Consider the following 111,653-nt stretch of genomic DNA (forward strand, 5'->3'; position numbering starts at 1 on the left):
CCTGTCGCCTGGTACAGCTGGTGGTTGATGCCGCTGGGCCTGGGAGGCGGTACCGTCGCCGCCACGTTCATGAGCTCGGAGCGAATAACCGCGGCCGTCGCCGGAGTCGCGGCGACGGCGGCCGGTGCCGTGTGCGTGCGGCTGCTGCTGCGCACCAGGGCACAACTGCACCGGGCGGAGAGCTCCTTCCGCGCCACGCAGGCCGAGCACAACCAGCAGTGGCAGCAGCACGTGGCCGGCCTGGAACGCAAGTACTCCGCCGAACGCGCCGGCCTGGAATCCCAGCTCAACGAGCAGAACGCGACGTACGAGCGGCGTCTGGCCGAGCAGAGCGCCGGCTACGAGGCGCAGCTCGCCGACCGGACCGCCACGTACGAGTCGCAGCTCGCCGAGCGGTCCCGGGCCTACGAGGAACGGCTGACCGAGCAGGCCACGTCCTACGAGGCCCAGCTCGCCGACCAGGCCGAGGTCTGGCAGGAGCAGCTCTCCCACCAGCTCGCCGCGGTCGCCCGGCTCGCCGACGAGCAGCTGCCCGACGCGATGGCGAAACTGCGCGCCGGTGACGCCATCGACGACCTGCTGCCCACCGTCAACCAGTGCGCCAAGGTCAGCTCGGAACTCCAGGCCGAACTGCGCAAGCTGCTGCGCACCTCCCTGATCGGCCTGGAGACGGAGTTCGACCGCTCCACCTCCGCCGAGCAGGCCGTGATCAGCATCGGCAACCGCATCCACGTCCTGACCAGCAAGCTCCGCGGCCGGCTGCACGAGATGCAGGGCGAGCACGGCCGGCTGCCGGCCGTCGCCCGGGGCCTGATGGAGCTCGACCAGGAACTCGGCCCCGCCGACTCGCTCGCCGCGAGCATCGGCGTACTCGGCGGCTCCGACCGGCCCGGCCGGCAGTGGCAGGAGCCGCAGCGTCTGCTGAGCGTGGTGCGCGGCGGCATCGGCCGCATCAAGGACTTCCACCGGATCCAGGTGCGCCACCTGCCCGAACTCGGCGTCGACGGCGGCCTCGTCGATCACCTCACCCTGATCCTCGCCCACCTTCTGGACAACGCGGCCCGCTACTCGCCGCCCACCGAGCCGGTACTCATCTCCGGCAGGGAGGTGCCCAACGGCGTCGGCATCGAGATCCAGGACTCCGGCAAGGGTCTGAGCGAGGAGAAGAAGCGCGAGGCAGAGCACGCCCTCGCGGGCACCGCGCCCGGCGCGGGCCTCGGCGGCATCACCGAGGACGCCAACATCGGTCTGCGCGTCGTCGGCGCCCTCGCCCGCCGCTACGGCATCCGCGTCACCTTCGCGGACTCCCCGTGGCTCGGTACCTCCGTGGTGGTCGTGGTCCCGCACAAGTACTTCAGCCCGCTGCCCACCGCCGCGCCCACCGCCGCGCCCGCGACGGCCGGGTCCGCCCCGCAGACCCGTACCGCCACCACCGCCCCGGCCCGCGAGACGGCCACCGTGCCCGAACAGCGAACCGCGCGGACCGAGACCGGCGACACCACACCCGGCGGCCTGCCCCGGCGCCGCAGCAAGCGCAACGAGACGGAGGCGCCCAGACCCGCCACCGAGCGCAGTGACCGGACCACCGTCGCCGCCGTCCCGCCGGACGCGTCCTTCTCGGGACTCGCCGCCTTCGCCACCGCCGGACGCGACGCGGCACAGGCCACCGAGCCGGCCGGCGACGACGGCACCCCCACCGGCCGCGAGTACACCGAGCACCGCACCGAAGAGAGCGACTAGTCCTCATGACGCAACAAGGAACAGACGTGAGCTGGGCGCTCCGCGATCTCGTCGAGAGCATCCAGGAGATCCGTTTCGCCCTCGTGGCCTCCAGCGACGGCAAGGCCATCACCTCCTACGGCGCCGAAGACCCCGACGACGTCGACCGCTTCGCGGCCGTGGTGGCCGGCCTGCAGGCCCTGGCCCAGCCGGTCGCCGAGCAGTTCCCCACGTACGCCGGGCAGTTGCGCCTGGCGATGATCGAGGTGGACGGCGGGCACCTCTTCGTCGTGCGCGCCGGTGTGGAGACGTACCTCGGTGTCCTCGCCAGGGAAGGCCTCGACCAGGGGCTGCTGGGACACCAGATGAGGGACCTGGCCCGCAGGATGGGTGAACTCCTCGGCACCACTCCGCGCCTGGAGGAGCACTCTGGATGAGTGCTCCCCGCAGACCGTCGGACCCGTCCGGTCTCGAGCGCTACTACGTCCTCACCGGAGGGCGCAGCGGACCGGGCGGTTCGGCGTCGAGCCTCGACGTGGCGACCCTGGTCGTCTCCCGCGCCGCCCCGTTACCGGGCATGCAGCACGAGCACGAGGAGATCCTCCGCCGCTGCCGGGACCCCCTGTCGGTCGCCGAACTCGGCGCTCACCTCGGGCTCCCCTTCAACATTCTCGCGGTGCTGCTGTCGGACCTGCTGGACGCAGGTCGCGTCGAAGCCCGTAACCCCATCCCGGCGCACGAAGCCGGTCGCGGGCCCGACCTCGCGCTCCTTGAGGAGGTACTCAGTGGACTTGAAAGGCTTTGACCAACCCGGAGGCTCGGCCGGGGACACCCGCTCGGTGAAGGTGATGATCGCGGGCGGCTTCGGCACCGGGAAGACCACCATGGTCCGGTCGGTCAGCGACATCAAGCCGCTCACCACCGAGGAGACCCTCACCCAGGCCAGCGCCGACGTCGACCACCTCATCGGCGTCGCCGACAAGACGCAGACCACCGTCAGCCTGGACTTCGGCAAGATCGGCATCAACGAGAGCCTGGTGCTGTACCTGTTCGGCACGCCCGGCCAGGAACGCTTCTGGTTCCTGTGGAACGGCCTGTTCAAGGGGGCCCTCGGCGCGATCGTCCTGGTGGACACGCGCCGCCTGGAGTCCAGTTTCCGGGCGATCGAGGAGATGGAGCACCAGGACGTCCCCTTCGTCGTCGCGCTGAACGTCTTCCCCGACTCCCGGAACTACCCGGTCGAGGAGATCCGGGACGCCCTGGACATCCCCGAGCACACCCCGGTGGTGGCCTTCGACGCCCGCGACCGGGCGGCCAGCCGGGACGTCCTCGTCGCCCTGATCCACCATCTGAAGGAACGCTCCGCCGTGGCCCTGGAGCCCCGATGAACGACCAGACCGCATCCGGACCGCAGGCCGTGCGGGGCTGCCCCGTCGCCCACCACGGCTCCGAAGCGGCCCGTCTGTACGGCCCGGAGGCCGCGACCGACCCGGTGGGCATCTACGAGCGGCTGCGCAAGGAGCACGGCTCGGTGGCACCGGTCCTGCTCGAAGGCGACGTGCCCGCCTGGCTGGTCCTCGGCTACCGGGACAACCGGCGGGTGCTCGACAACCCCCGCCAGTTCAGCCGGGACGCGCGGATCTGGCGGGACTGGCGGGAGGGCCGGATCGAGGAGACCTCGCCGATCATGCCCATGGTCGGCTGGCGCCCCGACTGTGTGTCCCAGGACGGCGAACCGCACCGCAGGCTGCGCGGCGCCGTCACCGACGGGTTGCAGGCGGCGGCCGCCCGGGGCATCCGGCGGCACGTCACCTACTTCGCGAACAAGCAGATCGACGCGTTCGCCGACGCCGGGCGCGCCGACCTCGTGGCCGACTACGCCGAGCAGCTGCCGATGCTCGTGCTCACCCGCATGCTGGGCCTTCCCGCGGCGGACGGGGCGCGTCTGATCGAATCGTGCGCCCAGGTCTTCAAGGGCGGTGAGGGCGCCCTCGAACACAACGAACGGATCATGGAGATCCTCTCGGACCTCGCCGAGCGCAAGCGGGCCGAGCCGGGCTCCGACTTCGCCACGGCCCTGCTGGAGCACCCGGCCGGCCTCGACCACGACGAGGTCGTCAGCCATCTGCGCCTGGTGCTGATCGCCGCGCACACCACCACCAGCAATCTGCTGGCCCGGGTCCTGCAACGGATCCTCACCGACGCCGCCCGGCTGTCCGGTCTGGTCAGCGGGGAGCTGAACATCTCCTCGGTGATGGAAGAGGTCATGTGGGACGCGCCGCCGCTGTCCGTGCTGCCGGGCCGGTTCGCCACCGCCGACCTGGAGCTCGGAGGCCATCACGTCCAGGAGGGAGAACTGCTCGTCCTGGGCCTGGCCGCCGGCAACCTCGACCCGGAGGTACGGCCCGACTCGGCCGTCGCCGTACAGGGCAACCAGTCGCACCTGGCGTTCAGCGCCGGACCGCACGAGTGCCCGGGGCAGAACATCGGCCAGTCCATCATCGAGATCGGCGTGGACGTGCTGCTGCACCGGCTGTCGGACCTGCGCCTGGCCGTACCGCCGGAGGAACTCGGCTCGACCGCCTCCACGTGGGAGTCCCGGCTGGACAGCCTGCCGGTCGAGTTCGCCGTCTAGGCCCCCTCGGCGGACAGCCTGCCGGTCGGGTTCGCCGTCCAGGCCACCTCGGCGGACAGCCTGCCGGTCGGGTTCGCCGTCCAGGCCACCTCGGCGGACAGCCTGCCGATCGGGTTCGCCGTCCAGGCCACCTCGGCGGACCCGTTGCCCGGCCGGCTTCCGGCCGGGCGACGTCGTGCGGGCGGGCGGTACTTCACCCGCTCGCCGGTGGTGACCCCGCGACGCGGCGACCCGGCGGCCGGTGCTCCTCGCGTCAGCCGTCCAGCCAGTCGCCCGCGACGCGCGTGGGACGGTATCCCGTGGCGTTCCAGAGGAAATGCGGGTGGGCGCCGCCGAACATGTAGGCGAGCAGTGCGGTGTCCTCCCTGCCGGTCCGGGGGTCGTGCAGGGTGTGGAACTTCTCGGATCCCACCACCCCGGCGTCCTCCTGGATCTGCCGGGCCCGCTCCGGGGACGGATCGGCGCCGGACGCCTCCACGGCGGCGATGTAGGTGCGGCGCAGGATCTCCCACGCGCTGTCGGTGTTGCCGCGCCACGGGCCGTGCAGTGCCTCGAAAGCACGCAGCTCGGCGTCGAACAACTCCCACGCCTGCGGGTGTTGGACCCGGCAGCGCGCGGACAGCTCAGCGGCCCCGGGGCTCAGATCCGCCGCGGCGCGCCGCGGGGCGAGGGTGAGGGTGGTGCCGTGGGTCAGGATGCCGCTGCACGCGTTGGGCTGCAGGTCGCACAGCGGACAGTCCTCGGCCGGGGGGAGGCCCTCGGTGATGCCGTCGAACCACAGGGCGTGGCGGCCCGTGAGTCCCATCCAGACGATGGTGGTCGTCATCAGCCAGGTGTTCCACATCGGGTCGTGCGCCTCGGGCATGCAGCCGTACTTGACGATGGCTATGGCGCAGGCGGCGTAGAGGGCCTTGGTGTGGGTGGGCATGTCGGCGAGCCAGAAGTTGCTGATCTCACCGGTGAGCGCGTCGGCCCGGACGTCGGCCATGTCGTCGATGGCGCGGCACAGCAGCAGGGAGGCGAGGTTCTCCTCCTGCCAGAGCTCCGTGTCCGGCGCGACATGCCAGAACAGGCAGTCCAGCATCTGCAGGATCGAGTAGGTGCTCTGGTCGAGGGGGTTGGTCTGGGGGAGGACGACGTCGCCCGCGTCGTGCTGCTGGAGCCAGTACTCGTCGACGGACCGCTTGTGGGCCGCGAAGAGGCCGGAGACCAGGGCCCGTGCGCTGTTGGTGCTGAAGTCCTCGGCAAGGCGCTCTTCGACATGCTGGGTGAGGCGGGTCGTGTCGATGGTGTCGATCACGCGCTTGTACTCGTGGAAGACGAGGATGTCGTCCTCGAAGCGGTGGCGGTGGCCGAGGTCTCTCTCCAGATCGTTCATCTGCCGGGTCCAGGACCAGCCACCGGTGAGGACACTGTCGAGTTCCCGGCGGTGCGGCCAGGTCTTGACGGCGAGGGGGCGACCCGCGCTGTGCCGCCAGTGGTAGTCGTCCAGCGTGCGAGCAGGGGGAGTCGGCAGACGGCGGCACAGAGGGCAGGTGCAGGCGGCCGTCGTCTCCTGCGCGCGCTGCGGGGCGAGTGCCCGGGTCCGCCAGGCCCCCTCCAGCATCACGCAGGTCAGCCGGCAGACCTCGGCATCGGTGCTGACCTGCGGAAAGGCCTCTTCTATCACGCGCAGGCCGGCGTCGAGACGCCTCAACCTGGCGTACCCCTCCTCGTCGGGCGGGAGGAACGCGGGCCGCGCCAGATGCAGGGCACCCTCCACGCGCAGCGTGGTACCGCTTTCGGCGGATCCGAGTGCGTCCAGCCGCTGCCGGGCGGCGTCCTGGCACCTCCGGTACTCCTCCGTGCTCCCGTTGATCCGCTCCAGCAGCAGGTGGGCCAGGGCGGCTCCCGCATCCGTGGGCTGAAGGGGGGCGCCTTGCTGCGCCGGGATCAGGCCGGCGGTGGACGCCTTCGGAACAGCACCTGCGACTCGAGATTTCACACCGGTCTCCCAATGAGCTGTGGTCATGGCAACGGAATCGATCGACCGTGGTCGTCGACCGGCCGTGTCCGGGAATCTTCTGTACTTTCCGCGACGGCCTCGCCGGGACAGCCGGCATCACACGACCGGCTCTGGCTCCCGCCGCGCACGATCGCGAGGGGTACGACTGCTGCGTGGACGGCACTCCTCCTGAAGGGCGAGCGCCTGATTCGCCGCCTCAGTCGTGTGGATCGGGAAGCACGCGCTGCCCGTCAGGCGCGGCGCGGCCCGCGGACCCGAGAGGCGCTGCCGCACCCGGGGCGTGCGGGGAGCCGACCGGTGTGTCGAAGGGCGGGTCGAACCGGACGTCCTGAGGCATGCGCTTCCTTCCGGGAGACGGACCGCAGAGCCCCCCGCCCCTGCGAGCGGACGGTGTCGTGACCGGCCGCACACTCGAACTCGGCTTCGCAGTCCGAACGTTGAACCGAGAAGCGGTACGAGACTGCCCAAGGCGTGATCGAGCCATTCCGTGACACCACCGTGATCTCGGTTACGGCGGAAAGCGCTTGAGCTGCGTACACTCCGTCCTCCCTCACCGGCCCCGGCTTGTCCGCCGAGCCTCCGGTGTCCCGGCACGCCACACTGGTCGACGTCCGCTCCGACGACTCCCAGGAGGCGCAAGAACGATGACGTCCCCACCCGCACGCAGCGCTGAGCAGCGCAAGAAGGACACCCTGCACCGGCTGGACCACGACGTGGACGCCTGGGTCGCCACGGCCGACGGCGCCTCGGGGACGCCGTACCTCGTCCCGCTGTCCTTCCTCTGGAACGGCTCGTACCTGCTGTTCGCCACGCCCGCGTCGAGTCCCACCGGACGGAACCTGGCCGCGTCCGGCCGGGCCCGTGTGGGTATCGGGCCGACCCGTGACGTCGTCATGGTCGAAGGCGGCGTCGAGACGGTCCAGCCCGGCGACCTGCCCGAGCAGGACGCCGAACTCTTCGCCGCCAAGACCGGGTTCGACCCCCGCCGGCTCGCCACGCCGTACCTCTACTTCCGGATCGTGCCGCGGCGGGTGCAGGCCTGGCGGGAGGCCGACGAACTCGACGGGCGCGAACTCATGCGCGACGGACGGTGGTTGACGACCGACTGAATCGGCCGCACCGGGATATCCGCAAGAAAGAGGGCCGCGGGGCACGACCGCCCCGCGCCCGGAATCCTGCGGAGGAGACATGGCACTGGTGAAAGCGGGGGTCCTCGTGCTCGACTGCGCCGAGCCCGAGAAGCTCGCCGCGTTCTACAAGGAACTACTGGAGGGGGAGGAGTCGGACGCCACCGCCAACCGGGTCGAGATCAGGAACGCCGACGGCTTCCGGATCGCGCTGCGCCGGGACGTCAACGCGACGCCGCCCAGCTGGCCCCGCCCCGAGAACTCCCTTCAGGCCCATCTGGAGTTCGTGGTGGACGACCTCGACGCGGTGGAGCGCCGCGTCATCAGTCTCGGCGGCCGTCCCTTGGAGGCCAAGGAGCCCTCCGGTCCTTTGGAGGAGCGCGGCTACGCGGACCCGGCAGGCCACTCCTTCACCCTGCGCCGCACCGCCCCGACGGCACCCAAGCAGGGCTGAGCCGCGAGCAGGGCCGAACCGAGGGGACGACGAACGGCACGGCCGGACGGGCCCCGGCCCGGCGACCCCGCCAGGGCGGAGATGCCCGGCAGGGCGTCGGCGGGCCCGCACCGGCCGACCGGGTCAGGTGTGTGAAACGAGGCCGGCCCCCGCTCGGCGCGTCGCCGGGCGGGGGCCGGACGGCCGTGTCAGTCCCGGCCGCCCTTCTCGCCGACCGGCCACGTGCCGGTCGAACGCTCGATGGCCTTGGCGCCCGCGCGGTCCACGGCGCTGCGCACCACCGCGAAGATCGCGCCCTGGATCGCGGCCGCCAGCAGGACTTCGCCCCAGCCACGGTCCTTGTCCAGTGCGTCCGGCGCGTCCTCCTCGTGCCGGATCGCCATCCACGTCTTGCGGAAGGCCAGCCCGGCCAGCCAGCCGCCCGACCAGCCCAGGACGAACCCCAGGGGCTGGTACGCGAGGGACATCTTCTTCTTCTTGGCCACGGGAGCTCCTTGATCGATGAGGGGATTGAGTGTGGTCAGGGGGTGTGCGCCGCCGGGATCCGCTCCTCGGCGCGGACCGGCCCGGGCAGTGTGCCGTCCCCGAACGGCCTGCCGCCCAGCTCCTCACGGTGGTGGGGGGTGAGCCAGCCGGACAGGTCCGGGCCCAGCGGCACGATGCGGGTCGGGTTGATGCCCGTGTGCACCTGGTAGTAGTGGCGTTTGATGTGGTCGAAGTCGACGGTGTCGCCGAACCCCGGTGTCTGGTACAGGTCGCGGATGTACGCCCACAGCACCTGGTTCTCCGTCAGCTTCCAGCGGTTGCACTTGAAGTGGCCGTGGTACACGGCGTCGAAGCGGACCAGGGTGGTGAACAGCCGGATGTCCGCCTCGGTGATCGTGTCGCCGACCAGGTACCGCTGCCGCTCCAGCCGCTCGGCGAGCAGCTCCAGCCGTCGGAAGACCCCGGCGCAGGCAGCCTCGTACTCCTCCTGCCCGGTGGCGAAACCGGCCCGGTAGACGCCGTTGTTGACGTCCCGGTAGACGTCCGCCATCACCTCGTCGATCTCGTCGCGCAGCTTCTCCGGGTACAGGTCGGGCGCGCCCTCCCGGTGCAGGGCCGTCCACTCGGTCGCGAGGTCGAGGGTGAGTTGCTGGTAGTCGTTGGTCACCAGCCGCCCACTGGGTACGTCCACGATCGCCGGCACGCTGACGCCGCCGGGGTAGTCGCTCTCCCGGCGGTCGTAGGCCTCGCTGAGATAGCGGATGCCGAGAACCGGGTCACGGCCGTCCTCGTCCAGCGTGAAGCGCCAACTGCGGTCGTCCTGGATCGGGTCGGCGACGGCCAGGGACAGGGCGTCCTCCAGGCCGAGCAGCCGCCGGGAGACCAGCGACCGGCTCGCCCACGGGCAGGCACGGCTGACGACCAGACGGTAGCGTCCGGCCTCCACCGGCCAGCCGTCCCGGCCGTCCGCGGTGATGCGGTCCGAGAAATGCGCCTTGGACCGTTTGAACGCCCTCCTTCCGTACTCGGTGTTGCCGTCGCCGTCGTCGCGGCTCATGGGGGTGACCTCCTCTGCCGTACGTGGGCCCTGGTGAACGCGTTCCCCGTTTTCCGTCGACCCCACGGTGTGAGTACCCCCGACCGGGGCAATCGGCGGAGGTGACTGATGAAGGAAGTGATCACAAGACACGCGTCACCGTGCTGGTGGCGCTCGCGGCCAATCTGGTGATCGCGGTCGCCAAGGCCATCGGCGGTCTGGCGGCCGGTTCACCGGCCCTGCTGTCGGAGGCGGCCCACTCGGTGGCCGACAGCCTCAACGAGGTGTTCCTGCTCGCGGCACTGCGCCGCAGCCGCCGCCCCGCCGACCGGCGTCACCCGTTCGGCTACGGCAAGGAGCGGTTCTTCTGGTCGCTCCTCGCGGCCGTCGGGATCTTCGTGATGGGCGGCTGCTTCTCCTTCTTCCAGGGCTTCGAGGCCCTGACCACCGAGACGGAGGAGAAGCTCAGCGGCTATGTGGCCGGCCTGATCGTGCTCGGCGTCGCCCTCCTCGCGGAGGGCGCCTCGCTGCTGCGGGCGCTGTACCAGGTGCGACGGCAGGGCGGCATGGGCTCCGGGCTGCGCGATCCGGCGCTGCGCACCGTCGTCGCCGAGGACGGCACCGCCGTGCTCGGCGTCACGCTGGCCATCGTCGGCATGGCGCTGCACATGGTCACCGGCCAGGCGGTCTGGGAGGCCTCGGCCTCACTCGCGATCGGCGCGCTGCTCGTCTACGTGGCCTTCCGGCTGGGCCGCGACGCACGTGACCAGCTGATCGGCGAGGCGGCCGACCCCGAGGCCACCGGGCGGATCTGCGCGCTGCTGCGGGCCCAGCCCGAGATCGACAGTGTGGAAGCGCTGTTCACGATGAAGACCGGACTCGACACGGCTCTGGTGGCCGCCCGCGTCGACCTGGTGCCCGGACTGGACAGCGAGCGCGTCGAGGAGGTCGCCGTGCGTATCAAGCGCTCCATAGCCCGGACGGTGCCCGAGGCCGATGAGATCTTCCTCGACGTGACCGATCGTCCGGCCGGCGAGGCAGCGGAAAGCCCCGCCGCGACGGGGGAGCGCGGCGGGGCCTGAACCTCGCGTGCCCCGACGCGGCCGGTTCACACACACGAGGCGGAAGATTTTTCGGCCGGCTGCCCGCACCGGGCCGCCGGCCCGCCCTCAGCCCTCGGCCGGCTCCAGGACGAACACCGGAATCTCCCGGTCGGTCTTCTTCTGGTAGTCGGCGTACGCCGGGTAGGCGGCGACGGCCCGCTCCCACCAGGCCGCCTTCTCCTCGCCCGTGACCTCACGCGCGGTCATGTCCTGCTTCACCGGTCCGTCCTGGAGCTCCACGTGCGGATCGGCGCGCAGGTTGAAGTACCACACGGGGTGCTTCGGCGACCCGCCGAGGGAGGCCACCGCCGCGTACCGTCCCTCGTGCTCCACCCGCATCACCGGTGTCTTGCGCAGTTTCCCGCTCCTGGCGCCGCGCGAGGTCAGGACGACGACCGGCATCTTCGAGCCCTGCAGCGTCGTCCCCTCGGTACCGCCGGAGCTCTCGTACAGCTCCACCTGCTTGCGCACCCACTCCGTCGGGCTGGGTTCGTACTCGCCTTCGAGCGGCATGACATCCGTCCCATCGTCGCGTCCGTGGCTCATCGCCATCTGCCGTCAACAACCCTGCCCCGGGGAATCATCCGCACCCGCGGGATCGGGCTGGAAGCACACCCTGTCATCCCGGAGCCAGCGCCATGCGCACGGCGAGCGCCGTCATCACCCCGCTCGCCACCCATGCCGTCGCCAGCCGGCCCCGACGGCCGGTCAGCGCCCGGCCCAGTAGTGCCCCGCTCCCGGCCAGCAGCACCTGCCAGCTCGCGGACGCGGCGAAGGCGGCCACGACGAACACGCCCTGTTCCAGCGCGCCGGCCGGGCTCGTCGCCCGGGATCCGAGGACGAGGGCGGCGAAGTAGATGACGGTGGTGGGATTCAGCAGGGTGATGCCCAGCAGCCCCAGATAGGCCCGGGCGGGGCTCGGGGGAGCGGGGGCGGACCGGGTCGCGAGGCGATGGCCGCGGTACTCGCGCAGCGCGGTGAGCGCGCCCCGCGCCGCCAGCACGAGCAGCACCAGCACGCAGATCCACCGCAGCGGCCCGAGCACCGGCCGCAGCGCGGACGCCAGGGCCGTGCCCCCGAGGGTGGCCGCGAACGCGTAGAGCCCGTCCGCGGTGGCGACGCCGAGAGCCGCGCAGACACCGGTGCGCAGGGTGGTGCGGGCGGAGAGGGAGACGAGGTAGGTTCCGACAGCGCCCACCGGGACGGCGATGCCGTACCCCGCGAGCAGCCCCGCGACGAGCGCGGCCGTCATGAGCGCGGCGGCGTCGGTCCTCCGGGGCGGCGGGACTGCTGCTGTCGGCGCGCGGCGGAGGCGGCGGCGGACAGCGGCAGGAGAACAGTGAACGTGGGCATGGCCGGATCCTGCGGCCTGCCTCGTCCTTGCGGCAACAGGTTTTCGCCCCGGCACCCGCGCCCCGGCACCCGCGCCTCGGCGCTCCGGTACGGGCCACTGCCCCGCACATCGGACCCCGCCAGGCCCGAGGGCCCGCCACCGACGGCTCCCGGCACCCCCGCGGCACCTGCCCCGCAGGCCCGGCACCGGCCCCCGGCCACCGCCGTTCGAACGGGGGGACGGCATTCCCCGGCCATGTTGCCGCCGTGGGCGATCTGGCCGAACTTCGCGTCGTCCTTTAGGTGCCTGGGGCATCTAATGAAGATCGGCACGACGCACTACTCGTCTGCGAGGTCTCCATGACGGAAACGACCGCACCCGTCGCCTTCCCCCAGTCCCGGACCTGCCCCTACCACCCGCCCGCCGCCTACGACGCGCTGCGCACCGAACGCCCCCTGACCCGGATCACCCTCTTCGACGGCCGCGAGGCCTGGCTCGTCAGCGGGCACGCCACCGCCCGCGCGCTGCTGGCCGACCCGCGCCTGTCGTCCAACCGAGACCGGCCGGGCTTTCCCGCCCCCACCCCGCGCTTCGCCGGGATCCGCAACCGCAGAACGGCCCTGCTGGGCGTCGACGACCCCGAGCACCGCATCCAGCGGCGCATGGTCGTCGGGGACTTCACCCTCAAGCGGGCCGCCGAACTCCGGCCACGCATCCAGCAGATCGTGGACGAACGGCTCGACGCGATGATCGACCGGGGGCCGGTCGCCGACCTGGTGAGCGCCTTCGCCCTGCCCGTGCCGTCCATGGTGATCTGCGCCCTGCTCGGCGTCCCGTACGCCGATCACGACTTCTTCGAGGCCCAGTCGCGGCGGCTGCTGCGCGGCCCGGAGGCCGCCGACGTCCTCGACGCCCGTGACCGGCTGGAAAAGTACTTCGGCGACCTGATCGACCGCAAGCAGCGGGAGCCCGGCACCGGCCTGCTGGACGACCTGGTCCACCGGCAACTGCGCGAGGGCGCCCTCGACCGGGAGGGCCTGATCGCCATGGCCCTCATCCTGCTGGTGGCGGGCCACGAGACGACCGCCAACATGATCTCGCTCGGCACCTTCACCCTCCTCCAGCACCCCGAGCGGCTCGCCGAGCTGCGCGCGGACCCCGGGCTCCTGCCCGCCGCGGTCGAGGAGCTGATGCGGATGCTGTCGATCGCCGACGGCATGCTGCGCCTGGCCGTCGAGGACATCGAGGTGGCGGGGACGACGATCCGCAAGGGGGAGGGGGTGGTCTTCGCGACCTCCGTCATCAACCGCGACGAGACGGTCTACCCCGATCCGGACACGCTCGACTGGAGCCGCCCGGCCCGGCACCACGTGGCGTTCGGCTTCGGCATCCACCAGTGCCTCGGCCAGAACCTCGCCCGCGCCGAGCTGGAGATCGCCCTGCACAGCCTCTTCGACCGGCTGCCCGGCCTGCGCCTGGCCGTCCCGGCCGAGGAGATCCCCTTCAAGCCCGGCGACACCATCCAGGGGATGCTGGAACTCCCCGTGACCTGGTAAGGGCCGGCACCCATGCGCATCGACATCGACCAGGACGTCTGCATCGGCGCGGGCCAGTGCGCCCTGACCGCCCCCGGCGTGTTCACCCAGGACGACGACGGTTACAGCACCCTGCTGCCCGGCGGCGAGGGCAGCGGCAGCCCGCTGGTGCGGGAGGCGGCCCGGGCCTGCCCGGTCGGCGCCATCACCGTGTCCGAGCGGGTGAGCTGACCCCGGATCCCGTCCGGCGCCCCGTCTCGTCCGGCGCCCCCTCTCCTCCGGCGTCCAGGAGCCGCCGGGCCGCCTCGCGCGCCTCGGCCGCGGGCTCGGCGCTCCTGGTGACGCCCGCCGTGACCATGGCACCCTCGGCCGGCAGGAACAGCTGCCCGGCCGGCGCGTCCGACCGCCCCGCCGCCGCCACGAGAGCCCGGAGGTACTCCCGGAACGCCCGCGACCCGCAGAAGGTCTCCCTCGCCTCCTCGCCGGACGCCGTCCGGCGCAACCGCGACACCTTCGTCACCGGCCGCGCCGAGATCGCCGCGTTCCTGACCCGCACGTGGGAGCGCGAGCGGGAGTACGCCCTGCGCAAGGACCTGTGGACCTTCGACGGACGACACCTTCCCCGTCCGGTGCGCCGGCACGGTCGCTAGGGTTACCCGGATGACCGACCAGGCCGCCCGCAAGCCCTTCCTCTACGTCGTCGTCTGCGCCGCCGGCATCGCCGAGGACGTCGGCCGGCTGATCACCGCCGCGCAGGAACGGGACTGGGAGGTCGGCGTCATCGCGACACCCGTCGCCATGAACGGCTTCTTCGACACCGCCGCCGTCGAGGCTCTGACGGGCCGCCGCATACGCTCCGCCTGGCGCTCACCCGGCGAGCCGCGCCCGTTCCCGGCGCCCGACGCCGTGGTCGTCGCGCCCGCCACCTTCAACACCGTCAACAAGTGGGCGGCCGGCATCGCCGACACCCTGGCCCTGGGCACCCTGTGCGAGGTGGCGGGACTCGGGGTGCCGGTCGCCGTCCTGCCGTGCGTGGCGGACGCCCTGGCCGCCCATCCCGCCTACCGGGACAGCCTCGAACGGCTGCGGGGGATGGGCGTGCGGTTCGGGGAGCCGTACGCCGGAGAGCCCGGGGAGGGCGGCGGCCGGCCGGAGTTCGGGTGGGAGCGGGGCCTGGACCTGGTCGAACGCCGCTGACGGACCGGCCCGTTGCACCCGCTGACGGCCCGTCCGGCCGCGTCTTCGAGCGCACACGAACACGTACGCTCCCCGTGGAACCCTCCCGAAGGCAGGAGCAGCAACGATGCAGTACGTGAAGCTCGGTTCGACGGGCCTGGACGTCTCGCGGATCTGTCTGGGGTGCATGACCTACGGTGTGCCCGACCGCGGCACCCACGAGTGGACCCTCGACGAGGAGGCCTCGCGCCCGCTGATCCGGCAGGCGGTCGAGGCGGGGATCAACTTCTTCGACACGGCCAACGTCTACTCCGACGGCACCAGCGAGGAGATCGTCGGCCGGGCCCTGCGCGACTTCGCCCGCCGCGACGACATCGTCCTCGCGACGAAGGTGCACGGCCGGATGCGGCCCGGACCGAACGGCGGCGGCCTGTCCCGCAAGGCGATCATGACCGAGCTCGACCGGAGCCTCACCCGCCTCGGCACCGACTACGTCGACCTCTACCAGATCCACCGCTTCGACCCGGACACCCCGGTCGAGGAGACGATGGAGGCCCTGCACGACGTCGTCAAGGCGGGCAAGGTCCGCTACATCGGGGCCAGTTCGATGTACGCCTGGCAGTTCTCCAAGGCCCAGTACACCGCCCGCCTGAACGGCTGGACCCCCTTCGTCTCCATGCAGAACCACTACAACCTGATCTACCGCGAGGAGGAGCGCGAGATGCTCCCCCTGTGCGCGGACCAGGGCGTGGGCGTCCTGCCCTGGAGCCCGCTCGCCCGCGGCCGTCTCACCCGGGACTGGGACACCACGACCGAGCGCAGTGCCACCGACGCCTTCGGCGGCAGCCTGTACCAGGAGGGTGACCGCACGATCGTCGAGGCGGTCACCCGCATCGCCGGCGAACGGGGCGTCCCCCGCGCGCAGATCGCCCTCGCCTGGCTGCTCCACCAGCCCACGGTGACCGCGCCGATCGTCGGCGCGTCCAGGCCCGGGCACCTGGAGGACGCGGTGGCCGCCGTCGAACTCCGGTTGAGCGACAAGGAGCTGGACGAGCTCCAGGCCCCGTACGGGCCCCACCCCATCGCCGGGCACTGAACGCACCTGCCGGAGGTCAGTGGGGGCCCTGCGGCGCGAACTCCGTTCCGCAGGGCCCCGCCCCCTCGCTCTCCGCCAGTTCCACGCCCACCCCGTTCATCGTCAGCGTCCGGTAGAACCGCCCGATCCGCTCGGCCGAGCGGCCCACGTAGTGGCCGATGAACGACCGCCGGAACCGCTCGGCCGCCCGGTTCGGCTGCGACCCGTGCACCAGGCTCCCGTTGAAGAACAGGACATCCCCCGGCGCCATGTCCACGGGAACCGGTGTCAGCCCGTCCGGCGGTGGAACGAACTCCCGGGCGAACGACACCTCCTCGTCGGCGAGCTCCGGGCAGAACAGGTCCATGCGGTGCGTGCCCGGCACGACCTCCAGCCCGCCGTTCTCCCGGTCGATCACGTCGCAGGCCACCCACGCCGCCACACACGTGCCCGGCTCCACCCGCAGGTAGAAGTTGTCCTGGTGCAGTGCCTGGCCCCGGGCCCCCGGCGGCTTGAAGTAGAACATGCTCTGCGCGGCCAGGACCTCCTCGCCGAGCAGTGCCTCCAGGACCGTCCGCAGCCGGGCGTCCAGCAGGACCTCGCGCGCGAGGTCGTTGATCTCGTGCGGGTGCATCACCCGCGGCCACACGTGCAGGGGATCGGCACCCGGCTCGTCCGCCGCCCGGGGCTCGAAGTGCCCGGGCACCGCACCGGCCGCCCGGAGTGCCGCGAACTCGCCGCACAGCCGCTCCGTCTCATCGGCTCCGAAAAGCCCGCGCACCACCGTGAAGCCGTCCTTCTCGAACGTCTCCCGGTACCGCCGGAGCCCGGCGGGGTCCAGGATGGGTTCGCCGGTGGCCCCGTTGTCCGTGACGGTCATGAGCGCTCCCCTTCGGTCGGGTGTCATCGGTACGAAACGCTAGGCCGACCGGCTGCCGAGGAGGATGCCCGTGGATGCTGACGGATTGCCCGGGACTGCTGCCGGGCGACAGGGCGAGAAGGCCGCGACCACCGTGGCCCCTGCGGCTGACACGACCCCCACGACCGCGACCACCACCGCGGCCGACGGGGATCCCGCCCCGCCGCCCGGGCTGGTCGTGCTGGGCCACTTCGACCAGCGGTCCGGCTACGGCGTCAACCGCCCGCAGGGCTCCGCGAGCTGGCTCTTCACCTGGACCACCGCGGGCGCGGGCCGGCTGCGGCAGGGCGGTGCCCGCACCTCGGCCGGCGCCGGGGCCCTGGTCGTGCTCGCCCCGGGTGTCCCGCACGGCTACGGCGTCGAGCCCGGTGCCGGGCACTGGCGGTTCTGGTGGGCGCACTGCCAGGCCCGCCCGTCCTGGGCCGCCTGGCTGCGGCCCTACGACGCCGGGCACGGGATGTACGTGATCCCCTCCGCCCCGGCCGGGGTGCGCGGGCGCGTGGGGGCGACGTTCCGGCGGATGCACGCCGACGCACGGTGGACGGGCACCGGAGCACCGCCCGACGAGCCGCCGCCGGACGAGTCGTCACCGGACGAGTCGTCACCGGACGGGCAGATCGCCGTGGCGCACGGCAGCGCGGCACGCGAACTGGCCCTGTGCGGGCTGGAGGAGATCGTCCTGCTCACCACCGCGCGCCCCCGGCCGACGGACCCCCCGCCCGGCCTCGACGCCCGTGTGCGCCGCGCCCAGGAGCTGATCGACGCCGACCCCGGAGCCCCGCACACCGTGCAATCGCTCGCGGAGAGCGTCGCGCTGTCACCGTCCCGCTTCGCCCACCTGTTCAGCAGCCGGCTCGGCCGGTCGCCCATGCGCGCGCTGCGCGAGGCGCGGCTGCGCCATGCCGCCCGGCTGCTGGAGGGCACCGACCTGCCCGTGGAACGCGTCGCCGCCGCCTCGGGTTTCGCCAGCCCGTTCCACTTCAACCGCGTCTTCCGCGCGCGCTACGGGGAGCCGCCCGGGGCGTACCGTGCGCGGCACGCCGGCCGGTCCGGCTGAGGGCCTATTGGTTCCGCCGCAGGCCTCGAAAGGCAGATGCGGAATCAACGGCGACCGCATGAGCTGCTGCTCGCCAGGTGGCCCAAAGGTTGCCGTACGGCCGGTGCGGGCGCGCGAAATGCGAGCCGATAAAGATGCAGACGGCACTGAAATGCCTTTCGCCGCGCTCGTTGACTTCCTGTCAAATAGCGTCGGCGGCAGGCGTAAAGCACGAAACCGTACGCTCACTTGTTCCCCGTCCCTGACCTGTGCAAAGGTGTGCCCTGTCGGCGTGCCCCCACACGCCTTTCTTTCGTATGCGCGAGGCCGTCGGCCGGCATACCCCTTGGTATGGACTTTTTTTCCGTATGTCCTTGAGAGGAATGCAGCCGTGAAAGACGCAGGCCCGTCGAATTCCCCGGCCTCGGTCCGCGGGTTCGGTGCGACGGACGAGCAACTGAGTGCGGAGCTCAGGAAGTGGACCGGGGCGACGCCCGCGCTTCACCCCGTCGGCGAACTGCTGGACCGGCACTGGGAGGCGGCCTTCGCCTACGCCCGGCTGTGCACCGACGGCCCGCGCTCCGCGGGCATGCTCACCACCGCGGCCTTCACCCGGCTCTTCGGCGAGACCCTCCGGCAGAACGGCCCGACGTCCGCGTGGCGGCCCCATCTGCTGCTCACGGTGCGGCGCATCGCGGCCGAGTGGGCGGGCGACCACCGCTGCGACATGCTCCACCCCGAGCTGCTCGCCGGAACCGGTGAGGGGGAGCGGCCCGCCTCCCGGCTGCTGCCGTCGCGGCACCGGCGCCTGCTGTCCGGGGCCTTCCAGCGGCTGCCCCAGTCCGCGCGGTGCCTGCTGTGGCACGTGGAGGTCGAGGCCGAACCGCTGACGTCCCCGGCCGGACTGCTCGGTCTGGACGAGGAGGGGGCCCGCGTCGAACTGGGCCGGGCCCGGGACCGGTTGCGCGAGGAGAGCCTCCAGCTCCATCGCGAACTCGCCCCCGACGAGGAGTGCCGGCGCTATCTGCGCCTGCTCGACGTGACGTACCGACGTGGCGGCATCGACATCGACCCCGATCTACGCGCGCATATCGAGGGGTGCGGGCACTGCAGCGCCGCAGCGGACCAGCTCGACCGGTTCAACCACGGTCTCGGCGTGGCCCTGTCGGAAGCGGTGCTGGGCTGGGGTGGGCGGGGATACGCGGAGGTCCGTCTGGGTGAGGCGGGGGAGAGCGCGGCGGAGCGGGGGAGCCCCGCGGGAACGGCCGCCGTGGCCGGCACGGCAGCCGCCGAGACCCCGGCCTTCGCCGCGCGCGCACTGTTCCCCGACCCGGTGGCCCTGGCACGCGAGGTCTTTCCCGACCCGGACCCCCTGTCCTACGAGATCATCCCGGACCCGCCACGTGAGGCTCCCCCCGGCCCGGCCGGTGCCGCGGGCAGGGCTTTCCCGAGATCGGCAGGTGCGGCGGATGAGGGCTTCGCGGGGTCTGCCGGTGCGGGGCGTGAGGGTTTCCCGGGGTCGGCAGGTGCGGCGGGTGAGGGCTTCGCGGGGTCGGCCGCTGCGGCGGGTGAGGGCTTCCCGGGGTCGGCCGGTGCCGGGCGTGAGGGCTTCCCTGGCTCGGCCGGGGCGGCGGGGCGGGGCTTCTGGGGGCCGGCAGGTGCGGTCGGCGAGGCCTTCTCGGGGCCGGCCGTGGCGCGTGAGGCCTTCCCCGGTCCGGCCGGTTCCGCGCCGGGCGCCTTCCCGGGCTCGGTTCGTGCGACGCCCGGGACCTTCTCCGGGCCGGCCTCGGAGGCGCCCGGGACCTTCTCCGGGCCGGCCTCGGAGGCGCCCGGGACCTTCCCCGGGGCGGCCCCGGAGGCGCACGAGGGGTTTCCCGGGCCCACTGCCGGCCCACGTGAGGCCTCGCGGCTTCCGGTCGAGACGGCTCATGCGGCCTTCCCCGCCCAGAACGCAGCCCCCGGTGCGGCGCACGAGAACGTCGCGGACCCGGTCGCCCTCGCCGGTGCGGTCGGGGAGTCGTTCACCGACCCGGGCGGCCCCGCAGCCCTGCCGCCGTTCCCGCCCCCGGCCGAACGTGCGGCACCCGCTTCGGCGCCGACCCGCGCCGCGGCGCCCGCGCGCCCGCGCCACCGGCCCGAAGGCGCGCGCGCCGCGGCCCGGAGAGCCGCCCACAAGGCCGCCCGCCGCGGCGCCCGGCGGCGCAACCTCACCGCCGGGATCCTGACCGTCAGCGGCCTCGTCGTCCTGCCGCTGGTCCTGTGGTCCACCGGCGACTCCGGCGACAACGCCCCGGCCGGTGCGGACCGGCCCGCCGGGGAGGCACCCGACTCCGACGCGGGCGACCCGACCACCGACCCGTCCCGCACCGGCACGGGCGACGCACAGAAGGGCGCCCTGCGCGGCCGGCTGCACAACGTCGCCTCGGACCTGTGCGTGGGCATCGAGGGCGAGAAGGCGGTCCGGGGCGGCGAGGCCGAACTCACCACCTGCTCCACGGACGCCGCCCAGCAGTGGACGTACGAGACCGACGGTCTGCTGCGCAACGGGGCCGCCCCCGACCTGTGCCTCGACTCGCGGCTCGGCTACTCCGTGCGGCTGGCTCCCTGCGCGGGCCCCTCCCGGCCGGACCCGAAGAACATCCGCTACGACTTCACCCTGCAGGGCGCCCTGGTGCCCCGCTGGGACCAGGACCTCGCCCTGGCGCCCGCCGCGACCGACGGCTCGGGAGCCCTGGTCGTCAAGGCCCGCCGGGACGAAGACGTCCAGCGCTGGGTGATCGACACCGCCAAGGCCGACCTCCAGATGCAGGCCGTCAACTGGAACGCCGCCGTCCCGGCCGCCCCCGCCACGCCCACGCCGTCCCCCCGCCCCACCCCGTCGAAGACGCCCGACCCCGCGCCGGCCCCCACCGGCTCCCCGGTCCCGCAACCGACGCCGAGCAGCCCGGCCGCAACCGAGTCGCCCTGCGACCGCTACGGCTATGACTGCGACTCCGACGGCCGGTACGGCACCCCGGGCGACGGCTACCCCGGCTACGGCTACGGCGGCCACGGCGGAGGCGGCCGCCGCTGACCCGGGAAGGGCTCAGACGCCGACGACGGTCAGCGACACCCACAGGGCGGCCACGGCCGACACCAGCGCGGCCGGTACCGCGAGCAACCCGAGCCGGGTGAACTCACCGAGCCCCACCCGTTGCCCGTCCTGCTGGACGATCCGCCGCCACAGCAGGGTCGCCAGCGATCCCGCGTACGTCAGGTTGGGGCCGATGTTCACGCCGAGCAGCACCGCCAGTACGGCACCGGGCCCGGACCCGGCGGTCAGGGGCAGCAGCACCAGCACGGCGGGCAGGTTGTTGATGAGGTTCGCCAGCACCGCCGCCAGCACGGCCACGCCCAGCAGCGCGAGCAGGCCCGATCCGTCGGGCAGCACACGGCGCAAGGCGTCGGCGAGCCCGTGGTCGACGACCGCGCGCACCACGACGCCGAGCGCCAGCACGAACGCCAGGAACGCCGGGGCCGCGGACCGCACCACCGTGAGCGGCGTGGCCCGCCGCCGTACGAGTGCCCGGCCGGCCAGCACCAGCGCTCCGGCCAGAGCGGCCCACGCCGGCGCGACGCCCACCGCGGACGCCACGACGAACCCGGCCAGGGTGCAGCCGACCGTGACGAGGGCGAACAGCGGGAGCGGTTCCGGACGCGGCGCGGGGTCGGGGGAGGGCGGAGGGGCCGTGAGTTCCTCGTCGAAGAACCGCCGGAAGACCAGGTACTCCGCGGCGATGGCGACCAGCCAGGGCAGGGTCATGAGCACCGCGAAGCGGGTGAAGCTCAGCCCGCTCGCGGTGAAGGCCAGCAGATTGGTGAGGTTGGAGACCGGAAGCAGCAGCGAGGCCGTGTTCGACAGGTGGGCGCAGGCATACAGGTGCGGCCGTGCCCGGACGCCCATGCGGGTGGCGGTGGCGAGCACCACGGGAGTCAGCAGGACGACCGTGGCGTCGAGACTGAGTACGGCCGTGATCACGGACGCCAGGGCGAACACCGCGGTCAGCAGCCGTGTGGGGCGCCCCGCCGCCCAGCGGGCCATCCACGCCCCACAGGCCGTGAAGAGCCCTTCGACGTCGCAGAAGTGGGCGAGCACCAGCACGGCCGCGAGGAAGCCGACCACGGGCCCGAGCCGCTGGATCTCCTCCCAGGCGTGGTCCGGTGAGATCACCCCGAGGGCGATGGCGAGCCCGGCGGCGGGCACCGCGAGCACGGCCTCGGGCAGGCCTTTCGGGCGGGCGACGGCCCAGACGAGCACGGCGGCCAGCAGTGTCACGGACAGGACTTCGGCGAGCGGGGTGTTCAGGGCGGGGTCCTCCGGAGCGTGATCTGGCCGTGCCGACCCATGAAAGCAGCCGATGGTAAGAGAACCACCGTCACCCCCGCCCGGCCCGGGGGCCCGCCCTCGCTCGCGAACACCGGAAGAGGCCGCGCTCCGGCTCGGCCGCGCCCCCGCCCGGTCGGGAGGGCTGGCTCAGATCTCCTCGTCGAGCAGGGCCAGCTCGGCCCAGATGGTCTTGCCCTCGCTCGTGTGCCTGCTGCCCCACCGCTGGGTGAGCTGGGCGACCAGGAGCAGACCGCGGCCGCCCTCGTCCCAGGTCTTGGCCCGGCGCAGGTGCGGCGCCGTGTGGCTGGTGTCGGACACCTCACAGATCAGCGTGGCCGCGTCATGGATCAGCCGGAGCCGGATGGGCGGTGCGCCGTAGCGGATGGCGTTGGTGACCAGCTCGCTCACCACCAGCTCGGCGGTGAACACGGCCTCGTGCAGCCCCCAGCGCTCCAGCTGGTCGACGACCTGCTTGCGGATGGGGGCCACCAGCGCCGGGTCGGCAGGGATGTCCCAGGTGGCGACCTGGGAGGCCGGCAGGCCGCGGGTGCGGGCCAGCAGGAGGGCCACGTCGTCGCTGGAGCCGCCCGGCGGAAGCAGGGTGCTCAGCACGCGGTCGCAGATCTCGTCCAGGGAATCGGCGGGCTCGGACAGCGCCTCGCGGAGCATCCGGCCGCTCGCGTCGACGTCCCGCTCGTGGCTCACGAGCAGCCCGTCCGTGTGAAAGGCCAGGATGCTGCCCTCCCGCAGCTCCACCTCGGCCGCCTCGAACGGCAGCCCCCCGACCCCCAGCGGAGGCCCCGAGGGCAGATCCAGCTGGTGCGCCGGGCCGCCCGGCGGCACCAGCAGCGGCAGGGGGTGCCCGGCCCGGGCCAGCGTGCAGCGCCGCGACACCGGGTCGTACACCGCGTACAGGCAGGTCGCGCCCAGCTCGCCGGTCGCGTCGTCCCCTCCGGACTCCGCGGACAGCCGGACGACCAGGTCGTCGAGGTGAGTGAGCAGCTCGTCGGGGGCCAGGTCGATGTCGGCGAGGGTGCGGACGGCGGTGCGCAGCCGGCCCATGGTGGCCGAGGCCTGGATGCCGTGGCCGACGACGTCGCCGACGATCATGGCGACCCGCATCCCCGACAGCGGGATCACGTCGAACCAGTCGCCGCCCACGCCGGAGCGGGTGGCCGGCAGGTAGCGGGAGGCGGCCTCCACCGCCGCCGTGCGCGGCAGAGTGCGGGGCAGCAGACTGCGCTGCAGGGTGAGGGTCGTCTCGCGCTCGCGTGAGTAGCGGCGCGCGTTGTCGATGCAGACGGCGGCCCGGGCCGTGACCTCCTCGGCCAGCAGCACGTCGTCCGGGGTGAACGCCTCCTGGCGGCGAAAGCGGGTGAAGACCGCCACGCCGAGGGTGGTGCCCCGGGCCTGGAGCGGCACGGACATCGTGGAGTGGATGCCGTACTCCTGGATCCGCCGGTGGCGCACCGGGTCCCAGGCGAGCCAGCGTTCGAGGTCGCCGGACGCGCCCGAGGCCACGACGGTGTGCCCCGCCACCAGGGAGGCGGCCTGCGGGGAGTTCTCCGGGTAGACATCCACCTGCCCGGGCTCGGCGACGGCCTCCGGGCTGCCCTCGTTGACCGACTGGTGGGCGGACCGGCGCAGGCTCAGCGGCGGTACCGGCGGCCCGGCGGACTCGTCGCCGAGCTCCCGGGGGTCGAGCAGGTCGACGCTGACGAAGTCGGCGAGGGCCGGCACGCACACGTCCGCCAGCTCCTGGGCGGTGCACGGGACGTCGAGGGTGGTGCCGATGCGCACACTCGCCTCGTTGACCAGCAGCAGCCGCTCCCGCGAGCGGTACTGGTCGGAGAAGTCGTGGGCCGTCACGCAGACACCGCGCACCCGGCCGGTGCCGTCGGTGAGCGGCGCCATCCTGGCCAGCCAGGCGTGGGCCCCCCGGCTCTCACCGGTCGCCTTCATGTACGTCTGCATGTCCTGCCGCCGGCCGGTGTCGAGCACCCGGCGCAGGTACTCCTCGAGCTCGGCGTTCTGCGGCCGGCTGCCGATGTCGGTGGGCTTCAGGCCCAGCATCCGCGCGGCGGGCAGTCCGAGGAGGTCCGCCATGGCGTCGTTGAGGCCGCGCAGCCGCAGCCGCTCGTCGAAGATCATCGTGGCGCAGGGCGACTGTGTCAGTGCCATGCGCACCAGCGGATCGTCCGGCAGCCCCCGGCCGCCGGCGTCCGGCGGGGACACCGCGAGCCAGTCGGTCGCGTGCGGCCCGTCGGGCGGTCTGCGGTGGGCGAGCACCCAGACGGACACCGGGTGGCCGTCGCGGTGGCGCAGGGTGAGGGTGCCGCTCCAGCGGGAGTCGTCCGTCACGGTGGGCGGCTCCGCGCCGTCGGCGAGCAGCGCGGCGGCCGGGCGGCCCACGACCTCGGCGGCCGTATGGCCCAGCAGACGACGGGCGCCCTCGCTCCACTCGGTGAGCGTGCCGTCGGCGGCGATGACGGCACGGGCGGCCACGTCATCGTCGAACGCCTCGTCCGGGCTCATCGTCGCGACTCCATACGGACACTCACAGTGAACAGGGAGGTCAGTTGAGTTCCAGCCTAGTCCGTAGGCGCCCGGCATGGACCGGTAACCCCGCCGCCGCCTCCGCCGCCGGGGGTGAGGAGCACTTCCGGCCGAAGTGATCGCCGGCGCAGAAGGAAGCCGACGCACCCTTGACGATCGTCCATGACGCCTCGACAGAATCTGTTTGTTCACGATCAGTTGTGAGTACTTTTGGGTCTTGATGAGGGAGCGTCTCCATGTCGGTCATGCGCAGATCCTTCTTGCTCGCCTCCGCGGCGGCGCCCGCGGCCGGAGCGCTGCTCGGCGCCCCGGAGGCGTGGGCCGACGGGGAGGCGCGCGACGCGTCCGGCCGCCGGACCGTCGCACTCCGCGACGGCTGGCGCTTCGCGCTGGTGAACCCGGGCGGCATCACCGACCCGACCGGCGCCTACGCGGGCGCCCACCTCCCCGGGTACGACGACTCCGGATGGCGCGAGACGGCCGTCCCGCACGACTGGAGCATCGAGCAGACCCCCACCACCGACCACGGCACCACCAGCGGCACCGGCTTCCTCCCGGGCGGCCTCGGCTGGTACCGCCTGGCCTTCACCCTGCCGCCCGCCCTCGCCGGCCGGCGCGTCTCGGTGGAGTTCGACGGCGTCTACATGGACTCCACCGTCTACTGCAACGGCACGGAGGCCGGCCGTCACCCCTACGGCTACACCGGCTTCGCCCTCGACCTCACCGACCTGGTGCACACCGACGGCACCACCGAGAACGTGCTCGCCGTCGAGGTCCGCAACCGGCTCCCCAGCAGCCGCTGGTACTCGGGCAGCGGCATCTACCGCGAGGCCCGCCTGGTGATCACCGAGCCGGTGCACGTCGCCCGGTGGGGCACTCGCGTCACCACGCCGGAGATCTCCGCCGAGCGCGGCGTCGTCCGGGTCGCCACCTCCGTCGTCAACGCCTCCGGCCGGGCCGCCGACGTCGAGGTCGTCTCCCGCATCACCGACCGCGAGGGCCGCACGGTCGCCCGTACCTCCTCCACCGCCGCCGTCTCCGGCGAGCACACCGAGACCCACGAACTCGCCGTCCGCCGCCCCGACGTGTGGGACTTCGCGACACCGCACCGCTACACGCTCCACACCGCACTGCGGGTCGGCGGCAGGACCACCGACACGTACCGCACGGTCTTCGGCTTCCGCACCTTCCGTTTCGATCCGGACGAGGGCTTCTTCCTCAACGGCACCCGCCACAAGATCAAGGGCGTCGACCTCCATCACGACCTCGGCGCGCTCGGCGCCGCCGTCAGCGTCGACGCCGTGCGCCGCCAGCTGGAGATCATGCGCTCCATGGGCGTCAACGCCCTGCGCACCTCCCACAACCCGCCCGCACCCGAGGTGATCCGGGTCTGCGAGGAGCTCGGCGTCGTCATGCTGGTGGAGGCGTTCGACTGCTGGCGGACCGGAAAGAACCCGTACGACTACGGCCGCTTCTTCGACGAGTGGTGCGAGCGGGACGCCACGGAGATGGTGCTGGCGGCCCGCAACTCGCCCGCCGTACTGGCCTGGTCCATCGGCAACGAGATCCCCGACTCCACCTCGACCGCCGGCCTCGCCATGGCCGACCGGATCATCGGGGCGGTCAAGGCCGCCGACGACACCCGGCCGCTGGTCATCGGCTCCGACAAGTACCGCCGCCTGCCCGCAGAGGGCTCCGCGGCCGATCTGATGCTGGCCAAGCTGGACGGCCTCGGCCTGAACTACAACACCGCCAAGTCGGTCGACCGGTTGCACGCGGCCTACCCGCACCTGTTCCTCTTCGAGTCCGAGTCGTCCTCGGAGACCTCCACCCGTGGCGCCTACCAGGAGCCCGAGCACCTCAACACCGGCGAGAACCACACCCCGGGCAGACGCGCGACCTCCTCCTACGACAACAACCTCGCCTCCTGGACCATGAGCGGCGAGTACGGCCACAAGAAGGACCGGGACCGTACGTGGTTCGCCGGGCAGTTCCTCTGGTCCGGCATCGACTACATCGGCGAACCCACCCCGTACGACGTCTTCCCGGTCAAGGCCTCCTTCTTCGGCGCCGTCGACACGGCCGGCTTCCCGAAGGACATGTACCACCTGTTCCGGAGCCAGTGGACGGGCGAACCGATGGTCCACCTGCTGCCGATGACCTGGAACCACGAGAAGGGCGACACGGTCGAGGTCTGGGCCTACGCGAACGTCGGCACGGTCGAGCTGTACCTCAACGGCAGGTCCCTCGGCGTACGGCGGTTCGACACCAAGAAGACCCTCGACGGCCGCACCTACCTGGAGACGACCGAGGCGACCGGCGACGACAAGACGTTCACCGACGGTCCCTACCCCGGCAGCTACACCAGCCCCAACGGCAGCGCCGGCAAGCTCCACCTGACCTGGAAGGTGCCGTTCGAGCCCGGAGAGCTGAAGGCCGTCGCCCGGCGGGGTGGCAAGGTGGTCGCGACCGACGTGCTGAGCACCGCCGGACCGCCGCACGCGATACGCCTGACCGCGGACCGCCCCTCCCTCCCCGCGGACGGCCGCTCCCTGGTCTTCGTGACCGCCGAGGTCGTCGACCGGCACGGCGTGGTGGTGCCCGACGCGGAGCACCTGCTGTCCTTCGCCGTGGCGGGCGGCTCCCTCGCCGGGCTCGACAACGGCCGGCAGGAGAGCGCCGAGCGCTACCGGGCGAGCACCCGCACCGCCTTCCACGGCAAGGCCCTCGCCATCGTCCGGTCCGGGACGAAGGCCGGCACGGTGCGGGTGACCGCCCGGGCCGAGGGCCTGCGCTCCGGCACCACGACCGTACGGGCCACCCGGGCCGAGGACCGGGCCCGGACAGCACCGGCGGCCTTCCGGCCCGAGCACCCGGCCCCCGCCGGCCACCCCCGGGCGGACGCGAGCTACTCCGGGCGCCCGGACACCCTGCCCGCCGCCATGCTCGACGGCGACCCGGCCACCGGCTGGTCCAACGGCTTCTTCAAACAGGCCACGCCCCTGCTGCCGGCCTTTGATGGGGCACGGGCCGAGGACTGGGTCTCGGTCGACCACGGGCGCACCCGCGGTTTCGACCGGGTGGAGGTCTCCTTCACGGTGGACGCCACGCACAGCCTGCCCGCGGCGATCGAGGCGGCGGTCTGGGACGGCCGCGCGTGGCAGCCGGCGCGGCACACCGAGATCGACTGGGCGACCGCCTCCGACGCCCCCACCGTGATCACGTTCGCGCCCCTCCGGGGCTCCCGTATCCGGCTCACCCTGACGAGCCGCCACCCCGGCGAGGCGCGGGGCGCGATACGCATCAGTCGACTGGACACCGTCTAGGTCCGACCCGGTCCGGACGGGCGCCGAACAGTCAGTCCCGTCCGGACCGTTGACGAGGCGTCACATCTGCCACAACCATGGCCTGCGTCCGCATCTGGGAGCGCTCCCACGCCGAGCGTCACCCCGCACCTCCGACGAGGAGCCCAGACGTGAAACGACGCAGAACCGCCCTGCTGTCCCTGACGGCCCTGCTGGCGACCGCGCTCACCGCGCTTCCTGCCGCACCGGCCGGGGCCGACGAGGTCGAGCAGGTCAGGAACGGCACCTTCGACACCGACACCGCCCCGTGGTGGACGACCAGCAACGTCACCGCGGGCCTGTCCGACGGCCGGCTCTGTGCCGACGTCCCCGGCGGCACCACCAACCGCTGGGACGCCGCCGTCGGGCAGAACGACATCACCCTCGTGAAGGGGCAGTCGTACCGCTTGTCCTTCAGCGCGAGCGGGACGCCCGCCGGGCACGTGGTGCGCGCGATCGTGGGCCTGTCGGTGTCGCCCTACGACACCTACCACGAGGTGACACCGCAGCTCAGCGTCTCCGGCGACCGCTACTCCTACACCTTCACCTCGCCCGTCGACACCGCGCAGGGCCAGGTCGGCTTCCAGCTCGGCGGCAGCGCGGACCCCTGGCGCTTCTGCATGGACGACGTCTCGCTGCTCGGCGGCGTGACGCCGGATCCGTACGAGCCCGACACCGGGCCCCGGGTACGCGTCAACCAGGTCGGCTACCTGCCGGCCGGCCCGAAGAACGCCACCCTCGTCACCGACGCCACCACGAAGCTGCCCTGGCAGCTGAAGAACTCCGGCGGGAGGATCGTCGCCAAGGGCACGACCCTGCCCCGCGGCGTCGACGCCTCCTCCGGGCAGAACGTCCACTCCATCGACTTCGGCGCCTACCGCGCCAAGGGCACGGGCTTCACGCTCGTCGCCGACGGCGAGACCAGCCGGCCCTTCGACATCGGCGCGAGCGCCTACGAGCGCCTCCGTCTCGACTCGGCGAAGTACTACTACACCCAGCGCAGCGGCATCGCGATACGTGACGACCTGCGGCCCGGCTACGGGCGCCCGGCCGGTCACGTGGGAGTGGCACCCAACCAGGGCGACACCGACGTGCCCTGCCAGCCGGGCGTCTGCGACTACAGCCTCGACGTCAGCGGCGGCTGGTACGACGCCGGTGACCACGGCAAGTACGTCGTCAACGGCGGCATCTCCACCTGGGAGCTGCTCAGCACCTACGAGCGCGCCCGGCACGCCCGCACCGGGCAGGCGGACGCACTGCGCGACGGCACGCTCGCCATCCCGGAGAGCGGCAACAAGGTCCCGGACATCCTCGACGAGGCACGCTGGGAGCTGGAGTTCCTGCTGAAGATGCAGGTGCCCGACGGCAGGCCCCTGGCGGGCATGGCCCACCATAAGATGCACGACGAGCAGTGGACCGGCCTTCCGCTGCTGCCGAGCGACGATCCGCAGAAGCGCGAACTGCATCCGCCGTCCACCGCCGCCACCCTGAACCTGGCCGCCACGGCCGCGCAGGCCGCCCGCCTGTACCGCCCCTACGACAGGGCGTTCGCCGGCAAGGCGCTGACCGCCGCCCGCAAGGCCTGGTCGGCCGCGCTCGCTCACCCCGACCGCCTCGCCTCCGACAGCGACGGCATCGGCGGCGGCGCCTACGCGGACAGCGACGTCACCGACGACTTCTACTGGGCGGCGGCCGAGCTGTACCTGTCCACCGGGGAGAAGCGCTACGAGGAGTACGTCCTGACGTCCCCGGTCCACACGGCCGACCTGTTCAAGCCCATCGGCTTCGACTGGGCCCGCACCGGCGCGGCGGGCCGGCTCGACCTCGCGACCGTGCCGAACGGGCTGCCCGGCCGCGACGCGGTGCGCCGGTCCGTCGTCCAGGGCGCCGACCGCTACCTGGCCACCCTCCGGGCGCACCCCTACGGCATGCCGTACGCGCCCGACGGCAACACCTACGACTGGGGCTCCAGCCACCAGGTCCTCAACAACGCCGTCGTCCTCGCCACCGCGTACGACCTCACCGGCGCCTCGAAGTACCGCGACGGCGCGCTCCAGAGCATGGACTACATCCTGGGCCGCAACGCGCTGAACATCTCCTACGTCACCGGCTACGGCGAGGTCAGCGCGCACAACCAGCACAGCCGCTGGTACGCCCACCAACTCGACCCCGCACAGCCCAGCCCGCCGAAGGGCACCCTCGCCGGCGGACCGAACAGCGGCATCCAGGACCCCTACGCACAGAGCAAACTCCAGGGCTGCGTCGGACAGTTCTGCTACATCGACGACATCCAGTCCTGGTCGACCAACGAGCACACGATCAACTGGAACGCCGCCCTGACCCGCATGGCCTCCTTCGTGGCGGACCAGGCGTAGCGGCAAGGGCGGGGGCCGGGCCGCCGCGTGCCGGGGGAGTCCGCCGGGAGGACGCCTCCGGCACGCGCGCGTAGCCTGGTGTCATGCCAGCGGTGCGGGTCGACGGCATCGAGGTCGCGTACGACCGGGTGGGCCAGGGCCCGCCCCTCGTGCTCGCTCACAGCGCCATCGCGGACGCCCGGCTGTTCCGCCCCCAGACCGAGGACCTGGCCGACGAGTTCACCGTCGTCGCCTGGGACGAACCGGGCGCGGGCCGTTCCTCCGACGTCCCCGCCTCCTTCACCCTCGCCGACTACGGCCGCTGTCTGGCGGCCGTCATCGAGGACGTCGGCCTCGGCCCCGCCCACGTCCTCGGCGCGTCCTGGGGCGGGACCGTCGTGCTGGAGCTCTACCGGCACCACGCCGAACTCGTCCGGACGCTGCTCCTCGTCGACACCTACGCGGGCTGGAAGGGGTCGCTCCCGGCGGCGGAGGTGCGGTCGCGGGCCGAGGGGGCGGAGCGCATGCTCGCGGTCCCGGCCGAGGCGTTCGCACCGACCCTGCCCGGCCTGTTCGCCGGGCAGCCGCCCGCCCAAGCCGTCCGCCTGCTGTCGGTGATGTCGGCCGACACCCGGCCGCGGAGCATGCGGACCCAGCTGACCGCCATGGTCGAGGCGGACCAGCGCGACCTGCTGCCGAAGATCGAGGTGCCGACGCTCCTGCTGTGGGGCGAGCTCGACGCCCGCTCACCCGTGGAACCCGTGGCGCACCAGTTCCTGGGAGCGATCCCGCGGGCCACGCTGGTCGTGCTCCCGGGCATCGGGCACCTCAGCAATCTCGAGGCGCCGGAACCGTTCAACCGGACCGTCCGGGAGTTCTGCCAGGCGCACTCCTGACCGGGCGCCCGGCGACGCCCCGGACCGGCGCGCTCACGCGGCCGGCCCGGGCAGGTGGGCGAGTTTGTCGGGGTTGGCCACGACGTAGATGCCGCGCACCCGGTCGCCGCGCGGGGTGAGGTCCAGGACCAGGACGGCGAACGGCTCGTCACCGTCGAACAGCACGGCCGCGTCGTCGCCGTTGACCCGCCGGTAGCGCCAGACCGGGTGGTCCGGGCCGCCCCGCCCGGCGGTGAGCAGGCGGGCCACCTTGTCCCGGCCGTGCACCGGGCGCAGACCGGCCCGCCTGCGCTTGCCGCCCGCGTCGGTCCACGCCGTGACGTCCGGCGCCAGCACCTCCATCAGCTCGGCGAGGTCCCCGCCGAGCGCGGCCCGTACGAACCGCTCGGTCGCCTCGCGCCGCACCCGCGGATGCGCCTCGAACCGCGGCCGCCGGGCGCGCACGTGCTCCCGGGCCCGGTGCGCCAGCTGGCGCACCGCGGCGGGGGAGCGGTCGATGATCTCCGCGATCTCGGCGTGCGGGTAGCCGAACACCTCACCCAGCACGAACACCGCCCGCTCCAGCGGTGTCAGCGACTCCAGGACCACCAGCATCGCCAGCGACACCGACTCGGACCGCAGGGCCGGGCCCTCGGCGTCCTCCGCGGCGACCAGCGGCTCGGGCAGCCACGGGCCGACGTACGTCTCCTGCCGGCGGCTGATCACGGCACGGCGGCGCAGCGCGTGGTTGACGGCGACCCGCACGAGATAGGCGCGCGGGTGGTCGACGCCGGACGGCGGAGCGCCCCCGCAGCGGGCCGTCCAGGACAGCCACGTCTCCTGCAGCACGTCCTCCGTGTCGGCGACACTGCCGAGCATGGTGTAGACGACGCCGAACAGCAGCTCGCGGTGGTCGACGAACACCCCGGTCGCCGCGTCGAAGGGGGCGTCGGTCGGGGGTACGGGGATCTCGGTCATGGGGGCCTCCTCGGGCGCGCTCACCCCTGCGAGCCGGACAGCGCCCCGATATCTGACACTCCACGCCCCGATGTGACCCACCTCTCAGTCCGGGTGTCGGCCCGGTACCGTCCAGTGCCCTTGCTGACCTGGGCATATTTACGCGCCAGTACCCGAGCGGTACCGTGAAGCCATGCCAGCTCTCAACGTGGAGTTCAGCGACCGCGAACTTGAGGACCTCAGGCAGATCGCCAAGGAGCGCGGTACGTCGATGAAGGCGCTCGTGCGGGAAGCGGCCGCGGCCGACATAGCCCGCCACCGGGCCCTGCAGGAGGGCGCGGAGGCCTTCCGCCGGTTCTTTTCCACCCACGCCGACGAGTTCGCCGCCGCCTTCCCCGACGACGAACCGCCCGCCAAGGGCGAAGGGCGGGCCGCCTGACCCATGGCGCCCGTGATCCATATCGATGTGCCCTGGCTGCTGCAGCGCCATGAAGAGGTCCTGCCCGACCAGCCCACCGTCAACGATTTCTCCGCGCTGGTCGCCGCCGTCGCCCGGCACCGCGTCGACCCGCCACGCCTCGGGGTGAACTCCGACCCGGCCTGGCGGGCCGCCGCGCTGCTGCACACCCTCACCGTGCTGAGGCCGCTGCCCTCGGCCAACGCCCGCTTCGCCTGCGCGACCGCCGTGGCGTACATGTTCGTCAGCGGCGTCGGCATCGACCCGCCCTACGGCGCCCTCGTCGACCTCGCCCGCGACCTGCTGTCCGGCGCCATCGACGTCTACGGCGCGGCGGACCGGCTGCGCTCCTGGCAGATCTGAGGAACCGGCCCCGATGCCCGATTCACACAGGCCGCAGGGAAATGTCGAAAACGAGTGCGGGCGGCGCACATCCGTTCCCCGTTTCTGACTTTCTGTCAATGGCGCGGATGTGGTCCGGGCGCCTTGTTGGCCGTGTGGGGGTTGTGCAAGAGTGAAACGCGCGTGCGGGGGGAATGGCCGGGTGTCGCACGTGTTTTGTGGACCACGTCCGATTCGCCGTCGGTGAATTCGCACCTCCCGCGCCGCGCCAAAAAAGGTACGCACCAACCGGGCCTCCTTTTTCGGCGCCAGGTCTTCTGTGTGTCACATGCGTGGGAAGGAACCATCTCAGTGCCCACCCCCCACCCCCCTCGCCCCCCGTATCCCCCGCCCGGCGGGGATCCGGGGGAATCCGATGAATCTCTCGCCGCACCGCTGAGAGGCAGTCCGGAGGGCGGGGTCGCCGCCCACTCCGTCGCACTGCTGATGGCGCGGCACCACCAGGCGGTGCATGACTACGCGGTCATCTGTCTCGCCTCGTCGGCTCAGGTCGCCGCCATGGTGACCGGCACCGCCTTCCACCGCACCCTCAACCGACTCGCCTTCGGCGAATCGGCCGTCGCGTTGCGCCCGGTCCTTCTCGTGACCGTGCGGGACACGATCCGTGAGTGGGCCGGCGACGATCGAATATCGGCCGTTCTGCCCGCATTGCAGAAACCGGCCGGAGGGCGGGGGCTGCGCGCGGCGACCTCCATGACGCCCGAAAATCGAATCCTCGCGGAGCGGGCATTCCAGGCACTTCCCGCGGTGGCGCGCTGTTTGCTCTGGCATGTCGAGGTCGAGGCAGATCCTTTAAACGTCCCGGCCGGCCTGCTGGGCATGGACGCCGACAACGCCTCGGCGGCCCTCGAACAGGCGCGGGACACATTCCGTGAGGGCTGTGTACGCGCCCATCGCGAACTCGCACCGACCTCGGATTGCCGCTTCTACAACCGCCTTCTCGACGTGCCGATCCGCCGGGGCGGCGCACTGCTGCCGGACGTGCAGCAGCATCTGGACGAGTGCCGCTACTGCCGGCACGCGGCGGAACAACTCAGCCACTTCGAGGGCCCGCTGGGCCAGTTGATCGCCGAGGCGGTGCTCGGCTGGGGCGTCCGCCGCTACCTCGACTCGCGCCCCGGGCGGGCCCCCCATGGCACCCGGGGCGCTCGCGCGGGGCGGCGCGGCGGCGGACGGCGCGGCGGTGGACGGCACGGGCTGCTGTCCCGGCTCCCCGTGCCCGCCCGGGCTTCCGGGGCGCTGCGCTCCCCGCGGGCGCTGCTGTCGGGCGTCGGCGCGGTCTCGGCCGGGGTGCTGGCGACCGTGCTCATCATCAGCGCGTCCTCCTACGACGGCGGTGAGGCCGACCCGGCCGGCTCCAACAGCGCCGCCGGCGGCAACGGCTCCGCCTCGGCGACGCCGCCCGGCACCGCCGGTCTTCCCGCGGCCCAGGCAGTGACCAGGCTGCGCAACACCGGCGCCGACCTGTGCCTCGACATCCGCGACCTGCCGAAGGAGGGCTCGGGCACGAAGCTGGCGCAGTGCTCGACGGTGTGGACGCAGCAGTGGACGTACGAGGACGACGGGCTGCTGCGCAGCGTCGCCGATCCCGGGCTGTGCCTGGACTCCCACAAGGACGCAGGTGTCGTCGTCCTCGGCACCTGTGCCGACGAGGATGCCGAGCGGGCCGACGACGTGCGCTACGACCTCACCGTGCAGGGGGAGCTGCTGCCCCGCTGGGACGAGCGACTGGCCCTCACCCCGGCCGACGACGAGCCGGACGCCGACATCGTCGTCAAGGTCCGCGACCGCACCTCCGACGCCCAGCGCTGGCTGTCGGAGCCGCTGCCGACGGCGGAGGGCTCCCTGTCGATCGAGGAGCAGGAGGACCCGGCCGCCCGGCAGGTGACCCTGTCCCAGGGCCGCACCGGCTGACGGAGAGATCCGGCGCCCGAACGGGGCCGCGCGGCGAACGCGCCGCGCGGCCCACACCGGGTCCTCGGCCCACACCGGGTCCTCGGCCCACGCAGGGTCCTCGGCCCACGCAGGGCCCTCGGCCCACGCAGGGCCCTCGGCCCACGCAGGGCCCTCGGCCCACGCAGGGCCCTCCTCGGCCTGCGCCTGGTTCTCGGCCCACGCAGGGCCCTCCTCGGCCTGCGCCTGGTTCTCGGCCCACGCAGGGGCCTCGGCCCACACCGGGTCCTCCTCGGCCTGCGCCGGGTTCCCGGCCTGCGCCTGGTTCTCGGCCCACGCAGGGGCCTCGGCCCACGTGGGCTTCCCGGCTCAGACCGGATTCTCGACGAGGTCGGCCGGACCGATTGTGGCCGGCGTGGCATGGCCCGACAGGGCGAGCGTCAGGTCGAGTTCGGCGAGCAGACAGCGGATGACGTGCTCGACGCCGGCCCGGCCGTCGAGGCCGAGGCCGTAGACGTACGGGCGGCCGACGAGGACCGCGCGGGCGCCGAGGGCGAGGGCCTTGAAGACGTCGTCGCCGGTGCGGACACCGCTGTCGAAGAGGACGGTGAGCCGGTCGCCCACGGCTTCCGTCACGCGGGGGAGGGCGTCGGCCGCGGCCACGGCCCCGGCCACCTGACGGCCGCCGTGGTTGGAGACGACCACGCCGTCCATGCCGGCGTCGGCGGCCAGGAGCGCGTCGTCCGGGTGCAGGACGCCCTTGAGGACGATCGGGCCGTCCCAGTTCTCCCGCAGGAACGTCAGGTCCGGCCAGCTCTTGGCCGGGTCGGAGAACATCCCGACGAAATGCATCACGGCCGCGTTCGGATCCTCGTGCACCGGCCTGGCCAGACCTGCCTGGAAGGCCGGATCCGAGAAGTAGTTGGCCGTGCCGACCCCGTGCAGGAACGGCAGATACGCCTGGTCCAGATCGCGCGGCCGCCAGGACAGCAGCGGCGTGTCCAGGGTGACGACCAGAGCGGTGAACCCGGCCGCCTTCGCCCGGTGCAGGAAACTGCGGGCCACCTCCGGGTCCTTCGGCCAGTACAGCTGGAACCAGCGCTCGGCGTCGCCCATCGCCTCGGCGACCTGCTCCATGGGGGTGCTGGACGCGGACGACAGGATGTACGGCACGCCCTGCGCGGCGGCGGCCCGGGCCGCGGCGGACTCGGCGTCCGGGTGCATGATCGACAGCACTCCGACCGGGGCCAGCGCGAGGGGCGCCGGCAGGGCGCGGCCCAGGACCTCGACCGACAGATCCCGGTCGTGCACGTCCCGCAGCATGCGCGGCACGATCCGGCGGCGCTCCAGGGCCGCCCGGTTGGCGCGGGCCGTACTGCCGTCCCCCGCGCTGCCCGCCACATATCCGACCGGGCCGGGTCCGAGCCGCTGCTCGGTCAGCTCCTCCAGCCGGGTCAGATCGGTGGGCAGCCGCGGCACGGCGCCCGTCATCCCGTTCAGATAGATCTCGTACTGGAAGTCCGCCCAGTGCTTGCCCACCGTACGCCCCGCCTCTCGTCGTCTCCTCGTCGAGACCGTGCAGAAGGGCGACGATACCGAGCGGTATGCAATCCGGTGGATCAGGGGCGGATCGCTGCCCGGTGCAGCACCCGGGCCAGGGCGGCCGGCTGCGAGAACATCGGCCAGTGGCCGGTGTCCAGCTCCACCAGCTCCCAGTTGTCACTGCCGAGCAGCGCGGCCACCGCCGGCATCGGTTCGCCGCCGTCGAGGAGGCACTTCACGTACGTCGCCGGCAGCTCCTCCAAGGGGCGTGCGAGAACGGCCGGTTCGGTGAGCGTGACGCCCGGGTGCGGGGTCGCTCCCACGATGCGGGCGATCTGGGCGTCCGTCAGTCCCTGCCCCGCGTACTCCTCGGGACCGGGTGGGGGCCAGTGGCCGCCGTGTGCGTCGATGGTCCGCCGTACGTGCTCGCTGGGCCAGCCCGACAGGAACGACTCCCCGTGCACCGGCACGTTCGCGTCGACGAACACCACCCGCCGCAGCCGGTCGCCGATCCGCTCGGCGGCCTGCCCGACCGGTATGCCCGCGTAGCTGTGCCCGACCAGGACGACGTCCCGCAGGCCGAGCCGCTCCACCTCCTCGACGATGTCCCGGACGTGCGTCTGCTGCCCGGCCGGCTGTGTGTCCCGTCTCTCGGCGAGGCCCGTCAGCGTCAGCGCGTGGACCTCGTGCCCGGCGCCGCGCAGTTCCGCGGCCACCTCGTCCCACGCCCACGCCCCGAGCCATGCCCCTGCCACCAGTACGAAGTCGGTCATGCCGGCAACGTAGCCGAGGGGTCTGACAGCGGTTCACTCCTCCCCGTCCGCGCGCGGTGCGGGGTCCGGCTCGGTGTCCGGGCCCTGGGCCCTGACGCGCTGCACGTGTTCGAGGGACTCGCGCAACTCGGCGAGCCAGTCGTCGGTGTGGCGCTGGACCAGGCGCACGCACCAGGCCAGCGCGTCGCTGCGACTGCGGGCGACGCCGCCGGCGATCAGGGTGTCGAGGACCTGGCGTTCGGGCTGGCGCAGCCGTGTCATGACGGGGGCGGCCACGTGCGTGAAGAGGGTCCGTCGCCCGCCGCACTCCACGCCCCAGGACACCTTGCGGCCGAACCGCTGCTCGGCCTCCCGCGCCACGGCCATCCGGTCCTCGCGGGTGCGCTCCCGGAACTCCTGCGCGCGGCTCTCCAGGGCCGCGTCCCGCTCGGCGTCCGGGGCGTCCCCGGCCAGCCGGGGGGCCGGGATGCGGCCGATGACGGTGATCTCCTCGCGGTCGACCGCGATCTCGGTCAGCTCCTCGAAGAGGTCGTCGGGCAGGCGGCCGGTGAACCAGCCGCGGAGCTTCTCTCTCTGCTCTTTCGTAATCATGTAATGACGATTACTCGACCGCTCCATGAACACAAGGGGTCACAAAGCAGTCGGCCGAGAGCGGAATCGGAATGTTTCAGGCCTATTAACGAACGCGCGGCAATCGGCCATCTGGCCGCTTCATGCCCCCGGGAACCGCGCAGTTACGGGCTTCACGCGCGTCGATTCCGTAACTTCACGCCACTGATTCAATACGCAATGTTACTGAAACCCGTGGGGTCGATGTGTGTTTCCGCGGCGGACTCGGCAGACTCGCGCTCGCCGCTCCGGGCACCGACCGAGCACGGGACGGCACACCCTGTAATCGATGCGGAAGGATGCACACAATGCGGACCACCGCGCGCTGGGCCACGACCATCGGCATGACGGCCACCGCCGTCTGCGGACCCCTCTCCGGGGCCGCGCTCGCCTCTCCGGGTCAGGCCCCCACCGCGCTCTACGCCCCCTCGGCCCTCGTCCTCACGGTGGGCCACGGGGAGAGCGCGATCGCAGCGACTCCGGAACGCGCGGTCACCCTGACCTGTGCGCCGACGCCCGCCGGAACACACCCGGCGGCCGGCGCGGCCTGTGCCGAACTGCGTGGCGTCGGCGGCGACTTCAACGCCCTGACCGCGAAGGACGGCGTCATGTGCACCAAGCAGTACGACCCCGTGGTCGTCACGGTGGACGGAGTCTGGCAGGGCAAGCGCGTCTCCTACGAGCGCACCTTCTCCAACGACTGCATGAAGAACGCCTACGGGACGGGAGTCTTCTCCTTCTGAGAGGGCTGAGCCCACAGACCGGGATCGCGCCGTACCCGTGAGGCACAGCGGGCCGTGGCTGGGGAGCCGGGCCGTTGTCACGAGGAGTCGCGATCTCGCGCAAGGGGGCCGGCGGGCGGAGTGGGGCCGCCCGCCGGCCTCCGGGTCGTTCGACGTCCGGGCGCTCAGGCCCGGTCGCGGTGGCTCGTGTCGCACCACGGGTAGCGGCGGCTGCGGCGGCAGGTGCACAGGGCCACGCGGAAGCGGTCGGAGGAGACGACGGAGCCGTCCTCCAGCTCCACCTCCACCGGACCCTCCATCAGCAGCGGGCCCTTGCGCCGGACACTGACGCGGCGCGGCGCCGCGGACCGGTCAGACGGGGAGTTCGGCACGGACGACCACCAGCTCTTCCTTGTCCTCGGCGGCGGGCAGCAGCCCCCGCTCCCGCAGCCAGGCTTCCCGGCCGCGCAGCACGGGGCCGAGCGCGATGCGGTGCCGACGGGTCACCGCGGCCTTCAGGCCGGCCGAGCGCAACTGCCCCACGGTCAGGTCCGGGGCGCTGAGCGCCGACTGCACGAGCAGCAGCACCCCGCCCGGCCGTAGCAGCCCGGGCGCCTCGCGGCAGATCCGGTCGACGACCAGCCGCCCGTCGGCGCCCGCGTCCCACGCCCGGGCCGCACCCCGGGGCGGCCGGTGAGGCCCGTCCGGGGACGGAACGTACGGCGGGTTGGCCAGGATGAGATCGAACTTCCTTCCCTGCACGGGCTCGAAGAGGTTCCCGTGCCGGATGCTGACCGGGAGCCCCGCGAGCCGGGCGTTCAGCCGCGCGGCCCACACGGCGCTCCAGGACACGTCCACGGCGGTCACCCGGTTGCCGCGGCGTGCGGCCTCCAGGGCCAGGGCGCCGCTGCCGGTGCCCACGTCGAGGACGTCCGCGCCCGGGCGCAGCGGCTCGTCGGACAGGGCACCGGCCAGCAGCTCGGTGTCCTCCTGGGGGGCGTACACGCCCGGGAGTAGCAGTGCAATCACGGACGCCGGGTACCCCGAAAATCAGGAGATATGAGCTGCTTCCTGGGCAAGGGGAGCACGGAGTGACGAACGAGATGCGCGCCAGTCGGCCAGGAGCCGGGCGCCGAAGCGTTCCTCCACGAACTCGGTGGCGTCGATGCCGAAGGCGACGTCCGGGGCGAGATACGGCTCGCGTTCCAGCAGTCCGCCGATGACGTCGTGCCGCACCACCTGCTCGTGGACCGCGTCCGCCTCGACGTGCTCGTCGTAGAAGTGCTCTGCGGCCGGCCCCGCGCCGGTGCGGCGCATCGCCTCGGCGAGCCGACGCGACCCCGGTGACGAGGTGATCTCCACCGTCGCGAAGTGCCCGACCAGGGCGCCCCTGAGGGCCCGGTGCAATCCGAAGAGGGACATCATGTTCACCGTGACGAGGGCCTCCGCGCACGCCGCGTCGAGATAGCGGCCGTAGGCGGTGTCCAGGCCCAGGTCCGCCATCAGGTCGGCGAAGAGGCGGGCGTGCACACGCTCCGCACGGCCGCCGCCCCACTCGTCGAACTCCACCGCCGCCATCGCCGCCTTCGCCCGGCCCGACAGCCGCGGCAGCACCCAGGCGTGCGGGTCCGCCTCCTTGAGGTGGTAGAGGGAGCGCTGGGCCGCGTACTCGCGCACCTGCCACAGCTCGCCCTCGTCACGCAGGAAGTGGCTGACGCCCGTGCCCTCGACGGGCTCGACCAGCAGCCCGGCCAGTGCCTCCTCGACGCTGTCGTGGACGTGTGCGTCACTGCGCAGGGTGGACAGGAAGCGGTGCTCCATCGCCACGCGGACGCGCAGGAGGTCCGGGTCCCACTCGCGCTCCGGGGGGACGTCCGCGAAGCCGCGGTAGTGCAGCTCGTAGCAGAGGTAGAGGGCGAGCTGGAGGTCGTCGCCGTACACGTCGGCGCGGGCGACCTCCTCCAGGCGGGGCAGCCGGCCCGCGCCTCGCAGGTAGGCGTCGACGCCCCTGCTCAGCGGTCCGCGCGGGGTGGGAAGTGGTGGTCCTTCGTGCTCCATGCGTGCCGGGTACCCGCCCGGCGACCGGGGTCACCCGCCGCGTGAGGCCCGCCCAGGGGGGACTCCGGACGCGATGCTGTCCGAGACCGACGAGGAGGGCCGGCCGGTGGCCTGCAACCGGGTGGCGGGGGTGGTCGTCACCGGCGACGAGGACGGAGCCCATCACGTGATCAACGAGATCACGGGCGGCCTGGAGGACATCGGTTACACCATCCCCGGCCAAGCCTGGACGTACTGGAACCAGGGGCCGGGACCCGGGCCGAGCTTCCTCGACGCCGAGCGGGGCCACGACTGGTCGCGGTCGACCGGGCGGGCCATGGCGGCGAACCTGCTCGGCGTCGCCCGGGCCCTTGCCGCACGGCCGCTCGGTCCGCCGCCCGGGTAGCCGGGACGCGCCCGGCTCCCGTCAGTCCCCCTCGGACTCCTCCTGCGCGCGCGTGTTGGGGGTGACGGCCTCACCGGCCTCGCCCCGGTGGCGGCGCTCCTCGGCGGAGTCCCGGGTGCGGTTCTCGGCGTCCTCGACCTCGCGCAGCACCTCTTCGAGTGCTGTCTCGGCCGGCTTGCCGTGCCGGTCCTCGTCGTGGTGCTTGTCCTGGTGCTCGGACACAGGGTGCTCCTTTCCGTGTGCGGTACGTCCGGTCGTGGCGGGGGTGGTCAGCAGGTCATGCGGGGGTGGTCAGCTGGAGGCCCGGGCGATGCGCAGCGGCACCGGGTCGGCCGGGGCGGCCTCCTCGCTGCTCCTGGCGACCTCCGCCCACCAGGAGGGGCCGTCCTCGATGTGGCGCAGCAGCACGCCCTCGCGGATCGCCCAGGGGCAGACCGTGACGGCCTTGATGCCGGTCAGCTTCAGCGCGGTGTGCCCCACCACCGCTCCGGCCAGGCTCTGCGCGGCGCGCGGTGCGGAGATGCCGGGCAGGTGTGCGCGTTCGGCGGCGGGCAGGGCCGCCAGCTGCGTGATCGCCGTCCGCAGGTCGGAGCGGCGCATCTGCCGTTCCACAAAGGGTCCGTGGCGTCCGGGCGCCGCGCCGCACAGCCGGCCCAGCTGCTGGAAGGTGCGGGAGGTGGCGACCGCCGTGCGCGGCCCCTCCCAGCGGATCCGCGCCGCGACGTCCCGCAACTGGTGACGTACCTTGCGGCGCAGCGCACGGACCAGCTCCGGCGAGGGAGGGTCCTCGTCGTCGAAGAACTCGTGCGTCAACCGCCGCGCACCCAGCGGCAGCGACGCCACGAAGTCCGGCAACCGGCCGCGCCCGAAGGCGACTTCGAGGGTGCCGCCGCCGATGTCGAGCAGGGCGAGCGGCCCCGAGCGCCAGCCCATCCAGCGCCGGGCCCCGAGAAACGTCAGCTCCGCCTCGACCTCGCCCGGCAGGGTGCACAGGTCGACGCCGGTACGGGCGCGGACGGTGCGCAGCACCTCGTGCCGGTTCGGGGCGTTGCGCACCACGGCGGTCGCGAACGCCGGCGGGTCGGCCGCGCCCCAGCGGGTCGCGGTCCTGCTCGCCTCGGCCACCGCGTCCACGAGTTGGGCCACGGCCTGCTCCGGGACGGGTCCCCCCGGTGTGACCTGCTCGGACAGCCTGAGCCGCCACTTGGCGGTGTGCACGGGCAGCGGCACCCCGTCCACCGCGTCCGCGACCACAAGTCTGACCGTGTTCGATCCCACGTCCACCACGCTGATTCGCATGGCCGGTGGGTACCCATTTCCGGGGCGGCCCAACAGACGGCGCGGCAGACAAGAGCACCGCCCGGCCCGCGAGCACGAGGGTCCACCACTCATATTCCTTGACACGCATATAACTCCAGAGGCATATTGGAGGCATGTCCGACGCCGCCCTGTGGACCGCGCTCGCCGACCCCCACCGGCGGGCCATCGTCGCCCTGCTCCTGGAACGGCCCCGGTCCGTCGGTGAGATCGTCGAGGCGTGCGGACTGAGTCAGCCGAGCACCTCCAAGCATTTGAAGGTGCTGCGCGAGGCGGGACTGGTCCGGGTGCGGCAGGACGCCCAGCGACGCGTCTACGCCCTCGACCCCGGCCCGATCGCCGCCCTGGATGCCTGGCTCGCCCCCTACCGCGCGCTGTGGAACAAGAGCCTCGACGCGCTGGGCCGCCGCCTCGACGCGGCACCGGACGCTCCCGAACCACCCACTTCGAAGGGCTGATCAGCCATGACCGCCGACCTCACCGGCACCTATCTGACCCTGGACGACGGCCGCCCCGCCGTCCGCTTCAGCCGCCTCTACGACCATCCCGTGGAGCGCGTCTGGCAGTTCGTGACCGACGCGGACGAGCTGGAACGCTGGTTCCCCGCCCGCGCCGAGATCGAACTGCGCCCCGGCGGCGCCGTCAGGTTCAGCGGTGACCCGCACATGGAGGACTCCACCGGCCGGGTCCTCGCCGTCGACCCGCCCCGGCACCTGTCGTTCGAGTGGGGCGGGGACGAACTCCGCTTCGACCTGGAGGAGACCGGCCAGAAGAGCACCCGCTTCACGCTCACCAACGTCCTCGCCGCCCAGGACAGCGCCGCCCGCAACGGCGCCGGCTGGGAGGTGTGCCTGGCCGCACTGGACGCCAGGGCGCGCGGCGAGACGACCGCCGGTCCGCACGCCGGGGCCGACGCGCCCTGGAAGGAGCTGTACGCCGCCTACGTCGCGGCCGGCCTGCCCTCGGGTGCGCCCGTGCCCGGACTGGACTGACGCCTCACGCCATCTGGCGGCGCACCAGCTCGTGCAGCCGCCCGCTCGTGTCGGCGAGGAGCTGTGCGGGCGGACCCTGCTGGATGACCTTGCCGTCCTCCATCACCACCACCCGGTCGGCGTCCATCACGGTCGACAGCCGGTGCGCGATGACGACCCGGGTCGCGTTGAGCGCCTTGGTGCTCTCGATGACCGTGCGCTGCGTCTCGTTGTCGAGCGCGCTGGTCGCCTCGTCGAAGAAGAGGATGCGGGGCCGCCGGATCAGCGCCTGGGCGATCATCAGCCGCTGGCGCTGGCCGCCGGAGACGGCTCCGCTGCCCGCGACGATGGTGTGCAGCCCCATCGGCATCCGCTTGATGTCCTCGGCGAGACCCGCCATCTCCGCCGCCGCCATCGCCTCCTCCGGCGTGTACGGCTCGGTGCCGCAGATGACGTCGAGGATCGATCCGGTGAACGGCTGCGCGTGCTGGAGCACCACACCGCACTGGCGGCGCACCGCCGACTGGTCCAGGGCCGCCAGGTCCTGCCCGTCGTACAGCACACTGCCCGACACGGGCCGGTCGAAGCCGATCAGCAGCCGCAGCAGCGTCGACTTCCCGCAGCCGCTCGGGCCGACCACCGCGACGAACTCGCCCGACCGCACCTCGAACGACACGTCGTCCAGGACCAGGGGACCGTCGTCCGAGTAGCGGAACGACAGCCGCCGCGCCTCGATCGCCCCGGTCAGCGGACCCGGCCGGGTGCTCGCCGTGCGCACCTCCGGCGTCGCGTCCAGCACCGGCTTGATCTCCTCGAACAGCGGCAGCGCGGCCACCGCCGAGACGAACGAGCCCGTCAGCTGTGTGACGGAGGTCAGCACCATCGTCACCGAGGTGTTGAAGGTGAGGAACGCCGCCGCCGACATCGACCCCCGGGCCGGACCGGCCAGCAGCATGAACATCAGCAGCGTGCACAGCGGCAGGTACACCGCGCCCAGCACCGTCGTGAGGTTCTTGATGCGGCCGACCTTCTGCTGGAGCTCACGGCTGCGGGCGAACTCCGACGCCCACGCGGCGTACGCGTAGTTCTCGGCGGCGGCCACCCGCAGCTTGGGCAGTCCGCGCAGCGTCTGGAACGCCTGGTTGTTCAGCTTGTTGGAGAGCACCACCAGACGCCGCTGCCAGCGCACCTGCCACAGCCCGAGCCCCAGGAACACGGCCGCGATGACGACGAGCATGCCGATCGCGGCCATCGCCATCGGCACGCTGAACCAGAACAGCAGCCCCAGGTTCATCGCGCCGATCGTCACCGACTGGGCGACGGTCGGCCCGACACCCGCGAGCAGGCGGCGTATCGAGCTGATGCCCATGGCCGCGCTGGCCAGTTCGCCGGTGGAGCGCTCGGTGAAGAACTTCGTCGGCAGCCTCAGGAGCCGGTCCCACACCGCCGGCTGGAGCGTGGCCTCGATCCGGCCCTCGATCCGCAGGATCGTCAGGTTCTGCAACAGCATGAAGGCCGCGGCCACCACACTGCTCAGCATCACCGCCAGACACACCTGCACGATCAGGCCCGTCTGCGCCTTCGGCACGAACTCGCCCAGCACCTTGCCCGTCGCGACCGGCACGAGCGAGCCGATCGCGACCGTCACCAGACCGCTGAGCAGCAGACCCGTCAGGTCACCGCGCATGCCCTGCATGCAGAACCGCAGCAGCCCCAGCGGACTGAGCCGCTTGTCCGGCAGCGGGCGGTAGAACATCACCGCGCGCGGCTCGAACTCGTCGGCGTTGGCCTTCTCGACCGGCGTCTCACGCCCCGTCGACGGATGCACCGCGACATAGCCGCCGCGCCGCCACAGCAGCGCCACCGGCGCCCCCGACAGGGCCCGCTGACCCACCAGCGGCCCCACGTCGTCCCGCCACCAGCGGCCGTCGAGCCGAACGGCCCGGGTCCGCACGCGCGAGGCCAGGGCGACCTGTTCGACCGGGTCGAGGCGGTCGCCGCCGGTGCCCTTCTGGGTCGGCTCGGTGATGCGGATCCCGGCTGCCTGCCCGACCAGCTTGCACGCCGCGTACGTGGCGTCGGCGTCGGCCGGCGTGGTCCGCTTGCCCGACCGCTTCCCGATGGAGGCGAGCAGCGTCCGGTCCGCTTGGGCGCGCACCGCCTCACCGGCCTTGATGCCCTCGGCGGTGCGCGACTCGTGCGTGCGCTCCAGCTGCTCGATCCAGCGGTCCAGCGTGGTCAGCAGCCGGTACTGCTGGTCGACCATGGACTGCCACAGCGCCGGGTCCATCAGCAGGTCGGCCGCGGCCTCCGCGCCGTACAGCGAGCCGTACTGCACGCTGCCCGGCGGCACCTGCATCCAGAACACGTCGTCGTCGGTGGGGGCCGCCGCCCGCTCGGTGGCCATCGGCGCCTGGAACAGGATCGACAGGCTGCGGCCGACCCCGAGGGCGAGCGCGTACTCCAGCGGACTCGTCGTCGGCGGCACGTACTGCGGATTGCCGTACTCGTCGTACGACCAGGTCGCCGTATGGGCCGGCTGGTACAGCTCGCGCAGACCGATGCGGTGCACCACGCAATCCCGCAGCGGCCGGGCCACCAGGGTGTGCTCCGGGCCCGGCACCGGGCCGAGCACCAGCGAACCGGCCTCCAGACGGCCGAGGTGGTGCCAGTGGCCCTGCTGCCCGGCGTCGACCGCGAACAGGTCCACGGCGCCGGAGGCGACCAGCCACAGCACCTGCGGGCCTTCGAGGTCGAGGCGGTTGAAACCGGCGCAGTCGATGCGCGAGCCCATCTGCCCGAAGGCGCCCAGCACGAGGTCGCCGTCGTGCCTTTCGTGAACGGTCGTCATCTCACCGCTCCCTGACCAGGGCCGCGTACGCACCGCCGCGGGCCACCAGGTCCTCGTGCCGTCCCCGCTCCACGACCGTGCCGTGCTGCAGGACGACGATCTCGTCACTGTCGCGGACCGTGCTGAGCCGGTGCGCGATCACCACACAGGCGCAGCCGCGCCGGCGCAGGTTGTCCATCACGACCTGCTCGGTCTCCGCGTCCAGCGCGCTCGTCACCTCGTCGAGCACCAGGATGCTCGGCCGCCGCACCAGCGCCCGCGCGATCTCCAGGCGCTGGCGCTGCCCGCCGGAGAAGTTGCGGCCGTCCTGCTCCACCTTGCTGTGGATGCCGCCCGGGCGGCGCGTGATCACGTCGTACAGGGCCGCGTCGCGCAGCGCGTCCTCCACCGCGTCGTCCGGGATCGAGGGGTCCCACAGCGCCACGTTGTCGCGGACGGTGCCCTCGAAGAGGAACACGTCCTGGTCGACGAAGGACACCGAGGCGGCCAGCGCCCCGCGCGGGATGTCCTCGATGCGCTGCCCGTCGATGCGGATCACGCCCTCCCAGGGCGCGTACAGCCCGGAGATCATCCGGGACACCGTGGACTTGCCGCTGCCCGAGCCGCCCACCAGCGCCACCTGCTGCCCGGGCCCGACCGTCAGGTCGAAGCCGGCCAGCAGGGGTTTGTCGAGGGGGCTGTAGCCGAACGTGATGTTCTCCAGCTCGACATGGCCCTGGAGACGGCGCGTCGACTCGGCGCCGCCCGGGCGGCCGTAGAGCGGGTCGGCCTGGAAGTTCTCCACATCCTTCAGCCGGGCCACGTCCGCGGCGAAGTCCTGGATGCGGCCCGCGACACCGTTCAGCCGGGTCAGCGGGGCCGTGAAGCGGGTCACCAGGGCCTGGAAGGCGACCAGCAGACCCACCGAGATGTGCCCCTCGACCGCCCGCATGCCGCCGATCCACAGGATCAGCGCGCTGTTGAGGGTGGCGAGCGTCGGCGCGACCACGCCGAGCCAGGCACTCGGCACGCCGAGCCGCTGCTGCTCCTCCAGGGTGGTGGCGTGCTGCCCCGCCCACTTGCGGAAGTAGCCGTCCTCACCGCCGGTGGCCTTCATCGTCTCGATGAGCTGGAGGCCCGTGTAGGCGGTGTTGGTGAGGCGTGCGGTGTCCGCGCGCAGCTTCGCCGTGCGGGTCGCGCGCAGCCGGATGACGATCCGCATGGCCACGACGTTCAGCAGGGCCACGCCGATGCCCACGAACGTCAGTTGCGGGTCGTAGGTGTACAGCAGCACCGCGTACAGCACGACCACGACCGCGTCCACGCCCGCCGCCGCGAGGTCCCGGGACAGGGTCTCGGACACCGCGTCGTTGGACTGCAGCCGCTGCACCAGGTCGGCCGGGCTGCGCTGGGAGAAGAACGTCACCGGCAGCCGCAGCAGATGCCGCAGGAAGCGGGCGCTGGACAGGGTCGAGGAGATGATGCGGCCGCGCAGCAGGTTGGCCTGCTGGAGCCAGGTCAGCACGACCGTGAGCAGCACGCAGGCCGCCATCGACGTGAACAGCACGCCGAGCAGCGAGGTCTGGCCGCCGATCAGGAACTCGTCGATGTAGGTGCGGCTCAGTGCGGGCACCGCCGCGCCGACCGCCACCAGCAGCAGGCTCGACATGACCGCGGCGGGCATCGTGCCCGCGGTGCCGCGCAGCCGTGCGGGCATGGCGCCCAGCACGCCCGGCTTGCGGCCGCCCCGGGTGAAGTCCTCGCCGGGCTCCATCACCAGCACGACCCCGGTGAAGCTGCCGTCGAAGTCCTCCATCGGCACGAAACGGCGGCCCTTGCCCGGGTCGTTGATGTAGACGCCGCGGCGGCCGAAGCGCCGGCCCATGCCGTCGTAGACGACGTAGTGGTTGAACTCCCAGAACAGGATGGCCGGCGACTTCACCTCGGCGAGGGCGGCCAGGTCCATCTGCATGCCCTTGGCCGTCAGGCCGTAGGAGCGGGCCGCCTTGAGGAGGTTGCTGGCACGGGAGCCGTCCCGGGAGACGCCGCAGGCGATGCGCAGCTCCTCCAGCGGGACGTGCTTGCCGTAGTGGCCGAGCACCATCGCCAGGGAGGCGGCGCCGCACTCGACGGCTTCCATCTGGAGCACCGTGGGGGTGCGGACGGTCCTGGCCCGGGCCTTGGGCACCTTGCGCTTCGGCGGGGCGGCGCGGCGCCTGCTGCGGGGTTCCTGTGCGGTCGCGCTCATGGCAGCAGCCAGTCGACGGGACGCTGGTCGGCGAGCCGGATCGAACCGGAGGCCAGCGTCATGGAGGTCAGCTTGAAGGGGGGCCCGTCCGCGGAGGACCAGCGGTAACCGCTCTTCGTGGCGGAGGACTTGTCCAGCCGCACCGTCACGGCCACCGGCCTGCCCTTCTCGGTGAACTGCTCGCCCAGCTGGCTGTCTCCGAGGAAGGCGGCGATCGACTGCGGGGACTGCGCCGCGCGGTCCACCGACTTCACATGGCCGCGCAGCACGCCGTACTCCTGTGTCGGCACCGACTGCACGGTGAGATCCACGGCCGCGTCGTCGGGGATCGCGGCGGCGTTCTCCGCCGGGACGTACACGGTGGCGTAGAGCGGATCGCCGGTGTGGGCGACCTTCTCCACGGCGGCGACGTTCGCGCCGGTGCGGATGATCTGCCCGACGGTCGCGGCCAGCGCCGAGACCCGGCCCGCGGCGAGCGTGCGGACCACCGCCTCGCCCTGGGCCGTGCGGACCTTGAGCACGGGGGAGTTCGCGGGGACCTGCTCGCCCTGCTCGGCGAGCACCGCGGTCACCTGGCCCGCGACGGGGCTCTGCAGCAGATAACTGCCCTGCCCGTGCGTGATGATGGCGGGCGCGCTGACGGTGGAGGTCACCGAGCCGGTCACGGCCCACACCGAGGCGGCCGCCATCGCGACGACCGTCACCGAGAGCACGAGCCAGCCCTGCGGTCGGGCGAAGCGCACCGGGAGGTCGAGTTCCTCCGGGGACTGGAGCTTGGCGAGGGCCTGTTGGCGGAACTGCAAGGAACTTCCCTCACCCGTGGAAGAGGTTCATACGGGACCGTGGAGGAGGCGAAACGGAACCCTGGAAGAGGTGCCTGCGGAACCCGAAGAACCCGGAACCGCCGGCTGCGGTTCCGGGAATCAACGGCACAAAGGCTCGATCAGAGGCCGGCGACCAGACCGGTGACCGGGGCCGTGTTCAGGCCGGTGACGCCCTCGACGGTGCCGACGGCGGTGTCGACCAGGCCGGAGACCGGGGCAATGCCGTCAACGGTGTCGGTGACGGTGTTCACGGCGTTCACGGACAGGCCGCCGGAGATGGCGTCGAGCTGGGCGTCGGCGATCTCGACGGTCTCAACCTGGGGGGTGGAGTTCATGGTGGAACTTCCCTTCATATGGATATCTCACAAGGGGGGAGCGGCCCCCTCTGGGGACAGATGACGGCCGCGACCGCGAGCACCGGACATCTCGTTTCCGAGTGCCCTGAGCGGCCCCCGCGGTGCGATGGATCAAAGCACGCCGCAGCTCGCCGCTTCCAATCAACCACCTCCCTCACCAGGCAACTTGCGCCCCAACGGCACCGATCCGTGGAGGTCTGCGCACCGCTTCGCGGCGAGTTCTTCACATGCGCCATCGCATCGGCGCATCCGAGGTCTTGAGTCGCCGGGAGGCGAATCCGGCACTCCCGCCCCAAAGGCGTGAGCGACACGGCCGGCCTGTGGACAACCCTCCTTTCGGTGACCGGGTTGAGCATTCGATGTGCAGATTCGCTGAAGCCGGGGTTTGACTCCGGAACTGCGACAGATCGTTCCCGACCGGATACGGAGCGTTTCCTTCCGGTGGGGCTGACGCGGCGTCCGTTGCTGAAAGGCCGTCATCCGGCCATGGCGCGCCACGGGCCCCGCCGGGGCCGGCCCGCCGGACCGGCCGCTGCGAGCAGGGCGCTCTCTCTGTGCGCGGGTCCGCTTGCCCACGGCGGGAGTTGGCTGATTCCGCGGTGCGAAGGGATCACTTGCAATCGGAATTGAACGCCCCGCGCGGCCCGTGCGTACCAACAGCCATCCAGGCGCCCCCCAGAAGCTGCCGGACGGCGGCACCTACTCCGTTCCCCAGGAGGAGAGAAGTTTGAGTCACAAGCGAATTCCGAAGCGCAAGGCCGCGATAGCGGCGGGCGGCGTGGTGGCGCTCGGCGCCGCAGCGATCCTCCTCCCCAACGCCAACGCCTCGCAGGACGGTTCGTCCGGCGACGCGGCGGCCGCGCCGAAGACCCTGAAGGCGGGCGACGCCTCGGATCTCGCCTCGCAGCTCTCCGGGCTCCTCGGTGAGGCGTTCGGCGGCTCCTACTACGACGGCGACAACAAGCAGCTCGTCGTCAACGTCGTCCCCGGCGACAACAACAACGTGATCGTGCAGGCGAAGGCGGCCGGGGCGAAGGTCCGGGAGGTCGAGAACAGCTGGTCGGAGCTGCAGGCCGGGGCCTCGACGCTGAAGTCCGAGGCGACCATCGCGGGCACCTCGTGGGCGATCGACCCGCGTACCAACAAGCTCCTGGTGACGGCTGACAGCACCGTGACCGGCGCCAAGTGGGACAGACTGGAATCCACCGTGCAGGAGCTCGGCTCCGGCATGGCCACGCTCAAGAAGTCCTCCGGCACCTTCAAGCCGTTCGTGTCCGGCGGCGACGCCATCTTCGCGGGCGGCTCACGCTGCTCCCTCGGCTTCAACGTCACCGCGAGCGACGGCTCCCCGGCCTTCCTGACCGCCGGCCACTGCACCCTCGGCGGCAACGAGTGGTCCGACACCCAGGGCGGCCAGCCGATCGCCACGGTCGACCAGTCGACCTTCCCCGGGAACGGCGACTTCGCACTCGTGAAGTACGACGACCCGGCGACCGAGGCGCCCAGCGAGGTCAACACCGGTGACCAGACCGTGCCGATCACCGAGGCCGCCGAGGCGACCGTCGGCCAGCAGGTCTTCCGGATGGGCAGCACCACCGGCCTCAACGACGGCCAGGTGCTCGGTCTGGACGCCACGGTGAACTACCCGGAGGGCACGGTCACCGGCCTCATCCAGACCGACGTCTGCGCCGAGCCCGGCGACAGCGGCGGCTCGCTGTTCACGCAGGACGGTCTCGCCATCGGCCTGACGTCCGGCGGCAGCGGTGACTGCACGGCCGGCGGCGAGACGTTCTTCCAGCCGGTGACCACCGCCCTGAAGGCCGTCGGCGCGACCCTCGGCGCGGGCGGTGCCGCGGGCGCCGGTGCCGGTGCCGGTGACGAGGCCGGTGCGGGCCAGGAGGCGGGCGCGGGCGCCGGTGAGGAGGCCGGTGCCGGTGACGAGGCCGGTGCGGGCGCGGGTGAGGAGGCCGGAGCCGGTCAAGAGGCCGGCGCCGGTGCCGGTGAGCAGGCCGGAGGCGACGAGGCGGGCGCCGGAGCGGGTCAGGACGCGGGCGCCGGTCAGGACGCCGGTGCCGGTCAGGACGCCGGTCAGGGAGCCGAGGACCACTCCGGTCTGACCGAGTCCCGCTGACCCCGGCACAACCGTCGGCAGCCGGTCCGACGCAGCCGGCCCGGTTCCGCCCCCTTCCTGGCGGAACCGGGCCGGCTCCCCTGCGTCCCCGGCCGGCTGCCGACCCCCACCGGCCCTACCCGAGGGCCCTGATCAGCAACAGGGCGATGTCATCGAGCCGTTCCTCGCCGTCCGTGTGATGCCGCTCCTGGTGGACGAGCCGGTCGGCCAGCTCGTCCAGCGGCAGGTCCCCGGCCTCACCCAGCCGCCGGCCGAGATCCGCGAGGGCCTCCTCGAAGTCCGTACCGGGGGACTCGACGAGACCGTCCGTGTAGAGGACGAGCAGCGAACCGGGGAGCAGGGCGACCTCCGTCGTGGGATACACCGCCGAGGCGTCGATGCCCAGCAGCGGACCGCCCGCCAGGTCGAGGACACGCACCTTGCCGTCCGGCCGTCGCAGCAGCGGCGGGGGGTGCCCGGCCCGGGACATCACGGCCCGCCCGTGCTCCGGGTCGAGCCGCAGGTACAGACAGCTGGCGAACAGGTCGGACCCCAGGTCGAGCAGCAGCCGGTTGGTGCTGCGCATGACTTCCTCGGGCGCCTGCCCCACCGTGGTGTACGCGCGGACCGCCGTGCGGACCTGGCCCATCAGCCCGGCCGCGGTCACGTTGTGGCCCTGCACGTCCCCGATCACGGCCGCCGCCGTGCCCTGGGCGCCGACCAGGTCGTAGAAGTCGCCGCCGATGTCCATGCCCTGAGTGGCCGGCACATAGCGGCCGACCGCCTCGATGCCCGGCAGCGACGGCAGGGAGTGCGGCAGCAGCGCCTCCTGCAGGCCGTGCGCGAGCCGGTGCTTGGCGTCGTAGAGCAGCGCCCGCTCCAGGGCCTGGGCGATCAGCCCGGCCATGCTCGTCATCACGGCCCGCTCCTCCGTCGGGAACGGGTGCGGTGCTGCGTAGGAGAGCACACACGTGCCCACCGGGCGGCCCTGGGCGATCAGCGGCAGGAACGCCCAGGCCGCGAACCCGTCGGGGGTCGCGAGCCGCGCCGGGTACAGGCGCTCCAGCTGCTCCTGCGACTCGAAGAACGCGGGCACGCCGGTCCGCAGCACCTGGGTGCCCGGTGTCGACTCGGTCAGGGGCATCCCGTCGAACCGCTCCACCACATGCGGGTCCCGGTACCCGCGATGCCCGAGCACCCGCAGCCGCCTGGCCTGCGAGCCCAGCATGACCAGGGCCTGGCTGCCCACCGCCGGGGCGATCTCGTCGGCGACCAGCTGCACCACGTCCTGCACGCCCACCGCCTCGGTGAGCGCTCCGGCCAGGTCCAGCACCTGCGAGATGGTGACCAGCCGGGACGGCGCCTCGTCGGACGGCGGAGCGGTCCGGTTCATCCGGGACACGGCCCGGGACCTGGTGATGCGGACGCTCAGGCCCGTCGTGCTCGGGTACAGCCGGAACGACAGCCACTCGCCGGGCGGGCGCAGCGCCACGAACGAGGTGACGTGCTGGCTCAGCAGCGCCGCCCGGTAGCGGTCCTCGTAGACCGGGTCGTTGAGCCAGGGCACCGATGCCCACAGCTGGGTGCCGAGCAGCCGGCTGACCGGGACGTTCAGCAGCTCGGTCGCCGCCGCGTTCACGAAGCCGACCCGTCCGTGCAGGTCCAGCGAGACCAGACCGTAGGGCAGCCGGCTCACCATCCGGGCCGCCTCGACCGTGCCGAGCGTGCCCGCCATGCCGCCCACCAGGGGCGAGGCGAGCAGGTCGGTCTCGGGGTGCGGCGGGACGCTGTGCTCGGCAGCCCGCTCCAGCCGGACCGCCAGCCGCCCGCAGGCCGCGGTCAGATGCTCGCGCTCGTGGTCGGACATCTCCGGCGGGTGCGCACCGGGCCAGGTCACGAAGACCGCGCCGTAGACGGTCGTCTCGGTGGCGACCGGCACCGCGGCCAGGGCGAACGGGTAGGGCAGCACCACGGCGATCCGCGGGTAGAGGCGGGCCATCTCCTCCTCGCCGCCGACCCACACCAGCCGCCGTTCGCGCGCCGCGTCGGCGACCGGGATCGGCGCGCTCAGGCCCACCCGCTCCCAGGGCGCCGCGAACGCCCGGGGCAGCCCGGCCATCACCGCCATCTCCAGCACCGGCTGATCCTGCGCCATCAGGTACACCGCGCCGGAGTGGGCGTGCACCTCGTCCATCATCGAGGCCAGTGCCAGCGAGAGCAGGGGGCGGCCGACCGGCGTCCGGGCGGCTGCCGGCGCCTGTGCGGACGACTGCCCGTCGGACACGCCGACCACCTCCTCGCACGGCCGCGCGACCGGGTTCAGGAACAAATCTCCCCCCTGGCGGCCCGTCCCGCACGACGAGCGGTTCCTCGACGATGTCGGTTACCGTCGGTCACACGTGGGCCTGCCCCGCAGGAGGCGCTGTCGTACCCCGACCGTCCCGACCCATGCCCCCGCAGTCGAAGCGTGGCCGGGCGTACGGGCGCCGGGCGTGCGCCCCCGCGCCTCCTGATGGCCGGTTCTTCGCGCCCACGCAGGGTCACGGTCGCGAACAATGGGCACGCGTTCACCACGACGAGGGGGCGTACGGCGAGCGGAGGGGGTGGCAGTGATCCGGGTGCTTCTGGTCCACGACGAGTGTCTGGTGCGGTCGGTGCTGGCGGAATGGCTGCGGCAGGAGTCCGACCTGGCGGTGCACGACACGTCGTGGCGCGGCGCGCCGGGCACGGTGCGGTCGGTCCGGCCGGACGTGTGCGCGGCGGACCTGGAGTGCGCGGACTCCTACGGCATTCCTCCGCTGGGCGAGCTGTGCCGGCCCGGGCCGGACCGCGCCCGCCCCCGATTACTCGTGCTCGCCACCGCGAACCGGCCGGGTCTGCTGAAGCGGGCGGTCGAGGCGGGGGCGCTCGGGTACGTCGACAAGGAGGGATCCCCGCAGAACCTGCTGCGCGGGATCCGTCGTGTTGCTGAGGGGGAACGTTTCGTCAACGACTCGCTGGGCTTCGGGTTCCTCAAGGCGGCCGAGATGCCGCTGACCCGAAGAGAGCTGAGCGTGCTGTCGCTCGCGGCCGAGGGAGCCTCCATCGCGGAGATAGCCGGGAGCCTGCACCTGTCCCACGGCACGGTGCGCAACTACATGGCCGCCATCACCCGCAAGACCGGCGCCCGCAACCGCATCGACGCGATACGCATCTCCCAGGGCCAGGGCTGGCTCTGACCGCTGCGCGTTCGCCCCAGGTGGTCTCTCTCGCTGGAGCACGGACGGCCGACGCCTACCGGGCCGGGGCCGGGGCCCAGCTTCCGGCCAGATCCCGGTACAGCGCGGAGGACCGCAGCAGCTCCTCATGGCCCCCGTACGCCGTGCTCCGGCCGTCCATCACCAGGATCCGGTCGGCGCGGCGGGCCGAGCTGATGCGGTGGGCCACGACCACCAGCGTCCCGCCCGGCCGCGCGGCGAACGCCCGCTCGGCACGCTCCTCCGCCCCGGGGTCCAGATGACAGGTCGCCTCGTCCAGCAGGGCGAGCGGGGCGTACGACAGATAGGCCCGGGTCAGCGCGATCAGCTGCCGTTCGCCCGCCGACAGCGCCGTGGGATCGACCCGGGCGCCGAGGCCGCCGAGCCGGGCGGCCAGCGGGGCGAGGCCGACCGCATCGGCCGCGGCCCGCAGCTCCTCCTCGGGCACCGGGCCCGGACGCAGATAGGCGAGATTCTCGGCCAGGGTGCCGCCGAAGACGTATGCCTCCTGCGGGATGAGTACCCGCGCGGCTGCGGCCTCCGGGCCGGGCACGGGGTGTCCGGCGACCCGGACGGTGCCGTGCGAGGGCGTGAGCAGCCCCGCCACCAGCGCGGTGAGCGTGGACTTGCCGGTGCCGCTGGGACCGACGACGGCCAGGTGCGCACCGGGTGGGAGGTCGAGGTCGAGGTCGTGGACGACGGGCGCACTGGCGGGACCGTAGGCGAAGGTGACGGACCTGAGGGAGAGGGCGGGGGGAGGGGTGGGGCGGTCCGCTGTGACGTCCGGCGGCACCGGCCCGCCCCCGTCCTGGACGCGGCTGTCCGGCGGAGGGGGCCCGGCGTTCGTGCCGGCCAGTCTGCGCAGCACCACGGTCAGGCGGGAGCCGCTCGTGCCCAGCCCGTGGATCAGGTTCTGCAGGGCCGGGAGCAGTGACTGGGTGACGTAGGCGAGGGCACCGACCAGGGCGCCCGCGGTGACACCGTGGGCCAGCAGCCAGGGGGCGGCGGCCAGCAGCAGCACGATCGGCACCTGCCCGCCGATCGTCAGGGACGCCACCCGCAGCACGCCCCAGTGGGCCAGCGCGCGCGCCGCCCGCAGTTCCGCCGCGATCGTGTCCCCGGTGCCCGCGGCGATCTGTGCCTCGGCACCGGTCGCCGTGACGTCGCGCAGGCCCGGACAGACGGTGCCGAGGTCACCGGCGAGAGCCTCGTCGGCGACCAGGAACGCCTCCTGCCGCCGGGCGAGGGGCCGCAGTGTCGCGGCGAACAGCGCCATGCCCACCGCCAGGGGCGGTCCCACGACCAGCAGCAGCGGCGGGGCGAGTGCGAACAGGCCCGCCAGGGCGCCGACGGAGGTGAAGACGAACGAGCGGGAGACCATGACCAGTCCGGCGAAGGTGTCCCGGGCGATCTCCACCTGCTGGGTGAGCCCCGACAAGGCCCCGGCCTCACCGGTCCGCACCCCGCGCGAGACCACCCGTTCCACGAGCCGGTCCCGGAGCGGTTCGACCAGGTCGGCGACGGCCGCGTAGACCCGGGCGGTCCCGAACGCGCCGACCAGGACGCCCAGACCGGTCACCGCCAGCCAGACCAGTCCGACATCGGCCCGGCCGCGCAGGAACCCCTCGTCCAGGGCCCGGGCGGGGCCGTAGCCGATGAGGAAGGTCTGCCCGGTCTCCAGCACGGACCAGGCGGTGAGCCGCAGCAGCACCCGCGGACGGGCCAGCAGGAAGCGCAGCCCCCGGGGGGCGAGTCCGGGGCCGGTGGTCACGGCCGCACTCCGGGCCCGGCAGACCCACCCGTCCACGTCCGGCCGCTCATGCCGTCACACCCCTTTTCCCGCTCGCCACGCCCTGGGTGTCCGGGACCGGCCGGGCACCGCCGTTCGCGCCCGGGGCGCCGGCGGGGTCCGCCCCGTCGCCGAACACCGCCCGGTACTCCGGCAGCCGCCACAGCTCCTCGTGCCGTCCCACCGCCCGCACCCGCCCTGCGTCCAGCCACGCCACGGCATCGGCGCACGCGGCCGTCGCACCCCGGTGGGCGACCAGGAGCCGCGTGGTTCCCGAGCCGTCGCCGAAGAGCGCCTCGGTGATGTGGCGTTCCGTCACCGTGTCGAGACTGGAGAGGGCGTCGTCGAGGATCAGCAGGCGCCCACCGTGCGCGAACGCCCGGGCCAGGCCCAGCCGTTGCGACTCGCCGCCCGAGCGGGGGGCGTCCGCGACAGGCGTGTCGTACCCGTGCGGGAGACGGCGGACGAAGTCGTCCGCGCGGGCCGTGCGCGCTGCCTCCCGGACCAGGCCGGGGGAGGGGGCGGCCAGGCCGAGCCCGATCGCCTGCCCGACCGTCCCGCCGAGGAGCGCGGGCCGGGCGAAGGCGTAGCCGACGGCGGCCCGCAGGTCGTCGTGGCGCAGCTCGTGCAACGGCACACCGTCGAGCAGCACCTCGCCCGCGTCCGGGTCGGTCAGCCGTCCGGCGAGCGCGGCCAGCAGCGACTTGCCCGCACCGGACCGGCCGACCACCGCCAGGGTCGTGCCGCCCGGCACGTCGAGGTCGACCCCGTCGAGCACGGTGCGCCCGCCGCGCCGGGCCGACACCCCGCGCAGCTCCAGCCGCCCGGGCCCCTCGGGCAGCCGCCGGTCGCCGTACGCGGTGACGGGCTCGGCCTCGACCTCGCCCAGGCGCCGGGCGGCGGCCCGGGCCCGCGCCAGGCCCGCGAGGCGGCCGACCAGCACGCCGACTCCGGTCGCCAGCACCGCGTACCGGGACGCCGCAAGCACCTCGCCCACCGAGAGCCGGTGCCGGGTGAGCAGGACCCCGGCGACGGCGACGACCGCGAGCTGCAGCAGCGGCGCCACGGCGACTGCCCGGGCGGCGGCCCGCCCCTGCACCCGCCACATGCGGTGCCCGGCCCGGGACAGCTCGGGCAGCGGCCGCAGCACCCGGGCCGTCTCCCGGCCCTGCGTGCCGGCCGCCCGGACGGTGCGGACCCCTTCGACGGCCTCGGCCAGCCCGGCCGCGATCCGGCCCTGGGCCTGCTGGTAGCGCGACGCGCTCTCGGAGGTGTCCCGGGAGACGGCGCGCAGGAGCAGCGCCAGCACGGGGGCCCCGGCGAGGAACACGGCAGCGAGCCAGAAGTCGATCACCGCGAGGGCGACCACCCCGCCGGCCGGCCCGGCGAGCGCGGCCAGCAGCGCCGCACGGGCCGCCGGGGTGGTGCCCGCCTCTGCGGCGTTGCCCACCAGGCGGGCCACGAGGTCACCGGAGCCGAAGAGGTCGGCGGCCCGCGGGCCGACGCCCAGGACGTGCCCGGTCAGCCGTCGGCGCAGCCAGGCCGTGGTGCGGGCGTCGACGGTGCCGGTGAGGACGGTCTGGGCCGCGTCGAGCAGACCCAGCAGCAGGACGAGGCCGGCGCAGCAGAGCACCCAGCGGGTCGCGGGGGCGTGCGCCAGCACGAGATCGAGGGCCCGGCCGAGCACGGCCGGGAGCAGCAGTCCGGCACCCGTGGCGGCGATGCTCACCAGGCACAGCGCCACACAGCGCGACCCGCTGTACCGGCCGGCCGTGCTCAGCAGCGTGCGCGCGTGTCCGGCCGCCGGGTCGTCGTCGCCGCGCGAGGTCATACGGGCCTTTCCTGGATCACGGGCCTTGCTTGCATCACGGGCCTTTCCTGGATCACGGGCCTTGCTTGGATCACGGGCCTTGCTTGGATCACGGGCCTCGCCTGGACCACGGGCCTCGCCTGGGGCACGGCCCTTTTCCGAGACACGGGCCCTTCTTGAGAAACGGTCCTTCACGGGGTCCTTCCCGCCTCGGGGAAGGACCCCGGGCGGCCCCTCCCCGAAGGGAGGGAGCCGCCCGGAGCGAGCAGACCGCTGGTCAGAGACAGAGCAGAACGCTCGCGGCGCTGATGCAGGAGAGCAGGCTCACCGTGCTGTTGCCGCCGCCGGTCGTGCGCTCTTCGGTCTCGATGGTCTGCAGGTCGAGAAGTGCCATGGTGATTCCTTCCGTTGGGTCCGTCCGTGGTCATCCGTGGGGACGGGGTGGTGTCACGACTCCGCGGGATCGCGGAACCGCGTCTGGGGGCCGCCGGTGGGCGGCGGGAGGAACGGCAGGTGGGCGCCGCTCGCCGGGTCGAGGGCCGCGCCGAGCGCCAGCAGGCACCCTGCCGTTCCGGTGGCGAGGTCCATGGAGAGCCGCATCATCTGGTGGCCGGGGAAGGCCAGTTGACCCTCGTAGGCCATCGCGAACCAGCCGAGCCCGGAGATCTGCGCGGCCAGCCGCTCCTCGGTCGCGCCCGGCGTGGTGGTGCGGCTGAGGTGCAGGATCATCCCCGCGCGGCCCTGGAAGAGCCCGGGCTGCGCGTAGAAGCGCGAGGTGGCCGCGGTGAGCACTCCGGACCGGGCCGCCGCGAACTCCGCGGCACGGCCGGGGGAGTGGGCCACGAGGTCGTCGAGGACCATGCCCAGGCCCGCGCTGCCGTCGCCGAGGTAAGGCAGGGTCCGCCAGCCCTCGTCGACCTCCAGTGACCCGTTCTCGCGGGTCACGCAGGACGCCAGGTCCCGGTGCAGGGCCACGGCCGCCGCCTCCAGCCAGGCCTCCTCGCCGGTCCACTCGTACTGCCGCAGCATCAGCAGGGCGGCACCGCTCGCGCCGCGCAGCAGGCCGGCGCGCGGCCGGGACCCGGTGGGGACCGGCTCGGTGAGGCGCTGGACGAGGATCCTGGCGGCCTCGTGGGCCCGCTCGCCCAGCTCCGCCTCGCCGGTGGTGCGGGCCAGGTGCCCGAGGACCAGACCCAGCCCGGCCAGGCCGCCGTGCAGGTCGGACGAGAGGTTCTGCCACCGCTCGGCGAGGATGCCCTCGACCAGGTCCAGGGCCCGCTGCCGGTGCCCGAGCCGGTCCAGGACCAGGGCGACGCCGGCGAGCCCGTCGTACAGGCCGAGCGGGGTGCCCACCGGGGCCGGAGCCGTCCGGTCCAGCAGCCAGCGCTCGCCCTCCTCGTACCGCTCGGCGCCGGCCGCGTCCAGCGCGAACAGCACCCCCGCGGCGCCGTGGGCGAGCCCGAGGCCGCCGCCGTCGGAGAACTGGGCGACGTCGCCGGGGAAGAGCCGGTCGTCGCGCTCCGGAGTGGCCGAGGCGAGGATGGCCTTGACCATCGAGTCGCGGCTGTAGGGCCAGTCGCCCGGGTCCACCGGCGCGGAGGGGGTGGCCACCGCGCGGCCGGACACCTCCCGGGTGATCTCGGCGACCGCCTCGTCGAGGAACTCCCGCGGCACGTCCGGGAACTCCTTGGAGATCACCTGCGCCAGATGCGCCGCCTTGCCGCGGTCGACCACGAACAGCGTGGTCACGGGCAGGAACAGGGCCAGTCGCAGACACGCCAGCGCATAGCGGTCGACGTCGGCGCCGCGGCGGTCCGGCGGGGCGAAGAACCCGGGGTGGGCGACGACCTGACGGCCGTTCTCCCCGGCCGGGGCGGCGGCCTCGAAGTCGAGCAGGAACACCGTCTCCTCGTCCGGGGCGACCATGATGTTGAAGACATGCAGGTCGTTGAAGACGATGCCCCGGGCGTGCACCGCCGCCACGGCCTCCTCCACCCGGCGGTGGATGCGCAGCGCCCAGGCCGTGTAGGAGGCGACGGCCTGCGCGTCGGGGTCCTGGGTGAGCAGCGGATGCCGCTCCGCGAAGAAGGAGTTGAGCGGACGGCCCTCCAGGAAGTCCATCACCAGGAAGCGGTGACCGCCGAGTTCGAACCAGTCCCGTACCTCCGGGACGACACCGGTGCCCGCGACCTGCTCCAGCGCCTGCTTCTCCCGCTCCAGCCGGGCGATCGCGTCGGCGCCGTCCGAGGCGAGCCCCGCGTGCGGCCGGCCCTCCTTGAGGACGACCTTGCGCCCGTCACGGGTGTCGGTGCCCGCGTACACCCCGCCGCCGTTGGAGAAGTGCAGGGCCTTCTCGATGCGGTACGGCAGTTCGCCCGTCGTCGTGTTGTTGCGCGCGTCGAGGTGCGGCCGGAGGAACGCCGGCAGCGTCACCCACTCGGGCACCTGGAAGGAGGGGGACCGCCGGTCCGGCACCAGCCGGCCCTCGCCGTCGCGCACCGCCGGCACCAGCGAGCCCCGCTCGTCCACCACGAACGCACGGGCGAAGGCGCCGTAGCGCACGTACAGCGGGCCCTCGCCCCAGCGCAGGTCGGTGAGGATGTACGGCCCCTCGAAACCCTTCAGCAGCTCACCCAGTTCACGCAGCACCCGGTGCAGCTGCTCCTCGTCGGCCGGGTAGACCGTGACGAACTTGCCGCTGCCGTCGCGCGGGGCGTACTTGGTGTTGCGCAGATGGAGCAGGTGCGGGCCCGGCACGAACTTGAAAGGGATCCGCTGCTCGACGCAGTAGTCCCAGACGATCCGGGCGATCTCCTCCGCGTTCTCCCGGGTCGCCGAGGCGTGGATCTTCCACCCCTGGGCCGGGCCCCGCAGCGGTTCGCCGTCCGGGCCGAGCGGCGTCATCGTCTGCCAGTCGCCGATCCGGGCCGACTCCCAGCCCTCGGGCAGCGGCCGGCGGGCCGTCTCGTAGAGGTGGGCGGCCGTGCCCCGGCCACCCCGCGTGAGCCGGTCCGGCGTCTCGTAGAAATGCCGGTCGGCCAGCGCGTACACCTCGTACCGCTTGTCCATGCGTCCCCCTCCGTGACGAGCACCGAGCTTTCCAGCCACCTACCGGGCACGCACAGTCACGCCTGTCACGAGAACACCGTGCGGAACGCACGCGTTAAGACATGTTCGGTTTCATTCGAGCGGCCCCGTCCGTGCCGGTCCACGGAACGCCCACAGGGGCTGCGCGAGTGTCCCGATAGCGCTGTAATGGCCAACGTGGTCAGTCAGGGCGCCCAGGAGCGCGGAACGCGGACACTGCGTGCCGAAGGTGCCCTCAAGGCGATCGCGACCGACCAGGAGTCGCCCGGACGGCTGCGCCGCGTCCTCGAACAGGCCCTCGTCTTCGCCGATGCGTCGCTCGCCGCCGTCTACGCACCGGGCGAGGACGGCGAGCTGCTGTACCTGATGGAGTCGGCCGGGGTCCCGAGGACGCTGTACGGACTGCGCGACAGCTACCCGCGCGCCGGGCGGTCCCCGGTCGCCGAGGCCCACCGCGGCGGCCGGACGGTGTCGCTGGGCCCGGCGGAACTCGCCGGGCACGCCCAGGCCCGGCGCGTTCCGTCCGGCGACTTCTTCCTGACCGCCCTTCCCGTCCAGGACGACGGCGGCTGTCTGCTGGCCGTGAGCGAGCGCCCCGGAGGATTCACCGCCGACGACGTCCGATGCCTGGAGCTCGTCGCCGACGCGGTCGCCTTCACCGTCCCGGCCGCGCCCGCCGAGGCCGGTGAGCTGCCGCCGAGCGCCTTCAGCCTCGCCATGGACACCGGCCGCGTCCGCGTCGGCGACGACCTGCTGGACCTGTTCGGCCTGGACCCCGTGGAGTTCGACGGCCGGGTCGAGTCGCTGCTCAGCCTGACCGTCCCCGAGGACCTGCCCTCACTGATGTCCGTGGTGGAGGCCGACCACATGTCCATCGGCGACCGCGAGCTGGAGTTCCGGGTGCTCCAGCCCGCCGGGCCACCGAAGTGGCTCCGGCTGCGCGGGCGCCTGCTCCCCGGCGGCGAGGGCCGCCCGGCACGGCTCGTGGGCACGGTCGTCGACGTCTCCACGCTGCGCTCCGACGTCACCGACGTGGCCCGGGTGCAGCGCCTGGCCGCCGCGCTGGCCACCGCCGTGACCGTCCGCGACGTCGGCAAGGCCGTGGTCGCCGCGCTGCGCAGGCCACTGCGGGCCGACCGGATCGCGCTCGCCGAACTGGAGAGCGACCGGCTCGTCGTCACCGTCCTCGACCCACCCGAACCCGAGGCCTGGCCGGCGCTGTGGCGGTCGGAGTGGCGCACCGAGTGGCCCGACGCGCCCGTGCGCGCCATGCCCACCCTTGCCGCGGCGCTGCGGGAGGGCCGGGCCCGCATCTGGCCCGCCGGCAGTCCTCTCGAACCCGCCCTGGCCGAGGTCGGCCCCGGCGGCCTCGCCGTGCTGCCGCTGCCCGCCGGGAACCGCATGGCCGGAGCCTGTCTGATCGGCTGGGACACCCCGCACGACTTCGGCACCGACGAACGCTCCCTGCTCACCGCCTGCGCCGGACTCGCCGGACAGGCCCTGGTGCGGGCCCGGGCCTTCGACGCCGAGCACGAACTCGTCGGCATGCTCCAGCGCCAGCTGCTGCCGCGCAGCCTGCCCCGGCTGCCCGGCGCGGTGGCCGTCGCCCGGTACCTGCCCAGCACGGCCGGGCTCGAACTCGGCGGCGACTGGTACGACGTCATCCCGCTGCCCGACCACCACGTCGCCCTCGTCATCGGCGACGTCCAGGGCCACAGCGCCGGTGCCGCGACCCTCATGGGCCAGATGCGCACCGCCCTGCGCGCCTACGCCGTCGAGGGGCACCCGCCGGACGTGGTCGTCGCGCACGCCAACCGGCTGCTGACGGACATGGAGAGCGACCTCTTCGCCACCTGCTGCTACGTCGACGTCGACCTGGAGGAGGGTGCCGCGTGGTGCGTGCGGGCCGGGCACCTGCCGCCCGTGCTGCGCTACCCGGACGGCCGGACCGAGATCGCGGAGGCCGAGGGCGGCCCGCCCCTCGGAGTGGTCACCCGGGCCGACTTCCCCATGAGCCCGCTGCGGCTCCCGCCGGGCACCCTGATCGCCCTGGCCACGGACGGGCTCGTGGAGACGCCCGACTCCGACATCGACGAGGGCATGGACCACCTCGCCGCACGGCTGGCGGACGCCACCCCCGCCGACCTCGGGCTGGTCGCCGACGCCCTCCTGGGCGACGCCCCGCGCAGCGACGACGTCGCCCTGCTCCTGATGCGCTACGACGGCATGGAGCTGCGCCCGCTGCGCGAGAGCTGGACGGTCTGGCGGGTGCCGCAGGCGGTCGGGCACGCCCGCCGCTTCACCCGGCGCACCCTGCGCTCCTGGGGCGTCACCGCCGACTACGACGCCGTGCTCCTCGTCGTCTCCGAACTCGTCACCAACGCCCTGGTCCACACCGACGGCAAGGTCCGCATGGATCTCACCCTCGTCAACGACCGGCTGCGGGTCGCGGTCGCCGACGCCTCCCCGCGCTCACCGGTCCGACCGGCCAGCATCGGCTGGGAGGCCACCGGTGGCCGGGGCATCCTCCTCGTCGAGGCCCTCGCCGCGACCTGGGGCACCCTGCCGGTCAGCGGCGGCAAGCAGGTGTGGGCGGAGCTGCCGCTGGGCCGGCCGAAGACGACGTGACCGACCCCGCGCGCGTGGCCTCGTCTCCCGCCCGTAGAGAGGTGCGCGGCCGGACCACCCGGCGGCGCTCCGCTCGCCCTCGGCCCAGCCGCTGCCCGGTCGGGCCGTCGCGGCCGGACCACCCGGCGGTGCTCCGCTCGCCCTCGGCCCAACCCCCTGCCCGGTCGGGCCGTCGCGGCCGGACCACCCGGCGGTGCTCCGCTCGCCCTCGGCCCAACCCCCTGCCCGGTCGGGCCGTCGCGGCCGGATCGCCCGGCGGTGCTCTGCTCGCCCTCGGCCCAGCCGCTGCCCGGTCGGGCCGTCGCGGCCGGATCGCCCGGCGGTGCTCTGCTCGCCCTCGGCCCAACCCCCTGCCCGGTCGGGCTTTCGCGGCCGGACCACCCGGCGGTGGCGACCTCAGCCCAGCCGCTTCAGCAGTTCCTCCGCCAGCGGGGCCGACGACGCGGGGTTCTGGCCTGTGACCAGATTGCGGTCGGTGACCACGTGCGGGGCCCACGGCTCACCGGTCCGTACGGTCACCCCGGCCTCGGTGAGGCGGTCCTGGAGCAGCCACTTCGCGCGGTCGGCGAGACCGCCCTGGATCTCCTCGGCGTTGCTGAAGGCCGCGACCTCGTATCCGGCGAAGACGTTGGTGCCGTCGGCCCCGACAGCGGCCAGCAGCGCCGCCGGCCCGTGGCAGACGACACCGAGCGGCCTGCCCGACTCCAGGGCCCGGGCGAGCAGCCGGCCGGAGTCGGCGTTCACGGCGAGGTCCTCCATCGGTCCGTGGCCGCCGGGGTAGAAGACGGCCGCGTAGTCGTCCAGCCGGACGTCCTCCAGACGGACGGGGTGGCGCAGCTCGGTGAAGGACTCCAGCGCCTTGGCAATGCGGTCGGCGTTCTCCCGGCCCCCGTTCACCTCGGCGGCGAGGGACGCCCGGTCCACGGTGGGCTCGACACCGCCGGGCGTGGCCACGACGACCTCGTGACCGGCGGCCCGGAACGCCTCGTAGGGGGCGACGGCCTCCTCGGCCCAGAAGCCGGTCGGGTGCCCGGTGCCGTCGGCCAGGGTCCAGGTGTCGGCGCCGGTGACGACGAAGAGGATCTTCGACATGGTGGTGCATCTCCATCAGACGGGCCGCGGTCGCACACCCGCGGCGATGACTCGGACGATGACGACCGTAGGCGCCCGGTTCCGATGTTTTCCAATGGCATGACCGATGGCTGCCATAGGTTTTCCCATGGCAGGTCCCGGTAGGGTCGGATCGTGTGAGGCCCCACGACCCCGTCGGCGCGGCCGGGACCCCCGCGCAGCCCGACCTCAACCTGCTGCGCACCTTCCTGGCCGTGTACCGCTCCGGTTCCTTCACGGCCGCCGCCCACCTCCTGGGCCTGTCCCAGCCGACCGTCACCACGCAGATCCGCTCGTTGGAGCGGCAGACCCGCAGGGAGCTGTTCGAGCGACTGCCGCGCGGCGTCGCCCCGACGGCCGTGGCCCACGAGCTCGCGGCGCGCGTGGCGGCCCCCCTCGACGCGCTCGCGGCCGCCACGAGCCACGACGCCCGGGAGGAGGCGCACGCGGAGCCGGTCCACCTGGCCGGGCCCGCGGAACTGCTCTCCACCAGAGCCCTGCCCGCACTGGCCCCGCTCGTCACGGAGGGTGTCAGACTGCGCGTCACCACGGGGCTGACCGAGCCCCTGCTCGACGAACTGCGCGCCGGCCGCCACGACCTGGTGATCGCCACCACCCGCCCCCGCGGCCGCACCCTGTCCGCGGTGCCGCTCACGGACGAGGAGTTCGTCCTGGTCGCCGCCCCCGCCTGGGCCGACCGGGTCGCCGCGCGCACGGCCACCGACGGACCGGCCCCAGCGCGCGGCAAGCCGGCCGGGGTGCACGACGGACCGCCGGGGGCGCTCGACGTGCCGGCCGCCCTGCACGACGTCCCGCTGATCACGTACGCCGAGGACCTGCCCATCGTGCGGCGCTACTGGCGGCACGTCTTCGGCCGCCGCCTCACCTGCCGCGCCGCGGTCTCGGTGCCGGACCTGCGAGCCGTCCTGGCACTGGTCACCGCCGGTGCCGGATACAGCGTGCTGCCGCGCTACCTGTGCGCCGGGGAACTGGCGTCCGGCGCCCTGGTCCTCCTCGACACCCCCGAGGATCCGCCGATCAACACCGGTTTCCTCGTCCAGCGGCCCGGCGCCTCCGGCAACCCGCACGTCGCCCTCGTCCGTGACCGGCTGCTGGAGGCCGGACGCACCTGGTGACGCGGCGGGCGGACCGGGTACCCGCCGTCGCGCACAACGGAGAGACCGCCACGAGCCGAAGGAGAAGGAAGAACCATGGCTCAGCATGTCCGCGACATCATGACCGGCGACCCGGTCACCGTCGAGCCGCAGACCTCCGTCGCCGAGGTGGCGCGCATCATGCGCGACGAGGACCTCGGGGCCGTCCTGGTGACGGACGGCGACCACCTGCGCGGCCTGGTCACCGACCGTGACCTCGTGGTGCGCTCGGTGAGCCGCGGTGGCGACCCGGAGCGGATCAGCGTGGCCGGAGCGTGCAGCGACGAGCTGGTCACCGTCGGCCCCGACGAGGACCTGACGCAGGCGGTTCGGCTGATGCGCGAGCACTCCGTGCGCCGCATCCCGGTCGTCGACCACGGGCGGCCCGTCGGCATCGTCTCCCTGGGTGACATGGCGATGGAGCGCGATCCCGAGTCCGCGCTGGGCGACATCAGCGCCGCGCGGCCCAACGCCTGACCGGCGCCCCGCCGGACGGCCCCGCACACCCTGGGGTGGGCGGGGCCGTCGCGCGTGTCCCGAACGCCTGGTCCGGGGTGCGGAGTTCGAGGCGGTGGCACGCGTGTTCCACGCCGGGTTTGTTCGGTTTTTTACCGGGAACTCGAACACGGCAGCGGAAGCAGAAGGAAGATGATGAGTCGTGGAGTCCATGGACACCGATGAGAAGCCCGTCGTCCGTCAGCACGAGACCGGCTGGTCGAAGGCACGCCGACTGCGCGGCAAGGCCGCCGTGCGGACCTGCCTCCCGGCCGTGGAGGACCGAGGCGCCCCGGTGACGTCACGCTCCGGTGCGGAGTGGAACATCGTCCGGGGTGAGGACTGATCCCTCCCTCGGGGGCCGCGCGGTGTCGATCCGAGTAACTCCGCGCATCGACAAGTAAAAGAAGTGATGTTCACATCCGCCGGTTCACGACTAAGGTGAACCGAATGAAGGCTCTCGTGCTGTCCGGCGGCGCAGGAACAAGACTGAGGCCGATCACACACACGTCGGCCAAGCAACTGGTGCCCGTGGCCAACAAGGCCGTGCTGTTCTACGGGTTGGAGTCGATCGCCGAGGCCGGCATCACCGATGTGGGCATGATCGTCGGGGACACGGCCGACGAGATCGAGGAAGCGGTCGGGGACGGGTCGCGGTTCGGCCTCAAGGTCACCTACATCCCCCAGGAACGGCCTCTCGGGCTGGCCCACGCGGTGCTGATCGCCCGGGACTTCCTCGGTGACGACGACTTCGTGATGTACCTCGGCGACAACTTCATCGTCGGCGGCATCACAGGTCTCGTCGACGAGTTCCGCAGCAAACGGCCCGACGCGCAGATCCTGCTCACCCGCGTCGCCGACCCCCGCGCCTTCGGGGTCGCCGAACTCGACCCGTCCGGCCAGGTGATCGGCCTGGAGGAGAAGCCCGAGCAGCCCAAGAGCGATCTCGCCCTCGTCGGCGTCTACATGTTCACGCCCCTCATCCACGACGCCGTGCGCGCCATCGAACCGTCCTGGCGCGGCGAACTGGAGATCACTCACGCCATCCAGCACCTGATCGACGCCCGCGCCGACGTGCGCTCCACGGTCATCAAGGGCTACTGGAAGGACACGGGCAACGTCGGCGACATGCTCGAGGTGAACCGCACGGTGCTCGAAGCCATGGAGCGGCGCATCGACGGCGACGTGGACGACGCGTCGGAGGCCATCGGGCGTGTCGTGGTCGAGGAGGGCGCACGCATCGTCGGCTCCCGTGTCGTCGGGCCGGTCGTCATCGGCGCGGGCACGGTCGTCACCAACTCCTACGTGGGTCCCTTCACCTCCGTCGCCGAGAACTGCCGGATCACCGACAGTGAGCTGGAGTTCTCGATCGTGCTGCGGGACTCCTCGATCGAGGGCGTCGGCCGGATCGAATCCTCGCTGATCGGCCGGCACGTCGAGGTGACGCCCGCCCCCAGTGTCCCCAGCGCCCACCGCCTCGTCCTCGGAGATCACAGCAAGGTGCAGATCACTTCATGAACCTCCTCGTCACCGGCGCCGCCGGGTTCATCGGCTCCCGCTACGTCCGAGCCCTGCTCGCCTCGGACGCGCCCGACGCGCCGCGCATCACCGTGCTGGACAAGCTCACCTACGCCGGCACCCTCGACAACCTCGAACTGACCCACCCGCGGCTGGAGTTCGTGCAGGGCGACATCTGCGACGCCGAACTCGTCGACAAGCTCATGGCCGACGCGGACCAGGTCGTGCACTTCGCCGCCGAGTCCCACGTCGACCGCTCGATCAGCGGTGCCGCCGACTTCGTGCGCACCAACGTCCTCGGTACCCAGACCCTGCTGGACGCCGCCCTGCGCCACGACGTCGGCCCCTTCGTGCACGTCTCCACCGACGAGGTCTACGGCTCCATCGAGACCGGCTCCTGGCCCGAGGACCACCCCCTCCAGCCGAACTCGCCGTACTCCGCCTCCAAGGCCTCCTCCGACCTGCTCGCCCTGGCCTACCACCGCACCCACGGCCTCGACGTGCGCGTCACGCGCTGCTCCAACAACTACGGCCCGCACCAGTTCCCCGAGAAGGTCATCCCGCTGTTCGTCACCAACCTCCTCGACGGCCACAAGGTGCCGCTGTACGGCGAAGGCCGCAACATCCGCGACTGGCTGCACGTGGACGACCACTGCCAGGGCGTCGACCTCGCCCGCACCAAGGGCCGGCCCGGCGAGATCTACAACATCGGCGGCGGCACCGAGCTCACCAACAAGGAGCTCACCGGCCTGTTGCTGGACGCCTGCGGCGCCGGCTGGGACCGGGTGGAGTACGTCGAGGACCGCAAGGGCCACGACCTGCGCTACTCCGTCGACTGCACCAAGGCCCGCGACGAACTCGGCTACCGCCCCCGCCACGACTTCGCGACCGGCCTCGCCGAGACCGTCGCCTGGTACCGCGACAACCGGGCCTGGTGGGAGCCCCTGAAGCGGCGCGTAGCGGAGGAGCGGGCATGAGGTGGCTGGTCGCCGGGGCGGGCGGGATGCTCGGCCGTGACGTCGTCGAGGAACTCACGCGGCGCGGCGAGACGGTCGTCGGCCTCGACCGCACCGCCCTCGACATCACGGACCCGGGAGCCGTCGACGCCGCCGTACGGGAGCACCGCCCCGACCTCGTGGTGAACTGCGCCGCCTACACGGCCGTCGACGACGCCGAGACCGACGAGGCCCGCGCCCTGGAGATCAACGGCGACGGCCCCCGCTTCCTGGCCCGGGCCTGCGCCGCGCACGGCGCCCGCCTGATCCACGTCTCCACCGACTACGTCTTCTCCGGCGACGCCCGCACCACCCCCTACCCGGAGGACCACCCGACCGGGCCGCGCACCGCCTACGGCCGCACCAAGCTGGCCGGAGAACGGGCGGTGCTGGAGGAACTCCCCGGTGCGAGCGCGATCGTGCGCACGGCGTGGCTCTACGGCGTCCACGGCTCCAACTTCGTCCGCACCATGATCGGACTGGAAGCGCGCCGGGACACCCTCGACGTCGTCGACGACCAGCGCGGGCAGCCCACCTGGAGCGCGGACGTCGCCGAGCGGATCGCCGCTCTCGGACCCGTACTCGGCTCCGGCGCGCACGGCGTCTTCCACGCCACCAGCTCCGGCGAGGCCTCCTGGTACGACCTCGCCCGCGAGGTGTTCTCCCTCATCGGCGCCGACCCCGACCGGGTGCGCCCCACCAGCAGCGCGGCCTTCCCCCGGCCGGCGCCCCGCCCGGCGTACAGCGCCCTCGCGCACCGGCGGTGGCAGGAGATCGGCCTGCCGCCGCCCCGTGACTGGCGCTCCGCCCTGCACGAAGCACTGCCCCGCATCCGCAAGGAAGGTCTTCCTCGTGAAACGCCATGAGTTCCTCCGGGAACTGCACAAGGTCAGCGCCAATCGCAACTACCTGGAGATCGGCGTCAACGACGGGCGCAGCCTGACGCTGTCCCGTGTGCCCAGCATCGCGATCGACCCGGCCTTCAAGGTGGTCTCGGAGCTGAGGTGCGACGTCCACCTGGTGAAGGCCACCAGCGACGACTTCTTCGCGCGCGACAACCCGCTCCAGCACCTCAAGGGCGGCCGTCACCCGCTGCGCAACCTGCGCCGCGGCCGCAGTCCGATCGGCTACTGGCGCAAGACGACGCTGGACCTGTCGTTCATCGACGGCATGCATCTGTTCGAGTTCGCGCTGCGCGACTTCATGAACGTCGAGAAGTACTCGGACTGGGGCAGCGTGATCGTCCTCGACGACATGCTGCCGCGCAGCGTGGACGAGGCCGCCCGGGACCGGCACACCAACGCCTGGACCGGCGACGTCTTCAAGATCACCGAGGTGCTGGCGCGGTACCGCCCCGACCTGGTCACCGTGCAGGTGGACACCGCGCCCACCGGCCAGCTGGTCGTCTTCGGCGCCGACCCGAACAACCGGGTCCTGCACGACAAGTACGACGAGATCATGGCCGAGTACAAGATCCCCGATCCGCAGAAGGTTCCGGAGGCGATCCTGGAGCGGGCCGGCGCCGTCCGCCCCGAGGCCCTCCTGGAAGCCGGCTTCTGGCGGCCCCTCACTCAGGCCCGCAACCGCGGCCTGCCCCGCTCCGTCGGCTGGGAGCCCCTGCGCAAGGCCCTGCAGCAGGTGGGCGTCAGCCGCTGAGACGACGGCGCCGGCCACCGCCCGGGGGCGGCCGGCGCCGACGCTCGTCCCGGCCCTGGGAGACACCGGCCCGGAAGACAGCGGCCGGGAAGACAGCGGCCGGGAAGACACCGGCCGGGAAGACAGCGGCCGGGAAGACAGCGGCCCGTGGCGACTCCGGCCCAGGGCGCGTACGACACAGGCCCGGGGCGCGTACGACACAGGCCCGGGGCGCGTATGACGCAGACCCGGACGCCGTTCGCGTCCGGGCCTGCGGTGTGTCTCTCGCGCTTCGGCCGGCGGAGCCTACGCCCCCTGCCCGCCCCGCAGTTGCTCGTAGTACGCCAGACACGCCTCGTACGAGGGCAGGAGCCCCTCGCGCTCCGCCTCGGCCAGGGTCGGGGCCTGCTGGTCCTTGGGGGACAGGAGCGGGGTGATGCCCTCGGGCCACGCGATGCCCAGGGCCGGGTCGAGCGGGTGGATGCCGTGTTCACGGCCCGGGGCGTAGCCCTCCGAGCACAGGTAGACCACCGTCGCGTCGTCCGTGAGGGCCAGGAACGCGTGACCGAGGCCCTCCGCGAGGAACACGGCGTGACGCGTGTCCTCGTCGAGCCGTACGGCCTCCCACCGGCCGTAGGTGGGGGAGCCGACACGGATGTCGATCACCACGTCCAGGACGGCGCCGCGCACACACGTGACGTACTTGGCCTGGCCGGGCGGCACGTCGGCGAAGTGCACGCCCCGCAGCACGCCCCGCCGCGAGACCGAGCAGTTGGCCTGGGCGAGGGACAGGTCGTACCCCGTCGCCGCGCGGAACTCGGCACCGCGGTACCACTCGTGGAAGCTGCCCCGGTCGTCCGGGAAGATCTTGGGTTCCAGGACCCACGCGCCCTCTATCCCCAGGGGTCGCATGCCGTCACCGCCCTCCGGCCTTGATGCGGGCATTCACCTTCCGGCGCGCGGCGCCGAGCACGCGTCGCGCGCGCCGGGCCAGCCGCAGCGCGACACCGGGCCCGGGCACCGGCGTCACCAGCACGCTGCCGCCCCCGGCGCGCAGCGCGAACGGCAGACCGGCGAACCGGGCTCCCTCGGCGCCCGGGTTCAGGCACACGGCCACCCGCCAGACGTCGCCGGAGAGGTCCTCGGCGGGCAGGTCGGCCGTCAGCACCGACCTCTCCCGGTCCCCGTCGGGGGAGAGGGTGCCGGAGATCTCCAGGATCCGGCTGGAGGAGACGAACCGCAGCCGCGCCCGGGTGTCGCCCGGTACGTGCACCGGGAGCAGGACGGCGAAGCGCCCGTCGGAGACGGTGACGTCGCCCAGCTGCACACGGCCCAGTCCGAGCCGCCTGCCGCGTGCGCCGAGCTCCAGGGAGAGGTTGCCGTGGGGTTCGGTCCAGTACGGCAGTACCGCGCGGTCGCCGACGATCCCCGCACGGGGCGTGGGCCGCTCCTCGCGCGGTGCCGGGCCCAGCCGGCACTCCTTGGTCCAGCCGCCCGACTTCACCCGGACGAGGGCGTCCCAGACGCCGTCGCGGGGCAGATCGGCTGGGTCGACCGTGGCGGTCGCGCGCAGCACCAGCCGGACCTCCTGGCCGTCCCCGGCGGGCACGGTCTCGCGGGTGAACTCCACCGGCTGGAAGTACTGCGCGGCGCTGGAGCGCTCCCGCAGCAGCAGATCGGCCGTGGCCTGCCCGAACCGCGCGGCGGTCTCCGCGGCCACCCAGCGCACCGCCTCGGTGACGTCCTTCGGCACGTCGGTGAGCGGCGTGGCCTCGGCGTCGGCGGGGAACAGCATCGGTTCGCCGCCGGACAGGTACTCGGCGGTGAAGGCGATGCTGAGCGTGCCGTCGTGCCACTCGATGTCCCCGGGGGCCGCCGTGGGGGCGACGCCCGCCTCCCACTCCGCGAAGGCCACCACGTCGTCGTACCGGTCGGCCGCCGTCAGCGCGGCGATGACCTGCTGCGTCGGCTGCAGACCGGCCGCGACACCGGGCCCGAAGCGCTCGACGACGACCTCGTGGATCTCCCCGAACAGCTCGCGGCGGTAGTCGTCCGGCAGGCTCAGCAGGCGCCGCGCCCGCAGCCGCTCCACCATCTCCACGCGCAGCCACCGCCGGAACAGCCGGTCGCGCACCGGACCGGGCTCCGTGTACCGCTCGACGACGTCGAGGGCCTCGCGCAGGTTCTTGAAGTAGCCGACCGGGTCGAAGCGTTCGAAGCCGGCGTTGGAGCCGTCGTCCCGGCGGATGTGGTAGTAGCAGACGTAGTCGCTGAGCACGGACACGTTCTCCGCGCGCAGATACGCCTCGGCGACGAAGACGTGGTCCTCCAGGCGCCGTCTGCCCTCGGGAAAACGCAGCCCGGTACGGTCCAGGAAGGCCCGGCGGACCATCTTGTGCGGGGTGAGACTGTCGATGAGCGGGGCGTTCTCGACGGTGGCACGCGGACGGTTGCGACGGAACAGCTCCACCGGCACCCCGCGGTTCTTGCCGGCCATCTTGCCCACGACGACGTCGGCGCCGTTGGCCACGCCGTAGTCGTACATCCGCTCCAGGGCCTCGTCGCCCAGGTAGTCGTCGTTGTCGACGAACATCACGAACTCGCCCCGGGAGGCCTCGATGCCGACGTTGCGGGGCTTGCCGGACCAGCCGGAGTTCTCCTGGTGGATGACCTTCATCCGGGGGTCCTCGGCGGCGAGCGCGTCGAGCCGGGCCGGGGTCTCGTCGGTCGAGCCGTCGTCGACGAAGATCACTTCGAACTCGTCGGGAGGCAGCGACTGCCGCTGCAGCGAGGAGATGCAGTCCTCGATGTAGATCCCCGGGTTGTACACGGGGACGATGACGCTGACCTTGACCGGCATCGGGTTTCCGGGCCCCTTCGGGTCGCTTGCCGTAGACGTCCTGTTGTACTGCGTGTTGCCCGATGCTAACCCGCTCGGCGAGGTCGCCTCACCTTTCGAGACCTCGCCGTGATCATCTCCGTCGACAGGGCAACTGAGCTGCCGCGTCTGTCTGTTCGCGGTCAAAGAGACGGGCCGGAAGAGACGCGCCGGAAGGGACGGGCCGGAAGAGACGCGCCGGAGGTGACCGGCCGGTCGCGTCAGTCGGAGACGTCCACCCCGTAGCCGCGGGCGAGAGCGACCAGCCCCCGGTCGTACCCCTGGCCCACCGCACGCAGGCGCCACAGCGGGCCGCGCCGGTAGAGCTCGGCGACCAGCAGGGTGCGCTCGGTGGTCGCGGCGTCCAGAGTGGCCTGGACCAGGGGCGCGGCGCTGGTGCCCGGTCCGGAGCTGATGTGGATCGCGCCGACGTCGCCGAAGGTGGCCGAGCCGTCGATGGCGGCGGCGACCACGACCTTGCGCGCCGAGGGCGGCAGCGCGGCGAGATCGATTCCGATGGTCTGCTCCGTCGGCCCGTCGCTGTGCAGCCGCACCGTCCCTCCCGGGTTCTCCGGCGCGCCGTAGAAGACGAAGTCCTCGTCGCAGGCGACCTGTTCCTCCTCGTCGACGACGAAGGCGACCACGTCGATCTCGCACGACGTCTGCTGCGCCCAGGTCGCGGTGACGGTCCAGGGAACCGCCGGCGCGGGCCCGCTCGGCTGCGGCAGATCGACGACACCGCCGCGCGGGAGGACACGCGGCGCCGCCGGGCCGCCGCCCCGCAGGGGGAGCGGGCTGATGACCGGGGCGTCGAGCCACGCCGCCTCGTGGGTCGGGAACGCGAGGGCGGTGATCCGCTTCATCCGGCGGTCCCGCTCGCCGCCCTCCAGGAGCACGACGTCGGTGACACTGGCGGAGAGGTTGATCGCCGCCGCCCCGCCGAGCTCGACGATCCGGCCGCGGGCCGCGACGGCATCGGGGTGCGTGCCACCGAGCACCAGGACGCGCCGCCCGGACAGGGGGCGGTCCCCGGTGACGGGGCGGGCCGCACGCGGTGGCGTGGACGGTGCCGACGGCGACGGTCCGGCGAGCGTGACGGCGGGGGGCGTGGGCTGCGGCACCGGCAGCGGGGCGCGGTCCGTGGCCGGGGGAGTCGCGGGCGGGGGGATCACGGCTTGCGCGTTTCGCGTCCGCTCGTGCGGCGTCCCCGGCCGGACCTCCGCCAGCAGCCGCACGAACGTGGCCTCGTCGAGCACCGGTACGCCCTCGGCCAGCGCGCGGCGTGCCTTGCCGGACCCGGACGAGGCGTCGTCGGTGACCAGTGCGCTGGTGTGCCGGCTGACGGACCCCATGACGTTCAGCCCGGCCTCGACGGCCTGCCGCTCCAGTTCCCCGCGCGGCGTTCGCGTCTCACCGGTGATCGCGATCTTCATCCCCTGCACCAGCGGCCCGCCCGGCTCCGGCCGCCCCGGATTGCGGTAGGCGCACGGCGTCTTGGGCGGCCGGGGAGCGAACCGGGGGTCCTGGCGGGGCGGGCAGGACACGAACGGCAACGGAAGCCCGAGGCGCGCCGCCTCCCGCAACGAGGCGCGCAGCACGCCCGCCAGCACCCGGGTGTCGTCGAGCGCGTCGTGTGCCCTGAGCTGGGGAACTCCGTAGTGGGCTGCGAGCGTGCCCAGCCTGAGATCCTCGGTCGGCGGGTCGACCCGCCGATTCAGTGCGAGGGTGCACAGGCGCCGGGCCACCGGCAGCGCCGTGCCGGCACGGGCGAACTCGTGGGCGAGGAAGTCGTAGTCGAACTGCGCGTTGTGCGCGACGAGCACCCGGTCCCGCAGCATCCCGGCGATCCGCGGCGCGACCCGGTCGAAGGCGGGCGCACCGCGCAGCCTCTCGGCCGTGAGCCCGTGGACATGCACCGGCCCGGGATCACAGCCGGGGTCGAGGAGCGTCGAGAACTCGTCCGTCTGCTCCCCGTCCGGGCCGAGCACCACCACGGCCACCGACAGCACCCGGTCCCGCCGGGCGACGAGTCCCGATGTCTCCACGTCGAGCACCGCCCAGTCGTGGGCGTAGTCGCGCAGGCCGGGCTCGGCGGAGGCAGGGGAGAGGAGAGACATGGAGGAAGGATGGAGGGATCTTCACCTTCTCTTCAACCCGGATGTCGATTCATCCGGATAAGTGGAGAGCGAACGGCACCCTCTAGGGTGAAGACGTGCGACTGCTCCTGATGTCCGACACCCACCTGCCCAAGCGCGCCAGGGAGCTCCCCGCCCCCCTGCTCGCCGAACTCCCGCACGCCGACGTGGTGTTCCACGCCGGGGACTGGGTCGACACGGACACCCTCGACCTGCTGGAGGCGCGCTGTCGCCGGCTCGTGGCGGTGTACGGGAACAACGACGGGCCGGATCTGCGGGCCCGGCTGCCGGAGGTCGCCTTCGCGGAACTGGGCGGGTTGCGCTTCGGCGTGGTGCACGAGACGGGCGCCAAGGAGGGCCGCGAGCAGCGGTGCGCCGCCCGTTTCCCCGACCTGGACGTGCTCGTCTTCGGCCACAGCCACATCCCCTGGGACACCACGGCTCCCACCGGCCTGCGCCTGCTGAACCCGGGCTCCCCGACGGACCGGCGCCGCCAGCCCCACTGCACCTACATGACCGCCACGATCGCCGACGGGCGGCTCACGGACGTGGAACTGCACCGGCTGCCGCCCCGCACACCGCGCTGAATCACCCGGACCACCGAACCACCTCGCCGTGCCCGTGGAATGATCGCCGCATGGGTCAGGACGAGGGGTACCTCCTGGACAACCGGCAGGCCGAGGCCGGCACCCGCTTCGACGCGCTGTCGGCCCTCTTCGACGCCTCGACGTTCCGGCACTTCGAGGCGGCCGGCGTCGCCGAGGGGTGGCGTTGCTGGGAGGCCGGGGCCGGCGGGCCGAGCGTCGCGGTGTGGCTGCGCGAGCGCGTCGGGCCCACCGGCCGCGTGCTCGCCACGGACGTCGACCTGTCCTGGACCGGGACGCCCGCCACGGAGGGGGGCGAGGTGCTCCGGCACGACGTCGGCCGCGCCGCCCCGCCGCCCGGCCCCTTCGGCCTGGTGCACGCCCGTCTCGTCCCCTCGCCCGCCTGCGACGTCCTGGAGGCGGCCACCGTCCGGCAGGTGCGGGACCGGCTCGTGGCGGCGGGCCTCGCCACGGACGAGGAGATCGACGGGCATCTCGCCGCGGTGGAGGCGGGCCGCCCGGACCTCGCCACCTCGCCGATGATCTCGGCATGGGGCCGCAGGCCGGCAGGCGACGGCTCGCGCTCCCTCGTCCGGAGTCGTCCCCTGTGACGGGGGCACCGGCCCGGGACCGCGGCGCACGATCCCGTGACGTGATACTGGATACCGCCGGTGAGCTGATGTCGCGCCACGGCTATGCCGCCACCTCGATCTCGATGATCTCCACCGCGTGCGGTCTGCCGGTGAGTTCGATCTACTGGCACTTCGGAAGCAAGGACGGGATCTACGTCGCGGTGCTGGAGCGGGCGAGGACTGCCCTGCTGGCCGTCCTGCCCCCGGCCGAGGTGCCGGGGGCCGACGTGGCGCAGCGTCTGGACGCCTTTCTCACCGGCTTGGCGGGCGCCTTCCGGCATCACCCGCGGGGCGTGAAGCTGCTGTTGGGGCTGGGCACGGTGCAGAAGGACGCCAGCGCGGCGGCCCTGGCCGAGGTGCGCCGTTACCGGGACGCGCTGGTGGACTGGGCCCAGGATTGCGTCCGTTGCGTCTTCGCCCTGCACGACCGCCCCGAAGTGGCGGACGAGCTGGCGCGCTTCACCCTGAGGATGACGACCGGAACCGCGGTGGCCCGTTGGTTCGAGCCGGATACGGTCCTGGAGACCGAACCGCTGCGCGTGGCCCTGCTGGCGTTGGCCACCCACCACGGCGTTCCCGTGCGGGGCGTCCCCGGCTGAGCCCCCGTTTCACGACACGGCCTCGTAGGCGCCGATGTCGCAGGCCGCGCCCTGAGGGCGTGCGACGCCGCGCTGGTCGGTGTCCGGGCAGCCGTCGGCCGCGTCCAGGGCGGGGCTGCCGCGGAGCAGCGCGACGGTGTCGGTGGGGCCGCCGTTGTCCGTCAGCGGTCCGATCAGGGGCGTGCGGCTGGGCAGGTCGCCCGCCCCGGTCAGGCGGCAGCTGCCGTCGCCGTCGAGGTTGTGGCCCTGCGACGCGATGGTCGCGAACGCCTTCTTGCAGTCGGCGGGCGCCCCGTCGACCGTGTTGTTCGCGATGACGGAGTTGCGCAGCGTCAGGTGCCCCAGGGGGAGATCGACGATGTCGGGGATCGGCGCGGGCAGGCTGTCGAGGTAGGCGGGGGCGATGTTGATCCCGCCCCCGCCGTCGCTCGAACGGTTGCCGGTGATGGTGGAGTTGAGGATCTCGACCGCTCCGGTTCCCCGGATGTCGATGCCTCCGCCGTATCCGGCGAGACTGCCGGGGCGGTTGCCCGGGTTCGTCACCCGGTTGTCCGCGATCGTGGAGTTGGTCACGGTGCCGGTGTCGTCGAATCTGATGCCGCCGGCCTCTCCCGCGGTGTTCCCGCTGACGGTGCTGTCGATCAGGTCGAGGTGGGAGCCGGGGACATTGAAGACGCCCCCGCCGTAGCCCGCGGAGTTCCCGGTCACGGTGACCCGTCGCAGGGTCATGTGATGTCCGTTGGCGATCGCGCCGCCACCGGTGTCGGTGATGGGGAGTTCGCGTTGTCTGGTCAGGCCCCCGGTGATCGTCAGATCGGACAGCAGGGAGTCCGCCTGCATGCGGAAGGCCCGGTCCAGGCGGTTGGCGTCGATGACGGTGGTACGTGCGCCGCCGCCCTTGATCGTGACCGGGGCGGCGACGTTGAGGTCGCCCGTGGTGGGGTCGGGGTGGTCGCCGATGATCAGCCGCGGGTCGGGCGGGATCGTCAGCCGGTAGCGGCCGGGAGGCAGCGTGATCGTGCTGCCCGGCCGGGCGTTGGCGGCCATCACCGCGGCACGCAGGCTGCACCGGCCCGAGGCGGTGAGGCATCGGCCGTCGGCACCGTCGGCGTCGACCGCGTCGGACGGGGTGTCCACGGTGAACTCCGCCGGACCGGAGTCCACAGGAGCGGCGGCATGGGCGGCGGGGAACGCGGCGGTGGCGAGGAGGACGGCGGTGACGGCGGCCGTGACGCCTGTGCGATTCATCTGGAACCCCTCTCGGCGAGGCGTCCGGGCATACCGGGACGCGACTGGATCGAGGACTTCGTGGAGCACGTCGTGCCGGTGAGCGCTGCGCGGTTCGCGCGGGGAGCGGCATCAGGAGCGGCTGGCGGAGCGCCTTGCGTCGACCGCCCCGCGTTCTGGAGGGAGCGTTCCATTCAGACCGTCGCGTGTCCACCGGCGCACTCCGGAATGGCCGAATGGGGATGCCGCCGCCACGGGAAGCGTCTGCGTCTTGCTGAAACCCGTGCTGTCGAAGCCTTGCTCCGGTTCCACACCGGTTGCCGAGCACCTGCCCGCCGAAGGGCAGGTGTCGCGTCGTGACATCGCGGCCTCCGGTCTCCGGGGGACTCACCCCGGGAGACCGGTCGCACGCCTGAGGGTGATGGGCCGGGAGCCGTCAGCCCGTCGGGTCGAGGACGATCTTACGGACGCCGTCGGAGCGGCCCGCGAACAGTTCGTACGCCGCCGGCCCTTCCGAGAGGGCGAAGCGGTGGGAGACCACGACCTCGGGCTTGATCCGTCCGGCACGGGTGAGGGCGATCAGGGGAGGGAGCTCGTAGTGCACCGAGCACAGCCCGATGGCGAACTCCAGTTCCTTGACCTGCGCCAGGTACATGTGGAACGGGAAGGCCTTGTTCTGGCTGACGCCGATCACACTGACCCGCCCGGCCTGCCGCACGGCCTTGCAGGCGAGCTGGATCGTGGCGTCGGAACCCACGGCCTCCACCACGGCGTCCGGCCCACGGCCGGCGGTCACCTCCCGGATGGCCGACCGCACGTCGTCACCCTCGACCGGCTCCACGCCCAGGCCCGCGGCGAAGGCGCGGCGCTCCGCGACCAGATCCACACCCAGCACCCGTGCCGCGCCCATCGCGAAGGCGGACTGAGCCGCCATCAGGCCCACCGGGCCGAGGCCGACGACCAGGACGGTCTCACCCGGCTGGATACGGGCACGGCGGCAGCCGTACCAGGCGGTGGGGGCGTTGTCCGTCAGGACGACGGCGGCCTCGTCGGAGATGTCGTCGGGCACGTGCACCAGGTTGATGTCGGCCTGCGGCACGGCCAGGGCCTGGGCCTGGCTGCCCGGGAGCTTCGGACCGACTCCGTAGCAGAGCTCCGTGGACGACGTGGCGCGCTCGCACCGGGCGGTGAACCCGGCCGCACACTGCCGGCACTGCGCACAGCCGACGGAGGCGGGCACCAGGACCCGGTCCCCGGGCTTGAAGCGGGTGACCTGGCGGCCGGTGTCGACGACCACGCCGACGCACTCGTGTCCTGGCGTGTAGCCGAGCTCCGGGCTGAACGCGTTGCCCTCGTAGATGTGCAGGTCGCTGCCGCAGATGCCGGCCGCGGTCACCCGCACCACCGCGTCGGCGGGGCCGGTGACCGCCGGGTCGGGGACGTCCCCGTAGCGGATGTCGTGCCGGCCGTGGTAGGTCAGTGCCTTCATCGGATCTCTCCCTCCCCTCGGCTCGGTCAGTCCGCGATCTTCAGCACCAGCTTGCCGCGGTTGTCACCACGGAACAGGCGCATCAGGGTCTCGGGGAACGCCGCGACCGGGCCGGACACCACGTCCTCCAGGGACTTCAGCCGGCCCTCCGCCCGCCACGCGGCCATCCGCGCGATGCCTTCCGCGTACCGGTCGGCGTAGTCGAAGACCACGATGCCCGTCATGGAGGCGCGGTTCACCAGCAGCGACAGGTAGTTGGCGGGGCCTTGCGGCTTGGTGCTGTTGTACTGCGAGATCGCGCCGCAGACCACGATCCGGGCACCGCGCGCCAGCCGCAGCAGCACGGCGTCCAGAACGTCGCCGCCGACGTTGTCGAAGTACACGTCGACACCGTCGGGGGCGTGTTCGCGCAGCGCCTTGCGGACGTCCTCGCTGCGGTAGTCGATGCAGGCGTCGAACCCGAACTCGTCCACCACCAGGCGGCACTTGTCCTCGCCTCCGGCGATGCCGATGACCCGGCACCCGAGGATCTTGGCGATCTGCCCGACGACGCTGCCGACGGCCCCGGCCGCTCCGGAGACCACGACGGTCTGCCCCGGCTCGGGGCGGCCGACCTCGATCAGACCGAAGTAGGCCGTCAGACCCGACATGCCGAGCGTGCCGAGATAGGTCGGCAGGGGAGCGGCCTCGAGGTCGACCTTGGTCACGCCGCGCCCGTCCGACACGCAGTACTCCTGCACACCGAACGTGCCCGACACATGGTCGCCGACCGCGAATCCGGAGTGCCGCGAGGCGATCACCCGGCCCACGGCACCGGCGCGCATCACCTCGCCGATCTCCACCGGGCGGATGTAGGACTTGCCGGCGTTCATCCAGCCGCGCATCGCCGGGTCGATCGACAGGTAGAGCACCTGTACGAGGAACTCCCCGTCGCCCGGCTGCCCCACCGGCTCCTCGACGTGCTCCCAGTCGGCGGGGCCGGGCTCTCCCACGGGACGTGCGGCCAGGCGTATCTGGCGGTTGATCGTGCTCATCTGCGGCGACTCTCCTCGGCTGCATACCGTCCAGTCGGTACGGTCGTGAGCGTACGGGCGACCGCCGCCCGGGGGCAAGAGCCCGTCCACCACGACGTGCGGCTCAAGCGGGCGGCGGTGTCCGGGAAGCGTGCTATTCCTGCCCGGGTACGGCCATTTCGCCGAGGAGCGACCAGTCGTCCTGCGGGACGTTCGCGTTCACGATGCGCGGCGTCTCGGACAGATGCGGGGGGAGCGTCTGCTGAGCGGCCTTGAAGTGCGCGGACTGCACGTGTGCGGCTCCTGCCTCCTCGTCGCGGAAGGCCTCGACGAGGACGTACTCGGACGGCTCCTCCACGCTGCGCGACCAGTCGAACCACAGGCAGCCGGGCTCGGCGCGCGTCGCCCGGGTGAATTCGGCGGCGATCTCGGGCCAGCGGTCGGCGTGCTCGGGACGGACCCGGAACTTGGCGGTGATGAAGATCATGGAGTTCCCTTCGCTGAAGTGCTGAAGTGCTGAAGTGCTGAAGTGATGAAGTGCTGCAGTGCTGAAGTCGTCAGGTGCGGCTGTGCTGACGTGCGGTCGGGGTTCAGGAGGACCGGTTCGGGTGCACCGCCCCCTTCGTCGCGCTCAGCGGCGCGCCGCTGCCGCCCCAGCGCAGTGCCACGATCTCGGCGGCGACCGACACCGCCACCTCCTCGGGCGTACGGGCCCCGAGATCGAGGCCGACCGGTGAGCGCAGCCGGGCCAGCTCGCCTTCCGTGAGCCCGGCCTCGGCCAGCCGCGCCGCCCGGTCGGCGTGGGTGCGACGGCTGCCCATCGCCCCGATGTAGGCGGCGGGGCGGCGCAGCGCCTCCGTCAGCAGCGGCACGTCGAACTTCGGGTCGTGCGTCAGGACGCAGATCACCGTGCGCTCGTCCGTGGCCGCCTCCTGGAGGTAGCGGTGCGGCCATGCGGCGACCACCTCGACGCCCTCGGGGAAGCGCCGCGGCGTGGCGAAGACGGGGCGGGCGTCGCAGACGGTGACCCGGTAGCCCAGGAAGTCACCGATGCGGGCCACGGCCGCGGCGTAGTCGATCGCTCCGAAGACCAGCATCCGCGGCGGCGGGGCGAACGACTGCAGGAACACGCTGACGGAGTCCTCGCGGCGCTGCCCCTCCGGCCCGTAGTGCCGCAGGCCGGTCGCGCCGAGGGCGAGTTCGCCGCGGGCGTCGGCGGTCACGGCCGCGTCCAGGCCGCTCGTGCCGAGCGTGCCGAGGGTCCGGTCCGGCCACACGGCGAGGGTGGCCCCGCGCGGTGCCGGTCCGTCGGTCACGGTCGCCACGGTGACCGGCTCGCCCGCCGCGACCGAGTCCGCGACCGCGCCGAAGCCGGGATCGTGCTCGGGGGTGACGGCACGCACGAGCAGTGTGATCTCGCCCCCGCAGGTCAGGCCGACTGCGAAGGCGTCCTCGTCGCTGTAGCCGAACGTCTCGAGCCGGGCCTCGCCGTCCTCGGCGACGGCCTGCGCCAGCTCGAACACCGCACCCTCGACACAACCCCCGGACACACTGCCCACGACCTCGTCGTCCGGGCCCACCGCCATCGCCGCGCCCGGGTCGCGCGGCGCGCTGCGGCTGACCCCGACCACCGTCGCGAGACCGAACGGGACCCCGGCCGCGTACCAGCGGCCCAGCACCGGCAGAACCTCACGCACGAGCCGCTCCTCTCCCTCCGGGCACCTCGCCGGGTACCCCGGCGGCGGCTAATTCCGTTGTGGCCCCCCGCGCCGGTCTGCTGCACTGCACAGGACAGCGAACCGACCGTTCCGAGGAGTTCCCGAATGCGCACTGCGTGCATGTCCCCCCAGTCAGGAAAGGACCTCTCTCCGAAGGACATGACACTCCGTGCACCTGCTCAACCTTGGAATTCTCGCCCATGTCGACGCCGGTAAGACCAGCCTGACCGAGCGGCTGCTCCATTCGGCCGGTGTGATCGACGAGATCGGCAGCGTCGACGCCGGCAACACCCGCACCGACACGCTGGCCCTGGAACGGCAGCGCGGCATCACCATCAAGTCGGCGGTCGTCTCGTTCCCGCTCGACGGTGTGACCGTCAACCTCATCGACACCCCCGGCCACCCCGACTTCATCGCCGAGGTGGAGCGCGTCCTCGGCGTGCTCGACGGCGTCGTCCTCGTGATCTCCGCCGTGGAGGGTGTGCAGGCGCAGACGCGGGTGCTGATGCGGACGCTCCAGCGGCTGCGCATCCCGACGCTGCTCTTCGTCAACAAGATCGACCGGAGCGGGGCACGCCACGAGGCGGTGCTGCGGGAGATCTCGGCGCGGCTGACGCCCGCGATCGTGCCGATGGGAACCGCCACCGGCCTCGGCACCCGCGCGGCCCGCTTCACCCCCGGGCCCGGGCCGGCCGGCGCCCTGGACGTCCTCGCCGAGCACGACGACACCCTGCTGACGGCCTACGTCGAGAACACCGTCACGGACGCTTTGCTGCACGGGTCCCTCGTCCGGCAGACGCGGGAGGCGCTCGTCCACCCCGTCTACTTCGGTTCCGCCGCCACCGGCGCGGGTGTGGCGGCGCTGCTGTCCGGCGTCGAAACCCTGCTCCCGGTGGCCGGCGGGGACGCGGACGGGCCGGTGTCCGCCACCGTGTTCAAGATCGACCGGGGCCCGGCGGGGGAGAAGGCCGCCTACGCACGGGTGTTCTCCGGGACCCTGCGCACCCGCGACAAGGTCCTCTTCGGGGCGGACGGGGCCGAAGGCCGGATCACCGGCATCAGCGTCTTCGGCCACGGCACGGACGCCCGTGCGGACTCCGTCACGGCCGGCCGGATCGCACGTCTCACCGGGCTCGCCGGCGTCCGGATCGGCGACGCGATCGGCGAACCCCGCACGGCGCACGAGCACGTCTTCGCCCCGCCGACCCTGGAGACGGTCGTCGTCCCCGGCCCGGACGTCGACCGGGGAGCGCTCCACGTGGCGCTCACCCAGCTCGCCGAGCAGGACCCGCTGATCGGACTCCGCCGCGACGAACGCCGCCGGGAGACCTCCGTCTCCCTGTACGGCGAAGTGCAGAAGGAGGTCATGCAGGCCACGCTCGCCGGGGAGTACGGCCTGGACGTCACCTTTCGCGAGACGACGCCCCTGTGCGTCGAGCGGCTCGTCGGCAGCGGTCAGGCCGTGGAGTTCAACAAGAAGGACCCCAATCCGTTCCTCGCGACGGTCGGCCTGCGCGTTGACCCCGCCCCGGTCGGCTCCGGCGTCGCCTTCCGGCTGGAAGTGGACCTCGGCTCGATGCCGTACGCCTTCTTCAAGGCCGTGGAGGACACCGTGCGCGAGACCCTGGAGCAGGGCCTGCACGGCTGGCGGGTCTCCGACTGCGTGGTCACCATGACCCACAGCGGCTACTCGCCCCGCCAGAGCCATGCCCACCAGGGCTTCGACAAGAGCATGTCGAGCACGGGCGCCGACTTCCGCGGTGTCACCCCGCTGGTGCTCCTCGATGCGCTGCGGCGGGCCGGGACGCGGGTCCACGAGCCGATGCACCACTTCCGCATCGAGGCGCCCGCCGACACCCTGGGCGCCCTGCTGCCGGCCCTCGCCCGGTTCGCGGCCGTACCGGAGACGACACACAACAGGGAGGAGCTCTGCGTCCTGGAGGGCGCCGTGCCGGCCGCCCGGGTGCACGCCCTCCAGCAGGACCTGCCGGGGCTCACCCGCGGGGAGGGCGAGCTGGAGAGCTCCTTCACCCACTACGCGCCGGTCACGCACGGCACGATCCCCGAGCGCCCGCGCACCGACCACAACCCGCTGAACAGGAAGGAGTACTTGTTGAACGTGACACGGAGGGCAGGTGGTTGACGTGTGAGGGTTCCCCGACCGGGAACTTACTCTGGAGTCAGGGGTGTTGACGGTGTCCTGATATGGCCGGACTGTAATGGACATGCCAACTATCCGAGCGCGTCTGCTGGTCGTCCTGGCTGTCCTCTTCGGCTCCGTCTCGGTGGCGGGCGTACCGCCGGCCACCGCCGCGCCCCCGCCCGGTTCCCTCTGGTTCGACGATCCCGCCCTCACCGTGCGGGACGGCCGCTTCACCGATGTCCACGGCCGCGAGATCGTGCTGCGCGGCTACAACGTCTCCGGCGAGACCAAGCTCGCGGAGAACAAGGGCCTGCCCTTCGCCTCGGTCGCCGACGCCCGCACGTCGGCGACCGCGTTGCGCGCCCTCGGCGGCGGCAACACCGTGCGCTTCCTGCTGTCCTGGGCCTACGCCGAGCCCGAACGCGGCCAGGTGGACACGGCCTATCTGACCGCCGCGACCGACCAGATGAAGGCCTTCCTGGACGCCGGCATCCGGGTCTACCCCGACTTCCACCAGGACCTCTACTCGCGGCACCTCTTCGACGCCGACAGCTGGTACACCGGCGACGGTGCCCCCAAGTGGGCCGTGGACGCCGGGAACTACCCGGACGAGTCCTGCGGGATCTGCCTCTTCTGGGGACAGAACATCACCCAGAACGAGGCCGTGAAGCGCGCCACGTACGACTTCTGGCACAACGCGCACGGCGTGCAGGACGCCTTCCTCGCCACCGCGCAGAAGACCATGGAACACCTGCGCCGGCACCTGAGCGCCGACCAGTTCAAGGGCGTCGTGGGCTTCGACCCGTACAACGAGCCGCACGCGGGCGTCCACGACTCCGGGCAGACCAGCCGCGCCTGGGAGAAGGACGTGCTCTGGCCGTTCTACGAGAGGTTCCGGGCCCGCATGGACACGGCCGGGTGGCGCGACAAGCCCGCCTTCGTCGAGCCGAACCTCTTCTGGAACGCCAACCTCGACTTCCAGAGGCAGGAGGGCGGCCTGCTGGACGCCGGCCCCCTCGGCCCGCGCTACGTCTTCAACACCCACTTCTACGACCAGAAGGCCATCTCCGGGGTCTTCATGTGGGGCAAGGCGGCCGACGGCCAGTACGCGGGCGACTTCCGCACCGTCCGCGACCGGGCCGCCGCCGCACGGACGGCGGCCGTGGTCAGCGAGTTCGGGCACCCCCTCGCGGGCACGGTCTCCGACAAGGCCCCGACGGTCCTCAAGGCGATGTACCAGGCGCTCGACTCCCGCCTCAAGGGCGCCGACTGGTGGTCCGACCCGGCCGCCTCGGGACCCGTGCTCTCCGGCTCCCAATGGCAGTGGGACCTCTACAACGGCCGCCATCGCGAACCGATGAACGGCAACCCCGGCAAGGTGCTCACCGCCGGCGACGCCTGGAACGACGAGGACCTGTCCGCCGTGCGCCTCGACGACTCCGGCAAGCCCGTGCTGCGCCAGGACGCCCGGCTCCTGGACCGTCTTTACCCGAGCGCCACCGCGGGCGAGACCGTCGGCTTCACCTACGAGGACCGCTCCCGGGACGGCTCGGCGACCCTGACCTGGAACCCGGTGCCCGCATCCCTGCCGCACGTGCAACGGCTCGTGGGGTCGGGGCAGTACGGGCTGCTGCTGTGGCGCTCGAACGGCGGCCCGGCACCCACTGAGATGCACCTGCCGGTGAGCTTCCCGACCGGGTCCACCACGGTCGTCTCCGACCTGGACACCGTCCACGGCCCACCGGCCCACACCGCTTCGACCCCGGTCGGCGTGGCGCAGGAGCCCGGCGGCACGGGAAGCCGCCGCCTGCTGCTCACCGCGCGGGACTCCGGCGTCCTGCACTACGCGCTGGTGACCAACGGGGCGACGGCTCCCACGGCGGAGCTGCTCACCGCGGCCCGCTCCGAACTCGCCGCGTGGGCGGCGAAGGAGGTCAGTTAGCGGACGGGCTCGTCCAGCCGGCCGCGACATGGCCGAGCCGGACGCGCTGCGGGTGGTCACCGACCGGCACGGACACGACCTTCTTCCCGGAGGCGAAGTCGATGGCCGTGACCTGGTCGGTGCCGCTCTCGGAAACCACGCAGGACGTGCCGTCACCGCTGACCGTGGCCCAGTAGGGCTTGGAGGCGGTGACGAGCGGGCCCTCCTGGAGGGTGGTGCGGTCGACGACGGTGGCGTAGTCGTCCATGGTGCCCGCGACGCACAGCTTGCGCCCGTCCGGGCTCATCGAGACGCCGTGGTGGCGTGAGTCGTTGACGAAGGTCGTGCGGTCGTCGCTGGTCGCCGGGTTCTTCGGCAGGGTCTTGGCGCGGGTGATCTTGTCGGCGGCGATGTCGTACTCGAAGAAGCCGTTGAAGAAGGAGACCTGGAAGTACAGCTTCGACTCGTCCGGGGAGAAGACGGCCGGGCGGACGGCGTCGGAGTAGTCCTTGAGACCGAGCGCGTCCAGCTGCGGGCGCATGTCGATGACCTTGACCTGCTTGAACGTCGTCGCGTCGACGACGGTGATGCGCCGGTCGCCCTTCGTCCAGTCCAGCCACGGGGCGTCGGTCTGCGTGTTCACGTCGCCGATCGCCATGGTGTAGATGTACTTGCCGTCGCGGGTGAAGATGTTCTCGTGGGGCTTGTCGCCGGTGCCGAACCTCCCCAGTTCCCTGCCGGAGACGATGTCCAGCACGTACACGGTGTTGGAGGTCGACGCCGACACCGCCACGCGCTTGCCGTCGGGGGAGACCGCCATGTGGTCGGAGCGGTAACCGGAGACCGGGAAACGCCAGTTCAGCTTCCCGGAGGCGAGGTCGATCGACACGACGTCCGCGAAGCTGGGCCGCGAGACGACCACCGCCGTCCCGTCGGGCGTGGAGTACATGTCGTCGACGAACTGGTCGTGCCCCTCACCGACGCTGTTGCGGATCGCCATGAAGTAGATCCACTTGATGGGGTCGGCGTTGATCGCCGCCATCCGCTCGTCCTTGTCGGGGATGACGTTGATCCGCCCCACCTTCGCGAAGTCACCGCCGGAGCGGATGACATCGGCGGTGCCGTCCCAGTTGTTGCCCACGAACAGCACCTCGCGCAGCGCGGCGGAGGAGCCCGGGGCCGCGGTGGCGGCGGTCGCGGGAACGGTGACGGTCAGGGCCAGGGCTGCGGCTACGGAGCACAGGTGCCGGCGTCGGAAGACGGGCATGACGGCTTCCCTCTCTGCTGTGGGGTCGCTGCTGCGGGCGAGCTTCGTGAGTGGGACATGCCAAACCAAATGGCGCGTGGAAACTGAACACACGTGCTTTCAGAGTCAACTTACTGCAAAGTAAGGAAGGGGCGGCCTTCTCCACAAGACCGCGTGCACGACAAAATCGGTGTTCGAACGACGAAGGGGGAGCCGGTGCCGGGCAGACTCAGAGCGCCGACCGGCCGCTACGGCGGCAAGACGGCCGAGGAGCGGCAGGCCGAGCGACGCCGGCGGTTCCTCGACGCCGCGCTCCAGCTGTTCGGCGACACCCCCGGCTTCCGCTCCACCACGGTCGCGGCGCTCAGCGAAGCGGCAGGACTGTCCACCCGGCAGTTCTACGAGGAGTTCCGCACGCTCGAGGACGTGCTCGCCGCGCTGCACCTCCAGGTCAACGGCTGGGCCGAGGCAGCGGTGCTGGAGGCGGCCGCGGGCGCGGCCGGCCTGCCGCTGGTGGAACGCGCCACGGCCGTCTTCCGGGCCTACGCGGGAAACGTCACCGCCGATCCGCGGCGGATCCGCATCACCTTCGTCGAGATCATCGGCGTCAGCCCGCGCCTGGAGGAGCAGCGGCTCGCCCGCCGGGCCGGCTGGGTGGAGCTGATCTGCGCCGAGGCCGATGCCGCCGTCGCCCGCGGGGAGGCCGCCCCCCGCGACTACCGCCTCCCCGCGACGGGCTTCATCGGCAGCGTCAACGGCCTGCTGCACGACTGGAGCGCCGGCTGGGTCGACGCGACCCTCGACGAGGTCGTCGACGAACTGGTCCGGCAATTGCTGGGCATCCTGTGGCCTCCGGGGTGGAAGCCGGAAGGGTGACGGTGGGTGCGGGTGGGGCGCCGGTGCGGGGTGCCGGGTGCCGGTGCCGGTGTGGAGTGCCGGGTGGGGTGCCGGTGCCGGTGCCGGTGCCGGTGCGGAGTGCCGGGTGCGGGGAAGCACCCCTTCGCCGCCCGCCGCCCGCCGCCCGCCGCCCGCCGTCCGCCGCCCTCTGCCCGCCGCCCTCTGCCCGCCGCCCTCTGCTCGTCGTCCGCCGTTTCGCCGTTCGCCGTCCTCTGCTCGCCGTCCGCCGCCCTCTGCTCGCCGCCCGCCGTTCGCCGCCCTCCGCTCGCCGTCCGGCCCCCGGCCGGTCCCGGCCCCTGCTGGGCGTCACGTCACCTGTGCCGCCTCCCCGGAGCCCATGGCCACCGCCCGGCCACGGCTGCCACGGACCACGAGCCGGACGACGGCGGTCTTCTGAGTCGGGCGGAGGGCCCGGTGTGACCGGCTATCGGCTCAACAGCCGCTGCCTGACCGCGGCGAGGACCTCCGTCCGGCTGCGCGGGCCGTTGTCGGCTGCGATGAGGTGGTCACCGATGCGCAGCGAGAAGGTGATCAGGCAGCGGGCCTCGACATCGTCCTCGTCGGGGCAGAAGGCCCCGTAGAGCTCACGCAGGTAGTCCATGCGCCGGTTGTCGGCCCGGCGGAGGCGACGTGCGACGCCTGCGTCACGCCGGGCCCAGTCCCGGATCGCGAGCTCGACCCCGGCGCCGGTCACGCGTTTCTCGCCCGACCCCACGAAGTCGAAGAGGCGCCCGAGCCGTTCGCGGGCGTCGCCCCCGTCGCGTTCGATCCGCTCGATGACATCCTCGGTGACCGCTCGCTCCCAGGTGTCGAGCATCTCCTCCAGCAGGCCCGCACGGTTGCGGAAGTAGCCGTAGAAACCGCCTTTGCTGACGCCGAGTGCCTGGGCGAGGACCTCTACCCGGACAGCTTCGGGGCCGCCTGCGGCGAGCGCCCGCAGTCCCTCCTCGATCCACTTGTCCCGCGGTGTACGGATCGCTCCCATGCTGTGCCTTCCCTCACGTGTTCCGGCCCAGTATACGGAGGCGTATAGATGGGTCTATGCTCGATCTATACGCCACCGTATAGACAAGGATCTGTCATGAGCGGTCTGCGCCTTCCCTCAACCGACCACACGTCCCGCCCCTGGCGGATCCATGAGATCGCCGCCGACTTCCGGCTCGAGGATCTGTGGGCGCTGCCGACGCCGGGCGGCCCGGACGACCTGCATCACCTGGTCCGGCAGATGGCGGACGGCAAGGGCGGCCCGGACGGCGGCAACCCCGTGGGCCGCTTCCTCTTCGCGGTCCGCTGGAAGCTCGGCGCACTGCTCGGCTGGGACAAGCCGGACTCGGGTGTCGGCGGCCGGGTGGCGACGCTGCGCGACCGGCTGCCGGACGACCTGCGCGAGGGGCCGCGGGGGCCCGACCTCGGCACGGCGCCCTTCACCTCGGTCTTCCAGACACACGACGAGTGGGCCGCCGAGTACGCCAACAAGACCATGCACGGGGTGATGCACATCGGCTGGGTGCCCGACGGGAAGGGCGGCTACCGCGGTCAGATGGCCGTCCTGGTGAAGCCCAACGGCCGCCTCGGCTCCCTGTACATGCTCGGCATCAAGCCCTGCCGGTATCTGGGGGTGTACCCGGCCCTGATGCGGTCGATCGGCCGGGAGTGGCGAGAGAACGCGGCGCGCCGAACGGCTGGCTGACCCCTGTCCTTTCTGCGCCCCGGGCCCCGCCCGAGCCCCCTCCTGGGACGGGCGGGGGCTCGGGCGGAACCCGAGGGCGCACCAGAACCGCTCAGGCCGAGATCACCACCACGAGACCCGCCGACACCACCAGCGTGACCGCCAGCAGCGCCATGGCGATCAGCCGCGCGCGGAGCCTTCGGTACAAGGCCTCGTACTCCTCACGCAGTTCCCGCCCGCGCCGGGCCGTGCGCTGCCACGACGCCCGGGTGAGGGCGAGATGCTCCGCCGCGAACCGCCGCTCCACTTCCCCCCGTTGCTCCGCCGACAGCCGGTCGAGCCCGGAGGCGAACCGGGCGGCGGCCCTGTGTGCCTCCTCGTGCGCGGCGGCGGCGAGCAGATGGCCCTCGACGTCGTTGTGGAACGCCCGCAGATCCACGGGGAGCCCTTCCATGGCGGTCATCGCGACGTCAGCTCCCGCTCCGCCGCCGCGATGGCGGCGTGGTGCAGGTCGAACGCCGGGGACTCACTGCGGATCCGCGGTAGGACGACGAAGTTGTGCCGCGGCGGCGGGCAGGAGGTCGCCCACTCCAGGGAACGCCCGTAGCCCCACGGGTCGTCGGTCGTGACCTTCTCGCCGTACTTCGCCGTCGTCCACACGTTGTAGAAGAACGGCAGCATCGACATGCCGAGCAGGAACGAGAAGACGCTCGACACCGTGTTCAGAGTCGTCAGGCCCTCCACCGCCAGGTAGTCCGGGATCCGCCGCTGCATGCCTCCGGCGCCCAGCCAGTGCTGGACCAGGAACGTGCCGTGGAAGCCGATGAACAGCGTCCAGAAGGTGATCTTGCCGAGGCGCTCGTCCAGCATCCTGCCGGTGAACTTGGGCCACCAGAAGTGGAAGCCGGAGAACATCGCGAAGACGACCGTCCCGAAGATCACGTAGTGGAAGTGCGCCACCACGAAGTACGTGTCGGAGACGTGGAAGTCGATCGGAGGCGAGGCCAGCAGCACACCCGTCAGCCCGCCGAACACGAACGTGATGAGAAAACCCGTCGCCCAGAGCATCGGTGTCTCGAAGGACAGCGAGCCCTTCCACATCGTGCCGATCCAGTTGAAGAACTTCACACCGGTCGGGACGGCGATGAGGAACGTCATGAAGGAGAAGAACGGCAGCAGCACGCCGCCGGTGACGTACATGTGGTGCGCCCACACCGTCACGGACAGACCGGCGATCGCGATGGTCGCGCCGATCAGACCCGTGTAACCGAACATCGGCTTACGGGAGAAGACCGGGATGACCTCGGAGATGATGCCGAAGAACGGCAACGCGATGATGTACACCTCTGGATGGCCGAAGAACCAGAAGAGGTGTTGCCACAGCAACGCGCCGCCGTTGGCGGAGTCGAAGACGTGGGCGCCGAACTTGCGGTCCGCCTCCAGGGCGAACAGGGCCGCGGCCAGGACCGGGAAGGCGAGCAGGACCAGCACACCGGTCAGCAGCACGTTCCACACGAAGATCGGCATGCGGAACATCGTCATGCCCGGAGCGCGCATGCAGATGATCGTGGTGATGAAGTTGACCGAACCGAGGATGGTGCCGAAGCCGGAGAAGGCCAGACCCATGATCCACATGTCGGCGCCGATGCCCGGGCTGCGGACCGCGTCCGACAGCGGGCTGTAGGCGAACCAGCCGAAGTCCGCCGCGCCCTGCGGGGTGAGGAAGCCACCGACCGCGATGAGCGAGCCGAACAGGTACAGCCAGTAGGCGAACATGTTCAGCCGCGGGAACGCCACGTCGGGCGCGCCGATCTGCAGCGGCATGATCCAGTTCGCGAAGCCGGCGAACAGCGGCGTCGCGAACATCAGCAGCATGATCGTGCCGTGCATCGTGAACGCCTGGTTGAACTGCTCGTTCGACATGATCTGCAGACCGGGCCGGGCGAGTTCGGCGCGCATGACCAGCGCCATCACGCCACCGATGACGAAGAACGCGAACGACGTCGCCAGGTACAGCGTGCCGATCGTCTTGTGGTCCGTGGTCGTCAGCCACTTGAGGTGCCTCATGCCCCGCCTGTGTCCGCGCCCCGCCCGGACGTCACACTTCCCCCACGCGACGAGAATCACGACAACGGGTGTGACGATCGGGAAAGTGCCGGACACGAAGGGGACATGAGCAACGACGAGATCTTCGCCGCTGCCTACCGCGAGCACTACTGGGCGGTCAGCCGCTATGTCGCACGGCGACTGGACGGACGGACCCTCGACGTGGAGGAAGTGGTGGCGGAGGTGTTCACGGTGGCCTGGCGGCGCCGGGCCGACCTGCCGCCCTCCCCGCTGCCCTGGCTGTACGGCGTGGCGCGCAACTGCCTGGCCAACGCGGTACGCGGCCACGGACGCCGCCGCCGGCTCGTCGACCGGCTCGGCAACGACGACACCGCGCACGGACGGCACATCGCGGCGGGCCCCGACGCCGACACCCCCGGCGCCTGGGTGCACGAGGCACTCGCCCGGCTCTCCCCGGCCGACCAGGAGGTACTGCGCCTGACGGCCTGGGAGGAACTCGGCGTCGACGAGGTCGCCGTCGTCCTCGGCTGCGGCAGCCGGGCCGCCGCCATGCGGCTGCACCGGGCCCGGCGACGGCTCAGAGCGGAGATCGACCGTGTGCGTCCCGAGGCCCCGACCGCCGAGCACCCCTGCATGACCGCCCCGAAGGAACACGGCCATGGCTGATGAACTCGAACTGCTGCGCGGCGCCGACCCGGTGCCGCCCCACGGCCCCCACTTCGGCGACGGCCCCCTCGACCACAACGCCGAGCGCCGGCTGGAGCGTCTGCTGCGGCACCAGGAGGACCGGCTCCCGGAGGGAGCGGGGCCGCACCCCGGCCGGCTCCCATGGCGAGCGCGGCCGCTCACCGGCGCCGGGCGCGCACGGTGGAGCCTGTTCCCCGGCCGTGCACGGGCACGGCGAGGCCCGGGGCCCGGCCGTCTGCCGGCCCTGCCGCTGCCGGGCTCCGGGCGGCTGCGGCTGGCCTGGGGGCTGGTCGCCACGGCCGTCGTCGCCGCCCTGGCCCTCACCCTCGTGCTGAGCGGCGCGAGCGCCCCGCCCGCCGTCGCCGCGCCCCGCCCGCTGGTGGTCGTATCCGACTCCACACCCGTGTCCCTGGACCGCATGGCCGAGCGGGCTGCCGCCGCCGTCGAGGTCCCCGGCGCGCCCCGCCTGCGCAAGGGCACCCACGTGCGGTCCTGGAGCCTCGGCATGTCCGACAGCATGCCCCCGATCACCCTGCCCGAGGAGCGCATCGTGCGCTGGAGGGCCGACGACAGCCACACCGAACTCGTCGTGGCCACCGACCCCGGGTACCCGGGCCGCCCCGTCCTCTCGGACGCGGGCGGCACGCCGCACCTCGTCGGCGACGGCCACGTCCTGCTCGACCGCACCTACCCGCCGAGCTGGAGCGACGCCCCGCCCCACTCGCCCCCGCCGACGGATCCGGCCCGGCTGCGCGCCTACCTGACGGAGTCTCAGTTCACCGGCACGCCGCTCACCACGCCCGAGCTGCTGGACGCGATGGCGACGCTGCTGGACCACTGGACCCTCGGCGCACGTCAGAGCGCGGCGCTCGCCCGGCTGCTGGCCGGCGCCGACGGTCTGCGGCCGGCCGGCCGGGTGACCGACCGGCTGGGCCGACCGGGCCAGGCCTATGTGAACGACTGCGGCGGCGTCCGCCACATGCTGATCATGGACCCGGGCACCGGTGCGGTCCTCGGCCTGGAGAGCACCTTGATCCGGCCGGAGCCCGCCTTCGGTGCGGAGTCGGGCGACGTCATGTCGTACAGCGCGTGGATGCGCTGATCACGACGGCCGCTCCGCGGCGTGACGCGGGTGGGGTCCTTCACCGGCCCCGCCCGTTACTCGTCCCAGGCCTGGACCAGCGTCTGCTCGGTGATCTTGCCGTCGCGCAGCGACAGCATGGACTCGGAGAGCACACGCACCCCGTCCGCGTACTGGCAGCTCTCGCTGTAGGCCGCCTCGTCGCCCTGGATCACGCAGTGCTCCAGCTTGTGCGACATGTCGCGGCTGTAGACGTCCTCCAGCATCCGCCCGATCTCGTCCCGGCCGTGCAGGACCTTGGGGTGGCTGGGCTGGGTCGTGTGGTCCACGATGCGCAGCTCGGCGTCGTCGGCGTAGAGGGAGAGCAGGATGTCCGGGGTGTGACCTTCCAGGCCCTGGCGCAGGGTCTCTCGGTCGAAGGCGGGGTCTGCGGCGGTTCCCATGATGACCTCCTTCGAAGGGCCGCGACCCGGCGGGCGCGGGCCGCGAAAGGCCTCTCCTGTCGAGCCTGCTCCCGACCGGCGAAGTCGGCAAGCCCGGCCCGGGCACTGGGCCTGACGGGTGAGCGCCACCGCCCGCCCGTGTCCGCCGAGGACCCGTCCGCGTTGCGCCAGGCATGATCTCAACACGACGTATCGTCGCCGCCGTTGGTCTCGCCGCCGGGGTCACGGGCCTCGCCGCGCCGATGGCGAACGCCGCCCCCGCGGAGGCGAAGAGCCCGCTCAGCCCGATGGCCACACTCGACTCGCTGACCGTGAGCGACATCCCCGCCGAGCACAAGGACGAGATCCCGCGGCCCTCCTCGCAGCTGGCCGGGCTCAACCGGCTCAACGACCTCGACCAGCTGAACCAGGTCGTCGGTCTGGTCTCCCCGCTCTTCGGCTTCGTCCCGAACATCCGCTGACCACCCGCGCGTGGACGAGGGCCGCCCCGACCCGGGCGGCCCTCACCCGTGCCCGGGGTCAGTCCGCCGTGGCGAGGAACTGCGTCGCGGCCAGCTCCGCGTAGAGCGGATCGGCCGTCACCAGCTCACGGTGGGTGCCGACGGCCCGGACCCGGCCCGCGTCCATCACCACGATCCGGTCGGCCGTCGTCACCGTGGACAGCCGGTGCGCCACGACGAGGACCGTGGTCGAGCGGGCCACGTCCGCGACGGTGTCCCGCAGCGCCGACTCGTTCACCGCGTCCAGCTGTGAGGTCGCCTCGTCGAGCAGCAGCAGCCGGGGGCGGCGCAGCAGCGCGCGGCCGATGGCGACGCGTTGCCGCTCACCGCCCGACAACTTGGTGCCGCGGTGCCCGACCAGCGTGTCCAGACCGCCCGGCAGCCGGGCGACCAGGTCGTCGAGGCGGGTCGTCTTGAGCACCCGCGTGACGGCGTCCTCGTCGGCCTCCGGATGGCCCAGCAGCAGGTTGTCCCGCAAGGACCCCGACAGGACCGGCGCGTCCTGTTCCACATAGCCGATCGCGGCACGCAGCCGGGGCAGCTCCCAGTCGCCGAGAGGCTGCCCGTCCAGGGTGATCACGCCGGACTCGGGGTCGTAGAACCGCTCGATCAGCGAGAAGACGGTGGTCTTGCCGGCGCCGGACGGGCCGACGAACGCCGTCATGCCCTGTGCGGGCACGCTGAACGTCACGCCGTGGTGGACGTAGGGCAGGTCGTCGGCGTAGCGGAAGCGGACGTCGTCGAAGGCGACGGCGGCGGGCCGCGCTCCGGGCGCGGGCAGCCCGGCAGCCTCGGCGGCCGGCTCGGCCGGCAGGCGCAGCGCCTCCTCGATACGGGTCAGGGCCGCCGCCCCCGTCTGGTACTGCGTGACGGCACCGACGACCTGCTGGATCGGCGACATCAGGTAGAAGACGTACAGCAGGAACGCCACCAGGGTGCCCACGTCGACCGCGCCGGTCGCCACCCGGGCGCCGCCCACCGCGAGCACCGTGATGAAGGCGACCTGCATGGACAGCCCCGCCGTGTTGCCCGCGGCGGCCGACCACTTGGCGGCCCGCACGCTCTGCCGCCACGACTCCTGCGCCGCCTCGTGCAGCGTCCGCTCCTCCCGGTGCTCCGCGCCGGACGCCTTGACGGTGCGCAGGGCGCCCAGGACCCGCTCCAACGAGGCACCCATGACCCCCACCGCGTTCTGCGCCTCACGGCTCGCCTTGTTGATGCGCGGCACGATCACCCCGAGGACCACGCCGGCACCCAGGATCACGGCCAGGGTGACGCCCAGCAGCACGGCGTCCACCAGGCCCATCATCACGACCGTGGCGACGAGCGTGAGCCCGCCCGTGCCCAGGCCGACCAGCGAGTCGGTGGTGACCGCGCGCAGCAGGGTGGTGTCGGAGGTGATACGGGCCATCAGGTCGCCCGGCTCGCTGCGGTCCACGGCGGTGATCCGCAGCCGCAGCAGATAGGAGGACAGCGCGCGCCGGGCGCCGAGCACCACCGACTCGGCGGTGCGGGTCAGCACGTACGAACCCAGCGCGCCCAGCGCCGCGTTGGCCACGACCAGCGCCGACATGGCCAGCAGGGCACCGGTGATGGCCCGTTCGTGCGACAGGTCGTCGATCAGGTCCCGCGCCACCAGCGGCAGCAGCAGCCCGGTCGCCCCGGTGACCAGGGAGAGCAGCGCACCGGCGAACAGGGACCAGCGGTGCGGACGTACGTATCCGAGGAGCTGCCGCCACGGGGGTGTGGCGGTCCCGGTCTCTGCGATGCTCACGGCGCCCCCCCTGGGCCTCGGCGGAGCGTTCAGGCTACGTCGCCGCCGACCCGCGCGGCCTGCCCTTTCGCTCCTTTCCGTGCCGGGGAGCGTGGCCGATCCGCGCCCCTTACCGATCAGTCGCGCGTAGGGTTCGGAGGGGAACGGTCCCCGGCCGACGAAGGAGTCAGCACGATGGCCCAGGAAGTACGCGGCGTGATCGCACCCGGCAAGGACGAGCCGGTGCGGACCGAGACGGTCGTGGTGCCCGACCCCGGCCCGGGCGAGGCCGTGGTGCGGGTGCAGGCCTGCGGGGTGTGCCACACCGACCTGCACTACAAGCAGGGCGGCATCAACGACGAGTTTCCCTTCCTGCTCGGCCACGAGGCCGCGGGCGTGGTCGAGGCGGTCGGCGCCGGTGTCACCGATGTCGAGCCCGGCGACTTCGTGATCCTCAACTGGCGTGCGGTGTGCGGGAAGTGCCGGGCGTGCCGGCGCGGGCGGCCCTGGTACTGCTTCGACACCCACAACGCGCAGCAGAAGATGACCCTCGCCTCGACCGGCCAGGAGCTGTCCCCGGCCCTCGGCATCGGCGCCTTCGCGGAGAAGACGCTGGTCGCGGCCGGGCAGTGCACCAAGGTCGACCCGCGCGTGGCCCCGCAGGTGGCCGGGCTGCTGGGCTGCGGTGTGATGGCCGGCATCGGCGCCGCGATCAACACCGGGAACGTCGGCCGCGGCGACTCGGTCGCCGTCATCGGCTGCGGCGGGGTGGGCGACGCCGCGATCGCCGGATCGCTGCTGGCCGGAGCGGCGACGATCATCGCCGTCGACATCGACGACCGCAAGCTTCGGACCGCCCGCTCCATGGGCGCCACGCACACCGTCAACTCGCGCGAGAACGACCCGGTGGAGGCGATCCGCGACCTCACCGGCGGCTTCGGCGCCGACGTCGTCATCGAGGCCGTCGGCCGCCCCGAGACCTACAAGCAGGCCTTCTACGCCCGCGACCTCGCGGGCACCGTCGTCCTCGTCGGCGTCCCCACGCCCGAGATGAAGCTCGAACTGCCGCTGCTGGACGTCTTCGGCCGCGGCGGCTCCCTGAAGTCGAGCTGGTACGGCGACTGCCTGCCCTCCCGCGACTTCCCCATGCTGATCGACCTGCATCTGCAGGGGCGCTTGGACCTCGGCGCGTTCGTCACCGAGACGATCCAGCTCGACGAGGTGGAGAAGGCCTTCGAGCGGATGCACCACGGCGACGTGCTGCGCTCGGTGGTGGTGCTGTGATGACCACGCGCATCGAACACCTCGTCACCTCCGGGCAGTTCAGCCTCGACGGCGGCACCTGGGACGTCGACAACAACGTGTGGATCGTCGGCGACGACCACGAGGCGATCGTCATCGACGCCGCCCACGACGCCGACGCCATCGCCGAGGCGGTCGGGGACCGCCGCCTCACGGCCATCGTCTGCACGCACGCCCACAACGACCACATCGACGCCGCCCCCGCCCTCGCCGAGCGCACCGGCGCCACGATCTGGCTGCACCGCGACGACCTGCCGCTGTGGAAGCAGACCCACCCGGACCGTGAGCCGGACGCCTGGCTGGTCGACGGCCAGACGATCGAGGCCGGCGGCGCCGACCTCAGGGTCCTGCACACCCCGGGGCACGCGCCCGGCGCGGTCTGCCTCTACGACCCCGGCCTCGCCACGGTCTTCACCGGCGACACCCTCTTCCAGGGCGGACCCGGCGCCACCGGCCGGTCCTTCTCGCACTTCCCGACGATCATCGACTCGATCCGTGACCGGCTGCTCGCCCTGCCGCCCGGGACGACCGTTCGCACCGGCCACGGCGACTCCACGACCATCGGCGCCGAGGCCCCGCACCTGGAGGAGTGGATCGCGCGGGGCCACTGAGCGTGCGCCGTCCGCAGCGCCGGCCGCGTGTCGCCCGTAAAAGGCGACAGAAGATGTCCGGCTTACCCGTCACGCTGAGGGCGACACGCAGTCACCGTCACGGGAGGTCGGACATGTCAGCTCCGTTGCAGGACAAGGTCGCACTGGTCGCCGGTGCGACCCGGGGCGCCGGGCGGGGAATCGCCGTGGAACTCGGCGCGGCCGGCGCCACCGTCTACGTCACCGGCCGCACCACCCGCGCCCGCCGCTCGGAGTACGACCGGCCCGAGACCATCGAGGACACCGCCGACCTGGTCACCGCCGCAGGCGGCCGGGGCATCGCCGTCCCCACCGACCACCTCGACCCGGCGCAGGTCAGGGCACTCGTGGACCGGATCGCCGACGAGCGGGGCCGCCTCGACATCCTGGTGAACGACATCTGGGGCGGCGAGAAGCTCTTCGAGTGGGACACCCCCCTCTGGGAGCACGACCTCGACAACGGGCTGCGCCTGCTCCGGCTCGCCGTCGAGACGCACGCCGTCACCAGCCACCACGCCCTGCCCCTGCTGCTGCGCCACCCCGGTGGCCTGGTCGTCGAGGTCACCGACGGCACCGCCGACTACAACGCCCGGAACTACCGGGTGAACTTCTTCTACGACCTCGCCAAGACCTCCGTGCTGCGCATGGCCTTCGCCCTCGGCCACGAACTCGGCCCGCGCGGCGCCACCGCCGTGGCCCTCACGCCCGGCTGGCTGCGCTCGGAGCTGATGCTGGACGGATTCGGGGTACGGGAGGACAACTGGCGCGACGCCCTGGAGCACGTCCCCCACTTCGCCATCTCCGAGACACCGCACTATGTGGGCCGGGCCGTGGCCGCGCTCGCCGCCGACGAGGACGTGATGCGCTGGAACGGGCAGTCGCTGTCCAGCGGGCAACTCGCGCAGGTGTACGGCTTCACCGACGTCGACGGCTCCCGCCCGGACGCCTGGCGTTACCTGGTGGAGGTCCAGGACGCGGGCAAGCCCGCGGACGTCACCGGCTACCGGTGACGCGACGCGCTGCGCGGCCGTCACAGGCACCCGCGGCCGTCACCGGCTACCGGTGACGCCGACGCGCTGCGCGGCCGTCACAGGCCCCTCTCGACGAACCGGTCCAGCAGCGCGTCCAGCCCGGCCGCCAGCCCTTCCGGGCCGCCCCGCTCGGCCAGGGCGGGTGCGGTCGCGCGGAGCCTCGGGAGCTCCTCCGACGGCAGGCGGTACAGACCGAGCCGGAACGCGGGGTCGGGCTCCCTCGGGTTGTCCACCATGGCCCGCAGCTCCACGGACACGTACCCGAGGACCCAGGCGGTGAAGGCGCGCAGGACCGGAGCGGAACGGGTCTCCCCGGCACCGGCCTCCCAGAGCACGTCGAGCACGCGTTCGTGATCCCGCAGGACCGCCGGCGCCCTGCGCGCCAGCGGCACCTCGGTGAAGCGCGTGAAGATCAGCGGTGTGACCTGAGGGTGGTCGAGACAGACCTCGTAGGTGATCCGGGCGATGCGGTGCAGTTCGGTCCGCCACGCGGGGCTCGCGGCCACCGCCGCCGGTTCCGCCTCGGCGAGCCGGTCCTCCAGCTCCAGGAACAGGGCCTCCACCACCCCGTCCAGCAGTGCGGTCTTGCCCGGCGCGTAGCGGTACAGGGACATGGCCTCCACCCCCAGCTCGGCTCCCAGACGGCGCATGGTCAGAGCCGGCAGGCCGTCGCGGTCGACCAGCTCCAGGGCCGCGGCGAGGACCCGCTCACGGCTGAGCCTGCCGGGACGGCCGTCCTCGTCGCCACCGGGCCCCGCGCCGTCCACCATCACCTGCCTCCTTCGCGCAGATCCCGCTCACCCGTCATGGCCTCTGCAGTTCGCCCCACACGACGAACCGGTGGACGTAACGGCCGTCCCACCCGCGGTCCGTGCAGGTGATGAGGGTGATCCGGGCCTTGTCGGGCCGGGCTCCCGGCTTGCCGGGGACGGGAAGGAGGACACCGACGTCGGAGGGCTCCACGACCTTGCTGCGGGTGACCCGGTACGTGTAGGTCGTCCCCTGCCGTTCGACGGCGAGTGCGTCGCCCCGCCGCAGCTCCGTGAGCCGGTTGAAGGGCTGTCCCCAGCCCGTCCGGTGACCGGCCACCGCGAAGTTGCCCGTCTCACCCGGCAGCGCCGTCCGCGGGAAGTGCCCGGGGCCCTTCGCCAGTGCCTGCTGTGAGACGCCCTCGACGATCACCGGCGCGAAGCGCTCACCGAACCGGGGGACGCGCAGTACGGCGAGGGCCTGGCCCTCGCGAGGTCCCGGCTCCTGCGCACGGGACCTGCGCGGTGCGGAGTCCGAGCGCCGGAGATCTTCGCGCAGCGCCTGCTGCGTGTGGCCGTAGGCGTCGTCCGCCTGCCGGTCGTGGAAGATCTTGACGCCGCCCAGGACCAGGCCGGCGAGCATCAGACCGACGCCCAGAGAGACACCCAGAAGGCGGCGCACCCTTCTCATCCCGGACCTCCGCGGTGCGGTGGGGCCACTCCCGTGGCCCCACGTCGGCGACCTCGTCAGGTGTCGTCCCGGACCTTGCGCGGGATCAGCCGCAGTGCGGCGCATCCCGCCGAGATCAGAACGAAGACGACGATCCAGAACCAGACACTCCCGGGGCCCCCGGTGACCGGCAGCAGCCCGGCCCCGGTGGTTCCACCGGCTGTGGTGCCGGCGCCTACATAGTTCGCCATGATTTTTTCCTTTCTCCGCGCGGATTTCGTCGTGGAACGTCGTGTGCCGGTCGTCCGTGTGTCACCAAGCGCGGTCCCTTCGCAGAGCCGTGTCCGCGAGCGCACGGAGGTGCACGCCCTGGAGGAACAGGTCGTAGAACCACTCGGGCAGGACCAGCATCGAGGCGATCGACACGCGCCAGCCGCGCGACTTCACGGTGACCGCCCGTTCGATGGCGTAGAACGCCGTGAAGGCGATCCAGAACGGAGCGATCCGCACTCCCGCGCCGACGGCGAGGAACCAGACGACCGAGACCAGGTAGGCGGTCGACACGGAGGCTCCGAGGAACGCCACGAGCTGTCGGGCCCAGCCTTCCGTCGTGTAGCGCGTGAGGCCGTAGTCGATCAGGTTCTCCAGCGCGCCGCGCTTCCAGCGCAGCCGCTGCTTGGCAAGGGCACGCCAGGTCTCCATGACTTCCGTGGTCATGGTGGCCCGGGTGGGGGCGACGATGCGGTGGTGCAGGTGTTTCAGGGCCAGGGTGAGTTCGTTGTCCTCGGTGAGCGCCTTCGTGTCGTAGACGCCCTCGGCCGGAGGGAGCAGGCCGGACCGGCGGGCTTCGAGGACCTCCTTGAGGGCTCCGGCCCGGAACAGGCAGGCGGTGCCGGTCAGGCAGAGCACCTTGCCCCGCTTCCGCGCCGTGTCACGGGCGTACCGGGCGAACTCGTTGCGCTGGAACGCCCCGCACAGCCGGCCGCCGGAGCGGCCGCGGAAGTTGCCGCCGACCGCCCCGTACCCCTGCGCCATCTTCCTGCGGGTGACCTCGATGAACTGGGGGTCCAGGAAGGTGTCGGCGTCCTGGACGAGGATCGCGTCCTGATCGGAGACGGCCGGCAGCAGTCTGCCGAGCGCCCCGTTGAGATTGCCGGCCTTCTTGTGCCGGTTGCCGACCGAGTGCCAGACCTCGGCCCCGCCCGCCCGGCCGATGCGCTCCAGCTCGGCGGTCCGGCGGCTGTCCGGGTGCGGATCGAGGGTCACGACGACGCGGTCCGCGGGCCGCGTCTGCCCCCGCAGCGCCTCCAGCACCCGGGGCAGCGAGTCCACCTCCTTGTAGGCGGGCACGAGCACGGTCACCCGGGGAACGTCCTGCGCTGTGAGGGGTGTCTCGGCCATCACGTACTCCGTGCCACTGAAGGAACCATCACCTCATGTCCGTAATCTTACGTTGTAAGCGTATCTGTGCAACTTATACCGTCGGCTTCACCTGTCGGCTTCACCCGTCGGCTTCACCTGTACGCTCAGCTCGTCCACGGCCGGCCGCGGGCGCGCGTCGGCCATGAGCAATGTCACTGTTCCGTCCCAGCCCGCTCGGCAGCACAACCGGAACCGTTCTCCGTCCGTCTAGCTGGCAGACATCGCAGATCCGCATTCGCGAAAGGGCATGACCAGCCATGGGGGACGTACGCAGACGGAGCGCCGTCGCACTCGGGATCACCGCACTGGTGGCACCGCTCACGCTCGCACTCGGCGCCGCACCGGCGCAGGGCGCGAGCTGCACCACGCAGGCCGGCCCGTACCAGAAGCAGGTGGAGAAGTTCCTCGGCCGCCCGGTCGACGGCAAGCAGTCCGCCACCGACTGCAAGGCCATCAAGGCCTTCCAGACCAAGCACGGCATCTCCCCGAACATCGGCTACGCCGGCTCCGTCACCTGGGGGGTGATGGACCTGATGCAGAAGCAGAAGGCCGTCGGGAAGACCCCCAACAAGGACGGCAAGTGCCCGGTGAACAAGGGGCGCATCGCCTGTGTGAACCTGACGCTCCAGCTGAGCTGGATCCAGGACGGCGACAAGCTCGTCTACGGTCCCGTCCCGGTGCGCACCGGCCGCGACGGCTACGAGACCCGCACCGGCCTGAAGAAGATCTACTGGCGCAACATCGACCACGTGTCGTCCATCTACCACGTGCCGATGCCCTACGCCCAGTTCTTCGACGGCGGCCAGGCCTTCCACTCGGTCGGCGTCAGCATGTGGAACCCGCCGGGCTCGCACGGCTGCACCAACATGACGAAGACCGACGCCAAGAAGTACTGGTCGCTGCTGAAGAAGGGCGACGACGTCTTCGTCTACGGCCGCAAGCCGGGCACCTGATCGCAGGCACCCGGCTCGCATCCGGCCGTGTCCCCTACTGGGGCGCGTTGCCGAAGTCCGGTATCTCCAGCCGGATCCCGCCCTGCCGCGCGGACTCGTGCGCGATGATGCCCGGCAGGGTGTAGCGGGCCGCCACCCAGGCGTTCACCGACGGCAGCGTTCGGTCGTTGACCGCGGTCACGAAGTCGTCCACCAGGAAGTGGTGGCTGCCCTCGTGGCCGTTGTGCAGGTGGTCGAACTCCCGCGGCAGTCGCGCCCGGTCGTGCACCGGCGCCGACCCGGAGGTGAAGGCGGCCCGAAGCTCCGGCGCGATGTGCCGCAGCGAGGGGTCGTCGGGCGCCATGGTGGGCTTGGGCTCCAGCAGTTCGCTGATGTCCTTCACCCCCTGCTTGTCCTGCCACAGGGCGACCGTGGCGAGCTGCTCCATGCTCGCCTCGGTGCCGAAGAAGCGGAAGCGTGATTCCCGTATGTGCGACGGGTAGCCGACCCGCCGGAACTCGTTCGTACGGAACGAGCCGCCGCCCGCCACCTCGAACAGCGCGGTGGCGTTGGAGACGTCGTTGCCGAACTGGCTGACGTCCTTGTCGAAGACGCCGTCGCCCCGGTCGTCGGTGACACCGATCGCCGACACGCTCACCGCGTGCGTCCTCCAGGCACCCAGCACCCCGCCGATCGCGTGCGTCGGGTACAGCAACGGTGGATAGCTGGCGGTCGCCTTCCAGTTCTCACCGCCGCTGTACTGGTAGGCCTCGTAGAACCCCAGGTCCATGTCGTGGACGTAGTCGCCCTCGGCGTAGAAGAGCCGCCCGAAGGCGCCCACGGCGATCTGGTTGCGGGCGTGGACCGTGGCCGGGTTGTACTCGCTGGTCTCACCCATCATGTACGTCAGACCGGTGGCCTTGACCGCGTCGATGATCGCCGCGATCTCCTCCGTGCTGATGGCCATGGGGACCGCCGAGTAGACGTGCTTGCCGGCGTTGAGGCCCTGCAGCACCAGCGGCCCGTGCGTCCAGCGCTGGGTGAAGATCGCGACGGCGTCGACGTCCTCCGACTCCAGCATGGCCTGGTACGACGGGAAGGTGCCGGCGAGCCCCTGGGCGGCGGCGAGCTGCTCGGCCCGTTCGGGCAGCAGGTCGGTGACGTAGACGTCGCTGACGCCGGGGTGGGCCTGGAACAGCGTGGCGAACTGGCCGGAGAACTGGCCGGCGCCGACGATGCCGAGGGAGAACGTCATGGAGCGCGTGCCCTTCACTGGGAGAGGATGAGGTTGATCTGGTCGTTGGTCCGGTCGAGGCTGCTCACGGGCTTGCCGTTGCCGTAGATGTCCTCCATGGCGGGGGTCATCAGCGCGGTCATGTCCGCCGAGTAGCTGGCGATCGGATAGGAGAAGGTCCGGAAGTGCCTCTTGTCGGCCACGGGTTCGGTGAACGCCGAGACGTCGATGCCCCTCTTCCGGTACGCGGCAACGGCCGCCTCGGTGCCCGCCGGGGTGGCGGGAAAGACGACTCCGGACCTGCCGACGACGTTCTGGCAGCGGTCCGAGGCCAGGTAGGCCACCCACTTGCGGGCGCCCGGCTTGTTCTCGGAGGCCTTGGTGATGGAATCGGCCAGGCCGTTCAGCATCGTGGCGCGCTTGCCGGTCGGGCCGGTGGGCGTCAGGGCGGTCTTGATGTCCTTGCCCTTGAATCCGGCATACGTGGAGATCATCCAGGCCCCGTCGAAGGCGGTGGCCGCCTTGCCCGCCGCGACCTGGGTGTTCGCCTGGTTGGACTGGACGTTGTAGTCGGACAGCGGTGGCATGTAGCCCTTCTTCGCCAGGCCGAAGTACCACTTGATGACCGACTGGAAGGTCTTGCTGTCGTACTGGTACTTCGTGCCCCAGCGCGGCTTGTCGAGGTAGCTCCATCCGGCGGAGGCGGCGAAGGTGCTCCACTGCGTCTGGCCGTCGCCGAACCCACCGCCGTTGCTGGCCATGCCGTACACCTTGACGTTGTTGCGGTCGAAGCCCGGCTCGTCGCCCCGCTTGCCGTTCCTGTCGATCGTGAGGTGCGCGATGGCTTTCTCGAAGCTTCCCCCGTCCTTCGGGTTCCAGGAGAGGCTGTTGAGCTGCTCCTTGCCGAGCCCGGCCTCCTCGGTCATCTTCGAGTTGTAGAACAGCGCGACGGTGTCCCAGTCCTTGGGGGCGCCGTAGCGGTGACCGTCCTGGCCGACCCAGTTGGCGGCGAGGCCCGGCTGGTAGTCGGAGTCCTCGATGCCGAGGTCGTCGAGCGGTTCGAGGACCTTGAGGTCGGCGAACTGGCCGAAGTACTGGATGTGGTCGGTGAACACGTCCGGCTGGGTGCCCGCGATGAACCCGGCGGTGAGCTTGGTCCAGTAGTCGCTCCAGCCCAACTGCGTGATTTTGACGCGCAGTCCGGGGTTCTCCTTCTCGAAGCCCTTCGCACAGGCCTGGTAGGCGGGCAGTTGATTGGCGTCCCACAGCCAGTATGTGACGGTGTGCGCGGATGACCCGGCGGCGCCAGGCTGCGCGCATCCGCTGACCAGGGACAGCGCCAGCGCTCCGGTCGCCGCGACGAGCGGACGAAGTCGAATTCGCATCACAGTCCCCTTACTTGATCCCGGTGAAGCCGATGGAGCTGACGATGCGGCGGGCGAAGCAGGCGAACAGCACCAGCATCGGCAGCGCGGCGATCAGCGTCGCCGCCATGAGTCCGGACCAGTCCACGCCGGTCGCGGGGGTCTGCGCCCGGAACACCGCGAGCGCCACCGTCAGCACGCGTGAGCTGTCGCTGTAGGAGACCATCAGCGGCCAGAAGTAGTCGTTCCAGGAGGTGATGTATGTCAGCACGGCCAGCGTGACGATCGGCGTGGACGCCATCGGCAGCACCACCCGGAAGAAGATCTTGACCTTCCCGGCGCCGTCGAGCAGCGCGGCCTCCTCGACCTCCTTGGGGATGTTCATGAAGAACTGGCGCAGGAAGAACACCGCGAACGGCGTCATGAACATGGTGGGCAGCGCGATGCCGAGGAGCGTGTCGATCAGGTGCAGCTGCTTGATGAGCACGAAGTTCGGCAGCAGCGTGAAGATGGCCGGCACCATCATCCCGGCCAGGAACAGCCCGAACACCGCATCCCGCCCCCGCCAGCGCAGCCGGGAGAAGGCGTACGCGGCCATCGCGGAGAAGAAGATCTGGCATCCGGTGATCAGGGTCGAGACCAGCACCGAGTTGAGCAGATAGCGCCAGAAGTCCAGCCCGCCGCCCGCGCCGCCCTGCGCGACGGCCTCCTCGGCCGACTGCAGGCCAAGGGCCCGTTCGAAGCCGCTGGTGGTGAGGTCCACCGGCAGCGGGCCGGCGGGGTCGGCGTTCAGGCCCGCGTTGGTGGACAGCGCGGTGCGCAGGATCCAGTAGAACGGCAGCAGGGTGATGAGGACGATCAGCCCCATCACGGTCCAGGCGGCGGCTCGCCCGAAGGAGAACCCGCGCCGCACCGGTCGTACGGTCCTCGTGGTCGTCACGGCAGCCATGAGGTGTCTCCCTTCCGTCAGCCGAGATCGGTCCGGCCGGCCCGGGTGAGCCGGTATTGCAGGACGGTGATGGCGCTCAGCACGACGAGCAGGGCGACGGACATGGCCGAGGCGTAGCCGAACTGGAAGCGGCCGAAGGCGGAGCCGTAGATGTAGTACTGCAGGACGTTGGTGGCGTTCGCCGGACCCCCCGCGGTGGTCACCGCGACGGTGTCGAACACCTGGAACGACCCGATGACCGTCATGATCAGCACGACCGCGAGCACCGGCCGCAGCAGCGGCATGGTGATCCGCCAGAACATCCGCCACTCGCTCGCGCCGTCCACCCGGGCCGCCTCGTACATGTCGTTCGGGATGGCCTGGAGGCCCGCGAAGAGCAGCAGCGCCGTGTACCCGACGTGCCGCCACACGTTGATCAGCGCGATCGTCGGGATCGCCCAGGTCTCGTCGGCGAGGAACGGGATGCGGTCCACGCCGAGCCCGCTGACGATCTCGTTGCCGATGCCGAGCTGGGTGTCGAGGATCCACAGCCACACCAGACCGGCGACGACGTTCGACATCAGATACGGCGTCAGCACGATGCCGCGCAGCAGCGCCGACTGCGTCAGCCGCTGGAGCAGTACGGCGATGGCGAGCGCCGCGACCGTCTGGACGCCGATGTTGATGACGACGTACTCGACGGTGACCCACAGGGAGTCCCAGAAGATGGGGTCGTTGACCATGCGGACGTAGTTGTCCAGGCCCACCCACTCCGCCGGCGTCAGCAGGTTGAAGCGCGTGAAGCTCAGATAGACGCCCCGCAGGGTCGGCCAGAGCAGGAAGACCAGGAAACCGAGCATCGCCGGCGCGATGAAGCAAGCGGCCAGCCGGCCGTCTCCCCGGTCCTCGCCGGACACCTCCTGTCGCGTCCGGGTCCTGCTGCGGGCCTCCGCCGCGCCGCCCGAGGGCAGGCGTGAGGGAGGACTGCTGGAGGCGATGGTCATCGGGAGACTCCCTCGCTGCGGCGGCTCGTCCTCTGGCGGGACTTACTTTTGGTGCGAAAGAATTGCTGCGTCAAGTGGCCTGCGAACATCTTTTCCCAGGAACCGACATCGACCTAGAGTGGTCCTGTTAATTTCGGTGTGAAAAAAATGGGTGAGGGGAGTCCGACCTTCATGACCGATGGCACCGCCGGCTGGCTGCCGCTGAGCCCGGGGGAGCGCTCCGTGGCGATCGAAGTCCTCGTCCACGGCCCGCTGTCCCGCGCGGAACTCGCCCGCAGGCTGGGCCTGTCGGCCGGCAGTCTCACCCGCCTGACCAAGCCGCTGATCGAGTCGGGTCTGCTGATCGAGGTGCCCGAGGCGGGGGCCCCCGTCGAAGCGCGCCAGGGGCGCCCTTCCCAACCGCTGGACGTCGTCGCCGACTCGGGTTTCTTCCTCGGCTTCAAGATCACCGAAGACATGGTCTACGGCGTCGTCACCACCCTCCGCAGCCACATCGTCGCCCGCCACGACCGCGTGCTCACCACCCATGACCCGTCCGAAGTAGCCGACGTGCTGGCCGACATGACCGCCGACATGGCCGCGGGCCACCCCCGCCCCGCCGGGATCGGCATCGGCGTCGGCGGCTTCGTGCAGGACCGTGCCGTGGTCGGCGAATCCCCCTTCCTGCTGTGGCGGGACGTCCCGCTGGCCGACCTCGTGGGGGAGCGCACGGGCCTGCCGGTGGTGGTCGAGAACGACGTCGCGGCGCTGGTCGAGGCGGAGACCTGGTTCGGCGCCGGACGCGGACTGGACCGCTTCGTCGTCCTCACCATCGGCGCCGGCCTGGGCTACGGGCTGGTCCTGGGGGGCAAGCGGGTGCCGTTCGCCGAGGAGGACCGCGGCTTCGGCCGGCACTGGATCATCGACTCCCACGGGCCGCTCACCCCGGACGGCAGGCGCGGCAGCGCCGTCTCGCTGCTGACCATCCCCAGCATCCGCTACCAGATCCGGGCCGCCACCGGCGAGGACCCCACCTACGAGGAGATCCTCGCCCGGGCCGCCGCGGGTGACCCGATGCCCGCCCGGGTCGTCGACGAGGCGGCGCGCGCCCTGGGCACCCTCGTGGCGCAGATCTCCAACTTCGTGATGCCGCAGCGGATCCTGCTCGCGGGGGAGGGGGTCGGGCTCATGGACGTGGCCGGGAAGACCGTCGAGGAGACGGTGCGCGAGCTCAGGCATCCGCTCGCCGCGCCGGTCGGTCTGGAGACGAAGGTTTCCGACTTCCACGACTGGGCCCGCGGCGCGGCCGTGTTGGCCATCAAGGTGCTGGTCCTCGGATCGGCCGAGGCGTGAGGGGGAGTGCGTGAGGGTGAACTTCCCGGCGGCGAAAGGTGCTCGCAGGTGGCTGATGTGAACAGCCTCACGTTTACCGGGAGATGGACGTGATCAGTAACACTGTCCGAAATGACCGTTTAGCTCGTGATTACTCACATCGTCTTCACGTCCGGCGACGTATGCTTCACAGCATGTCCACCACTGTTGAATCCTCATCCGAGCGATCGGCTGACGAGGTCAACGAGGAGATCCGCGCGCTGTGGCGCCGGTCGGGCGGGACACTGAGCGTCGAGCAGCGCGAGGAGTACCAGCGGCTCGTCCTGGAGTGGGCCTCCGCGGCCCCACAGCCGGCGCCCGCGGCCTGACCCTCGTCCCGGCCCGCTGACCCCTCGGACCCTCGTCGAGGGGTACCCCTGATCCCATGGGTGCCCTTCTCGCACCGTCCTCGGCCGTCGTCTACGGCGTCGCCGCCCCTGAGCCAGCAGCTTCGCTCGAACAGGGTGGTGCCCCCGTCACCGGCGGTTCGTTCTCCGGGCGCGCACCACGCCGCCGTCACTGCCACGGCCCGCTCGGCGGGCTGCTGCTCGTGGGGGCGGCGCTCGCGACCGTAGTGCTCACGCTGGGCTGACGGCGACGCCCCGACGCGTTCCCGACCCTCGGCCGCCGTCGGCGCGAGTACTCCGACAGCGGCACACCGGCCTGGCCCCCCGGTTGCATCATCCCCAAGTGGCCGAGTAGTACTGCCGGTACGCCTTCCGGTCCTGCTCCGCGCGGATCCACCGGGTCGCCACCAGGGCGACGAGGCTGCCCGCGATGACGAGCATGCCGGGGCCGACGTTGCGCGGGTCGGTGAGGCGGCCCAGCAGCGTCGACACGTCCGTACCGGTGATGGGAGCCGGCGAGCCCGGCGAGGCGGCGCCCTGTGTCGCCGACGGTGCGGGTGCCGCGCCCGTACCGCCCGCCGACTTCGCCACGATCAGCTTGACGCCCAGCTCCGTCAGCGCCTTCGTCACCGGCTGGAAGAACGTCGTACCGCCCACCCTGCAGTCACCGCTGCCACCCGACGTCACGCCGAGCGCGATGCCGTCGGCGAACATCGGGCCCCCGCTGTCGCCGGGTTCGGCGCACACGTTCGTCTCGATCAGACCGGTCACCGTGCCCTCGGGGTAGTTGACCGTGGCGTTGAGCGCGGTCACCTCCCCCTCGCGCAGTCCGCTGGTGCTGCCGCTGCGGAAGACCTTCTGCCCGACCTCCGCGTCGGCGACGCCCGTGATCCGCACGCCCTTGCCGTCACCGACCGCGACGACGTCCGCGCCCTTGCCCGCACGCCCGCTGTCGTACTTGACC

The 111,653-nt window shown here is 72.3% G+C and carries 101 protein-coding genes and 3 pseudogenes (2 of these 104 cut by a window edge); 53 read left to right on the forward strand and 51 right to left on the reverse strand.

The genetic code is table 11. The features are described 5' to 3' along the window. The 5 genes in view from ACFV20_RS11285 to ACFV20_RS11305 are tightly spaced (at most 5 nt apart) and all read left to right on the forward strand, a layout consistent with a single transcriptional unit that may run on beyond the window. Positions 1-1,740, forward strand: the 3' portion of a protein-coding gene (locus ACFV20_RS11285) for an ATP-binding protein (RefSeq protein WP_385655111.1). The gene continues 36 nt to the left of window position 1, outside the view; only the last 1,740 of its 1,776 coding nucleotides appear in the window; the start codon falls outside the window, past its left edge; its stop codon occupies positions 1,738-1,740. A gap of 5 nt (positions 1,741-1,745) precedes the next feature. Continuing rightward, positions 1,746-2,156 (forward strand): roadblock/LC7 domain-containing protein, encoded by a 411-nt coding sequence (locus ACFV20_RS11290; RefSeq protein WP_097222428.1) that lies wholly within the window; start codon positions 1,746-1,748, stop codon positions 2,154-2,156. Next, a complete protein-coding gene (locus ACFV20_RS11295) occupies positions 2,153-2,524 on the forward strand; it encodes a DUF742 domain-containing protein (protein ID WP_030845180.1) in 372 nt (123 codons plus the stop codon). Before ACFV20_RS11290 ends, ACFV20_RS11295 begins: the two co-directional genes overlap by 4 nt. Beyond that, entirely contained in the window at positions 2,505-3,107 is a 603-nt protein-coding gene (locus ACFV20_RS11300) for an ATP/GTP-binding protein (protein ID WP_385655112.1), read from the forward strand. Before ACFV20_RS11295 ends, ACFV20_RS11300 begins: the two co-directional genes overlap by 20 nt. Then, positions 3,104-4,354: a cytochrome P450 gene (locus tag ACFV20_RS11305; protein WP_385655114.1), complete on the forward strand. Its 1,251-nt coding sequence runs from the start codon at positions 3,104-3,106 to the stop codon at positions 4,352-4,354. Before ACFV20_RS11300 ends, ACFV20_RS11305 begins: the two co-directional genes overlap by 4 nt. On the opposite strand, the gene ACFV20_RS11310 is transcribed toward ACFV20_RS11305, so the two are convergent. Next, on the reverse strand, positions 4,351-4,551 hold the full coding sequence (locus tag ACFV20_RS11310; protein WP_385655116.1) for a hypothetical protein: 201 nt from the start codon (positions 4,549-4,551) through the stop codon (positions 4,351-4,353). The genes ACFV20_RS11305 and ACFV20_RS11310 overlap by 4 nt on opposite strands. Positions 4,552-4,607: 56 nt before the next feature. After that, complete coding sequence (locus ACFV20_RS11315) at positions 4,608-6,338, reverse strand: hypothetical protein (protein WP_385655117.1); 1,731 nt, start codon at positions 6,336-6,338, stop codon at positions 4,608-4,610. Between the two features lie 665 nt (positions 6,339-7,003). On the opposite strand from ACFV20_RS11315, the gene ACFV20_RS11320 reads away from it, so the two are divergent. Together ACFV20_RS11320 and ACFV20_RS11325 are read left to right on the forward strand one after the other, a co-directional pair. Beyond that, complete coding sequence (locus ACFV20_RS11320; protein ID WP_385655119.1) at positions 7,004-7,468, forward strand: pyridoxamine 5'-phosphate oxidase family protein; 465 nt, start codon at positions 7,004-7,006, stop codon at positions 7,466-7,468. 79 nt (positions 7,469-7,547) lie between these two features. Next, on the forward strand, positions 7,548-7,940 hold the full coding sequence (locus ACFV20_RS11325; protein ID WP_385655120.1) for a VOC family protein: 393 nt from the start codon (positions 7,548-7,550) through the stop codon (positions 7,938-7,940). A gap of 188 nt (positions 7,941-8,128) precedes the next feature. Here ACFV20_RS11325 and ACFV20_RS11330 read toward each other — a convergent pair whose 3' ends face one another. Both ACFV20_RS11330 and ACFV20_RS11335 read right to left on the reverse strand, forming a co-directional pair. After that, positions 8,129-8,425, reverse strand: coding sequence for a DUF4235 domain-containing protein (locus tag ACFV20_RS11330; RefSeq protein WP_031108703.1), 297 nt, complete (start codon positions 8,423-8,425; stop codon positions 8,129-8,131). 35 nt (positions 8,426-8,460) lie between these two features. Next, complete coding sequence (locus tag ACFV20_RS11335) at positions 8,461-9,483, reverse strand: glutathione S-transferase family protein (protein ID WP_385655122.1); 1,023 nt, start codon at positions 9,481-9,483, stop codon at positions 8,461-8,463. 101 nt (positions 9,484-9,584) lie between these two features. Here ACFV20_RS11335 and ACFV20_RS11340 point away from each other — a divergent pair, with 101 nt between their 5' ends. Then, on the forward strand, positions 9,585-10,544 hold the full coding sequence (locus ACFV20_RS11340) for a cation diffusion facilitator family transporter (protein ID WP_385655123.1): 960 nt from the start codon (positions 9,585-9,587) through the stop codon (positions 10,542-10,544). A gap of 87 nt (positions 10,545-10,631) precedes the next feature. Here the strand turns inward: ACFV20_RS11340 and ACFV20_RS11345 are convergent, their stop codons facing one another. Together ACFV20_RS11345 and ACFV20_RS11350 are read right to left on the reverse strand one after the other, a co-directional pair. Beyond that, positions 10,632-11,078, reverse strand: coding sequence for a nitroreductase family deazaflavin-dependent oxidoreductase (locus ACFV20_RS11345; protein ID WP_385655125.1), 447 nt, complete (start codon positions 11,076-11,078; stop codon positions 10,632-10,634). Between the two features lie 106 nt (positions 11,079-11,184). Beyond that, the gene (locus ACFV20_RS11350; RefSeq protein ID WP_385655126.1) at positions 11,185-11,817 is read right to left on the reverse strand and encodes a LysE family transporter; all 633 of its coding nucleotides are present in this window, start codon (positions 11,815-11,817) and stop codon (positions 11,185-11,187) included. A gap of 440 nt (positions 11,818-12,257) precedes the next feature. On the opposite strand from ACFV20_RS11350, the gene ACFV20_RS11355 reads away from it, so the two are divergent. The 5 genes and pseudogenes from ACFV20_RS11355 to ACFV20_RS11375 all read left to right on the forward strand — a co-directional run bounded on the left by ACFV20_RS11355 (position 12,258) and on the right by ACFV20_RS11375 (position 15,705). Continuing rightward, positions 12,258-13,454: a cytochrome P450 gene (locus ACFV20_RS11355; protein WP_385655128.1), complete on the forward strand. Its 1,197-nt coding sequence runs from the start codon at positions 12,258-12,260 to the stop codon at positions 13,452-13,454. A 12-nt stretch (positions 13,455-13,466) separates the two neighbouring features. Further along, the gene (locus ACFV20_RS11360; protein WP_385655130.1) at positions 13,467-13,664 is read left to right on the forward strand and encodes a ferredoxin; all 198 of its coding nucleotides are present in this window, start codon (positions 13,467-13,469) and stop codon (positions 13,662-13,664) included. 212 nt (positions 13,665-13,876) lie between these two features. Continuing rightward, a pseudogene (locus ACFV20_RS11365) lies at positions 13,877-14,053 on the forward strand (DUF1348 family protein); the annotation flags it as partial. A gap of 40 nt (positions 14,054-14,093) precedes the next feature. Beyond that, positions 14,094-14,630 (forward strand): flavoprotein, encoded by a 537-nt coding sequence (locus ACFV20_RS11370; RefSeq protein ID WP_385655132.1) that lies wholly within the window; start codon positions 14,094-14,096, stop codon positions 14,628-14,630. A 106-nt stretch (positions 14,631-14,736) separates the two neighbouring features. Next, positions 14,737-15,705 (forward strand): aldo/keto reductase, encoded by a 969-nt coding sequence (locus tag ACFV20_RS11375; protein ID WP_385655134.1) that lies wholly within the window; start codon positions 14,737-14,739, stop codon positions 15,703-15,705. 16 nt (positions 15,706-15,721) lie between these two features. On the opposite strand, the gene ACFV20_RS11380 is transcribed toward ACFV20_RS11375, so the two are convergent. Then, positions 15,722-16,564, reverse strand: a complete 843-nt coding sequence (locus tag ACFV20_RS11380; RefSeq protein ID WP_385655135.1) for a phytanoyl-CoA dioxygenase family protein — start codon at positions 16,562-16,564, stop codon at positions 15,722-15,724. 211 nt (positions 16,565-16,775) lie between these two features. Between ACFV20_RS11380 and ACFV20_RS11385 the strand changes: the two genes are divergently transcribed. From ACFV20_RS11385 to ACFV20_RS11395, 3 genes and pseudogenes are all read left to right on the forward strand, one after another. Further along, positions 16,776-17,660 carry a helix-turn-helix domain-containing protein gene (locus ACFV20_RS11385; protein ID WP_385655308.1) on the forward strand — a complete coding sequence of 295 codons (885 nt, stop codon included), beginning with the start codon at positions 16,776-16,778 and terminating at the stop codon, positions 17,658-17,660. Positions 17,661-18,030: 370 nt separating this feature from the next. Further along, positions 18,031-18,858 (forward strand): annotated as a pseudogene (locus ACFV20_RS11390) (RNA polymerase sigma factor); the annotation flags it as partial. A 471-nt stretch (positions 18,859-19,329) separates the two neighbouring features. Then, complete coding sequence (locus ACFV20_RS11395) at positions 19,330-20,712, forward strand: RICIN domain-containing protein (protein ID WP_385655310.1); 1,383 nt, start codon at positions 19,330-19,332, stop codon at positions 20,710-20,712. A gap of 12 nt (positions 20,713-20,724) precedes the next feature. On the opposite strand, the gene ACFV20_RS11400 is transcribed toward ACFV20_RS11395, so the two are convergent. Together ACFV20_RS11400 and ACFV20_RS11405 are read right to left on the reverse strand one after the other, a co-directional pair. Beyond that, positions 20,725-21,984 carry an SLC13 family permease gene (locus tag ACFV20_RS11400; protein WP_385655312.1) on the reverse strand — a complete coding sequence of 420 codons (1,260 nt, stop codon included), beginning with the start codon at positions 21,982-21,984 and terminating at the stop codon, positions 20,725-20,727. 168 nt (positions 21,985-22,152) lie between these two features. After that, positions 22,153-24,540, reverse strand: coding sequence for a SpoIIE family protein phosphatase (locus ACFV20_RS11405; protein ID WP_385655137.1), 2,388 nt, complete (start codon positions 24,538-24,540; stop codon positions 22,153-22,155). A gap of 257 nt (positions 24,541-24,797) precedes the next feature. Here ACFV20_RS11405 and ACFV20_RS11410 point away from each other — a divergent pair, with 257 nt between their 5' ends. From ACFV20_RS11410 to ACFV20_RS11420, 3 genes are all read left to right on the forward strand, one after another. Further along, positions 24,798-27,887, forward strand: coding sequence for a glycoside hydrolase family 2 TIM barrel-domain containing protein (locus tag ACFV20_RS11410; RefSeq protein ID WP_385655139.1), 3,090 nt, complete (start codon positions 24,798-24,800; stop codon positions 27,885-27,887). 149 nt (positions 27,888-28,036) lie between these two features. Further along, entirely contained in the window at positions 28,037-30,280 is a 2,244-nt protein-coding gene (locus ACFV20_RS11415; RefSeq protein WP_385655140.1) for a glycoside hydrolase family 9 protein, read from the forward strand. Positions 30,281-30,363: 83 nt separating this feature from the next. Next, the gene (locus ACFV20_RS11420) at positions 30,364-31,155 is read left to right on the forward strand and encodes an alpha/beta fold hydrolase (protein WP_385655141.1); all 792 of its coding nucleotides are present in this window, start codon (positions 30,364-30,366) and stop codon (positions 31,153-31,155) included. Between the two features lie 33 nt (positions 31,156-31,188). On the opposite strand, the gene ACFV20_RS11425 is transcribed toward ACFV20_RS11420, so the two are convergent. Continuing rightward, entirely contained in the window at positions 31,189-32,112 is a 924-nt protein-coding gene (locus ACFV20_RS11425; RefSeq protein WP_385655143.1) for a sigma-70 family RNA polymerase sigma factor, read from the reverse strand. Between the two features lie 172 nt (positions 32,113-32,284). Here ACFV20_RS11425 and ACFV20_RS11430 point away from each other — a divergent pair, with 172 nt between their 5' ends. The 3 genes from ACFV20_RS11430 (at position 32,285) to ACFV20_RS11440 (ending at position 34,864) form a co-directional block, all read left to right on the forward strand. Beyond that, positions 32,285-32,530: a hypothetical protein gene (locus tag ACFV20_RS11430; protein WP_062930854.1), complete on the forward strand. Its 246-nt coding sequence runs from the start codon at positions 32,285-32,287 to the stop codon at positions 32,528-32,530. A 3-nt stretch (positions 32,531-32,533) separates the two neighbouring features. Then, positions 32,534-32,911, forward strand: coding sequence for a toxin Doc (locus tag ACFV20_RS11435; protein ID WP_385655145.1), 378 nt, complete (start codon positions 32,534-32,536; stop codon positions 32,909-32,911). A 330-nt stretch (positions 32,912-33,241) separates the two neighbouring features. Further along, a complete protein-coding gene (locus ACFV20_RS11440) occupies positions 33,242-34,864 on the forward strand; it encodes an RICIN domain-containing protein (RefSeq protein ID WP_385655146.1) in 1,623 nt (540 codons plus the stop codon). Positions 34,865-35,212: 348 nt separating this feature from the next. Here the strand turns inward: ACFV20_RS11440 and ACFV20_RS11445 are convergent, their stop codons facing one another. The 3 genes from ACFV20_RS11445 to ACFV20_RS11455 form a co-directional block, all read right to left on the reverse strand. Further along, positions 35,213-36,382 (reverse strand): lactate 2-monooxygenase, encoded by a 1,170-nt coding sequence (locus ACFV20_RS11445; protein WP_385655147.1) that lies wholly within the window; start codon positions 36,380-36,382, stop codon positions 35,213-35,215. A gap of 80 nt (positions 36,383-36,462) precedes the next feature. Next, on the reverse strand, positions 36,463-37,158 hold the full coding sequence (locus ACFV20_RS11450) for an alpha/beta fold hydrolase (RefSeq protein WP_385655149.1): 696 nt from the start codon (positions 37,156-37,158) through the stop codon (positions 36,463-36,465). A gap of 33 nt (positions 37,159-37,191) precedes the next feature. Continuing rightward, complete coding sequence (locus ACFV20_RS11455; RefSeq protein ID WP_385655150.1) at positions 37,192-37,749, reverse strand: hypothetical protein; 558 nt, start codon at positions 37,747-37,749, stop codon at positions 37,192-37,194. 326 nt (positions 37,750-38,075) lie between these two features. On the opposite strand from ACFV20_RS11455, the gene ACFV20_RS11460 reads away from it, so the two are divergent. Continuing rightward, positions 38,076-38,510, forward strand: a complete 435-nt coding sequence (locus ACFV20_RS11460; protein ID WP_385655151.1) for a protease inhibitor — start codon at positions 38,076-38,078, stop codon at positions 38,508-38,510. A gap of 164 nt (positions 38,511-38,674) precedes the next feature. On the opposite strand, the gene ACFV20_RS11465 is transcribed toward ACFV20_RS11460, so the two are convergent. From ACFV20_RS11465 to ACFV20_RS11475, 3 genes are read right to left on the reverse strand one after another with little or no spacing between them, the layout of a single operon-like run. After that, positions 38,675-38,881 carry a CDGSH iron-sulfur domain-containing protein gene (locus tag ACFV20_RS11465; RefSeq protein WP_385655152.1) on the reverse strand — a complete coding sequence of 69 codons (207 nt, stop codon included), beginning with the start codon at positions 38,879-38,881 and terminating at the stop codon, positions 38,675-38,677. Beyond that, positions 38,862-39,494 carry a HemK2/MTQ2 family protein methyltransferase gene (locus ACFV20_RS11470; protein WP_385655314.1) on the reverse strand — a complete coding sequence of 211 codons (633 nt, stop codon included), beginning with the start codon at positions 39,492-39,494 and terminating at the stop codon, positions 38,862-38,864. The genes ACFV20_RS11465 and ACFV20_RS11470 overlap by 20 nt, the downstream gene beginning before the upstream one ends. Positions 39,495-39,539: 45 nt before the next feature. Next, the gene (locus tag ACFV20_RS11475) at positions 39,540-40,547 is read right to left on the reverse strand and encodes an iron-containing redox enzyme family protein (RefSeq protein WP_385655154.1); all 1,008 of its coding nucleotides are present in this window, start codon (positions 40,545-40,547) and stop codon (positions 39,540-39,542) included. Between the two features lie 67 nt (positions 40,548-40,614). Between ACFV20_RS11475 and ACFV20_RS11480 the strand changes: the two are divergent. Next, positions 40,615-40,932 (forward strand): annotated as a pseudogene (locus ACFV20_RS11480) (flavodoxin family protein); the annotation flags it as partial. Between the two features lie 21 nt (positions 40,933-40,953). Here the strand turns inward: ACFV20_RS11480 and ACFV20_RS11485 are convergent. Next, positions 40,954-41,154, reverse strand: a complete 201-nt coding sequence (locus ACFV20_RS11485) for a hypothetical protein (protein ID WP_385655155.1) — start codon at positions 41,152-41,154, stop codon at positions 40,954-40,956. Between the two features lie 69 nt (positions 41,155-41,223). Then, positions 41,224-42,231, reverse strand: coding sequence for a Ppx/GppA family phosphatase (locus tag ACFV20_RS11490; RefSeq protein WP_385655156.1), 1,008 nt, complete (start codon positions 42,229-42,231; stop codon positions 41,224-41,226). A 134-nt stretch (positions 42,232-42,365) separates the two neighbouring features. Between ACFV20_RS11490 and ACFV20_RS11495 the strand changes: the two genes are divergently transcribed. Both ACFV20_RS11495 and ACFV20_RS11500 read left to right on the forward strand, forming a co-directional pair. Further along, positions 42,366-42,707 carry an ArsR/SmtB family transcription factor gene (locus ACFV20_RS11495; RefSeq protein ID WP_385655157.1) on the forward strand — a complete coding sequence of 114 codons (342 nt, stop codon included), beginning with the start codon at positions 42,366-42,368 and terminating at the stop codon, positions 42,705-42,707. Between the two features lie 6 nt (positions 42,708-42,713). Beyond that, positions 42,714-43,241: an SRPBCC family protein gene (locus ACFV20_RS11500; RefSeq protein ID WP_385655158.1), complete on the forward strand. Its 528-nt coding sequence runs from the start codon at positions 42,714-42,716 to the stop codon at positions 43,239-43,241. 4 nt (positions 43,242-43,245) lie between these two features. Here ACFV20_RS11500 and ACFV20_RS11505 read toward each other — a convergent pair whose 3' ends face one another. From ACFV20_RS11505 to ACFV20_RS11520, 4 genes are all read right to left on the reverse strand, one after another. Beyond that, positions 43,246-46,071, reverse strand: a complete 2,826-nt coding sequence (locus ACFV20_RS11505) for an NHLP bacteriocin export ABC transporter permease/ATPase subunit (RefSeq protein ID WP_385655160.1) — start codon at positions 46,069-46,071, stop codon at positions 43,246-43,248. A 1-nt stretch (position 46,072) separates the two neighbouring features. Beyond that, a complete protein-coding gene (locus ACFV20_RS11510) occupies positions 46,073-48,298 on the reverse strand; it encodes an NHLP family bacteriocin export ABC transporter peptidase/permease/ATPase subunit (protein WP_385655162.1) in 2,226 nt (741 codons plus the stop codon). Next, positions 48,295-49,101 (reverse strand): HlyD family efflux transporter periplasmic adaptor subunit, encoded by an 807-nt coding sequence (locus tag ACFV20_RS11515; protein WP_385655163.1) that lies wholly within the window; start codon positions 49,099-49,101, stop codon positions 48,295-48,297. The genes ACFV20_RS11510 and ACFV20_RS11515 overlap by 4 nt, the downstream gene beginning before the upstream one ends. 140 nt (positions 49,102-49,241) lie before the next feature. Then, positions 49,242-49,457: a type A2 lantipeptide gene (locus ACFV20_RS11520; protein ID WP_385655165.1), complete on the reverse strand. Its 216-nt coding sequence runs from the start codon at positions 49,455-49,457 to the stop codon at positions 49,242-49,244. A 748-nt stretch (positions 49,458-50,205) separates the two neighbouring features. Between ACFV20_RS11520 and ACFV20_RS11525 the strand changes: the two genes are divergently transcribed. Continuing rightward, a complete protein-coding gene (locus ACFV20_RS11525; RefSeq protein WP_385655166.1) occupies positions 50,206-51,609 on the forward strand; it encodes a S1 family peptidase in 1,404 nt (467 codons plus the stop codon). A 115-nt stretch (positions 51,610-51,724) separates the two neighbouring features. On the opposite strand, the gene ACFV20_RS11530 is transcribed toward ACFV20_RS11525, so the two are convergent. Next, positions 51,725-53,881, reverse strand: coding sequence for a SpoIIE family protein phosphatase (locus ACFV20_RS11530; protein WP_385655316.1), 2,157 nt, complete (start codon positions 53,879-53,881; stop codon positions 51,725-51,727). Positions 53,882-54,197: 316 nt separating this feature from the next. Between ACFV20_RS11530 and ACFV20_RS11535 the strand changes: the two genes are divergently transcribed. Further along, entirely contained in the window at positions 54,198-54,806 is a 609-nt protein-coding gene (locus ACFV20_RS11535; protein ID WP_385655168.1) for a LuxR C-terminal-related transcriptional regulator, read from the forward strand. A gap of 55 nt (positions 54,807-54,861) precedes the next feature. Here the strand turns inward: ACFV20_RS11535 and ACFV20_RS11540 are convergent, their stop codons facing one another. The 4 genes from ACFV20_RS11540 to lanKC all read right to left on the reverse strand — a co-directional run bounded on the left by ACFV20_RS11540 (position 54,862) and on the right by lanKC (position 61,492). Then, positions 54,862-56,595: an ATP-binding cassette domain-containing protein gene (locus ACFV20_RS11540; RefSeq protein WP_385655170.1), complete on the reverse strand. Its 1,734-nt coding sequence runs from the start codon at positions 56,593-56,595 to the stop codon at positions 54,862-54,864. A 46-nt stretch (positions 56,596-56,641) separates the two neighbouring features. Next, complete coding sequence (locus ACFV20_RS11545) at positions 56,642-58,444, reverse strand: ABC transporter ATP-binding protein (RefSeq protein WP_385655171.1); 1,803 nt, start codon at positions 58,442-58,444, stop codon at positions 56,642-56,644. A gap of 256 nt (positions 58,445-58,700) precedes the next feature. Further along, positions 58,701-58,817, reverse strand: coding sequence for a SapB/AmfS family lanthipeptide (locus tag ACFV20_RS11550; RefSeq protein ID WP_104784284.1), 117 nt, complete (start codon positions 58,815-58,817; stop codon positions 58,701-58,703). A gap of 53 nt (positions 58,818-58,870) precedes the next feature. Continuing rightward, complete coding sequence (gene lanKC, locus ACFV20_RS11555) at positions 58,871-61,492, reverse strand: class III lanthionine synthetase LanKC (protein WP_385655173.1); 2,622 nt, start codon at positions 61,490-61,492, stop codon at positions 58,871-58,873. 186 nt (positions 61,493-61,678) lie between these two features. Here lanKC and ACFV20_RS11560 point away from each other — a divergent pair, with 186 nt between their 5' ends. After that, a complete protein-coding gene (locus ACFV20_RS11560) occupies positions 61,679-64,138 on the forward strand; it encodes a SpoIIE family protein phosphatase (RefSeq protein WP_385655175.1) in 2,460 nt (819 codons plus the stop codon). A gap of 396 nt (positions 64,139-64,534) precedes the next feature. On the opposite strand, the gene ACFV20_RS11565 is transcribed toward ACFV20_RS11560, so the two are convergent. Continuing rightward, entirely contained in the window at positions 64,535-65,230 is a 696-nt protein-coding gene (locus tag ACFV20_RS11565) for a type 1 glutamine amidotransferase domain-containing protein (RefSeq protein WP_385655177.1), read from the reverse strand. Positions 65,231-65,385: 155 nt separating this feature from the next. Here ACFV20_RS11565 and ACFV20_RS11570 point away from each other — a divergent pair, with 155 nt between their 5' ends. From ACFV20_RS11570 to ACFV20_RS11600, 7 genes are all read left to right on the forward strand, one after another. Then, complete coding sequence (locus ACFV20_RS11570; protein WP_385655178.1) at positions 65,386-66,384, forward strand: LysR family transcriptional regulator; 999 nt, start codon at positions 65,386-65,388, stop codon at positions 66,382-66,384. A gap of 75 nt (positions 66,385-66,459) precedes the next feature. After that, positions 66,460-66,879, forward strand: a complete 420-nt coding sequence (locus ACFV20_RS11575; protein ID WP_385655180.1) for a CBS domain-containing protein — start codon at positions 66,460-66,462, stop codon at positions 66,877-66,879. Between the two features lie 190 nt (positions 66,880-67,069). After that, positions 67,070-67,243 (forward strand): hypothetical protein, encoded by a 174-nt coding sequence (locus tag ACFV20_RS11580; protein ID WP_385655182.1) that lies wholly within the window; start codon positions 67,070-67,072, stop codon positions 67,241-67,243. A 104-nt stretch (positions 67,244-67,347) separates the two neighbouring features. Continuing rightward, positions 67,348-68,415, forward strand: coding sequence for a glucose-1-phosphate thymidylyltransferase (locus ACFV20_RS11585; protein ID WP_385655184.1), 1,068 nt, complete (start codon positions 67,348-67,350; stop codon positions 68,413-68,415). Continuing rightward, the gene (gene rfbB, locus ACFV20_RS11590; RefSeq protein WP_385655186.1) at positions 68,412-69,392 is read left to right on the forward strand and encodes a dTDP-glucose 4,6-dehydratase; all 981 of its coding nucleotides are present in this window, start codon (positions 68,412-68,414) and stop codon (positions 69,390-69,392) included. Before ACFV20_RS11585 ends, rfbB begins: the two co-directional genes overlap by 4 nt. Continuing rightward, a complete protein-coding gene (rfbD, locus tag ACFV20_RS11595; protein ID WP_385655188.1) occupies positions 69,389-70,276 on the forward strand; it encodes a dTDP-4-dehydrorhamnose reductase in 888 nt (295 codons plus the stop codon). The genes rfbB and rfbD overlap by 4 nt, the downstream gene beginning before the upstream one ends. After that, positions 70,263-71,066: a class I SAM-dependent methyltransferase gene (locus ACFV20_RS11600; protein WP_385655189.1), complete on the forward strand. Its 804-nt coding sequence runs from the start codon at positions 70,263-70,265 to the stop codon at positions 71,064-71,066. The genes rfbD and ACFV20_RS11600 overlap by 14 nt, the downstream gene beginning before the upstream one ends. A 285-nt stretch (positions 71,067-71,351) precedes the next feature. On the opposite strand, the gene rfbC is transcribed toward ACFV20_RS11600, so the two are convergent. From rfbC to ACFV20_RS11615, 3 genes are all read right to left on the reverse strand, one after another. After that, positions 71,352-71,957: a dTDP-4-dehydrorhamnose 3,5-epimerase gene (rfbC, locus tag ACFV20_RS11605; protein ID WP_385655191.1), complete on the reverse strand. Its 606-nt coding sequence runs from the start codon at positions 71,955-71,957 to the stop codon at positions 71,352-71,354. A gap of 4 nt (positions 71,958-71,961) precedes the next feature. Continuing rightward, positions 71,962-73,905: a glycosyltransferase family 2 protein gene (locus ACFV20_RS11610; RefSeq protein WP_385655193.1), complete on the reverse strand. Its 1,944-nt coding sequence runs from the start codon at positions 73,903-73,905 to the stop codon at positions 71,962-71,964. A gap of 239 nt (positions 73,906-74,144) precedes the next feature. Beyond that, positions 74,145-76,040, reverse strand: coding sequence for a DEDDh family exonuclease (locus ACFV20_RS11615; protein ID WP_385655195.1), 1,896 nt, complete (start codon positions 76,038-76,040; stop codon positions 74,145-74,147). A gap of 95 nt (positions 76,041-76,135) precedes the next feature. On the opposite strand from ACFV20_RS11615, the gene ACFV20_RS11620 reads away from it, so the two are divergent. From ACFV20_RS11620 to ACFV20_RS11630, 3 genes are read left to right on the forward strand one after another with little or no spacing between them, the layout of a single operon-like run. After that, complete coding sequence (locus ACFV20_RS11620) at positions 76,136-76,645, forward strand: metallophosphoesterase family protein (protein WP_385655197.1); 510 nt, start codon at positions 76,136-76,138, stop codon at positions 76,643-76,645. Positions 76,646-76,695: 50 nt separating this feature from the next. After that, positions 76,696-77,253: a hypothetical protein gene (locus tag ACFV20_RS11625; protein ID WP_385655198.1), complete on the forward strand. Its 558-nt coding sequence runs from the start codon at positions 76,696-76,698 to the stop codon at positions 77,251-77,253. 41 nt (positions 77,254-77,294) lie between these two features. Beyond that, positions 77,295-77,873 (forward strand): TetR/AcrR family transcriptional regulator, encoded by a 579-nt coding sequence (locus ACFV20_RS11630; RefSeq protein WP_385655200.1) that lies wholly within the window; start codon positions 77,295-77,297, stop codon positions 77,871-77,873. 9 nt (positions 77,874-77,882) lie between these two features. Here ACFV20_RS11630 and ACFV20_RS11635 read toward each other — a convergent pair whose 3' ends face one another. The 5 genes from ACFV20_RS11635 to ACFV20_RS11655 all read right to left on the reverse strand — a co-directional run bounded on the left by ACFV20_RS11635 (position 77,883) and on the right by ACFV20_RS11655 (position 83,299). Next, positions 77,883-79,121: a choice-of-anchor Q domain-containing protein gene (locus ACFV20_RS11635; protein ID WP_385655202.1), complete on the reverse strand. Its 1,239-nt coding sequence runs from the start codon at positions 79,119-79,121 to the stop codon at positions 77,883-77,885. Between the two features lie 415 nt (positions 79,122-79,536). Beyond that, on the reverse strand, positions 79,537-80,589 hold the full coding sequence (locus tag ACFV20_RS11640) for an alcohol dehydrogenase catalytic domain-containing protein (protein ID WP_385655204.1): 1,053 nt from the start codon (positions 80,587-80,589) through the stop codon (positions 79,537-79,539). A 26-nt stretch (positions 80,590-80,615) separates the two neighbouring features. Further along, positions 80,616-81,623, reverse strand: coding sequence for an NADP-dependent oxidoreductase (locus ACFV20_RS11645; RefSeq protein ID WP_385655205.1), 1,008 nt, complete (start codon positions 81,621-81,623; stop codon positions 80,616-80,618). A 133-nt stretch (positions 81,624-81,756) separates the two neighbouring features. Continuing rightward, on the reverse strand, positions 81,757-82,089 hold the full coding sequence (locus ACFV20_RS11650; RefSeq protein ID WP_385655207.1) for a putative quinol monooxygenase: 333 nt from the start codon (positions 82,087-82,089) through the stop codon (positions 81,757-81,759). 103 nt (positions 82,090-82,192) lie between these two features. Then, positions 82,193-83,299, reverse strand: a complete 1,107-nt coding sequence (locus tag ACFV20_RS11655) for an XdhC family protein (RefSeq protein ID WP_385655209.1) — start codon at positions 83,297-83,299, stop codon at positions 82,193-82,195. A gap of 190 nt (positions 83,300-83,489) precedes the next feature. Here ACFV20_RS11655 and ACFV20_RS11660 point away from each other — a divergent pair, with 190 nt between their 5' ends. Both ACFV20_RS11660 and ACFV20_RS11665 read left to right on the forward strand, forming a co-directional pair. Continuing rightward, complete coding sequence (locus tag ACFV20_RS11660) at positions 83,490-85,463, forward strand: GTP-binding protein (RefSeq protein ID WP_385655211.1); 1,974 nt, start codon at positions 83,490-83,492, stop codon at positions 85,461-85,463. A gap of 76 nt (positions 85,464-85,539) precedes the next feature. Beyond that, positions 85,540-87,405: a cellulase family glycosylhydrolase gene (locus tag ACFV20_RS11665; protein WP_385655212.1), complete on the forward strand. Its 1,866-nt coding sequence runs from the start codon at positions 85,540-85,542 to the stop codon at positions 87,403-87,405. Here ACFV20_RS11665 and ACFV20_RS11670 read toward each other — a convergent pair. Beyond that, the gene (locus tag ACFV20_RS11670) at positions 87,398-88,651 is read right to left on the reverse strand and encodes a YncE family protein (protein ID WP_385655214.1); all 1,254 of its coding nucleotides are present in this window, start codon (positions 88,649-88,651) and stop codon (positions 87,398-87,400) included. The genes ACFV20_RS11665 and ACFV20_RS11670 overlap by 8 nt on opposite strands. Before the next feature lie 195 nt (positions 88,652-88,846). On the opposite strand from ACFV20_RS11670, the gene ACFV20_RS11675 reads away from it, so the two are divergent. Further along, positions 88,847-89,506 (forward strand): TetR/AcrR family transcriptional regulator, encoded by a 660-nt coding sequence (locus ACFV20_RS11675; protein ID WP_385655216.1) that lies wholly within the window; start codon positions 88,847-88,849, stop codon positions 89,504-89,506. Positions 89,507-89,951: 445 nt separating this feature from the next. Here ACFV20_RS11675 and ACFV20_RS11680 read toward each other — a convergent pair whose 3' ends face one another. Continuing rightward, complete coding sequence (locus ACFV20_RS11680) at positions 89,952-90,512, reverse strand: TetR/AcrR family transcriptional regulator (protein ID WP_385655218.1); 561 nt, start codon at positions 90,510-90,512, stop codon at positions 89,952-89,954. 96 nt (positions 90,513-90,608) lie between these two features. Here ACFV20_RS11680 and ACFV20_RS11685 point away from each other — a divergent pair, with 96 nt between their 5' ends. Beyond that, positions 90,609-91,217, forward strand: coding sequence for a DUF2867 domain-containing protein (locus ACFV20_RS11685; protein WP_385655220.1), 609 nt, complete (start codon positions 90,609-90,611; stop codon positions 91,215-91,217). A 91-nt stretch (positions 91,218-91,308) separates the two neighbouring features. Here ACFV20_RS11685 and ACFV20_RS11690 read toward each other — a convergent pair whose 3' ends face one another. Together ACFV20_RS11690 and ctaD are read right to left on the reverse strand one after the other, a co-directional pair. Beyond that, complete coding sequence (locus ACFV20_RS11690; protein WP_385655222.1) at positions 91,309-91,659, reverse strand: hypothetical protein; 351 nt, start codon at positions 91,657-91,659, stop codon at positions 91,309-91,311. Next, positions 91,656-93,263, reverse strand: coding sequence for a cytochrome c oxidase subunit I (ctaD, locus tag ACFV20_RS11695; protein WP_385655224.1), 1,608 nt, complete (start codon positions 93,261-93,263; stop codon positions 91,656-91,658). Before ctaD ends, ACFV20_RS11690 begins: the two co-directional genes overlap by 4 nt. Before the next feature lie 105 nt (positions 93,264-93,368). On the opposite strand from ctaD, the gene ACFV20_RS11700 reads away from it, so the two are divergent. Next, a complete protein-coding gene (locus tag ACFV20_RS11700; protein ID WP_385655226.1) occupies positions 93,369-93,929 on the forward strand; it encodes an RNA polymerase sigma factor in 561 nt (186 codons plus the stop codon). Beyond that, positions 93,922-95,052, forward strand: coding sequence for a CU044_5270 family protein (locus tag ACFV20_RS11705; protein ID WP_385655227.1), 1,131 nt, complete (start codon positions 93,922-93,924; stop codon positions 95,050-95,052). Before ACFV20_RS11700 ends, ACFV20_RS11705 begins: the two co-directional genes overlap by 8 nt. Positions 95,053-95,108: 56 nt before the next feature. Here the strand turns inward: ACFV20_RS11705 and ACFV20_RS11710 are convergent, their stop codons facing one another. Next, on the reverse strand, positions 95,109-95,474 hold the full coding sequence (locus tag ACFV20_RS11710) for a nuclear transport factor 2 family protein (RefSeq protein WP_385655229.1): 366 nt from the start codon (positions 95,472-95,474) through the stop codon (positions 95,109-95,111). A 173-nt stretch (positions 95,475-95,647) separates the two neighbouring features. Between ACFV20_RS11710 and ACFV20_RS11715 the strand changes: the two genes are divergently transcribed. Further along, positions 95,648-95,935 carry a hypothetical protein gene (locus ACFV20_RS11715; RefSeq protein ID WP_385655231.1) on the forward strand — a complete coding sequence of 96 codons (288 nt, stop codon included), beginning with the start codon at positions 95,648-95,650 and terminating at the stop codon, positions 95,933-95,935. 58 nt (positions 95,936-95,993) lie between these two features. Here the strand turns inward: ACFV20_RS11715 and ACFV20_RS11720 are convergent, their stop codons facing one another. Beyond that, complete coding sequence (locus tag ACFV20_RS11720) at positions 95,994-97,748, reverse strand: ABC transporter ATP-binding protein (RefSeq protein ID WP_385655233.1); 1,755 nt, start codon at positions 97,746-97,748, stop codon at positions 95,994-95,996. A 174-nt stretch (positions 97,749-97,922) separates the two neighbouring features. Here ACFV20_RS11720 and ACFV20_RS11725 point away from each other — a divergent pair, with 174 nt between their 5' ends. The 3 genes from ACFV20_RS11725 (at position 97,923) to ACFV20_RS11735 (ending at position 100,668) form a co-directional block, all read left to right on the forward strand. Next, positions 97,923-99,011, forward strand: a complete 1,089-nt coding sequence (locus ACFV20_RS11725) for an S-(hydroxymethyl)mycothiol dehydrogenase (protein ID WP_385655234.1) — start codon at positions 97,923-97,925, stop codon at positions 99,009-99,011. Further along, positions 99,011-99,640, forward strand: a complete 630-nt coding sequence (locus ACFV20_RS11730; RefSeq protein WP_385655235.1) for an MBL fold metallo-hydrolase — start codon at positions 99,011-99,013, stop codon at positions 99,638-99,640. Before ACFV20_RS11725 ends, ACFV20_RS11730 begins: the two co-directional genes overlap by 1 nt. Positions 99,641-99,753: 113 nt before the next feature. After that, complete coding sequence (locus ACFV20_RS11735) at positions 99,754-100,668, forward strand: SDR family oxidoreductase (RefSeq protein WP_385655236.1); 915 nt, start codon at positions 99,754-99,756, stop codon at positions 100,666-100,668. Between the two features lie 77 nt (positions 100,669-100,745). Here ACFV20_RS11735 and ACFV20_RS11740 read toward each other — a convergent pair whose 3' ends face one another. From ACFV20_RS11740 to ACFV20_RS11755, 4 genes are all read right to left on the reverse strand, one after another. Further along, positions 100,746-101,459, reverse strand: coding sequence for a TetR/AcrR family transcriptional regulator (locus ACFV20_RS11740; RefSeq protein ID WP_385655238.1), 714 nt, complete (start codon positions 101,457-101,459; stop codon positions 100,746-100,748). Between the two features lie 34 nt (positions 101,460-101,493). Next, a complete protein-coding gene (locus ACFV20_RS11745) occupies positions 101,494-102,120 on the reverse strand; it encodes a class E sortase (RefSeq protein WP_385655240.1) in 627 nt (208 codons plus the stop codon). Positions 102,121-102,185: 65 nt separating this feature from the next. Continuing rightward, a complete protein-coding gene (locus tag ACFV20_RS11750; protein WP_385655241.1) occupies positions 102,186-102,359 on the reverse strand; it encodes a hypothetical protein in 174 nt (57 codons plus the stop codon). A 61-nt stretch (positions 102,360-102,420) separates the two neighbouring features. Beyond that, positions 102,421-103,509 (reverse strand): glycosyltransferase, encoded by a 1,089-nt coding sequence (locus tag ACFV20_RS11755; RefSeq protein ID WP_385655242.1) that lies wholly within the window; start codon positions 103,507-103,509, stop codon positions 102,421-102,423. Positions 103,510-103,787: 278 nt separating this feature from the next. On the opposite strand from ACFV20_RS11755, the gene ACFV20_RS11760 reads away from it, so the two are divergent. After that, on the forward strand, positions 103,788-104,483 hold the full coding sequence (locus ACFV20_RS11760; RefSeq protein WP_385655243.1) for a L,D-transpeptidase family protein: 696 nt from the start codon (positions 103,788-103,790) through the stop codon (positions 104,481-104,483). 34 nt (positions 104,484-104,517) lie between these two features. Here the strand turns inward: ACFV20_RS11760 and ACFV20_RS11765 are convergent, their stop codons facing one another. From ACFV20_RS11765 to ACFV20_RS11780, 4 genes are read right to left on the reverse strand one after another with little or no spacing between them, the layout of a single operon-like run. Beyond that, on the reverse strand, positions 104,518-105,717 hold the full coding sequence (locus ACFV20_RS11765) for a Gfo/Idh/MocA family protein (RefSeq protein ID WP_385655317.1): 1,200 nt from the start codon (positions 105,715-105,717) through the stop codon (positions 104,518-104,520). Between the two features lie 14 nt (positions 105,718-105,731). Further along, positions 105,732-107,081, reverse strand: coding sequence for an ABC transporter substrate-binding protein (locus ACFV20_RS11770; RefSeq protein ID WP_385655245.1), 1,350 nt, complete (start codon positions 107,079-107,081; stop codon positions 105,732-105,734). A 10-nt stretch (positions 107,082-107,091) separates the two neighbouring features. Continuing rightward, positions 107,092-108,009 carry a carbohydrate ABC transporter permease gene (locus ACFV20_RS11775; RefSeq protein WP_385655247.1) on the reverse strand — a complete coding sequence of 306 codons (918 nt, stop codon included), beginning with the start codon at positions 108,007-108,009 and terminating at the stop codon, positions 107,092-107,094. A 17-nt stretch (positions 108,010-108,026) separates the two neighbouring features. After that, entirely contained in the window at positions 108,027-108,992 is a 966-nt protein-coding gene (locus ACFV20_RS11780; RefSeq protein ID WP_385655248.1) for a carbohydrate ABC transporter permease, read from the reverse strand. A 171-nt stretch (positions 108,993-109,163) separates the two neighbouring features. On the opposite strand from ACFV20_RS11780, the gene ACFV20_RS11785 reads away from it, so the two are divergent. The 3 genes from ACFV20_RS11785 to ACFV20_RS11795 all read left to right on the forward strand — a co-directional run bounded on the left by ACFV20_RS11785 (position 109,164) and on the right by ACFV20_RS11795 (position 110,934). Further along, the gene (locus ACFV20_RS11785) at positions 109,164-110,324 is read left to right on the forward strand and encodes an ROK family protein (RefSeq protein ID WP_385655250.1); all 1,161 of its coding nucleotides are present in this window, start codon (positions 109,164-109,166) and stop codon (positions 110,322-110,324) included. A 161-nt stretch (positions 110,325-110,485) separates the two neighbouring features. After that, entirely contained in the window at positions 110,486-110,671 is a 186-nt protein-coding gene (locus ACFV20_RS11790) for a hypothetical protein (protein WP_385655252.1), read from the forward strand. A 56-nt stretch (positions 110,672-110,727) separates the two neighbouring features. Then, on the forward strand, positions 110,728-110,934 hold the full coding sequence (locus ACFV20_RS11795; protein WP_385655254.1) for a hypothetical protein: 207 nt from the start codon (positions 110,728-110,730) through the stop codon (positions 110,932-110,934). An 88-nt stretch (positions 110,935-111,022) separates the two neighbouring features. On the opposite strand, the gene ACFV20_RS11800 is transcribed toward ACFV20_RS11795, so the two are convergent. After that, on the reverse strand, positions 111,023-111,653 hold the final stretch of the coding sequence (locus ACFV20_RS11800) for a S1 family peptidase (protein ID WP_385655256.1). 716 nt of this gene lie beyond the right edge of the window; the window shows 631 of its 1,347 coding nt (coding positions 717-1,347); the start codon falls outside the window, past its right edge; the stop codon is at positions 111,023-111,025.

The organism is Streptomyces sp. NPDC059696, from assembly GCF_042733745.1.
Taxonomy (GTDB): Bacteria; Actinomycetota; Actinomycetes; order Streptomycetales; family Streptomycetaceae; genus Streptomyces.

What these genes read in the sequence shown, in the direction of transcription:
- ACFV20_RS11290 (WP_097222428.1), top strand. Translation starts at nt 1,746, where the DNA reads ATGACGCAACAAGGAACAGACGTGAGCTGGGCGCTCCGCGATCTCGTC.
- ACFV20_RS11295 (WP_030845180.1), top strand. Translation starts at nt 2,153, where the DNA reads ATGAGTGCTCCCCGCAGACCGTCGGACCCGTCCGGTCTCGAGCGCTAC.
- ACFV20_RS11305 (WP_385655114.1), top strand. Translation starts at nt 3,104, where the DNA reads ATGAACGACCAGACCGCATCCGGACCGCAGGCCGTGCGGGGCTGCCCC.
- ACFV20_RS11320 (WP_385655119.1), top strand. Translation starts at nt 7,004, where the DNA reads ATGACGTCCCCACCCGCACGCAGCGCTGAGCAGCGCAAGAAGGACACC.
- ACFV20_RS11325 (WP_385655120.1), top strand. Translation starts at nt 7,548, where the DNA reads ATGGCACTGGTGAAAGCGGGGGTCCTCGTGCTCGACTGCGCCGAGCCC.
- ACFV20_RS11335 (WP_385655122.1), bottom strand. Translation starts at nt 9,483, where the DNA reads ATGAGCCGCGACGACGGCGACGGCAACACCGAGTACGGAAGGAGGGCG.
- ACFV20_RS11345 (WP_385655125.1), bottom strand. Translation starts at nt 11,078, where the DNA reads ATGCCGCTCGAAGGCGAGTACGAACCCAGCCCGACGGAGTGGGTGCGC.
- ACFV20_RS11350 (WP_385655126.1), bottom strand. Translation starts at nt 11,817, where the DNA reads ATGACGGCCGCGCTCGTCGCGGGGCTGCTCGCGGGGTACGGCATCGCC.
- ACFV20_RS11355 (WP_385655128.1), top strand. Translation starts at nt 12,258, where the DNA reads ATGACGGAAACGACCGCACCCGTCGCCTTCCCCCAGTCCCGGACCTGC.
- ACFV20_RS11360 (WP_385655130.1), top strand. Translation starts at nt 13,467, where the DNA reads ATGCGCATCGACATCGACCAGGACGTCTGCATCGGCGCGGGCCAGTGC.
- ACFV20_RS11370 (WP_385655132.1), top strand. Translation starts at nt 14,094, where the DNA reads ATGACCGACCAGGCCGCCCGCAAGCCCTTCCTCTACGTCGTCGTCTGC.
- ACFV20_RS11375 (WP_385655134.1), top strand. Translation starts at nt 14,737, where the DNA reads ATGCAGTACGTGAAGCTCGGTTCGACGGGCCTGGACGTCTCGCGGATC.
- ACFV20_RS11380 (WP_385655135.1), bottom strand. Translation starts at nt 16,564, where the DNA reads ATGACCGTCACGGACAACGGGGCCACCGGCGAACCCATCCTGGACCCC.
- ACFV20_RS11405 (WP_385655137.1), bottom strand. Translation starts at nt 24,540, where the DNA reads ATGAGCCCGGACGAGGCGTTCGACGATGACGTGGCCGCCCGTGCCGTC.
- ACFV20_RS11410 (WP_385655139.1), top strand. Translation starts at nt 24,798, where the DNA reads ATGTCGGTCATGCGCAGATCCTTCTTGCTCGCCTCCGCGGCGGCGCCC.
- ACFV20_RS11420 (WP_385655141.1), top strand. Translation starts at nt 30,364, where the DNA reads ATGCCAGCGGTGCGGGTCGACGGCATCGAGGTCGCGTACGACCGGGTG.
- ACFV20_RS11425 (WP_385655143.1), bottom strand. Translation starts at nt 32,112, where the DNA reads ATGACCGAGATCCCCGTACCCCCGACCGACGCCCCCTTCGACGCGGCG.
- ACFV20_RS11430 (WP_062930854.1), top strand. Translation starts at nt 32,285, where the DNA reads ATGCCAGCTCTCAACGTGGAGTTCAGCGACCGCGAACTTGAGGACCTC.
- ACFV20_RS11435 (WP_385655145.1), top strand. Translation starts at nt 32,534, where the DNA reads ATGGCGCCCGTGATCCATATCGATGTGCCCTGGCTGCTGCAGCGCCAT.
- ACFV20_RS11450 (WP_385655149.1), bottom strand. Translation starts at nt 37,158, where the DNA reads ATGACCGACTTCGTACTGGTGGCAGGGGCATGGCTCGGGGCGTGGGCG.
- ACFV20_RS11455 (WP_385655150.1), bottom strand. Translation starts at nt 37,749, where the DNA reads ATGATTACGAAAGAGCAGAGAGAGAAGCTCCGCGGCTGGTTCACCGGC.
- ACFV20_RS11460 (WP_385655151.1), top strand. Translation starts at nt 38,076, where the DNA reads ATGCGGACCACCGCGCGCTGGGCCACGACCATCGGCATGACGGCCACC.
- ACFV20_RS11475 (WP_385655154.1), bottom strand. Translation starts at nt 40,547, where the DNA reads ATGGAGCACGAAGGACCACCACTTCCCACCCCGCGCGGACCGCTGAGC.
- ACFV20_RS11490 (WP_385655156.1), bottom strand. Translation starts at nt 42,231, where the DNA reads ATGCGAATCAGCGTGGTGGACGTGGGATCGAACACGGTCAGACTTGTG.
- ACFV20_RS11495 (WP_385655157.1), top strand. Translation starts at nt 42,366, where the DNA reads ATGTCCGACGCCGCCCTGTGGACCGCGCTCGCCGACCCCCACCGGCGG.
- ACFV20_RS11500 (WP_385655158.1), top strand. Translation starts at nt 42,714, where the DNA reads ATGACCGCCGACCTCACCGGCACCTATCTGACCCTGGACGACGGCCGC.
- ACFV20_RS11505 (WP_385655160.1), bottom strand. Translation starts at nt 46,071, where the DNA reads ATGACGACCGTTCACGAAAGGCACGACGGCGACCTCGTGCTGGGCGCC.
- ACFV20_RS11510 (WP_385655162.1), bottom strand. Translation starts at nt 48,298, where the DNA reads ATGAGCGCGACCGCACAGGAACCCCGCAGCAGGCGCCGCGCCGCCCCG.
- ACFV20_RS11520 (WP_385655165.1), bottom strand. Translation starts at nt 49,457, where the DNA reads ATGAACTCCACCCCCCAGGTTGAGACCGTCGAGATCGCCGACGCCCAG.
- ACFV20_RS11545 (WP_385655171.1), bottom strand. Translation starts at nt 58,444, where the DNA reads ATGACCTCGCGCGGCGACGACGACCCGGCGGCCGGACACGCGCGCACG.
- ACFV20_RS11550 (WP_104784284.1), bottom strand. Translation starts at nt 58,817, where the DNA reads ATGGCACTTCTCGACCTGCAGACCATCGAGACCGAAGAGCGCACGACC.
- lanKC (WP_385655173.1), bottom strand. Translation starts at nt 61,492, where the DNA reads ATGGACAAGCGGTACGAGGTGTACGCGCTGGCCGACCGGCATTTCTAC.
- ACFV20_RS11560 (WP_385655175.1), top strand. Translation starts at nt 61,679, where the DNA reads ATGGCCAACGTGGTCAGTCAGGGCGCCCAGGAGCGCGGAACGCGGACA.
- ACFV20_RS11565 (WP_385655177.1), bottom strand. Translation starts at nt 65,230, where the DNA reads ATGTCGAAGATCCTCTTCGTCGTCACCGGCGCCGACACCTGGACCCTG.
- ACFV20_RS11575 (WP_385655180.1), top strand. Translation starts at nt 66,460, where the DNA reads ATGGCTCAGCATGTCCGCGACATCATGACCGGCGACCCGGTCACCGTC.
- ACFV20_RS11580 (WP_385655182.1), top strand. Translation starts at nt 67,070, where the DNA reads ATGGACACCGATGAGAAGCCCGTCGTCCGTCAGCACGAGACCGGCTGG.
- ACFV20_RS11585 (WP_385655184.1), top strand. Translation starts at nt 67,348, where the DNA reads ATGAAGGCTCTCGTGCTGTCCGGCGGCGCAGGAACAAGACTGAGGCCG.
- rfbB (WP_385655186.1), top strand. Translation starts at nt 68,412, where the DNA reads ATGAACCTCCTCGTCACCGGCGCCGCCGGGTTCATCGGCTCCCGCTAC.
- rfbD (WP_385655188.1), top strand. Translation starts at nt 69,389, where the DNA reads ATGAGGTGGCTGGTCGCCGGGGCGGGCGGGATGCTCGGCCGTGACGTC.
- rfbC (WP_385655191.1), bottom strand. Translation starts at nt 71,957, where the DNA reads ATGCGACCCCTGGGGATAGAGGGCGCGTGGGTCCTGGAACCCAAGATC.
- ACFV20_RS11610 (WP_385655193.1), bottom strand. Translation starts at nt 73,905, where the DNA reads ATGCCGGTCAAGGTCAGCGTCATCGTCCCCGTGTACAACCCGGGGATC.
- ACFV20_RS11615 (WP_385655195.1), bottom strand. Translation starts at nt 76,040, where the DNA reads ATGTCTCTCCTCTCCCCTGCCTCCGCCGAGCCCGGCCTGCGCGACTAC.
- ACFV20_RS11625 (WP_385655198.1), top strand. Translation starts at nt 76,696, where the DNA reads ATGGGTCAGGACGAGGGGTACCTCCTGGACAACCGGCAGGCCGAGGCC.
- ACFV20_RS11635 (WP_385655202.1), bottom strand. Translation starts at nt 79,121, where the DNA reads ATGAATCGCACAGGCGTCACGGCCGCCGTCACCGCCGTCCTCCTCGCC.
- ACFV20_RS11640 (WP_385655204.1), bottom strand. Translation starts at nt 80,589, where the DNA reads ATGAAGGCACTGACCTACCACGGCCGGCACGACATCCGCTACGGGGAC.
- ACFV20_RS11645 (WP_385655205.1), bottom strand. Translation starts at nt 81,623, where the DNA reads ATGAGCACGATCAACCGCCAGATACGCCTGGCCGCACGTCCCGTGGGA.
- ACFV20_RS11650 (WP_385655207.1), bottom strand. Translation starts at nt 82,089, where the DNA reads ATGATCTTCATCACCGCCAAGTTCCGGGTCCGTCCCGAGCACGCCGAC.
- ACFV20_RS11665 (WP_385655212.1), top strand. Translation starts at nt 85,540, where the DNA reads ATGGACATGCCAACTATCCGAGCGCGTCTGCTGGTCGTCCTGGCTGTC.
- ACFV20_RS11670 (WP_385655214.1), bottom strand. Translation starts at nt 88,651, where the DNA reads ATGCCCGTCTTCCGACGCCGGCACCTGTGCTCCGTAGCCGCAGCCCTG.
- ACFV20_RS11680 (WP_385655218.1), bottom strand. Translation starts at nt 90,512, where the DNA reads ATGGGAGCGATCCGTACACCGCGGGACAAGTGGATCGAGGAGGGACTG.
- ACFV20_RS11685 (WP_385655220.1), top strand. Translation starts at nt 90,609, where the DNA reads ATGAGCGGTCTGCGCCTTCCCTCAACCGACCACACGTCCCGCCCCTGG.
- ACFV20_RS11690 (WP_385655222.1), bottom strand. Translation starts at nt 91,659, where the DNA reads ATGACCGCCATGGAAGGGCTCCCCGTGGATCTGCGGGCGTTCCACAAC.
- ctaD (WP_385655224.1), bottom strand. Translation starts at nt 93,263, where the DNA reads ATGAGGCACCTCAAGTGGCTGACGACCACGGACCACAAGACGATCGGC.
- ACFV20_RS11700 (WP_385655226.1), top strand. Translation starts at nt 93,369, where the DNA reads ATGAGCAACGACGAGATCTTCGCCGCTGCCTACCGCGAGCACTACTGG.
- ACFV20_RS11705 (WP_385655227.1), top strand. Translation starts at nt 93,922, where the DNA reads ATGGCTGATGAACTCGAACTGCTGCGCGGCGCCGACCCGGTGCCGCCC.
- ACFV20_RS11710 (WP_385655229.1), bottom strand. Translation starts at nt 95,474, where the DNA reads ATGGGAACCGCCGCAGACCCCGCCTTCGACCGAGAGACCCTGCGCCAG.
- ACFV20_RS11715 (WP_385655231.1), top strand. Translation starts at nt 95,648, where the DNA reads ATGATCTCAACACGACGTATCGTCGCCGCCGTTGGTCTCGCCGCCGGG.
- ACFV20_RS11725 (WP_385655234.1), top strand. Translation starts at nt 97,923, where the DNA reads ATGGCCCAGGAAGTACGCGGCGTGATCGCACCCGGCAAGGACGAGCCG.
- ACFV20_RS11730 (WP_385655235.1), top strand. Translation starts at nt 99,011, where the DNA reads ATGACCACGCGCATCGAACACCTCGTCACCTCCGGGCAGTTCAGCCTC.
- ACFV20_RS11735 (WP_385655236.1), top strand. Translation starts at nt 99,754, where the DNA reads ATGTCAGCTCCGTTGCAGGACAAGGTCGCACTGGTCGCCGGTGCGACC.
- ACFV20_RS11740 (WP_385655238.1), bottom strand. Translation starts at nt 101,459, where the DNA reads ATGGTGGACGGCGCGGGGCCCGGTGGCGACGAGGACGGCCGTCCCGGC.
- ACFV20_RS11750 (WP_385655241.1), bottom strand. Translation starts at nt 102,359, where the DNA reads ATGGCGAACTATGTAGGCGCCGGCACCACAGCCGGTGGAACCACCGGG.
- ACFV20_RS11755 (WP_385655242.1), bottom strand. Translation starts at nt 103,509, where the DNA reads ATGGCCGAGACACCCCTCACAGCGCAGGACGTTCCCCGGGTGACCGTG.
- ACFV20_RS11760 (WP_385655243.1), top strand. Translation starts at nt 103,788, where the DNA reads ATGGGGGACGTACGCAGACGGAGCGCCGTCGCACTCGGGATCACCGCA.
- ACFV20_RS11765 (WP_385655317.1), bottom strand. Translation starts at nt 105,717, where the DNA reads ATGACGTTCTCCCTCGGCATCGTCGGCGCCGGCCAGTTCTCCGGCCAG.
- ACFV20_RS11770 (WP_385655245.1), bottom strand. Translation starts at nt 107,081, where the DNA reads ATGCGAATTCGACTTCGTCCGCTCGTCGCGGCGACCGGAGCGCTGGCG.
- ACFV20_RS11775 (WP_385655247.1), bottom strand. Translation starts at nt 108,009, where the DNA reads ATGGCTGCCGTGACGACCACGAGGACCGTACGACCGGTGCGGCGCGGG.
- ACFV20_RS11780 (WP_385655248.1), bottom strand. Translation starts at nt 108,992, where the DNA reads ATGACCATCGCCTCCAGCAGTCCTCCCTCACGCCTGCCCTCGGGCGGC.
- ACFV20_RS11785 (WP_385655250.1), top strand. Translation starts at nt 109,164, where the DNA reads ATGACCGATGGCACCGCCGGCTGGCTGCCGCTGAGCCCGGGGGAGCGC.
- ACFV20_RS11790 (WP_385655252.1), top strand. Translation starts at nt 110,486, where the DNA reads ATGCTTCACAGCATGTCCACCACTGTTGAATCCTCATCCGAGCGATCG.
- ACFV20_RS11795 (WP_385655254.1), top strand. Translation starts at nt 110,728, where the DNA reads ATGGGTGCCCTTCTCGCACCGTCCTCGGCCGTCGTCTACGGCGTCGCC.